Genomic DNA, 115,343 nt, shown 5'->3' on the forward strand with positions numbered 1-115,343 from the left:
TTAACGCGGTGTCGTGTTAAACTATTTGGACATAAAGAAGGCTGTCGATACTTTCTCGACAGCCTGAGCCCCCTGAACAGGGGGCTGCGCTTATACAAAACGAATGTTGTCCGCAAAAGCATTAATCTCAAACCGGCCTTCCTCTGCCGAACGGATACGTCGTCCCTGAATGACCAAATGATCAAACTCGATATCCTCGAACCGACGGATCTCATCCAAGCCCTCAATGTAAGAGCGCCGGAACCTTCCTCCGGTCAATTCAATATTGCGGAACCGGAGCCGTCTCACCGTGCAACCTTCAGGTGTCCTCGTCCCCCTAATGCTGTCGCTGAAGATGCTGCTGCGCATCCAGATATTAATCAGCGGTCCTATCGCATGCTCAATTCGAATATCCTCGAAGGTGATGTCCGATACTTCCGTGTCGTCCAGACAGCCCACGGTCAGGGCAGCGGCATAATCCCCGCAGGTATTGCTGACCTTCAGGACGTCCAGGTTGCGGAAGACAATGTTCCGGATATAGTCTGCCTGCATTTCTGTACCGACCACGAGGGCATTATTATTGTCGCTCCAGAACACACTGTCCTGAACGACAATATTCTCAATAGGGGACCTTCCTGTATCGTAGCGATCCTCGTGAACCAATCCTTTGATGGACACGCAATCGTCCTTGCAGCGGACGAAGCACCGATCCAGCAGGACATCCCTGGAATTAACCGGATTAATGCCGTCCGTAGACCACTTCCTCTCGTTCACAATCTTGGTGTTCCTTACCGTCCAGCCGTCGCAGTCATAGCCGCAGATCGTCCAGCCGAAGGAATCCAGCACCATGATGCCGTCCACCAGGACATTCCTGCAGCTCTTGAAGCCCATCATCTCCGCAGGATGACCTTCCGGCAAGCCGAAGGACAGATGGGAGCCGCACAGAATGCCTCTTCCGATCACCTTCACGTTCTCCGCATGAACAGCCTGAACCGTCCCATATACAAAAGCTCCGCCATCCAATACCAGCGTCTCATTACTTAACAGCTCCAAGTCGCCGGCATGGTGAATACCTGGGCCATAATATCTGACGCCCGGACCTTCTGTCGGCAGGTCCTCCAAGGGACCTGCAAAAAGGTAAAACGGCAAATCAAATTCCTCATTCCACTTAATAAACAAATTGGCAGGTTCCTTCAGGGTGAATTCAATCGCATCATCCTTGAACTCCGATTGAATCCCATAGGATAAGGGATGAACCTCGGCCGTATCCATCCTCCACTCGCAGGATATCCTGATCCGCACCTCACCTTCGAAATCGAAGGACGCCCAGGACACCGTCCCGCCAGCCATGCCAGGGAAGCAGTAGACAAAAACCTGCTCCCCGTTAACCTCTAACCGGTAATCCGGAGAAGGCTTCATCTGTGCCGGAACATCGTACAGCTTCACTTGAGTCATCATGCTACACTCCTATCCTCTATATCGTAATGCCGTGTCCAGCCGCCGTGGATCGCAGAACCTCCGCCATCAGATTGTAGCCTTGAACATGGGGATGCAGCCCGTCATGGGCCAGTCCTTCCCTTAAGGTCACTCCATCCTCACCGACCATGGCCGAGTGATAGTCCACATAGACAGAGCCACTCTCCTGAGCCTGCCGTTCCAACTCTCTATTCAGTCGAGCAATCATCTCATTGCGTTCCCGGTTAGTGGCATTCTTCGAAATATCTGTGGGCAGCAAGGAGCAGAGCAGCAGGGTCTGCCCGTGCTGCTTCGCCTGCTCAATGAGCTCTGTCCAATTCCCCATCACAACCGCTGCTACCTCATCCACTTTATTCCCTGGCGCGCCTATATCATCCATGATCCAAGTATCATTAATGCCGATTAGCACGACAGCCATCCTCGGCTTAAGCTGAATGCAATCCGCCATAAACCTTCTAGCCAGAAATCCGGACTTATCCCCTCCGATTCCCCTGTTCAGCACAATTCGGTTCCGTCCGCCAAAATAGGCGTTCAACTCCCAGGCATGTGTAATCGAGTCGCCCAGGAACACAGCATCCACCTGCACGCCATTATGCACGACGACCTCATTCTTGGCATCGAACTCATATCTCCTACTATCAGCGGCAGCATTCACCGAGAAGAAGCCCGGCCTGATTATAGGCGTACGCTCCATCGAATCCCCTCCTGACAGATTAGAACAATGGAGGAAGCCGCTAGACCTCCTCCATGCTTCTGCCGTGCTGTTATTTATTTTTCTCGAACCAATTCTTCATCTCTTCCTTGGCCGCCTCGTAGTTTCCTTCCTTCAGGAACTCGGCATAGACCTCGTCCCACGCTTTGTTGAACTTATCATCCGTATTGGCTGTCAGCAGCTTCGCCACCTGCAGACCTTGGAACTTGGACCAGAAGTAACCGCTGACTTCATCGACATTGGCACCGCTTCCAGTGCTGCCTGTGCCGTCGGTGTTAACACCTGTACTGCCGAGCATATTCTTGGTGTAGTCCCATGCGCTCAGCTTCGGTGGATAGGCGCGTTCGATCGCTTTGGGGTTATAATTCCAAGCCATGCTGTCGAGCCCAGTCGCAAGGCCGATCTTGTTGGCTGCGAGCTTCAGACCGTAGGTGGACAACGAGTTGCCATCCTCCAGAATCCCCGGCTTTTTGCCTTCCAAGAAGTACTGGTTCCACTTTTCGTTCACGAATCTTCTCTTGCCGTCCACGGTCTTCCACAGTCCCGCAGATTCCGGTCCCCACTCCACAGTATCCAAGCCTTCATCGCTGTATGTCCAATCGATGAACGCAATGATCCGGTCGATATCCTTGGCATCCTTCTTAATCAGAATTTCCTCATAGGCTCCTTGATAGATGTCAAAGTATCCTTTGCCTTGGGTCTTTTTGGGCCATGGAATGTAACGAATATCCGCACCCGGCTCCAACTTGCCGATGGACTCCCGTGCTTTGTTGATATCCGGCACCCACATACCTACTGCAACGCGTCCGCCTGCGACCTTCTCTTGAAGCTGCTCGTTCTTCTGAATAACGAAGTCCTTGTCGATTAAGTTCTCCTTGTATAGGTCGGTCAGGAACTTGTAATACTCCTTGGTCTCAGGAGAACCCAGCCAGCCGTCCGCTTGGCCGTTCCGGTTAATCCAATGCCCGAAGTCGAACATACTTCCCAGATGCAGCTGATTCCAAGATGCCATGGAGAGCGGCATAACCGGCTTGTCGCCTACCTTCAGATTTAAGTCTTTGATCTTCTTCAGCAGCTCGTAGAACTTTTCAGGTGTATCCACCGCTGGTGTCAGCTGCATATCCTGCGCTGTTGGCAATTTGCCTTCGTCCAGCATTTTCTGAATCTCGCTCATAGGTGTGAAGCTGTAGCCGGCTTTCTTCAGAATATCCTCTCGTGCCCACATGGCATGTGCGCTCATCGGATAGGTGTAGGCATCCTTGAAGGCTGCCACATTGGTGTCAGGATTCGGAACCGGTATCGTATACTTTTTACCGTCACGGATGAATCTTGGCCAGAACTTGGCATCGAAATACTTTTTGTGGTTCGGCATCTTGTCGAGATAGGAAGAGAGGTCGGCGAACATTCCGGTATCGATGGCGTAGTCTACATTCTTGCCGGCTGCGATAACAATATCCGGCACCTGGTTGGTGGCGATATATTGGTTAAGCCGCGTATCGAAGGGCTGGTCATTGTTGTTAATCAGGAAATTCGTAATTTTGATATTCAGCTTCTGCTCTACGAACGGTGTGACTACATCCTTGGGGTTATTAATTACCTTGTCATCCCGGAACTCACTGTTGTAGACAGACAACTCCATCAGAGGCTCTGCAGTAGCGCTTGGGCTAATCGATGCTCCCGGAGATACGTTCTCCTTGCTGCTGCCTCCATCTGAACAAGCTGCCAAGGCAGCCGCTGCCACGCTGAGCACAAGACCCATACTTACCCATTTTTTGAACGGCATGTTAGTTCCCCTTTCTGATCTTTGGATTCAGGCTTTTCTTGCTATATGGTTCAGACGGTATAAGCCGTCTTGTTCCTTGCATCATCCCTTTACAGCTCCGATCATCACTCCTTTAATGAAGTAACGTTGAAGGAACGGATAGACCAGCGCGATGGGCAGAGTGGCGATGATGAGGGTCGACATCTTGATGGATTCCGGTGATACCGGTGAATTGTTAATACTGTTCAGCCTGCCCTCCTGAGCCATGATTTGAGTGGCCAATGTTTCGCTAAGCAGCTTTTGCAGAATGTATTGAAGCGGCCACAGCTTCTCGTTGAATATATAGAGCATCGAATCGAACCATTGGTTCCATTGGAACACCCCGACGAAGAGGGAGATGGTCGCCACCACCGGCATGGATAAGGGAATGTAAATGTTCGAAAAGATGGTATACTCGCCTGCCCCGTCAATCCTCGCGGATTCCTCAAGCGCTTCCGGAATACCGGAGAAAAAGGTTCGCATAATCAGCATATTGAAGGCGAAGAAGCCATAAGGCAGAACGTAAATCCAGAAGCTGTTGAACAGACCAAGCTTATAATTCAAGACATAAGTCGGCAATAGCCCGCCTGAAATAAACATGGGCGTGATCAAATAAAGCGCAATCCATTTGTTGCCTGGCAGCCGGACCTTAGATAAGGAATAGGCGGCCAAACCGACGATAATCAATTGATAGAGCACCCCGGTTACCGTTCGTGCAATGGAGATGAAGAAGGACACATACACGGTGTTGTTCATAAGAACCGTCTTGTAATGCGCCAAGGTGATGCCCCGGGGCCAGAATGTGATCGTCTTGAGCATGGCTTGCTGACTGTCGCTTAAGGAATAAGCAAGCACGTAGATAAAAGGATACACCATGATGAAGCAAATAGAAGCCATAGCAAAGTAAATCAAGTAATCGACCGATCGGTCACGCCAGCTGTACATGGAAGCTCCCTCCTAGAATGCGCGGTATCCGCTTACTTTCTTACTGATGAGATTGGCGGTCAGTACCAGTCCAAAGCTGACCAGCGAGAAGGTTAATCCGACAGCGGAAGCCAGGGACGGATTGTTCTGTCTAATTCCCTCCAGGTACACGAAGTAATCCAACGTCATCGCTTTCTCCCCAACGAGCGGATTATGCAGGTTGTAGACCGCATCGAAGCTTGCGCCGCCCACCAAGGTACCAATGTTGAAGATCAGCAGTAAGCCGATAACCGGTGCGATACCGGGCAGCGTGATATAGAGAATCTTCTTCCAACGGCCTGCCCCATCAATGGTTGCCGCCTCATATAGCGCCGGGTCGATGCCGGCCATGGCAGCTAGATAGATAATGGAGTTCCACCCCATATCCTTCCAGATAGAGCCGGAGACCAGAATTCCCCAGAAGTAGTCTGGGTCTCGCAGGAAAGCGATCTTATCCAATCCAAGCGCGTTCAGCAACAGATTGACAGCTCCGAAATACTCTTCCAGCATGCGGTAGATCAGACCGGAGATAACGACCCACGACAGAAAATGAGGGAGGTAGGTCAAGGTCTGGGCTATCCGCTTGAAAGCCTTGTTCTTCATCTCGTTGATCATGATGGCAAATAGAATCGGTACAGGAAATCCAATGATGATAAGCAGGAAGCTCATAGCCAAGGTGTTCCGCAGTGCAGTGTAGAAGTCCGGATTGTCCAAAAAGTTCTTGAAATTATCCAGTCCTACAAATGGGCTGCCGAAGTACCCCTGGACAATATTGAAATCCTGAAACGCCATCACCACACCCACCAGAGGAATGTAGTTGAAAATAAACGTCACCAGCACGGCCGGCAGCAAAAATAGGTACAGCATCTTGTAATTCCCTAATGTTCTCCATAGCTTCATAGCTCTATCTCTCCTCCTATCCACAAAGAAGAAGCACCCGGAACCTGAGGCTCGGGTGCTTCTCCTTGCGGATTCGCCTCCTGTTCATGTCTCCATTGTAGCTCACCTATAGAGAACGGACAGGATAAGGATTATAGAGATTTGAGTATAAATTATAGGTTCACAGAGTTCAGCGATTCCTTCTTATTCTCCTGGTACTCCTGGAAGGAGATCCCTTCGAGCTTGCGGAACTGCTTGTAAAAGTAACCCGTATTCTTATAGCCTGCATCCATCACGATCTGTCCCACTTGGCCTTGGCCAGCCTTCATCTGCTTCTTAATATACTGAATCCGGACCTTATGCATATAATCGAGAAAGTGATCGCCGGTTTCTTTTTTGAACAGCTGTCCCAGATAGGCCGAATTCATATAAAACAACTGAGCGATAGACTTCAGGCTTAACTCCTCTGCGAAGTGCTCTACTACATACTTCTGGACCTGGGCAATCACCTTATTGGAGCCCGAAGCAGGACCTGCGTACAGTAGCTTGGCAGCAAATCTGCAATAGCGGGCCAGTCGTTCCTGCAGCCCCTGTCCGTCGGCCGATTCGGACAGCCGAAGTGTCTCCTCTGTAACAACCGGGTCATCCGTGGCAATGGAATGACGCTTGTACAGCTGATGGAAGCCTAGCAGAAGGGCGAAGAGGATTCCCTGAATGGCAGGTCCTGTCAGCTTATTGGAGTCGATCTCTGCAAATAATGCATCAATCTGCTCCTCCATCCTTCCGATGTCACCTTCCTCCACAGCAAGGATAAGCTCCGTGCTGTCCCAATTCAACCGGGAGAGGACAGGAATATCCTCCCGGGTAATCAAGCCTGTAAGGAAGCTGTTCGGCTGCCCTCCCGCCTTGCGACTCTCCAGATCATAGCGAGCTTGAAGACGGGAATTCTTCAGGTTACCGGGGTGAAGAACAGGGTCTCCCATTCCCCAGGATACTCTCACCTTCAGGAAGGTCTTCATATTGTGCTCGGCAAGCTTCATGAAGTCCATCGCTTCTTCAGCAGGAGATTCCAGCTCTGATCCCCGGAGGAGCAATCCAATAGAGCCTTCCGTATCCTCATACACGTACCCATATCCTCTCTCCTCAACCATCTCTTCCACGATATTGCGCATGCCGTATTGATATAGCTTGGCGTCTGAGAGGCTCTCCTCAACAATTCGATGCAGATCGTCCAGCTCCCACAGCACGACCCGGTACCAGTCGCCATCCAATTCAACACCGAAGGGGAGCAGCTTGGCACCGGCCTCCTTCCCGAGCAGGTACCCACTCACTAATTGCTGCAGGTAACGGTCCCGCGCCAGATTCTCATGTGCACGCTTTTCCGCCTTAGTCAAGAACTCCTGATCCAGCTGAACCCGGATCTCCCTCAGATGACCTTCCAGTTCTTCCTTGTCCACTGGCTTTAGCAAATATCCACTAACCCCACAGTCAATGGCCTTCTTGGCATAATTGAATTCATTGAAGCCGCTTAGGATAATAATCTTGAGCAGCGGATCCTGCAGCCTTGACTCCCGTGCAAGGACCAAGCCGTCTATGACCGGCATCTTAATATCTGTTATTAATAGATGGACATGAACCTGCGCCATGAATTCAAGCGCCTCCACACCGTTCGCCGAGGTGCCGACCAGCCTGAACCCGAAGTCCTCCCAGACCACCCATTCGCTCAAGCCCTCGCGGACACGTTTTTCGTCATCCACCAGCAGAATATTGTACATGGGAACCGATCTCCTCCCTTCATTTAAGATTGTTCTGATTTTACATCAGTAAGCTTAATCTCTATGACAATGCGTGTCCCCTTTTGTTTTGCTGATTCGATACTCATTCTGGTGTGTTCCCCGTAATAAGTTAGCAATCTCTGGTACACATTCCTAAGCCCGATGCTTCTCGACGGCTCCTCCACGGATCTCATGCTGGCGATGACCTCCTCGAGCTTCGCAGGCTCCATACCTGCACCATCGTCTGATACGGTTATGAAGAGACTGTCTATTTCGCGCCATACTGCTATCTCCAAGCAGGTGGCCCCCAGCTTAGATTCCATTCCGTGCTGAATGGCATTCTCCACCAGAGGCTGCAGGGTGAACTTGGGTAAGCTTATACTTAGCAGTTCTTCAGGAACGATCAGATCCATAGAGATCTGTTCGAAGCGGAATCGCTGAATGTTCATATATTCCCGAATGGTATCCAGTTCCTTGCGGAGAGGCACGAGATCCTGATCCCAGTAGACGCTTCCTCGTAATAGCTTAGCCAAGCTTCCTATAATCTCCGAGGTTTCCTTATCACCATACCGATAGGAATTCATCCGGATGGACTCCAAAGTATTAAATAGAAAGTGAGGATTAATCTGACTCTGAAGAGCCCGAAGCTCAGCCTCCTTCTTCTGGAGATCCACGGTCTTCACCTGCACCTCCGCATTGTAGACCTCATCAATGAGCGAGTGGATTCGTTCCATCATGCGGCGAAAGCCCCTGGACAGCTCGCCGATCTCATCTCGGGAGTCATCCTGAATCTCAACCTTCAGCTTACCGTCCCGGATCTCCGCCATTGTGCGGACCAATTGTCTCAGCCGCTTCGTCAATGTCTGGGAGAACACCAGCATGAAGGCAACAGCCAACAGCATATGCCCTCCCATAACCCAGAGAATAAATCGGATATGCCCGTTCATCTTCTGGGTAATATCACCTTCCGGCAGCACGACAGCCACCTTCCAGCCTTGGAGTACGCCTCGGTCGGGCAGCACCCGCTCGACCAGCCGCTCCTCACGAATAGACTCCCGCAAGAACAGCTTGCCAACCGACTCCCGGCTTGTCGAAGAATATACCTGATCTCTGTCATTCAGAATATAGATATCCTTGTTCTGCCCCTCCCTGCTGATCAATCCGTAGAAGTAGCTCTCCGAGATCTCCAGAATCATGGCATTGCTGTATATCGTGGATGTGCCGGAACGGACTGTCCGCCCCAGACGGAAGTAGACTTCACGGTCAGACCCTTGGTAAGGCTCGCTTAGCAGATAGGTGCCTTTCAGTCTCAGGATATCGGACATCCACTCCTCATGCATGAGCTCGGGAGTCATCCTTACTATAAAGGTATCGTCTCGAATGATAGAAGGATTGGAAGAGTAGAGCTTAAGCTTCACGCCTTTGTAGCCCGCATTCCACTTGGTGTCGTACTTGTCCCGTATGGCCTTGAATTGCTCAATTGTAATCAATGGGTCTACCGTATCATCCGCAGGCGAATGATTCTCCTCCAGATACTTGATTAGCTCCTGATCCTGCTGCAGGGAATCCGTCAAGTCAAGCAGGTCCACCCAGTTGTAGAAGACGTTGTCCGCGATCTGCTCCAACGTAATTTGGTTCACTTTATCCGTGTGCTCCCGGACGGTTGTGTTGGTCCGCTGCAGGAACAGAATAACCGTGATGACCAACGGGATTAGCACTATGATGAGGTATGTGAGCAAAAGCTTATAGCGCATATTCATGTTTCCGCCTATTCTGTTGATCCACCCCAACCCAACACCCCCAATACCCGCTAAATCCCAGTATAAGTCAAACCATCCGTCTTTGAAACCGCTATTATGCGAAGTGGATCTATGATAGTCTTCGGATCCACCTCTTATATAGGCTTCTCCTACTCCTCTGCCCCGAAGTAAAGAATGACTGCTCCCGGTTCATGGAAGATGGCGGTTATATCAGCCTTGCCCTCTTCGTCTATCCGGACAGATGCGTTGCCGGAAACCGTGTAGGCACGATCTACTGCACATTGGGTCACATATCGGAATTCCGTCTCCCGCATCCTGGACCAAGGCTGTCCGAAGGAATTGGCGAACAGCACAACGATTCCCCTGCCGGTGTCAGGCTCCAGCTTCTCATAGATCTCCGGGTTGCCGCCCGGCATACCCGTAATCTCTATCTGGGCTTCCGTCACCGCATCTCTTACCTTCTTGTATAAGGTCAGCTGCCGGTGAATGAGTTCCTTACCTTCCTCTGATACGGTGAGCAGATCGCCCCATATGCCGTTCTGACCTAGAATCAGAGAGCCAATGTTGATCATCTGGCTGCTGGTCGGATCATCGGGAAGGTAATGGGTAAGGAACAGGGTAGACGGTATCCACTTATCATAGTTCAGCGGCGTCCTGCAGATCCATCCCCTTGCAGGGCCCGGGTAAAAATACACATTCAGATTGTCATAGCTGATATCTCGATTAGAAGGAATATCGAGGTTAACATAATAAGGACCGTTGTTGATTAAGAAGTATTTCCCTGCCGAGAGGAAGCTGAGTCCAACCGCCCTGTAGCCCTCCGTCACATCGAAGTCTACGATCGCATCCGGGCAGGATTGGGTCAGCCTATCCACGATATTCACCAATGCGAGCGGAAGCTGGAAGGCGTAGCAATCCCCCCTCTCCTCCGAACTGCAGCTCTCATCGCCATGATTGTGACGGGGATCATTACAGCCGTATTGGCTAATAGCATCCCACTTGAAGTAGGTTACGCCGACGTCATGATAGAGGCGGATTAAGGCATCGGCAAAATCCATTCCATAGCTGCTCGCCAAGCATAGGGTATGGCTCTCCTCGGTCTCCCAGATAGGATGCGGCTCCCCAGCCATACCGTTTCTCGTAACCAGATTTACGGTATTTGCTCTAAACATCCGGCTGGTTAAGGCAGCCGCTTTGGGATCAAACCATAAGCCCAGCTTCATCCCATACCCGTCCAGCTTTTCTTTGACTGCTTTAAGCCCGCTGCTGAACCGTTCAGCATCTACCTCCCAATCGCCTGTTTTCATATACCACCCCGTATCAATGACATAGACTTCAATCCCCATCCGGTATGCGGCATCGATCTCTTGGAGAATTCGCTCCTCTCTCATACTGTCTAAGTATTTCGCGTGATTCCAGCTTTTGTTCCGTTCCTGGTAAGCCCACGTATTGTAGAAAATATAAGGCTTACGTGACTCCGAATTCAGACACTGGTCATGCAGCATAAAGCTGCGGTAAGCCTTCGACAAGCCTTCCATCCCATTATGGGACGCCCCTATATGGAACCAGACTGATTCGTAACAGCTGCCTGGTCCAAGCTTTTGTCCTTGATAATAATTGCCCTTTACTCCTTCAACGGTAACGATGCCGTCAGGATGGAGCTGATAGCCGATGTAGGTATCAGGATATTGGGAGCCGTGCTCATACGCAGTTAACCAGGTCACCTGGTCCTCGTGCCATACCATTATAGGACCCATTAGACAGTGCTTATTGCGGAATTGGGAAGGAGACACTGGATTCTCAGACATCATATAGCTGTGGACTATTTCATTGTATTCCGAGAGGCGCACCTCGAGCGGGTTGTTATCCGGATTCGTATGGAAGCTCATATAGCTGAATCGGTCCTTACCGGAAGACTTCGTCCATATCCTCTCCCTACCGGAACGGATCTCATATCGATATCGGACAACAGGCGAGCGGGGCGATATACGGAGGACGACCGCAAGGTACAGCTCCTCTTCACCTGCGGCAGCTAACCCTCCGATTCGATACTCTGTACAGCCGTTGGGGAGCAGCTTCGGCAACTCTAGCAATTCGGGGCTGACAAGCCACAGCTTGACAGACTTATTATCGAGCTCCACCTCGGGATAGCCGAAGGGCTTGCTCCAATTTTGAGCCTTATAGCGATAAGTAAAACAAAACTCCTCTCCACCGCTAAACACAATAGTATAATATTCATTTTCCAACAAAAGCTCTTGCATGCCTACACCCCTCCAGCATCTGATATACTTTAAACAATACAAGGTTTCAGGAAGATCTCAACCGTAACCTTTTTCTTCACCATGGGTAAAAAATTAAGATAATCTGGAGGCGGAATCCATACTTAAAACTACCTACGGCTTCGTCAGTGAGACGATTGATCCTGAATTCATGTTTCTGGAATATATCGGTTGGTCGGATGTGTCCGATCCGGACTATGATTGGCGAGGCTGGAGCCGCAAGGAGCATAGTGTGTGCTACCAATATACGCTGAGCGGACAAGGGGTGCTGGAGAACAAGCATGGAACTCATGTACTGCGTCCCGGCCAAGGGTTCCTGGTGGAGTTCCCCGGCTCTGACCGATACTACTTCGATAGTGCCGCAGCCAGCCATTGGGAATTTATCTGGATTCAGCTAAGCGGCGGAGCAGCCCACCGCTTCTGGGGGCAGCTGCAGCAGCATTGCGGTCCTGTCGTTCATGTACCTGAGCAGCACAACTCCATTACCATACTGAAGAACCTCTACAGAGACGTTGCTCTTCATCACGAACGGAATAAATACATCTGTTCTCTGCGAATCTATGAATGGATCATGTCCATGCTGGAATGGGGGGACACACAGAAGTCCGCATCCGCGGAAGTGGAGGGGAAGCTGGAGAAGGTCAAGGACTATATCTTCAAGAGCTACCATGAGGATATAACCTTGGAGAAGCTTGCCAAGATTGCAGGTCTCGCTCCCTCTTACTTTTGCACGTTGTTTCATGAGATGGAGGGTATAACTCCGTTCGACTTCGTCCTGCACAGACGTATGGAGGAAGCCGTTCGATTGCTGCGCCACACGGATCTGCCCATTCAAGACATATCGGACCGAACAGGCTATAGCAGCAGCAATTACTTCACCAAGGTGTTCCGCAAGCATATGGGATGTACGCCCACAGCATTCCGGAGCCAGCGGTCGGACTACGCACAGACGGATATTATTTATAACTAGAACAGCTGAGGAGAATCCCGCTCCTCAGCCCGTTCACGTTCTAATGCGTACTGCCTTCCTCCAGGCGATCGACAGACACCGTCTGCGTGTCGAGAGGATTCGACCCCACCTGAACCGTCGCCATTCCGTTAGCTTCGTCCACATGCTCAATCCATACGGGTTCACCCAGCAGGTGAACCGCAACATTCGTGTCAGAATGATAGATTTCCTTCGCTCTTGCTGTATCCATCGGTCTCTGCCTCCTCATTCAAGCTATTCCTGCTGTGTGAGCCCCTGCTCCATCGTATCGGTCGTTGATTCCTCAATCAGACCATTGTGCAGCGTGACCGTTCCGCCGCCAAGCCCTTCATTCACCATCCGGTCAATGTCCATATCGTAATCCTCACGTCCTTCATGGTCCGACTGGAGCGAGGTGGAATGATCTCTTGTTGCGCTGCTGTCTCCTGACTTCTCTTGCTCTGACATCTTAGGCCCTCCTTCCTCGCCATGTGGGTAGATACTTGCAAAATATACCCGAACGGGTTGAGTTTCATTCATTTCGGGAATCCTGATTGTTAGGAAATGATAACGCGAAGGGGGAAAATGGCGATGCATACGGTATGGAAAGGCGCAATCAGCTTCGGTCTCGTGCATGTGCCCGTCAAGATGTTCTCGGCAACGGAAGATAAGGATATCTCGCTAAGGATGATTCACAAGCCATGCGGGAGTCCGATTGCCTATGTCAGAAGATGTCCGAACTGCGACATCGAGGCGGGATGGGATGACATTGTGAAGGGGTATGAATACGACAAGGGGCGGTTCGTTATTTTCGACAAGGATGAACTTGAATCTCTTGCTGGTGAGAAGTCCAAGACGATTCAGATCGTCGACTTCGTCGCTCTGGAGGAGATTGATCCAATCTACTTCCAGAAGACGTATTACTTGTCTCCTGACCAGGCCGGCGGGAACGCCTACAGCTTGCTGCTGCGTGCGATGAAGGAGTCCGGCAAGATTGGTGTAGCCAAAATATCCATTCGCTCCAAAAGCTCTCTAGCTGCTATTCGAGTAGTAGACAATTGCCTTGCCATTGAGACGATCTTCTACCCGGATGAGATTCGCCCCGTCCAGCAAGTTCCAGGCCTCCCTGAGGGAGTGAGCGTGAACGACAAGGAGCTTACGATGGCTAAGCTGCTCATCGAACAGCTCAGCACACCGTTCGAGCCGGAGAAGTATACCGACGACTACCGTCAACAGATGGCGGATATGATTAGCAGCAAGATTGCAGGAGAAGAGATTAGAGTGGCTCCTCAGCAGGAGCAGACGAATGTCATTGACCTGATGGCTGCGCTTCAGGCTAGTCTCGATGCGGCGAAGCTGCCGCCAGCTGGAGGCGGGTTGGACACTGGTGCTGCTGGCAAGTCCGGAACGGGCAGCAAGGCTGGCAAGCGCAGTACTGCTGCATCTAAGGATAAGGCTGGCGCTGATGATGCCGCTGCGGCTGAAGCCCCTGCCCAAGTTCCCGCAGCGCTGACTAAGCCTCGCAAGCGCAGCACGAAGAAGGATAAGGAGACGGTGTCCTAGACCCAGCCTCTGGGCGCTGGACATTCTTGAGGAGGAGATGTGCTATGCCGCAAGGCTCCAAGGAAGCTTATATTCCGGTTCACGGTGAACACGTGAAGATTACGAATCCTGACAAGCTGCTGTGGCCGGATGTCGGCATAACGAAGCTTATTTTCCTAGAGAAGCTCATTCTCCTCTCTCCTTATCTCATCCACCATTGCAGCGATCGGTATCTCACGACGATACGTTATCCGGACGGCATAGCCGGCAAGTCGTTCTATCAGAAAAATTGCCCTTCACCGAAGGCCGATTATGTTCACACAGCTGAACAAGGCGGCATCCACTATGTCCAGCTGAATGATCTGCCTACCCTGCTCTGGCTCGGCAATCTTGCCTGCATCGAATACCACGCCTCCTTCGATCGAGTCCACCGGCCTGATTATCCATCCGAGTGGGTGCTTGATCTGGATCCTACCCTGCCGGACGAGCCGAGAATTATGGAGGCTGCAGCCCTAGTGGGAGATCTGCTCGATTCCTTGCACATTCACTCCATTCCGAAGACTTCCGGCGCTACCGGAGTCCAGATTATTGTACCCATTGAACGGCGCTACACCTTCGATGAGCTCCGGCTGCTGGGACAATTCGTAGGAGATTACTTATCCAGAGCTTATCCGAAGCTGTTCACAATAGAGCGGCTGACCAAGAATCGCGGCAACCTCATCTATGTCGATTACTTGCAGCATTACCGGGGCAAGACGATATCTGCCGCCTATACCCCGCGGGCTCGTCCTGGAGCTCCTGTATCGACGCCGCTCACATGGGATGAGGTGCGCTCTGGCCCGAATATTAAGGATTATAACCTGCTCACTATTGCAGACCGGCTTGCTGCTAGAGGAGACTTGCTTGCTGGGGCCATCCCGCAGAGGATGGACAGCGTGCTTGGCTTCATTCGGAAGAAGAGCTAGAGCAGCGGGGACAGTATGTTCGCCGCTGCTTCGCCCAGCCTCTGAAGCTTGGACCTGTGCATGAACTCTTCCGGACATAGCAGCATGCTGTCTGACAAGTCCTGCTCGAAGTCGGCGTACAGTCTGTCGATTGTAGTCTGACCGAACAGCAGGGCATTCAGCTCGAAGTTGATGTGCAAGCTTCTCATATCCACATTCGCTGAACCGACAGAGGCAAGCTCGCGGTCAATCAAGAGCACCTTGGCATGCAGGAAGCCCCTCTGATACCGGTAGAAGCGTACTCCAGCCTCCATCAAGTCCTTCACATAGGATAGGGAAGCGAGCAGGACCAAGCGGCTGTCGGACACTCCAGGAAGAATAATGCGCACATCCACCCCGCTCAGTGCAGCGGTGCGGAGGGACATCAGCAACGATAAGTCCGGGATGAAGTAAGGGGTCGTCATATAGATGCGGCTCCTAGCTGCATTCAGCGCCTCGAACAGCACCTCAAGGATGGAAGCATCATAAGGAGTTGGACCGCTGGAGACTATTACTACCTCTTCATTCCCTCTCACCCCGGTTGGCTTATAATAATCCGACAGCCCAAGCTGCTCCTCTGCTGCGAAGTTCCAGTCCAGGATGAAGATCTCCTGCAGCACCTTGACGCATTCTCCCTCTACTTGCAGATGAGTGTCCCTCCAGAAGCCCAGCTTCGGGTCTTGGCCCAAGTATTCTTCTCCCAGATTAATTCCGCCGACGAAGCCTACTCTGCCGTCTATGACGGCTAGCTTGCGATGATTGCGGTAATTCAATCTCTTGTCGAACAAGGCAAGCCGGACAGGCAGGAAGGAGGTCATCCTCACACCGGCCTCCTTCATCTTGTCTATGTAAGACGAGCTGAGCTTGAAGCTGCCTAAGCCGTCATAGAGGACACGGACCTCAACGCCGGCACTTGCCTTCGTGGACAGCAGATCATAGATCCATCCCCCTACCTCATCATCGCGAATCAGATAATAATCGAGATGGATGTGATGCTTGGCCGTCCTTAGCTGCTCCTTCATCGCCTCATAGGCAGACTCTGCATTGGTGAGCACCTTCACTAGATTGCCAGTTGTAAGAGGGAACTGACGATAGCTGTCCAGCAGGCCGATTAAGCGAGGATGATGCTCTGCATAGGCCGGATCTTGCCCTTCCTCTTCTGCAGGAACTGCAGGTAGCAGCTCCCTTCCGCCTGCTTCAGCTTCAGTCAGCTTGCTAAGCTCGCTTCCTCTCGGCAGCGCATACTTGCGCAGCAGCTTACTCCGATACAGCGGCTTGCTGAGGAGGAGGTAGAATACGAAGCCGAGGAATGGACACAGACAGACGAGGAATACCCATGCCGCCATTCTTGATGATCGTCTGTGCTCAAGCACGATAATTGCAGAGATTTGCACATACATCAGAGCCAGAATAATGATGATGATGATGAGTCCATTCACTTCTGCCGCTCCTCTCCCTGCCATTCTAACGATTATGTGTTCATAGCATTTGCATCTCCTCTAGCGGCTATACCTGTGAAACTTTATGGCATGTTTCCTAGCTTCCAAGAATAAATAACATCAGAACGTTCTAATCATTGCTCAGGAGCCGGCCGGAAGGAGAACAACGATTGACACGAATGCACAAGCCCAGATGGTCACTTGTCGTCATGCGCGGAGCAGACAAGTCTGTGAAGCAGTTCCAAGTCTCCCGCAAATCACTCGTCGCAGCCCCAGCTGCAGCTGTACTGGCCGTATCCGGCTGTATTGTAGGACTCCAATTGAAGTCTCACTATGAGATAGAAGCGCTCGAAGGAGAGCTGCATGAGCAGTCAGCCGAGTTCGCTCAGACCGTAACCGACAAGGATGATATTATCGCCTTCTTGCAGCAGGAAGTCGATCGCCTGTCTGTTCAAGAGCAACAATTGAAGAGCAGAATGGATAGCTTGCAGCAGCTTGAGAGTCGATTGAAGTCCTTCATTGAGAAGTATGGACAGTCTGAAGCAGAAGCTTACTCTGGGCTGCCGAGAGAGTCCTCCGCATCCAAGAGTACTCTTGGCGCTTCTACGGCGCTTGAATCGAGACGGATAGCCTCCCTTGACGGGGCATCTGCGCGTGATTGGCAAGAGATGAGTACGATGATGGATACGCTGGAGCAGACGATGGCGAATACCCTGAAGCAGGCGCAGAAGCACCGAGCGGCCGTAGATGCCACTCCCTCAGGCTGGCCGACCCGCTCCCATATGATGACTTCCGGCTTCGGTTATCGTAAGGATCCCTTCACGGGACGCTCCACCTTCCATGCCGGAGTTGATATTACAGGGGAGCAAGGCGATCCTGTCTATGCCGCAGCCGAAGGGACCGTCACCGAGTCGGATTACGATTCGGCCAAGGGCCATTATATCGTCATCGACCATCTAGGCGGCCTGCAGAGTGTGTATATGCACTTGAGCGATAGGGAAGCGGAGACGGGCGATGCCATTCGGCGCGGGGAGAGAATTGGACAGCTGGGCTCAACTGGCAGAAGCACCGGTCCTCACTTACACTTCCAGATCATGCAGCATGACGAGGCGGTTAACCCCTTGAAGTACTTACGATTGGTGAAGGAGGACTAATAGTCATGTTCAAGGAGAATAAGCGATTGGCGGCAGCGGATACCCTCATAGGACAGGGAACGCTGGTGGAAGGCAAGCTGCTGTGTGAGGCGGGGCTGCGCATTGAAGGCGAATATCGCGGAGATATAGAATGCAGAGGAGACCTTATTATCGGAGAATGCGGTACAGCCAGATCCAATATAACAGCTAAGGACATTACGCTTGCAGGCAAGCTGTATGGAGATATTATCGTTAGCGGTCGATTGACGATTACAGCGACGGGCGAGCTGTCGGGCAACGTGAAGGCCAATTCCATTATTATTCATGACGGAGGGATACTCGACGGAAGCTGCCGAATGGAGAGGGTATCTGATTCTCGTACACGCTCGCTCACGGAAGGCCAACCTTCAGCAAGCGCTTCGGCGGCTGCGGGAGGCCAAGGGACAGAAGCCAAGGAAGCACATGGTAAGGCGCGGCAGGCTGGTTAGACTATAACCTCCTCCCAAGCTTGCTTGTATGGTATACGCACAATCCTCATATAGAACGCCGTTCGCCCCCTGCCCTCGGATGAGGAAGCTTGGGAGGAACGGCGTTTGTTAGGCTGGATGAGCACGCTGGGCTGACCTTGCGAAGCTTAAGCAGCTACATCTCTCTTGTTGAAGATATACCAGGTTAGCGCCAGGAAGGCTACATAGTAGACCGCCAGGACGGATAGGGAGAATCCAAGCGTCGTCCCCTCCCTTAGGGGCTGGTCATTCATATGCTGAGTCAGTTCCAGATGGATGAACAGCAGGTAGTCTACCCACTTGTACTTCGTATAGGCGAGCAGTCCTATGAATGTATTCAGACCGAGCAGGATGAACAGGGACAACCCAATAGCAAGCCCCCCGCTCCGGAAAATCGTAGAGAGCATAAACGCAAGCGTGACCGTAACGATGAGCGATACGAACTTCAGCAGATAAAATTCCAACATGTAGGCTAGAGGTGAAGAGCCCATGGAACTATTCATGACATCCTGAGCAGCCGATGAACTGTCTGCGCCGAACAGCAATACGTTGGTCAGGATAGACACAACGAAGAGAATGACGGCGAGCAGCAGAGCGAACAACAGAAGCGATATATACTTGGACAGCAGAATCATGGATCTTGACCATGGCCGGATAAGCAGCAGCTTAATCGTCCCCGTACCGAACTCTCCGGCTACGCTGTCTGCGGACAGGATGACTGTGAAGATCGTAACGAGCAGGAACAGAACGGCTGATTCAATGCTCATCATCTCCCACATCGAAGGAAGAGGACTTCCTCCCACGGAATAGGCTATGATGGAGATGGCAAGTACGAGAGCGACTAGAATGGCCATCATGACCCACGTTCTTGCACGACGGTATATCTTCATATTCTCATTCGCAATCAGATTCATGAAGCTAGACAATACGCTCACCCCCCGTTACTTCCAGGAATTGATCTTCCAACGACTTGTTCAATACTCTCATGCCGTACACCTTGATTCCCGCTCTGACAAGCCGCGCATTCCATTCCGCTGCCTGCTCCTTGTCGGTGCTGATTGCTACCGCGTTCCCTTCGCGCTCTACAGTGAGCCCCTCAGCTTGAACCAAGCGAATGACCGCTTCAGGCTCGTCCACCTCGAATACATAACGCGAGAGAGCTGTGGAGGAATGATTGCTCTGAATGCTGCGCACGTCGATCAGCTTGCCGTTCTGAATGATGGCAACCCGATCACACATGAGCTCCATCTCTGTAAGCAGATGGCTGGATACGAATACAGTAATTCCTTCTTGCTGAGACAGCTTGCGCAAGTAATCGCGGAGCTCCCTAATGCCAGCCGGGTCGAGACCATTCGTCGGCTCGTCCAGTATAAGCAGCTTAGGCTTGTGCATGATGGCTTGAGCCACCCCCAGCCGTTGCCTCATTCCAAGGGAATAGGTCTTAACCTTGTCATGTATTCTGGATTCTAAGCCTACAAGCTCGATTACTTCTGTCATTCGTTCTGTCGTAATTCCTGGAATCATGCGCGCATAGTGCACCAGATTCTGATAGCCGGTCAGATACTTGTACATCTCGGGATTCTCAACGATTGCCCCCACATGGCGAATCGCCTTGTGGAACTCAGAGCGGATACTGTGACCGCCAATGAGAATCTCGCCCTCGGTTATCGACATTAAGCCAACCATCATTCGAATGGTTGTCGTCTTGCCCGCTCCATTCGGCCCTAGGAAGCCGAACACCTCTCCTAGAGGCAGGTCTAGAGTGAGCTTATCAATAATTGTGCGTCGTCCGATTCGTTTCGTAACGCCTTGTAGTTGAACGATAGGTTCATTCATGCGGACTTTACCCCCTTACCCATTTTGCAATTTTGCAGCGCAAATCCTCATCAGTATACCCTATAGAGGAAACGATTGGTAGATTTCTCAGACTAGCCACAAAAAAAAATCTCTCCCTACAGGCAGGCTGTAGACAAGAGACTCTCATTCAAATCCTCATATTGGCTGCTTCTCTTGCCAGCAGTGGGTAAGTTCACTAAGTTGTCAACCTCCGGCTTCATCTTCCTTAGCAAGCACGGTTCACAGCAGCCTGCGGGATGGATAACCTTGTAAAAAGCAGTTCGGAATAACATGGTGCCAGGATGATCGGCAACCATCTTCCCACAACCTACACAAAATACATCAGGTTTCATCATTACACACTCCTACTTTTTTATCGAACTATACTATTTGTATCGATTAATAGATTATATGCTACAAAATGTATCTTATGACTATTACTTTATGATAATCCCCGATTGTTGTCAATAGAGATCGTCAATTTTTGTCGGTTCACGTTGCAATATCTGACTTCATGTCTTGAATACGCTTACTGAAATAGTCAGATTAACAGAAGACAACTAAGGGCGAATGGCTGGCAGTCCGTCACCCGCCCACCTTCGCCCATTGTTTCCTTGTGTGATCATCCTTAAGATGTGGCTCGTCAATCTGATATTTCCTTCCTTGCTCATCGCTCAGAATATAACAATAGCTTCTCACCTCTGTCATATTCTCATGAAGATTATCGAGCATAATGGCTGCGGGACCGAAGCTCGTCTCCACGGTCCACTCCCATCCGCCGTTCCTCCTCCTAATGCTAGAGATTCTCTCTATCGTTGGAATCAGGTAATAGCGGTTAAGCTCCGCCTCGGCAATGCCTCTGCTCTGTTCATCCAGCTCATCTAAGGAGGGAATGAAGTGCCATTCGTCATCCTGATCATCTCGGACGGATATATACTCGGACGGATACGAGAAGGGATAACAGCGGACAAGCTTAATCCCAGCTATTGATTGATCGGATCGGCTCGCTACTAGTTCCCCTTCTCTATCGTAGCTTAACGTTAATTGGCTGCCCATGCTGCGAGTTCAACCTCCTCATCCTGCGTTATGGTCTCCTGCCCGCGCCGCTGCGACTCAATGAGCCGGTAATAATGCCCCTTAGCGCTGTATAATTCATGGTGGGTTCCCACCTCGGCAATCCTTCCATGGTGAAGCACAATTAACCGGTTGGCTCCCATAAGTGTAGATAATCGATGGGCAATTGCGATTGTCGTTCTTCCACCTACTAGGCGCCCTAATGCTTCCTGAATCTGACGCTCCGTGTCTGTGTCTACGGAGGAAGTCGCTTCATCTAATATAAGAATTCTCGGGTCCCGGAGAAGTGCCCGGGCTATCGCAATTCGCTGCTTCTCTCCCCCTGACAAGCGATGACCACGCTCTCCCACTCTCGTATCATATCCATCAGGTAATCGGCTGATGAAGTTATGGGCATTCGCAGATCGAGCAGCCTCAATAATCTGAGACGGAGCAGCACCAGGCCTGCCATAGGCTATATTCTGAGCGATGGTGCCATCGAACAAGAAGGTCTCCTGTAGCACGACACCGATCTGATTGCGGTAATCCGCCTGCTTAATCTCTCTCAGATTAGTCCCGTCAATCGTTATAGAGCCTGCATCCGGATCATAGAATCGGCAGAGCAGATGAATTAACGTAGACTTGCCAGCTCCCGAATGACCGACAATGCCGATGAATTCACCAGGCTCTATGTTCAAGCTAATCTCCTGCAGGACCAGTCGATCGGACGTATAACCGTAGCTTACTTGATTGAACTGTATTCGACCTTGTGCAATCGGCAATGGCTTCGCATCCGGCTGGTCTTCAACGTCAACAGGGGTATCCATAATCTCGAACACTCGCTCTGTTGCTCCAAGCGTCTGATTGAGCCAGCTCAGCGATTGTCCCAGCCACATGACAGGACCGAAGAACATCGTTAAGTAAGTAGAGAAGGCAACTAAGGAACCTACACTCATCGTACCCTCGATCACATACCGTCCTCCTGCATACCATAATCCCACACCGCACAGCGCTACAACCAAGGATACGATAGGGGAGATGCCTTGCCATAAGTAGCCGATCGACACCGCTCTCTGGATAGCAGCTGAATTCGCTCTATGATAGCGATCCTTCTCTGTCTGCTCCTGCGCGAACGCCTTAATGACCCTTATGCCTTGCAGAGATTCACCAATCAAGTTCTGTACGCTCATGGAGGAATGCCACTGGCTGTACCACATCGACCTTGCCTTGGGCCATAACCATAGGAAGAGAGGAGCAAGGATAGGCAGGGGCAGCAGGATTAGCAGTGTGAGCTTCCAATTAAGCTGCAGCATCATGATGAATATGAAGACTGCGAGTAAGGTCTGAGTCATGAGCTGAATAATGCCGTCTGTCAGGAACTCCTTCAGATCCTCCGTATCCTGATTGATTCGGCCGATGAATTGGGACATTTGTCTCCGGTCAAAAAACTTCATCGATAAATCCATCAGTTTATCAAACATGATTTTACGTATATCCCTCATCAGCTTCCCGCCAAGCTGCAGCCCCAGGAAGCCCCTTGCCATTTCCAATCCGCTTTCAATTATGCGCACAAGGAATAAGCTGACTACCGTCCATAACAGCACGGTGTAGCTGGCTTCAGCTGTATTTATCTCATCTAGCATCATTTTCATTAGGTATGGGGGTATAACTTGAATCAGTGAGGTTACGGCTAGAATAATTCCGCTTAGTACAATGAAGTGGCGATAGGGCTTGCCATATTGCAGCAATCTTCCCCATATATGAAGCTTCCCTCTGCAGCGCCAACAGCGCTTGTCTAACGGAGCTGACCTGCCACATTGTGGGCATGTACTCATCTCTGTGGAAGATTGTTCCTCTGATTGCTTATGCTCCCTTGCTCCATAAGCAATCCAGTGCATGAGATCGCTCATAGCTTCACGATGAAGCTCAGCAACAGACTCGGTCATCCGAGCAGCTTCGATCATTCGGCCCTGGGACTTCACGTACAGGGATGCACCGCCTCTTGCACTGCGCACCTCAATGCTGTCTATATCGGCTCGGTCCCATTCCATCCTGATCGTTCCGTCTCCATGGCGTATATACATTCCATTCCTTGTGAACTGGATGGAGTAATGGTCATAGTGATTAGCAAGACTAATGTCCGCTGGCAGTTCCAGCCATGGGACTTCAGGTTCATTCCGTTCATCCTCGTGCTTCAACTGCTGATTCATCTAACATTCCTCCGCTTAGGAGATGATAATGCCTGACGTCGTAAGGCTAGCAAGGTTACCTGTCTGTATCTTGCCAGTCTGCGCATCAGCTTGCTCCAGCCTGGTGCTCTCTGTACCATCCAACCTATCCAGCGTGCTCGTATGCCGTCAGATGGAAGCCATCTCGTTCCTCTACGCACTCCAATTAAGTGCCCAATTATTGAATCTCTACTCACAGGGGAATCCAACTCATCGCAGGTATCACCCTTGAACAGATAATTGCAGACTACAGGCTGTGAGTGCTGGGATTGCTGGGATTGCTGTATAGAGTGGAGCCTATGTCCAACTAGTGCTCCGTCTTCATTAATGAACAAGTAGACCTGACCAACCTTCAAGCTGTTGCTATCCACAACCTCGAAGGTGCTAATATCTCCTTCTCTAATCAGAGGATACATGCTAATGCCATAGGACGCTAATTCCATTTGGCTTCTGCGTTGAAGGAGCTCGGCTACAATTCTGGCCTTTTCACTCATCTTGCAGTTCAAGCAGCTCGCAATCCACCAGATTTTCAATGAAGGAAGAGACATCTGCCTCTAGCTGACTTTTCTCTACTTCATAATCCAACTGGATACGAGTAACTAGTTGATCAACTGTCGGATATTCTGGGATGAGAGACCAGATAACACCTCCAACGCCATTGATTTTAGTGACTGAATGTGTTTCCATATGAAGCAGCACCCATTCCCCTTCCATCTCTGCCGCTTCTACGTATGGATGCTGCCTTAGCTTCTGATTCTCTAATGTTTTCATGAGATTCTCTCCCAGAATGAGTCATTTTCTTGAAAATACAGCTGATAGGCGGATGTGCTCATCACAACCTTTTTACATAAGGAAATCATCTTCGAGGTCTCTTGAGTGCTGTGTCTCCAATAGAATACTTTATCCATAAGAGCAATCAGCGTATCGCCCTTCGTCATGGGCACCCGATAAACATCTGGAGATTGATTCAGCAGATGAATGCCTCCAATCGAGCATTCGTGAACAGCACATGGTCCAGGAAATTCACTGCGGAACGGAGAGTCGTGGACAACTAAGTTACCTTCATCAATAATGATGTACGTAGCTTCGTCGGATAACACGGGTCTTGGCTGGGACAAGGTCACCACAGTAGACTTCCCAGCACCCGAATCCCCTGCGAACAGCCAGGCCTTCCCATTCTCAATAATACACGAGGAATGCAGGAGCAAGCCTTGCTCGTGGTAGATGAGGTAGCTGCTGTACAGGTTGAGCAGAGCATGCATGAGACCAACGGGATCATGCGCCAGTATATGAGCCTTACGGTAGTCTAGGCTTGTGGTCAGTTCGTAATCTGTCCTAACGAATCGAACATGCTCATCCGTCTGCTCTATTGCAACATCGATCTCGTGTTTCATATATTCTTCCCCAACGAATTCGAAGATTTCAATGGTTATATCCGGCTCGATGTGTACAGCAGGTGGCTCAATCTCAGTGAACCTCTCTTGCAGTGTATGCTTGAGCAGATCTGTCTGAACGGAGAACAACAGGTAATGACGACCAACCTTAGACCACATTTGCAGCATGTTCAGCCCTCGCTTTATAATGGATGCTTTGTGTTAGAGAAAAGAAGGAAGCGAAAGATTATCGCTTCCACAATAAGTACAGGTATGCGTGTTCAGCTTAACAAGGATTAGGATAGTAAGGCGCACAATGTGCTGGATGCCAAACCCCTGTGCGTCTTAGGTGTGTAAGGCATCTCAGATAGTTCCATTTGCGTGTACTTGGTCTGGCTGTACCGAATTCTACCGTTTCATGCAACAGTACTTTTGGAGCTACATAAGTATTCTTCATGTTATCACCTCACTTTTCCTATAATTTATGATACATTTTGTATCAAGTCAAGTGTATTTATGAAAATAGCTTTTAATGCGTTTTCTTGCTATTTTGATAGGACCATAATAGCTTGTAGTGACCTTGCTCCTGTGTGACATAGCAAAGTTGATGCATACTAAACCTTCCAAACTTGCTCGCAAAAGTCTGCTCAACAGGGATCTGCACCACATTGTACATAGGCTCTGCTTCATCTGACATCTTCCAATGATCAAGCAGCACAGCTTCACCCAGCTCGAATTCAAACGTGTGGACGCCTAAATCCTGCATGAACACATGTGCACGGCTCTGAATATAGGAGTCCTTCTTGAAGTGCTCTTGCATCGCACTGTGAAACAGCTCCCAAGAGCTTCCGTAGTCTCCGTCTTGCTCAAGCTTGTAGAACTGCTCAACCAGCTTCTCTGCGGATTGATCCGTTCCTCCGGAATCTGTCCAGTCCGCCAGAGATCGCCAAGTGAGCCAGCCCATTAGCACTACCATGCCGAATAGAATGATTCTCCACCCTGCTGCGCCTCTTCTGCGCCTTCTCACCGTCCATTCCCCCTTGTCCACAAGCTACTTCAACTGTATGTGGGGGAGGAGAGGATTATAACCCGCAGTTACGGAGCCGAGGCAGCATCTATACCCGACTTCGCAATGACAGACTCTTGTACGCTAAGCTGCTCCTTAAGCAATTGATGAATACGATCTCGCTCCGCCTGAGCAACCTGATAATACCAGATACCGTTTATCATCTGACCTGTGCCTACCATCTCGACGGATTCAATCGTATTGAGGTTAGACCTATAGTCCGTTAGGAAGGCCTTCATCTCCTCGAACTTGATATTCGTCTTCACTGTGGTTCCCAGCTGGTCAAGAATAGATTGAATCTGAGTAATTGTAGAGAACTGCAGCGCGCTGCGCATCACCTGCGTTAAGACATCTCTCTGTCTGCTGTTGCGTCCAAAGTCGCCTCTAGGATCATCGTACCGCATCCGCGCATAAGCCAGGGCTTCTTTGCCGGATAACTTCAGTTCACCCTCGTCGAACTGTATCCCTTCATAGAAGAATTCGAATGGATTATGAACCTCAACCCCGCCAAGGAGATCAATCATTTGCGCAAAGCCTTCCATGTTCACTTTGATATAGTAGTCAATGGGGTAGTCCAGCAGATGCTCTGTCGTCTGCAGCGACATCTGCACCCCTCCGAAGGCATAAGCATGATTAATTTTGTCCATTCTGCCATGACCGATAATCTCAGTCCTCGTATCCCTCGGGATATTGAACATTAAGATCGATTTCTTCATTGGATTGACAGCAAGCACAATCATCGTATCAGAGCGCCCAGCATCATTCGCACGCTGGTCGACCCCAAGCACTAGCACCGAGAATGGTTTCTGCTTAGCGGGCATATCCGCTTCTGTCGGCACTTCCGGATCAACGCTGATGTATTCTTCCTTAGTAACAGGTTCGTACATGATCTCAGCTGTCTGCTTAACGGAGTGATAGAGATACCAACTGTATCCACCCAGTCCAGCAGCCGTTAGGATGAGAATCGAACCGCATATGATCAGTATCCGCTTGACCGTCTTAGTCATCTTGATCTCCTAGTGTCCCTTCTGCTCATTCTTCCTCGCTTGATAGGCTGTGAATAATTGTCTCATTCGTCTAGAATAGACGTGGCCATATAACCCAATCAGTGACTTGTGCTTATTCTGAGCAGTAGTAAGTTGAAAAGATGCGAAGTCTCGTGGAGGAAAAATCATATATCTGAGGTGTGCCACGCTGTGAGATAGTTGGTCGTAGGTCATAAAGGTGGAAAACATACGAAATAAATAATATTGCATATCCTTGACATCCGCTACCTGCTTGCGCATAAGCTGCAGGTCCCACAGAGGCCATCTCTTCTCCTCTGGAAGCGGCCTAGCGGCTCGAAGACTTGGGAACAAATCATACACATGCGTCAAGACAATAATCATCTTGGAGTAATTCCCGTCCCTCTTCGCTTGTTCGAATAATTCAGAGTAATCAATATGCTCAGCCTTGGTATACAGGAAGTGGACAATGTCTATGACATACTTCAGGGATAGAATGTGATGGTTGTAGCCATGCAGGCACAGATGATAGAACGTATGCTGTGTAGTCAATTCATGCACATAGCGATAAGGCAGCATTGGTTCTGCTTGCTCCCAGAGTGCATCTACCTGAGTATTCGATGTATGACCTCGCAGTATATTCCAATGGATCTCGACGCTGAGTGAATCGAATAACTGATTAGAGAATGACTTAGTGTATACTTGATGAAAATGTGCCGAGTCCGCTTCATCTTCCTTCTCGTAGCCAAGCTTCTCTAGAAGCTCGGAGGTTCGCTGCAAGTCCATCGGACGAATGAGCAAGTCAATGTCCGAGGTTCCTCTAGCGGATAAATGGCCAAAATAAGTCTCTGCTAGCTGGACTCCCTTAAGCGGTATTACATCAATCTGGAGCTCATCCATTCGTGAGAGCAGCCTTCTCATCTCACTGCGAATGAACAGATTGTTGAAGAATACACGTTCCGTCTTCATCTTAAGGGCTGCACTTATGAATTCGGGCACTTCATCCAGCAGTTCCTTACTCTTCAGCAAGTGATAGACTGGCGGAGAAATCTCGAACCGCTCTAAGTCCTCTAAGATCAACTGAGCCTCGTCTGTTGTGCTGAGCAGAGGGAGATTCGTATTATAGATTCGTTCGATGAAGGCTACTGTATGCATACTAATCTCCCTACCCTCTATTCACTTACCATGCTTATAATCTCTTCCCACTTCATGCTCAGCCTTACGATATCTTCCTCCACTAGCAGTTCGCCGGACTGCACTTCTATAATCTCTAGATCGGTGACCGCGCGAATGCTATGTCTCGTACCCACTGGAATCTGAATGACATCTCCCGTCTTGATGAGCTGATGCTGCTCGTTCATAATAAGCTCACCCTGTCCAGATATAACCGTCCATACTTCACTGCGCTGCATATGGTATTGGTAGCTTAAGTTCTTGCCCGCAGTAATGCAGATCCGCTTAGTCAATATTTCCCTGCCCTCAGGGTATTGAAGGAAATCGATGACCTTGTAATAGCCCCATCTGCGTTCCTCGTACATCGGCCTCTGATCCATTTGACCTGCAATCTCTTTGATTCTTGTACTCATGGATTTGTCCGACACGATAATTCCATCCGGACTTGCAGCCACAATTACATTAGACAAGCCAATAATAGAGATTGGTGTCTCTAGCTCATTAATGAGATGCGTATTCTCACAATCTGCAGTCATGCTCCCCTTGCCTAGTACAGATTGCTTCATCTCTCCGCTCAGCGTCGTCCAGGTACCGAGGTCCCGCCATTCTCCTTCATAGGGAATAACTGTAATGTGCTCGGCATTCTCAACGACCTCGTAGTCGAAGCTGTTCTTCTTAAGCTTCTTATATTGCTTGTGCATCTCATCATATTGAATAGGCAAGCCCATGCTCATGAGCATCGTAATCATCAGATCAAGCTTGAATGCGAACACGCCGCAGTTCCATAATGCTCCGTCCTGGATAAGCTGCCTTGCATCGGCTTCCTTCGGCTTCTCCTTGAAGGATGCCACTCTTCTATAGAGCCCTGAATGATCCTTGTGTTCGGTGGCAGGTACGATATAACCATAATTCTCAGAAGGAGCCGTCGGCCTTACTCCAATTAAGCTAAGGTCAGCTCCGCTTTCCTTCAAGGCAGGATCCAGCAGCTTCATGCTGTCGTAGAAGGATTGTTCCACATAGGGGTCAACAGGCATGATGACAACCGTCTCATTCAGAGATACGCCAGCTATGGAATATAGATAGGTCGAAGCGAGAGCAATAGCAGGGAATGTATCTCTGCGTTCAGGTTCAACGATCAGAGGAACATCTGTACCGAGCTGACTCTGCAAGACCTCGACCTGAGTTCTTCCTGTCGCAATATAGGAATGCTCAGCCAGACCTGCTTCCTCCAGTTGCCTCCACACTCGCTGTACCATTGATTCTGATCTACCTTCCGGCCCTTCAAGCACCGATAGGAACTGCTTGGAGCGGAAGTCATTAGATAATGGCCAGAGTCTCTTGCCTGAACCGCCTGACAACAGTATAATTTTCATCCTGTCCACCATCCTATTCTCTATCTATGTACAGCCTTAGTTGCTGCCCGCCGTCTTGCCATAATATCTATAGTAGAATGCATCCTTGTCCTTGCGCTTCTTGTTGTTAAGCACAGCACCAAGTACTCTGGCCTTCACATGCTCCAAACTGGCATATACCTTCTCAGCTTGACCGCGCTTCGTAGTTCCTACATTAATGACGAATACGACACCATCACACATGGATGCTACCACGAGGCCATCCGTTACGATTAGAGCAGGAGGCGCGTCGAATAGAATAATATCGAACTGGCCCTTCAGCTCTTCAATCAATGCCTTCATCCGCTTGGATCCAAGTATCTCGGATGGATTGGGCGGTGTAGGACCAGATCCTATGAACTCAAGATTATCAATCTTGGTCTCTCTTACTGCTTCCTGCCATGCCACTTGATTCGTCAGAATATTGGTTAATCCAATTTGATTGGATTGAGAGAACAACGCATGCAGCGACGGCTTTCGAAGATCAGCATCAACGACAAGCACTCTTTTGCCTTCCTGCGCATATGCCACTGCCAGATTGGCAATCGTCGTTGTCTTGCCATCCCCAGAATCAGCTGATGTGACGATAATGGTCTGTACGGGCTCATCAACCGATGAGAACTGAATATTGGTTCGAAGAGACCGGTAAGCTTCCGAGATTGGAGAATCTGGATTTAGATAGGTAATGAGCTTTTTATCATTGATTTGCCGGGACATATGTATTATCACCTGCCTGTATAGGATGTTTGTTTGATTTGGACCGTTTAGAGCTGCTGAAGTCGTTTTTTCCAATCATATTAATTGATGCAAGTGTAGGAATCTCTAGCAGGGTATTAACATCCTCTTCACTCTTAATCGTGTCATCCAGATACTCCATGAGGAATATCAAGCCAACGGATAACATCCCAGCAACGACAATGGAGATGAATATGTTAAGCTCTGGATTCGGAGCAATCGGGCCAACAAGCTCTTTGGGGTCAGCCTGATTAAGAATGGTCACATTATCTGCATACATGATTTTGGGAATTTCTGTTTTGAAGACCGTAGCTACGGCATTCACAGCCTCAGCAGCACGCTTGTAAGAAGTGTCTGTCATCTGGAGTGTCATCACTTGCGAGTCCATGGAGGTGCTGACCGATACCATGCCAATCAGCTCTTCTGAGGTAAGTCCAAGTGTAGGATACAATTCGACTACTTTGTTCATAATGGCCGGTGACTGGAAGATCTCAACATAAGTGTTAATGAGTAATAGATTTGTATTAATGGAATTCATATCGACCTCTTTGATTCCGCCGCCATAATCCGTAACACTATTTACAATTATTTTGGATGAAGCAGAATAGGTAGGTTGGATGAATGCGTAGCTGTACACACCGGTTGTTACACTGGCTACTAGAACAAAGGCGAGAATGAGCCACCATCGATTACGAATGATTTTGAAATAATTTTTCAGTTCCACGGGTTACCTCCAGTTTTTGTTTGTGAATTTTGTTTCAAGCCTTGATACAGCTTATGGACTTGAGATTGATGCGGATTCCTCCGCAGCACCTCTTCGTTCATTAGCTGGAGGAGCTTCACTTGGATCTTGTTCACTGGATAGAACCGAATGCCATGTTCATATAGACTCTCCAGCCTATGGCGCCAGCTTACTCGACCACATACGGTAAGAGGTATTCCGGCAATCTCGAACTGCAGTCGAACCATATAAGGCTCCCTAACAGGAAATCTAAGGTCTGAGACATAGGTAAGGCCATCCTGACTTATTTCTTGAATGTGAACGGTACATGATGATTCGGTTAACAAGGAGCCCTTGAGATCTAACAGCTGCAGGTTTGATTGGACGCCTTTTGTTAACTTAAGGCGAATTTTTGGTCGGGGATTGATTTTTTTCGAAGGTTGAATATCCATTATTCACTCCTCAGTTGGAACCAGTAGGACTATAGAACAGGTCATCTGGATATCCTTAGAGTATGATACATTTTGTATCTATTTGATAAACCTACTTTACGATACAATACGTAGCATGTCAAGTGATTTTCATGCATTATTTACAAATATGCGACGTTTTGTTGCAAGTTTTCTAAAATGAATGCATTCGTCTCGTTTACGTATTAATATAAATGTAACGGATGTAAGGAGGATGTAAGATGAGCATCGGTAGCCGCATTGCCGCATTGAGGGATGAGCGGGGATGGACACAGGAACAAACCGCTGGAGAGCTTGGAATATCTCGAGCAGCTTTATCGCATTACGAGAAGAATCGCAGGGAACCCGACACGGAGACCTTATCTAAGTTTGCTGACTTATTCAAAGTGTCTATCGATTATCTGGTCGGGAGAACCCTTAATCCTCATACTACCTTAACGGATGATATACGAGAGTTTGTTGATGAACTTGAGTTATCTAATGATGAACTGCTGGAGAAGTACAGCTTGAGTGTGGATGGACGCAAGTTGACGGCGGAGGAGACTAGACGGTTTATCGCTTTTGTTCGAGCGGAACGTCAGATGAACTAGCTTGCTCAGTGCTTGAGTCTTCTAATAAGTGTTTTTGCCAGTTTTCCAGAGGGATACCTAATTGCAGCAATATATCTGATAAGTTAAGCTCAATCGGTGTTTTCTCTTCGCTTCTTAGATTACTCTTTCCAATCATGGTTCCCCGGCTCCCATTCTATATCTCTATTTGTATGTAATGCCCCATATTTCCAAAAACATATGGCTATTATAACGAATAGGTCTTATGGAGTATGTCGGATGATGGAGGCAGTCCTCCACTTTTTTAGTGGCATTTTGTCGAATGATTGTTTTTTCGTGACATATATAGGTATAAATATTCGAACTCCCAAAGCGTATGAGAAGAAGCGCTAGCTTCATTATCCTGCTTTGTGGGTTTTTTTGTTCTTATAAGGTATGCACAATTTCATTAAATAGAATATATGATTCCTTGTTAGATACTATGTAACCGCTTAAATATTAATAGGCTAAGGCGCAAAAAGAGGCTGAGCAGATTATTCTGCTCAGCCTCTTATCCATGCCTCGATCCCTTAATTGCCGCCTACACGGGCCAGCTCTCTCATGTTGGCTTCGAATGCCGCAAGAAGCGCCTCATCGCCCTCAAGACCGGTCTCCTCGACCTTGTTAATCTGCTCAAGCATACGCTTGTAGTCCTTCGGAATGACCTTGACGAACTTGCTTAGCGAGCTCTCCCAGCCGTTCAATACTTCAGTACCAGGTGCCGAGCCAGTATACTGTACATGACGCTCAATCAGCGTGCGAAGCTCTGCTATATCTGCAGCGTTCTCCAGACGTTCGAGGAGAACCATCTCCAGGTTGCAATGCTTGTAGAACTCGCCTGACTGATCATAGATGTAAGCTACTCCGCCTGACATCCCCGCAGCGAAGTTCCTGCCTGTCTCACCGAGTACAACTACACGGCCGCCAGTCATATATTCACAGCCATGGTCGCCTACTCCTTCAACGACCACTTGTACGCCGCTATTCCGAACCGCGAATCGTTCGCCGGCAATGCCTCGAATATAAGCTTCCCCGCTCGTTCCGCCATAGAAGGCTGTGTTGCCAATAATGACATTCTCTTCTGCCGGGAAGGTTGCCTTCGGCGATGGAGCTACAATCAGCTTGCCGCCCGAGAGCCCCTTGCCCACATAGTCGTTCGAATCACCTTCGAGAGATAAGGTAATGCCCTTCGGTACGAAGGCGCCGAAGCTCTGTCCAGCTGATCCGACGAAGTGGAAGGAGATGGTGTCCTCTGGAAGCCCCTTCGCTCCATAACGCCGAGTAACTTCACTGCCGAGTATCGTTCCTACAACACGGTTCGTATTCAGGATAGGCAGTGTTGCTCTTACTTGCTCACCGCTCTCAAGAGCAGCTGCCGCAAGCGGGAGCAGCTGCTGCATATCAAGCGACAGCTCCAGTCCATGATTCTGCTCTTGCACGCAGTGACGAGCAGCCTCCTGCGATACCTCCGGCTGGTGCAGAAGCGGTGTCAGATCAAGACCCTTAGCCTTATAATGATCAACTAACACCTTCGACTCCAGAATATCAACCCGACCAACCATCTCATTGATGGTGCGGAAGCCAAGCTCTGCCATAATCTCACGAAGCTCTTCGGCAATGAAGCGAAGATAATTCACTACATGACTTGGATCACCCATGAACTTCGCACGGAGCTCAGGGTTCTGTGTCGCTACACCAACCGGGCAAGTATCCAGCTGGCATACACGCATCATTATACAGCCTAGCACGACAAGCGGAGCAGTGGAGAAGCCATATTCTTCTGCGCCCAGCAAGGCTGCAATTGCAACATCTCGTCCAGTCATCATCTTGCCGTCTGTCTCGACGGTAACGCGGTCACGAAGATTGTTGAGCATGAGCGTCTGATGCGTCTCCGCAAGCCCAAGCTCCCACGGCAAGCCCGCATGTCTGATGGAGCCCATAGGTGAAGCTCCAGTACCGCCGTCATAACCGCTGACCATGATTACATCCGCGCGTCCCTTAGCAACACCAGCAGCGATCGTACCTACACCAACCTCGGAGACCAGCTTCACATTAATTCTAGCACGAGGATTCGCATTCTTCAGATCATGAATAAGTTCAGCAAGATCTTCAATAGAATAGATATCATGATGCGGCGGAGGTGAGATTAGACCAACTCCAGGTGTAGAGCCGCGAACTTCAGCAACCCAAGGATAGACCTTACGTCCTGGCAATTGACCGCCTTCACCAGGCTTCGCGCCTTGAGCCATCTTAATCTGAATCTCATCCGCATTGACCAAGTAGTTGCTCGTGACACCGAATCGTCCGGAAGCGACCTGCTTGATTGCGCTTCGACGTGAATCACCATTGGCATCTGGAATGAAGCGGGCAGGATCCTCTCCGCCTTCACCCGTATTGGACTTACCGCCAAGGCGGTTCATCGCAATAGCTAGACTCTCGTGCGCTTCCTTCGAGATCGAACCGAATGACATCGCTCCAGTCTTGAACCGCTTCACGATCGTCTCGATGGATTCTACTTCATCGAGCGGCACGGAGTTGCGGTCCGAACGGAAGGACAGCAAGGAGCGCAGCGTCAGATGCTTCTTGTCTTCTCCTTGGATGAGTGCCGAGAACTTCTTGTACAGCTTGTAGTCATTCGCACGGGATGCCATCTGCAGCGTATGAATCGTCTGCGGGCTGAAGAGATGGTCCTCTCCATCCTTACGCCACTGATAATCTCCGCCGGAGTCCAGTTCCTTGTCCTTGCCCTCTTGTTCGGCGAATGCGCGATTATGATGCTTCAGCGTCTCCTCCGCAATGACATCAAGGCCAATTCCGCCGATTCGGGATGGCGTCCAGGTGAAGAACTCGTTAATTACGTCTTCCTTCAGACCGAGTGCTTCGAAGATCTGAGCACCCCGATAAGATTGAATCGTAGATATCCCCATCTTGGACAGAATCTTAACGACGCCCTTCGTAGCGCCCTTAATGAAGTTCTTAACCGCCTTATCGTGAGTAACTCCCCTGATCATGCCTTGACGGATCATATCATCAAGCGTCTCGAAGGCAAGATAAGGGTTAACAGCGCTCACGCCGTAACCAAGCAGCAATGCGAAGTGATGCACCTCACGCGGCTCGCCTGACTCGAGGAGCAGCGATACCTTCGTACGGGTTCCCTCGCGAATCAAGTGATGATGTAAGGATGATACCGCGAGTAATGCTGGAATAGCAGCATTCTCCGCATCTACACCTCGATCGGACAGGATGAGTATGTTATGCCCCTTAGCGATGACACGGTCAGCTGCTTCACACATCTGCTTAATCGCTGCGCGAAGCCCGGCTTCACCTTGATCAGCAGGGAAGAAGATCGGCAGTGTAATGGACTTGAAGCCAGGGCGGCGCACGTGACGCAGCTTGGCGAAGTCTTCATTAGACAGTATCGGAGTCTCCAGACGAATCTGTCTGCAGCTCTCCGGCTCTGGCTTCAGCAGGTTGCGCTCAGGTCCGATCGTTGTGCCAGTGCCCGTAATAATCTCTTCACGAATCGCGTCGATCGGCGGGTTCGTTACTTGAGCGAACAGCTGCTTGAAGTAGTTGTACAGTCGCTGAGGCCGTTCCGATAATACAGCGAGCGGAGCATCGTAGCCCATCGATCCGATCGGCTCTTCACCCTTGGTAGCCATTGGCTCAAGCACCTTGCGAAGATCCTCGAATGTATAGCCGAACGCCTGCTGTCTGGTCTGTACGGTATCATGGTCCGGCTCTGGAAGCTCAGGCGCGTCCGGCAGATCATCGAGTCCAACTAGATGCTCCTCCAGCCATTCGCTGTAAGGATGCTCAGCCGCGATAGAGGCCTTAACCTCCTCATCGGAGATGATGCGTCCCTCTCTAGTATCAACAAGCAGCATACGGCCAGGGCGAAGACGATCCTTATATAGTATATTCTCCGCAGGAATGTCAACCGTCCCTGCCTCAGAGCCTAGAATAATATGGTCGTCCTTCGTCACGTAATAGCGTGCTGGGCGAAGACCATTCCGGTCAAGAATCGCGCCAATCTGAACACCGTCCGTGAACCCCATTGCGGCTGGTCCGTCCCATGGCTCCATGAGTGTGCTGTGATATTCATAGAATGCCTTGCGCTCAGGACTCATCGCTTCATGCTTCGACCAAGGCTCTGGAACCATCATCATAGCGACATGCGGCAGAGAGCGGCCTGACAGGTGCAGGAATTCCAGCGTATTGTCGAACATAGCCGTATCCGAGCCATCCGGATTAATAATCGGCTTGATCTTCTCCATATCGGATCCGAACAATTCCGATTCGAACAGCGTCTGACGCGCATGCATCCAGTTGACGTTGCCGCGCAGCGTATTAATCTCACCGTTATGGATGAGATAGTGGAATGGATGAGCCCGCTCCCAGCTAGGGAAGGTGTTCGTACTGAACCGTGAGTGAACGAGTGCCATCGCTGTGACGACGGACTCATCATTCAACTCCACATAGAAGGAACGAACCTGCTCAGTTGTCAGCATGCCCTTATAGACGATCTTCTTGGATGACATCGAGGAGAAGTAGAACATCTCTCCGCCTTCCATGCCGGAATAGCGGATAGCAAGCTCAGCACGCTTACGAATGACATACAGCTTGCGCTCGAAGCTTAGATCATCCTTGAGCTCTGAATTGCGACCTATGAATACCTGGCGAACGTAAGGCTTAACCGCAAGAGCGGACGCCCCAAGCTTCTCATCATTAGTCGGCACGGTACGCCAGCCGATCATCGTCTGGCCTTCCTCCTGCACGATCTTCTCAAGTACCCGTTCCATCGCAGCTCTCAGCGACTCGTCATGCGGCATGAAGAGCATCCCTACGGCATAATTGCCTTCCGCAGGCAGCTCAATCTCAGCGCGCTTCAATTCAGCAGCGAAGAATGCGTGAGGGATCTGCAAGAGAATGCCTGCTCCGTCCCCTGTGTTCGGCTCGCTTCCTTGACCGCCCCGATGCTCCATATTCTCCAGCAGAGTTAATGCCTGGCGGATAATCGTATGCGACTTTCTACCTTTAATATTGGCCACAAAGCCCATTCCGCAAGCGTCTTTCTCGAATTGCGGATCATAGAGGCCTTGCTTCGGCGGCAATCCCAAAAATTTCTTTTTCATCTGTGTGTGCAACCTTTCTATCAGAAGATAATTGGGCATACATCCAAGCTTAACCTTCGTGCTGCATTCCATCCCTGCGCAGGTATTCCCGGATATCACGAACAACCGCGCGACAGCTCATGCGCTTTGTGCTTCATATTTGGCTTGTTTTATCATAGAATGGTAGTTAGCGAGGCACAGCGGCCTGCTTGATTCCATCCCTCACTTATGTGCCTTTCTTCCTTTAATGAAGCAGTGCACTTAAGTGTGACTATATCCCGGGCCGAATCCGCTATTACGCAGTTATTATGTTATTTTAACATCAGGGTATAAGGGAAGCAATTTAATATTTTTATGAATGCGATAAGGATATCTAACCGCCTTTCCTCACAAGGGTTGAATGATTATTAGTCTTTTTGAATTTTTATTCTATAATTATACCAGAAGGATGTGGAGTCGTTGCCTACCAAGTTCAGGAAATCTATATTCAGAGGTGCTGCAATACTCATCAGTGCAGCTGTCATGAGCGCAGCGTTCAGCCCCGTTGGAGGAATGTTAGCTGTCAATCAACAAGGGCCCGCAGCCTATGCGGCTGAAGCAGCGCCTTCTCAAGACGGCGTGTACCGCATCGTAGCGATTGGTGACTCCTTAACCGCGGGCTACGAGTATGGGATGGAGAACGAATCGAATCCAATCCCTTATGGCTATGTGGAGCATGTCTACGAGCAGGCTCTGTATCAGGGGCTTAGAACCGAATATGTCAATTATGGTGTAATCGGACTTACAACCGATGGACTGGCTTCCTTCTTAGAGGCTGCTGCTGATGGCAAGCCGCTAGACCCTTCCAAGGTCGTGAGCAAGGATCCTCGTGCCAAGCAGATTCTGGGACAATCCGCTCAGCTCGCTGCTGACCTGAAGCAGGCGGATCTCGTACTCCTGACGGTCGGAGCGAACGATGTGCTGCCTATCTTCAACCTCGTGACCAAGAAGGAAGAGGATGCCGCAGAGCAGCAAGAGAATCTGGAGCAAGGCAAGCAAGACCTTCAAGGTGTGCTGCACAATTACGAGCAGAAGCTTATGCAGTCTCTTCGAACGATAACTTCCCTTCAACCTAATATACATATCGTGACGTCCAATCAGTACCTTCCTGTTCCAGAGACGATCCAGGTTGCTAATTCAACGATACCTGTGTTCAGCAACCCTCAGATCTATCCGTTCCTCGTAGAGGCGGCCGATGAATTGCAGGTTCATCTGGACTCCGCTGTATCTGGGTTAGAGAATGAAGGAGTTCACCTTGATGTAGTTAATATGAGAGAGGCATTCCGGGGAAAAGAACTACTCTACATCAACTTCAAGAAAGGCGACATTCACCCTAACGCCAAAGGTTACGGAATTATGGGCAAAGCCTTCGCTGAAACGATATGGGGCGCATACAGAGCCGCTGCCCTGCCGAAGCCTCCTGCTCCTATTAACGTTATTGTTGGCGGCAAGGAGCTGATTACTCCATATAAGCCGGTTATTAAGGAAGGCCGCACCTTCGTCGCTATGCGTGATATTACAGACGCGCTTGGAGCGAAGCTTACGTGGAACCAGAAGTCGAAGACAGCCGTTGTCATCTCAGGCACGAGTAAGATCGAGATTACAATTGGCGCATCGACGATCAAGGTGAACGGTACAGCTGTCAAGCTTAAGACACCGCCGGCTTATCTCCAGAGAATCGGCTCCGAGAACAAGACGTATCTCCCCCTGCTTGCTATCTCAGAAGGACTGGGCTACCAAGTCGTCTATCGAGACAAGATGAAGACCGCCTTCATTAATAAGTAATCATTCTTCCCTTCAGAAGCAAAAAGAGCTGTCATCCATCGGCCAGGATACCAGGCTAAGGATGACAGCTCCTTTTATGTACAAAAGCTATCTCTGATTATAATCCTTCTCCAGCTGGCTGAGCTGCTCAAGCCCGCGCTCGGCCCATCGCTTCAAGCGATCAAGAGCTTCGATCTGCTGGCCTAGACACCGCTTCAGAGACTCATTGTATTCAGGAATGGCTCCTGTATACGCTTGAATGTCTCTCATGGGAACCGTTGTCTTCTCCGTGAAGCTGAGCGCACGGCGCTCATGGAACATGGCCACATCAGGATCATACGGATTATGAAGATCCCCTTGCTCCGGATGCTTCAGCACGGCCAGCACCTTAACAACTGCTCTTGGGCCGTACAATTCCACGATTTCACCAATGTATTGACCCGTTCTAACTTCTGCCTGCACGATACTTCCAATCGGTAGTTCCAACTGTTTATCCATGTTCCGCCTCATTCCTTCTCATTAAATGGCTCTATAGCGATTGTAACATTAAGGATCTGTAAATCCTCCTAAAATAATGAAATTAATTCTTGACAGTGAACCATCTTAATTTTTAGGATAAGTTAATCAAGATATGTAATGCAAGATGCAGGAATAAACTTGTGTTACCTCCTTGTACATCGTAATATGGAAATAGAAAAGTAGGTGAGTCTATGCGTAAGAAAAGGGTGCTTCTGCTCTCCGAGGGGTTCGGGTCAGGTCATACTCAAGCCGCTTATGCGCTTGCGGTTGGTCTTCGGCAGCTCTCCCCCGGCATCCAAACCAAGGTGATCGAGCTGGGCAAATTTCTTAATCCCGTGCTTGGACCATGGATTATCTCCGCCTACCGCAAGACCGTAAGCAAGCAGCCGAAGATGGTTGGGATGATGTATCGGAGCAATTACAAGAAGTCACTTAACCGATTCACGCAGCTTGCGCTGCATCGGATGTTCTATACCCAGACTTCACAGGTGATCACACAGCTCAAGCCAGATCTGATTGTCTGCACGCATCCAGTGCCGAATGCGGTGGTTGCCCGTCTGAAGCGATTAGGACTCGATATCCCGCTATACACCTTAATTACCGATTATGATGCGCATGGCTCCTGGATTAACCAAGAGGTTACGAAGTATCTGGTGTCCACCTCCTTAGTCAAGAAGAAGCTGACGGACCGCGGGGTATCGGCAACCCATATTGAAGTGACTGGCATACCCGTTCACCCTAACTTCTGGGAGACGTATGACAAGGACGCGAGCCGATTGCAGTTCAATCTGCTTCCTATGCCTACCGTACTTATCATGGGCGGTGGATGGGGCCTCATGTACGAGGATAACCTGGTTGATTATATGACGAAGTGGCGAGACAGCGTTCAGCTTATTTTCTGCGTTGGCAGCAATGAGAAGGTAAGAGAGAAGATGCTTGCAGATCCAATCTTCCAGCACCGCAATATACGCGTTCTAGGCTTCACCAGAGAAGTCAGCAAGCTCATGGACGTATCCGACCTGCTTATCACGAAGCCCGGGGGCATGACCTGCACCGAGGGCATGAGCAAGGGCATCCCCATGCTCTTCTACAGCCCCATTCCCGGGCAAGAGGAAGAGAACTGTGAATACTTCGTGCGTAACGGATTCGGAGAGCTGCTGGAGTCAGCAGAGACGGTCGACAAGTGGTTCGCACTCATTCAAGAGCCGTATGCATCAGGGCAATTCCGAAGGACGCTTGAAGCGAAGCGCAATCAACAATATAATCCCACGAGCTGTCCTAGCGCCGTCCTGCGGTTAATGCAGTGACGGTTTTTTTGGGATCAGAATGCTCCGCGACTCATGCCGAATGAAGACTGTTCACAGCGACTGCTCCCGAATAACGGACCGCTCTTCCGGTTATAGTTACCCTATAGCACTCAAGCTTATTAGACTACATAACGAGGGAGTCGATACTCATGAATCATCAAGCAATGGACGGCAAGACTGTCATTATCCGAATTGAGCTTGAGACCCGCCTTGCTCACTTCGGCCGTGCAGCTACAGCCATTGAGCAAGCAGGAGGGGATATCATTGCGATTGATGTCATCCAGACGAACAGAGATCGATCGGTACGCGACCTGACGGTCAAAATATCCGAAGTAGGCTCAGTGGAGCGTATTAGCGACGCGATTCGCACCTTGCCTGGTATTAAGCTAATCAATATGTCAGATCGAACCTTCCTGCTTCATCTAGGTGGTAAAATTACGATTCAGCCTAAGACACCTATCAAAAACCGTGATGATCTGTCCAGAGTGTATACACCTGAGGTAGCTCGAGTGTGCGAGGCAATCCACGATGATCCTTCCAAGGCCTATTCATTAACGATTAAGCGCAACACGGTTGCAGTTGTATCCGATGGAAGCGCCGTGCTCGGACTAGGGAATATTGGACCTTATGCAGCCATGCCTGTCATGGAGGGGAAGGCCATGCTGTTCAAGCAGTTCGCGGACGTCGATGCATTCCCCATATGTCTAGACACGCAGGACACGGAGGAGATTATTGCTGCTGTGAAGGCAATGGCACCTACATTCGGCGGCATTAATCTCGAGGATATCGCCTCCCCGCGCTGCTTCGAGATTGAAGAACGGCTTCGCCAGGAGCTGGACATCCCCGTCTTCCATGATGATCAGCACGGAACGGCTGTCGTGCTCTATGCCGGATTGCTGAACGCGCTCAAGCTGACAGGGCGCAACCTTAGCGATGCCCGAATCGTTATATGTGGTATAGGAGCTGCAGGTACAGCTTGTACGAAGATGCTTCTCGCCGGAGGAGCGAGGCATATTATTGGAGTAGACCGCGACGGCATTCTCCAGTCTGATCAGACTTATTCGAATCCGACTTGGCAATGGATGGCCAGTCATAGCAATGCCGAGGGCAAGCGCGGAGGGCTAACCGAAGCGGTGCAAGGGGCTGATGTATTCATCGGTGTGTCTGCTGGCGGCATCCTCACGAGAGCACATGTGGAGAGCATGGCTGCTGATCCTATCATTATTGCCATGGCCAACCCTGAGCCCGAGATTCGTCCCGAGCTCATAGAGGATATTGCTGCCGTTATTGCAACAGGCCGATCTGATTATCCGAATCAGATTAATAATGTGCTATGCTTCCCCGGTATCTTCCGAGGTGCTCTCGATTGCAGAGCTACTGTCATTAACGAGGAGATGAAGCTGGCTGCAGCACAAGCCATCGCATCGGTTATCGGAGACGAGCTGAACCCCATGTACATTATTCCGAGCGTATTCAATACGAGAGTAGTGGAGGAGGTTCGCAAGAGCGTCATTGCTGCTGCCCAGAACAGCGGCGTTGCTAGAAGGCAGCCGCGGGAATAATGCTGGAATTAATTAAGCAGGGGATTATTACGGAATTGTTAACAAGAGCGCTTAATCATCCTATATAATAACTATGGACTATTGTAATCTTAAGAATGATCCATAATAATATGAAGAGTTAGTAAATAAGTGGATAATGTGGCAAGGATTATTGCCCCCTCTTGTTCGATATTGTACCATTCACAAGGTACCTATTAATCGACTACTAGAGGAGGCAGCTCCAATGGCCGCACCCATTCAATCTTCTAACCCGCATATCCCTCAGCTGCAGCTCGTGCGTGCAATGGCGATCATCGGTGTCTTGTCGGTGCATGCCACAGCTTCGGCTACGGTGACGATGAAGAATTCGGGCGCTTATTTTATCTACAGCGCTGCTAACATCTTCATGAAGTTCGGCACGCCGACCTTCATTCTGCTTAGCAGCTTCGTCCTGTTCTACAGCTATTATTGCAGGCCGATCACGATGACGTTAATAACCAGCTTTTATAAGAAGAGACTGCTCTATATCATCCTGCCGTATGTATGCTTCTCACTGATCTACTTCTTAATTGTTCAATACGTAACGCATACACCTGTCTTCACTCGGGACAGTCTGGACAGCTTGTGGACGAAGCTGCTGACTGGCAAGAATTATGCCCATCTCTACTTCGTATTCATCAGCATCCAATTCTACTTGCTCTTCCCGCTGTTATTGTGGCTTGCCAGAATGGTTCCGAGATTCGCTTATGCGCTCATTCCGATCGGGTTCGCGGTACAATGGGCATTCGTCCTGTACAATAACTACGTAGAGCTCGTTCCGAACAAGGGAAGCTGGTCGCTCTCTTACTTCTCGTATTATATGACTGGCGCAGCGCTTGGCATCTACTATCCTAGATTAAGAGAATGGGTGAAGAGCAGCTCGAATAAGCATAGGGCTTCGCTCCTCTCCCTGTCCTTGTGGGCCATCTGGCTGGGGGCAGCCGCTGTCCATGTGCTAATGTGGTACAACGCTCGACTGTACGCCGTGTTGTATAATCCGATGCTGTACGAAGCTATGTGGAACCTGCATTCCCTCACTTCCGCTCTGGTCCTGCTGCAGCTGGCGTTCCTCTTGTACAGAGAGAAGGCATGGCTAACGCCGCTGCTTAGCAATCTGGGGGAGCTGAGCTTCGGAATCTATCTCGTTCATCTCGTCTATCTGCTAGCTTATGAGAGGGGCATTCCTGCTCCGTCAACAGGTATTGCCGTCCATCTATGGTACCTTGGCGGGTTCATCCTCATGCTGGCCGCTTCATGGGCAACAGTTGCCGTTGCAGCACGTTATATCCCGCAGGCTTGGATCTTATTGGGCAGACTGCCCAGAGCTAAGGCTGTGAGGAAGAACAAGGAAGCGGAACATCAACTTATTACTATGACTTAGGAGTGTACTTATGGCTATATCTCGTCGCAAAATAACCTGGATTGCTCTTCCAGCAATCCTGCTCATTGCTGCTGCTGCCGCAGTATGGTACTGGCAGAAGCAGCATTCAACCGTTAATGAACATAATAGACAAGTTCTCACCCCGGTTGTCTCCACCGACAATATTAGCAAGGAATACGATGTTATCGTGGCAGGAACAGATCCTGAGGGGATAACGGCCGCGATCTCGGCTGCTCGCAACAACCTGAAGGTGCTGCTCGTAGATGGCAGAGACCGGGACATTCTTGGCGGACTCATTACGCTTGGCTGGCTTAATTCCTTAGATCTTAACGAATCACCGGTAGAGCCTGCTATTCCAGGGCAGCTGAACTTCCTGGACAAGGGAATCTTCCAGGAATGGTACGATCAATTGGAGGGCACCTCCGTTGATACAACCTCCGCAGCTAACGTATTCTACTCCATGGTTAAGGACGAGCCTAATATTGATCTGCTGCTGAAGACTCAGTCGATGAAGCCGCTGACGGAAGCCGGCACGGACGGCCATACAGCGGTGACTGGACTTGAAGTCGTCCTGGCGGACGGAACGAAGCAAGAGATGCGGGCCAAGGCGGTTATTGATGCTACCCAAGACGGCGACATTGCCGCTGCAGCAGGAGCGCCGTACACGATCGGCCATGAAGACCTTGGCGATCCTGACGCGCAGATGGCGGTTACTCTCGTCTTCAAGATGAGCGGCGTTACCCAAGAAGTATGGGACTCGTTCAAGAGGCGCACAGATGGGACTAACATTGATAAGATGAGCGCCTGGGGCTTCGGTGCAGCTAAATATTATAAGTCAACGGATCCGGAGCGTGTTGGCCTAAGAGGTCTGAACATCGGCCGGCAGAATGACGAGACGATCTTAATTAATGCGATGCATATATTCGGAATTGATCCGTTGAATCCGGAGTCTATCAAGAAAGCATTCGCAATTGGCCAGAAGGAAGCTCCTCTCATTGTCGAACACCTGACGAGCACCTTCCCGGAGCTTAAGGGTCTGAAGTTCGCGGGAACGGCTCCCGAGCTGTACGTGAGGGAGACACGCCATATGATTGGCGAGTACCGCCTCACAACCGCCGATCTGATGGAGAATCGCGATCACTGGGATGCAATCGCCTATGGCTCCTATGAAGTTGATATCCAGCGTACCAGCAATGCCGATCACGGCGCTGTCGCGATGGTTCCCAAGCAGTATGGCGTACCCTTCCGCGCACTCGTGCCGAAGAAGGTCGACGGACTTGTCGTCGTAGGACGAGCAGCAAGCTTCGATACCATCCCGCATGGCAGCGCACGTGTCATCCCGCTCGGCATGGCAACCGGCGAGGCAGCCGGAGCGGCAGCCAAGCTGGCTATTGAGAAGGGCGTATCCTTCCGTGAGCTGTCCCAGTCCAAGGAGGATATCGCCGAGCTTCGAGAGCTGCTGACGAAGCAAGGCATGGATCTGAAGATGAACAGCTTCGAGAAGCCGGCTTATACGCAGCATAAGGACTACCCGGGCTTGCTAGCGGCAGTAAGCATGTATGTCGCAATTGGAGGCTACGACAATGATCGCTGGCAGCTAGATGCAGATTCCAATGCGAAGCGGTTCATGAACAACATGCTCCGCGTACACAAGGTTCATCGCTCCGCATTCCCAGGCGACCCATCTGTGTCTGTCAACAAGCTTGATAAGCCGGAGGAGCAACCGCTGACCCTGGCACAAGCTGCTCTGACCATATGTGACGCTTCGAACATTAAGAGTACGTTAGCCGGTGCGGTGAATGAGCTGACAAGCCGCGGCTGGTTGAAGCAAGAGACGATAGACGGCATTAAGGATAAGAACAAGCTGACGAATGGTAATGCTTTTATGATTATTCGCGATATTGTGGAATATCAAGCTGGCGTGGTGTACCAATAACGCTGTACCATTAACGTAGTAGCAATAACGAGTAAGAGCTGTCCGCAGGCGGACAGCTCTTCTTCTTTTTTGTCATAACAAATGCAGACCTATAGTGCACTTCCGCCGAATAAGAATCGGTATTCCCAATGTGTACCTGCCATGCTGCTGATTCTTACTCCGCCGCTCTCCTTGGAATAGGTGTGCAGCACCTTGCCGTCACCTAGGTAGATGCCGTCATGGGTGATGGACTGCTTCGACTTGTTAATTCCAGCATAGGAGGAAGCCTTCGAGCCTCGATAAGACATGAAGAAGATGATATCTCCCCGCTTCAATTGCCGCCAGTCCGTGACCGCTGCCCCTCTATTCTTGACGAACTCTCCTTGCCCTCTCGAGTCCGCCGGTAGCTTCAGTCCAGCACCATCGAGGAAGGCTTGCCTCACGAAGTCTGAACAGTCGAAGGTTGCCGTAGAATTACGATCAGATCCGTATTCGTACGGTGTGCCTAGATACTTCATTCCTGCTGAGATGACCTTCTCCACGCTGCCTTGGATGGGACCAGGCGAAGGTGTTGGAGAAGGGGCAGGGCTCGTCCCGCCGTTCACCTGTATGTACTCGCTGCTTGAGCTGACATACCCTCTCTTGCCGCTTGCATCCTGTACTTCATACCAGTAGGCATTAGGCGAGCTGATCACTTGCACCTTCTCCCCCGCTTGCAGATAACGAATGCGGGCTGCGTCCGTGGACGGACTCGTTCGGAAGGACACTGAGCGTATAATTACAGCGCTGCCGCTCGTATTGCCAGTCTGACTGGATAACTGAATATAACCTTCACCAGCTGTAACATAACCTACTCTGCCTGATGTATCTTGGGCTCTGTACCAATAGTCATTCACCTTCTCAATGATGGAGAGGGGCTCACCTGGCTTCAGCGTACGGATAATCGATGCAGATGCGGAAGGCTCTGTCCGGAAGTTCACCGACTGCTGAACGGTCGCTGTCTGTGCAGCTAGAGCGGCAGGAATGGATATCGATCCGAATACTAGTGCAGTTGTTAATGTAGCAGTAATAAGCTTACCTCGAATCGTACGGCTTGGCATGAGAGCATAGCCTCCTAATGGGGGTTATTAGTAATGCTGCTCTCATTGTAGATTCGACGCCGTTAGACAGACATCCACCCTTATTCCTAATTGATCGATTGTTGATATGAGTCCAATGAATCATGGACTTCATTCCTCATGAACGAAGAGGCACCTCAGCATGCAGGTGCCTCTTCCTTGTAATCATCTATCTAAGCTAAGCTCTCACTACATTCAGGCATTCATGGAACACCCTCATATCCTATAGTTGGTCTCCAAGGAAATGGATGGGTCTAAGGAACTACTGAAGATGCATTATCCATCAGAGGAAACATTTACTAACCCTGCGAATTAGCTCTTATGTCCATCCAATGCCGGATAGTGTTCTTCATCCAGAGGCTCGACATGGACGTGTACGCTCATAATATTATGCTTCTTCTCCATTCGATGTTCGATCTCGTCACTAATTCTATGACTCTCAATTAAGGTCAGATCAGGACTTACCTGCACGATGACATCAATGAGAACATGGCTCCCGTGTATACGCGCCTTAATATCCTTAATCGACTTCACACCTTGGGTTCGTTCGATCGTCGAGCGCAAGCTGCTTAATCTATTCTCATCGAAGCCGTCAGTTAGGGCATGCGTTGAGGAGTAGAAGATCTCCCACGCGGTCTTGCAGATGATCACTCCAACTGCAACTGCAGCTACAGGATCCAGCCACGGCAGTCCAAGCTGAGAGCCTATAATACCAATAGCAGCTCCGACGCTCACGAGCGCATCGGATAGATTGTCCTTGGCAGCAGCTAGCAGCGCTTGGTTGTTAATCCGAACAGCCAGTCTCCGGTTATAGATGTACACCCCTGCCATACAGGCCGCGGCGAATAGCGCAACCCATGCGGAGGTAAGCTCAGGTGCTTCACCTGCGCCCTTGTACAGCGACTTAACAGCGCTAATCAACACTTGGATACCGACCGTTGCCATAATGAAGGAGGCAATTAACGCTGCAATCGTCTCCGCACGGAAGTGGCCATAGGGATGGTCCTCGTCCGGCGGCTTCTGCGAGATACGCAATCCTATTAACACGGCAAGGGATGCCACAATATCCGTCAGATTGTTGAAGCCGTCCGCTACGAGCGCACCTGAAGCGAACCAATAACCGCTCGTCAGCTTCAGAGCCGATAAGGCCAAGTATGCGCCGATGGAGATCCAGGCTCCCTTTTCCCCTTGCTTGATTTCTTGATACTGATCCAGTTTCCGTACCTCCCTAGCTAGCTGTATGCCTGTCGTTCTTACCTTCTTCTACGAATCCAATAAAGGTATCATACCTGACGATTCCTGTGTGGGTCTAGAGAAACAGTGTTGACCTTCTGCTCGCTTTTATGCATAGAGGCAACATATGTGAGCTTGTCCAAGTTGGGATTCCATGGGAATCTATTCGAATATCCATACGAAACCATGCCATTCCATCGTAATCAAGCTAGTCCTGCAGGTCCATCGTTAGATTGCCCAGATCAGCACTAAATTATGGGATTATAGATGCTGATGCACGTCCATACCATTAAAAAAAGCTGCACCCCGGGTTCGTCACCCAAGATGCAGCTAAGTTGTTCAATTAGACAGCGTACATACGCTCGCGGAGCTCCTTCACTTCAGCGCTCTCCAGATATTCATCATAAGTCATTAACCGATCAATGATGCCATTCGGTGTAATCTCAATGATCCGGTTCGCAATCGTCTGTACGAACTGATGGTCATGGGAGGTGAAGAGTACGGTGCAATCCGTATCGGTCAGCCCATTGTTAAGTGCCGTGATCGACTCCAGGTCCAAGTGATTGGTAGGCTCATCCATGATGAGGACGTTCGCGCCACTAAGCATCATCTTGGACAGCATGCAGCGTACCTTCTCTCCTCCGGACAGGACGCTCGCCTTCTTCATCGCCTCATCACCGGAGAACAGCATACGGCCGAGGAAGCCGCGGATGAACGTCTCATCCGGGTCCTTGGAGTACTGGCGAAGCCATTCGACCAAGGTCAGGTCAGAGTTCTCGAAGTACTCCGCATTGTCCTTAGGGAAGTAGCCCTGAGTCGTCGTTACCCCCCATTGATACGTCCCAGAATCGGCTTCAAGCTCACCCATCAGCAGCTGGAACAATACGGTCTTCGGAAGGCCATTAGGACCTACGAATGCGATCTTGTCCCCCTTGTTAATCGCCAAGGTCAGGTTGTCGATGACCTTCTCACCGTCAATGGTCTTCGTGAGGCCGTCAACGAGCAGCAGAGACTTGCCTGCTTCCCGCTCTCCCTTGAAGTTAATGAATGGATACTTACGGGACGAAGGACGAATGTCATCAAGTGTAATCTTATCTAGCAGCTTCTTACGAGAAGTGGCTTGCTTCGACTTCGACTTGTTGGCGCTGAAGCGCTGAATGAACGCTTGCAGCTCCTTCATCTTGTCTTCCTTCTTCTTGTTCTCGCCGCGCATCAGCTGCAGAGCAAGCTGGGAAGACTCGTACCAGAAGTCGTAGTTGCCGACATACATCTGAATCTTGCCGAAGTCAATGTCCGCAATATGCGTACAGACGGTGTTCAGGAAGTGACGATCATGGCTGACTACGATAACGGTGCCTTCATAGTCGGCAAGGAAGTTCTCTAGCCAACGAATGGATTCAATGTCCAAGTGGTTCGTAGGCTCATCGAGCAGCAGTATGTTCGGATCGCCGAACAATGCTTGGGCCAGCAAGACGCGGACCTTCTCATTGCCGCCCAGCTCAGCCATCTTCTTGTCATGCATATCCGGTGTAATGCCAAGTCCGTTCAGCATGCCTGCTGCTTCGGATTCCGCTTCCCAGCCATTCATATCGGCGAATTCCGCTTCCAGCTCGCCGGCACGCATACCGTCCTCATCGGTGAAGTCTGCCTTCGCGTAGAGGGTGTCCTTCTCCTTCATGACATCATAGAGCTTCTTGTGGCCCATAATGACGGTCTCAAGCACCGCGAACTCATCGTATTCGAAGTGGTTCTGCTTCAGTACAGCGAAGCGTTCGCCTGGTGTAATATGCACTTCTCCGCTCGTCTGCTCGACTTCACCGGAGAGAATCTTGAGGAATGTAGACTTGCCAGCGCCATTCGCGCCGATGAGACCGTAGCAATTGCCCGGTGTGAACTTAATGCTTACATCTTCAAAAAGCGCCCGCTTCCCAAATCGAAGCGTAATGCCGCTTGTACTAATCATAGTATGGATCCCGTCCTTCTTCATCGAATCTCGTTAATCTCGAACTATTATAGCATAAATGGTGCAAGAAGTAGCGTATTACTGGCTATTCCCAGTGCAGCTTCACTTCATGGCCCGTTCTGGATGATTCATAGATCGCATCGAGAATTCGATTATTCGTATAGCCGGTAATCGCAGAGGTAATCGGCTCCCGTCCCTCCAGCACACACTCTACGAAGTGTCTGCTAAGCAGCGTCCGGTCCATCTCACCCTCAAGCGGCTGAATATCCGACTCAATGACCTCGTCATTGGCATGGGTCACATAACGTCCGCTCGATCCATACAAGGTAATTCCGCCCTGCGTGCCCATGAGATGCAGATAAGGATCCTCCGTCAACGCAGCTACATGTGCAGCCCAGCTGACATCCAGCGCCAGCGTCGATCCGTTGTCCATCTTAATGAGAGCGGAGGCCAAGTCCTCCACGTCATAGTAGCCTTCCCAGTTGGGCGTGCCCCATGTCCCGATCCCTTGCTTCTGCGGCCCGAATTCCGCATACGTAGAGCCGTAGACAGAGATCGGCTTCGGATTGCCCATGAAGTAGAGGGCGAGATCGAGCATATGAACCCCGATATCAATGAGCGGTCCTCCGCCCGATTGATCCTTGCGAGTGAACCAGCTGCCCCAGCCGGGTATCCCCTTCTTGCGCATCCAGCCTGCCTTCGCATTATAGATGGTACCTACATCACCCTTGTCAATCTTCTGCTTAATGGCCCTTGAGATGGCCGACCAGCGCATCTGATGCGCCATCATAAGCACCTTGCCGGACTTCAGCTTCTCTTCCACAATCGCCTTGGCGGATTCAGAGTCGATAGCCATAGGCTTCTCCAGCAGCACGTGCTTGCCTCGCTGCAGCGCTTCAATGGCAAGCGGAGCATGCGACTGATTGGGCACGGCAATAACAACGGCGTCAATAGACTCATCCTTAAGCAGCTCCCCTGGGCTGCCATATACGACGGGGATATGGTGCTCCTGTGCCCGCTTCTGTGCGAGCGGGAGATAGATATCTGTTACGGCAGCAAGCTCTACCTCTGGTATTCCTTCGAATACTTCCATGTGAACCTTGCCGATTCCTCCAGCTCCAATCATACCGAGCCGAATCGGTGAATGCGTCATGCGTGAGTCCTCCTTGCGAGCTTCCTCTATCATTCAATCAGATGAGATGATCTAATATACCAGTATACTGATATTTGTCCACTGTAAACAGCATTCACGATCTAGGGTTACAAAAAAATGAACTGAAAGCAAGCAACGATCGGGCTCTTATCTGCCAGACAGCTTCCAAGTCTCGCCTTGGGGCAGAACAAGGACGCGCTCAGCTTCAATATTCAGCTCCTGTATGCCGGACTGAAGGCGATCAAGCGCCTCTCTCGGAGTGTCATCGGCCAGCTTGAAGGCACCGTAATGCATCGGTACGAACCACTTCGCCTTGCAATCCAGATAGGCCTGCAGAGCTTGCTCCGGGGTCACATGCTGAGGTCCCATGAACCACTCCGGCTCATAGGCTCCAATCGGCATTAAGGCCACATCAAGCTCGAACTTGCGGCCAATCTCTTCGAAGCCGCGGAAGTACCCGCTATCACCTGCGAAGTATAGGGTAGGATATTCAGAGAGCACTGGTCTTGTTCCCACTTCAGCGGGGGCTGCAGCCATCGATTCATGCCCGCTTGCCGCATATGGCTCCATGACGTAACCGCCCCAATGAGAGCTGTTATTGTCCCAGGGATTACGCCGTGTGCAATGCTGTGACGGGACGAAGGTGAACTTCACCCCGTGAATGTGCACGGATTCCCACCAATGCAGCTCATGTATTCGGGTGAAGCCCTTCAGCCTAAGCTTCTGCCCGAGACCAGCAGGAACGATAAGCTGCTTCACACCGCCAAGGCGTCTAAGCGACTGTATGCTGAGGTGGTCATAATGGGAGTGAGAGATCAAGACAACATCGACAGGCGGTACGTCCTCGATCGGAATACCCGGCTGGGACAACCGCTTGTGGAACGCCATCTGGCCTGACCATACAGGGTCTGTCACTATGTTGAGACCTGCCAGCTGTATAAGGAAGGTAGAGTGCCCTACCCACGTCAGCGAGGGATGGGTCCGATTGTTGTGCAGGTAGTTCAGATCAGGCGCTACGCTAGGAACGGTGAAGGAGTAATCCTTCTTCTGCTGCCGCTTCATACGTTCCTGCCGCCAACGATTGAACTGCTTAACCGAGGTATGCTGCTGTATGGTGTCAAGGTTGCGGAACCGTCTTAGCCTCATACGCTGATTCCCCCTTCTACATGTGTAAGCTTAAGATACCAACTGCGCCCGCGGAGTGCAAATGGAGGTCATTCGCGCGGACAGGAATTATCTTGTAAACTGTATCTATACCATATGCAATTACCCGAACGGAGGAATCCACCATGAAGCTAATCTCCATAGAACCGACACCCAGTCCGAATTCCATGAAGCTGAACATAGATGAAGTCCTGCCTCCCGGAGTAAGGCAGTCCTATTCCAAGCAAGAAGCAGACAGTGCCCCTGAACCGCTTCGCAGCCTGCTTCAGATTACTGGAGTCCGCAGTGTGTTCCGTACCTCGGACTTCATCGCGCTCGATCGCGTGTCCTCTGCCGATTGGTCAGCTATCCTGTCGGAAGCTCGTACCCTCCTCGGCGGAACGGCGCCAGATACGGCGGCGGAGGCGGCGGTAACAACCGCCCAATATGGCGAAGCCCGTGTCCTCGTCCAGACGTTCCGCGGCATTCCGATGCAGCTACGAGTCCGGGCAGGCGATCGGGAAGTGCGATCAGCTCTTCCCGCGCAGTTCACCGATGCGGTAAGTGAGGCAGCAGGTTCGTCCATGATCCGGGAACGTACCTTGTCGGAGCTCGGTATCCGCTATGGTGAACTGGAGGAGATTGCCGGTGAAGTCGTGAAGGAGCTGACCGCTTCCTACCCGCCTGAGCGGCTTCAAGAGCTCATTGAAGCAGCCAAGTCAGCAGCCAGTCCTGCTAACGGTGATTCAGCAGCTGCCGTAATCATGCCTAGACGAGTGCCCTTGTCGGCAGATGAGCTGGAGCTTCGTCTGCAGTCCCCGGACTGGCAAGTGCGATATGCGGCTCTAGAACGAGTCACTCCATCACCTGAACTCCTGCCTATACTGGCAGGAGCAGTCCGAGATACCCACACGTCGGTGAGGAGGCTGGCGGTTGTCTATCTCGGCGATCTCAAGATTCCTGAAGCGCTGCCTTACCTGTTCGCCGCCCTCCGAGACACTTCTGCCTCAGTCCGAAGGACTGCAGGCGATACGCTGTCAGATCTCGGCGATCCTGCAGCAATCCCTTCCATGATTGAAGCGCTCCGGGATAGGAACAAGCTTGTTCGGTGGAGAGCCGCACGCTTCCTGTACGAGGCTGGAGATGAATCGGCTCTAGATGCCCTTCGCATCGCTGCCGAGGACAGTGAATTCGAGATCCAGCTTCAAGCTCAGATGGCCCTTGAGCGCATTGAACGCGGGGAGGAAGCGGCCGGATCGGTCTGGCAGCAGATGACCTCCTCGCGGGATCGCACAGAATGACAAGACATTTCAAGCAAGCCCTGTTTCAACAAGCACCCTCTTCGTGTATAACCTATTAACCGCTTAAGTCCGGTTAATAACAGGTCTTCCAAGGAGGTTGTTCCAATGAGCACGAAGCAACTGTATTATGTATCTGTATCCGGTAAGTCTGTAGATGCCGCTGAATCCATGGGTGAGCAGCTGCAGGTAAGAGCGACCGAGCAAGAGGCCTCTGAACTCCAGCTGCTTCTGAACTTGATCGGACAGGATGATCGCAATACGGCAATCAAGGCTCCGGTGCCCTACAAGTCCGCTGACCATGATCCAGCAACCGATAAGTTCAATGAAGATATCGTCAAGGTGTACCGCGCGATCTATGAGCTGGGAACTGACCGGACGAGAGAGCATATTCGCAGCATGAACATCATTCAGGAGCTGAAGAATCCTGACTTCCATCATGCCGGCTACAATGAAGACAAGTCTATTCAAGGCTAGCTAATCCATGCTCGCGCAGACTAAGCCCGAACGCTGTCCCGCAAGGGAGCGTTCGGGCTTCTACTTGCCTCAGCAGGGAGAGGCATTACATCGAATAATAATCAAGCACGAGCGCAGATAGCAGCCCAGCGCTGGCTAAGAGGCCTACGACAGGTCCCCCCTCTTGGTACGCTTCCGGCATCATCGTCGAGGACACCATCGCGACTATAGCTCCGCCGGCGAACGCCGCTATCATCGCCTTCACTCCGCTAGAGGCTTGATCCAGCAGCGTGTATCCGCCGAAGGATGCCAGCGCAGAGATGACAAGGACCGAGCCCCACATGAGCATGATCCTCCTCTTGCTGTAGCCCCCTGACAGCAGCCCAGCTGTGCTGGACAGCCCTTCCGGAATATTGCTCAGGAATACCGAGATGACAAGCAGCCAGGAGACTGAGCCTTGGGCGAGCAGACTCGCGCCAATCATGATGGACTCAGGAATCGCATCCAGCACGGTTCCGGCGAAGATCGTAAGCCCGCTCTGCGGCTTGTGAGCCTCAGCAGCAGCAGCAGGAGCAGAAGCTGGGGGTGAGCTGTGATGCGAGGACCTTTTGCGACGTGAACCGCCCTTATGCGATAGATACAGATCGACTGCCGTGAAGACCATAGCACCTGCGAGGAAGCCTGCTGCCGTATAGAGAAGCCCGCCCTCAGCTGCAGACTCTCCCAACAGCTCGTAAGCCGTCGCACCAATAAGGATTCCCGTACCATATGCCATAATATAGCCAACAATTCGAGTGGGAATCGACGTCAAGATGGAACAGATCGCTCCGATCAGGACAGCCGAGCCGGATATGGCACCCCATAGCAGCGCGTATAGCATGTGATGCCTCCTCTAATCGTTGAACTGCAGCGTCACCAGCACGGAGCCGTCGTTGCCGAACGGTTCATACTGAGCGTTATAGGAAGACAGAGCGACTGGCTCTGCTGATGCACGCTCAACCGCTTCCCTCAGATCCGCCTCGAGCCCCTCACCGTTCAAGTATCTGAATTGCATGCTGTCTGCGCCTGACGCGACAGCCTTCTGCACCTTAGCTCTCAGCTGGCCAGCATCCCGTATCGTATGAGCAGCCTCTTCCCAATGCAGGCCGACTTGCTGCTTAAGCAGCTGAAGCTTCTCTGCTCCTGCAGAATCGGTAGTCTCCGCTATGGCTCGGTCCAGTGACAGCTTATATGAGGAAGGCGCCTGCGGGTAATCTCTCGTCCAGCTGTGGTCCTTCCGAATCTGTTCGTCGCTTAGCAGATAATAGCGATAGCTGATGACATCGGGCTTCGTATTCTCCTTCATACTGCCATCCGAACTCTGCTGCTGTATCGTCACAGGGTCATCCCACGTTAGATCAAGATGGTACCACTGACCATCGATCTGGACTAGATTCCAAGCATGGTCGCCGGTATTGACGGTCCCCTCGACAATCCGCGCCTTCAGGCCCGCATCCTTCAGCAGCTGATATCCTAGCAGAGCATATCCTTGACAGACCGCGGTCCCTTCGGTGACGGCTTCGTAGGCGGTATACTTTTGCAAGGATTGATCGTACTCAAGCTTGCCGACCACATAATCATGGATAGCCTTCACCTTCTCATGCTGGGTCATCTCTGGATGAATAATGGAGCTGAGTATGGCTCGGGAGCTGTCCTGAACCACCTTCGTCTGCTCCTCCGACTCTCGGTACTTCGCATGCAATTGAATCGTCGAGCGGTCCCCCCAGCTGCGAATTGTATAGACGTAGGAGTCCAGCACGTAGGCGACGTAGTCTCGTCCCTCCAGAGATTGGCGGATGAGAGCAGGCAGCTGCTCGGAGAGCTGGCTGTTGTCCCCTTCATAAGTGACCGTGAACTCCGTACTTCTTGCCTGGAAGTTCCGTCCTATCTCCTCTGACAGCGCACTCATCGTTGCAGCATCCGCATCTTCGGCAAATACCGAGTAGAGGTCTACCTTCGTATGCCAAGCGAAGGCTATTGCCACAAGCACGAGCACCGAAGCAATCTTAATCGAACGCAATAGCATAAGTATGAGCTCACCCCTTATATAGCCATTCAACGTAGATCCGTTACTCGCTATTACCTCTATCTCTCTATTCATAACCAACTTTGCTGCAAAAGAGACCATCTGGAGCGAATCTTCGCCCTGATGCGGGCCGCCTGCCCTGCTCTGGGCAAGCCTAAACACAAAAAGATAGAGGCACAATCTGCCTCTATCTCATTATTCATTGGCTTCGGTTCGAGGGAAGGTTATACATGCACTGCGTTCGTCCTCCGGCTATGTCCCTCTATTGACTGACTGTCTCACCTGTTAGATCAAGCCAGTCCAGCTCTTCTCTCGTCAGACGAATCTGTGCTCCCTCGTCGCAGGATTGCAGCTCCGCCGAATTCTGCGCGCCGATGAGCGCACACGTCGGGAACGGCTGGTTCAACACGTAAGCTAGTGCAATCTGTATAGCCGTCACGTTCTTCTGCTCAGCCAGCTGCTCGGCACGGCGGAGACGCTCCCAGTTGTCATCGCTGTAGAACACGCGCACCAGGTCGGCGTTATCCCTTACCTCTGGGGTGAATCTCCCTGTGAAGAAGCCCCGCGCCTGGGAGGACCAAGACAATAGCGGAAGCTTCGTCTGCTCATGCCATGCGAGAGTCTCCTCGTCTGCGGACACACAATTCTCCCAGAATGGCTCGTTCGCCTTCGCCAGACTCAGGTTAGGACTGCTGAAGGTGAAGCCGCGCAGACCGTTAGCCGCCGCATATTCGTTCGCCTCCTGCAGCCGCTGCCAAGTCCAGTTGGACGCGCCGATCGCCCCGACAGTCCCAGCAGCGATATGCTCATTAAGCGCATCCATAATATGGCTGACCGGAGTTGCCGGGTCATCCCGATGAAGGCCGTACAGCTCGATGTGATCTGTCTTCAGCCGCTCCAAGCTGATCGCGAGCTCCTCCGCAATAGCAGCCTTGTTCACGCGCGGACCGAGCGGACCATGATGACCCCCCTTAGTTAGAATAACAAGCTGCTCGCGATTGCCCCGCTCCTGCATATAACGGCCAATCACTTCCTCGCTCTGGCCTCCGCAATAGATGTGCGCGGAATCTACCGTATTGCCGCCAATCGCTATGAAGGCATCAAGGTTGGCAGCTACTTGCTCATACTTGTCATGGGTAAAATAATCCGTTCCCTTAATCAATCGGGATACAGGCTTACGCGAGCCTTCAACTGATATATAATCCATAGCAGCCACTCCTCTATTAGAAATGTTATAAGGTAATCCTTGCTCTCTGCCGCGCGGAAGCAAGCACCGCATCTACAACTCTCATATTCAGAACCGCATCAGACGGCTCGAAGGGCAGCGGCTTGCCATCTAGTACGGCAGCTGCGAACTCATCACCTTGCAGCGAATATTGATTGACATTCGCCACCTGAACCTCGCGTCGTCCCTCCTTCGTAGACACGAAGAAGTTCGAGCCTCCATTCGGAGAGGTAACATAAGCGGAAGGCACCTGAATGGTTCCATCCGTGCCCAGTACTTCAAGCGTGTTGCGGAAGGCAGCCCACATGCCGCAGTCGAATGTGAGCGCAACGGAGTGAGGGAACTCAATGAGTCCAGAAGCCATCATATCGACATCTCCATGCTCGGGGGAGAAGAAGGCATGAGCCGTTACGGCCTCCGGCTCCTGTCCGAGCAGCAAGCGAGCTGCACTGATCGGATAGCAGCCCACATCGTAGACCGAGCCTCCGCCCCATTCCTTGCGGTACCTCACATTAGACTTATCTCCGGCATTATTGAACGTGAAGGCGCTATGAATACCGCGCACCTGGCCAATCTCTCCGGAAGCGATTACATCTCTGATCTGAGCATAACGCGGATGATAGCGATACATGAAGGCTTCGGACAGCTTCACTCCCGCCTTCGCACAGGCCTCTGCCATCTCCTCGGCTTCATGCTCCGTTAACGCCAGCGGCTTCTCACACAGTACATGCTTGCCAGCTTCAGCGGCTCGAATCGTCCATTCTCTATGAAGGTGATTCGGCAGCGGAATGTAGACAGCATCAATGGCGGGGTCTTCTAGCAGAGCCTCATAGCTTCCGTAAGCGGCAGGTATATTCAGCCTGTCTGCTGTCTGCTTCGCCTTCTCTTCATCACGACTAGCGATTGCAATAACTTCATTGCGCTGTGATTGCTGCAATCCCGGAATGACCGACCCTTGGGCGATGCCGGCACAGCCGATAATGCCCCATCTTAACTTGTTGTCCATAACAACCTCCTCTAGCTGATTAACAACCTTAGCTCATTACTCTCACTACACAATCATTCTTAACGTATGATGCTTATGCTTGATTGCGATTATATTGTCATTATATTGGACATCAACTAAAATTAAAATATAAGCATATTGCATACATATAAAACAATATTGTCATATCGGAGGCTTAACGAGATGCAAAGACAAAGCCATCTGCTGACCTTAACTGACTCCCCCTTCTTCTGCTGCCCGGAGTCCGTTGGTATCTATCAAGATGAACCTAATCATGCAGTTACCCGCGGGCAAGGAGCGCTTAACAACTTCAATATCCACTATGTCGCTTCTGGCAAAGGATACGTCGAGATTGATGGAGTAGAATATGAATTGGAGGCAGGTGAGGCCTTCCTCTACTTCCCGCTGCAGCAGCAGAAGTATTACAGCAGCAAGAGCGAGCCTTGGGATATTAGGTGGGTCCACTTCTACGGCGGAACAGGACTGCAAGAGTATATGGTCGACCGCGGCTTCATGAACCACCGGCTATGGACTCTCCGCCAATCGGCCGGTTGGGAGCGCGCTCATCTGGCTCTGCTAGAGGAAGCCGAAGAGCACAAGATGCTTCGCCCTGCTGTGCTGTCAACGCTGCTATACGCCGTCATTGCGGAGTTCGTCTCCCAAGCCATTCCGATAACGGGAAGCAAGCCCAGCACGGCCGCGAACCGTATACTGGACCTGCTTCCTCTCATGCAGCAGGAGGCCTGCAAGCCATTCATACTGGAGGAGTGGGCGGAACGGTCGGGAATTAGTGTCCATTACTTCTGCAAGCTGTTCCGCAAGGCGATGCAGATGACGCCGATGGACTTCATCACACGCTGTCGGCTCCAGATGGCCAAGCAGTGGCTGCTCGACAGAAGGGATGCGAATATCGGGCAGATCGCCTCAGATGCAGGTTATCCGAGCAGCAGCTACTTCAACAAGCGGTTCCTGGAGCATGAGGGTGTGACACCTACGGAATATCGGAGATTATATGGCAAGTAAGCCGATTGGAATGGACAGCCAGTACCCTATAGTTGTTATAATGATAGGAGCTATACGAGCATCTTAAGCTAGGGAGGAGATTGAATATGAATCTGGAGCTAGAGGGCAAGATCGCCATCATTACCGGGGGTAGCCGAGGAATCGGACTTGAGACAGCCGTGCAGCTAGCGAAGGAAGGCGCCAAGATTGCCATCGCGGCAAGGAACAAGGAGCAGCTAGAGGAAGCTGCATCCATCATAGCGGAGACAACTGGGGCATCGTGCTTGACTATCGTGGCGAATGTGACGCTCGAGCAGGACTGCAAGCGGATTATAGAGGAGACAGCCGCCTATTATGGCGGTCGAATTCATATTCTGGTCAACAATGCCGGCACTTCAGCCGCTCAGCCGTTCGAGCAAGTAGGGGCTGACGCTTGGCAGCAGGATCTGGATCTGAAGCTGTTCGGAGCCATTCATTGCTCTCGTTACGTCATCCCATACATGCGCGAGGCAGGGGGCGGCTCCATCGTCAATGTGACCGCCTCCATGGCGAAGACCCCTCCTGCCTCCTCGCTTCCGACGACGGTGTCCCGGGCAGCCGGTATGGCGCTGACGAAGGCGATGAGCAAGGACCTAGGACCGGACAACATTCGAGTCAATACGGTAGGCATCGGACTCATTCGCAGCCATCAGATCGAACAGAAGTGGAAGTCGTCAGCTCCTCACTTAACCTGGGAGCAGTTCGCTTCCGATCCGAAGCACGGCGTACCGCTCGGACGAATCGGCCGTACCGAGGAAGCCGCGAAGGTCATCGCCTTCCTGGTATCGGGAGCCGCGTCCTACGTCACAGGAACCTCTGTCAATATCGATGGAGGAGCTGCGCCAGCGCTATAGCAGTATCATATGTAAGAAGCTGACTAGGGTCATCCTGCTAAGGATACCTGTCAGCTTTTTTTTCTCTACTTCTCAACGACGGTCTTGAGTCCTGTGAGAATCTGAACCCAACCCGCTCTGATACCGTCAGAGACAGGATCTTCAGCTGGCAGCCCTCTGTGCGTGAGAGTGAGCTGGGTTACGCTCGGAGACGCTGCCTCCAGTTCATACACGACCTCGGACACCGGCGGTTGATCACCATATGCCCATACCGGACGGAACGTCATGACAATTCGAGTCCCAGGCTCTAACGCCACTATGCTACCATCGAGCAGAATGCTGTCATCCGGATTACGATAGCTGTAAGTGTCCCCAACCTGCCAGTCAGACCGAATTCGGCTTCCAAAATAATACTGCTCGGTCAGTTCAGGATCCGTTAGTCCCCTAATCACTTCATAAGTGCTGATGGATATAGGAGATGACCTGTCCAATTGTCTTGGCATAGGTTAATGAAGTGTCACTAGATCTGCTCATCTGTCCCCCGTCGGATACCAGCCATGAATTCCATGCCTACATCGTACCTGCCGTGGGACAAATAGTCTAAAAAGTGAATGTGCTAATGCGGAGCTCCCTCGAATTCTACACCGCATGGATTGGCATCCTTGTTCTTATCCCGCTCGATGACCTCACCGCTAGCCCTGTACAGGTCGTCATGTATATGGAAGCCCAGCTTGGTCGTTGATTCACCGACATAATGAGAGATGAAGGAACGTCGGAATCGATCCTTGGAGTGGTTGGGGTAGGAGCCGTGAATGGTGCTGCCATTGAAGAAGAGGACATCGCCTGATTGCATGATTGCTGGCACAGCTTCCGCTCCGTCAGGCACGTCGACTTCGTCGCGGAAGAAGGACTGCGCAGGGTCTGCTTCATGGGGACATTGGATGTCGATACGATTCGTCCGGGGAACGACCAGCAATCCTCCGTTGCCTTCATCCGCATCATCCACAGCCGTCCAAGCTGCTACACAGGTTCCGGGTTCAACCCGCAGATAATAGTTGTCTTGATGCAAGGCTTGGCCTCTGGCGCCAGGCGGCTTGAAGTAGAACATGCTCTGCGCGGCAAGAGGCTCCTCCCCCATCAAGTCTCTAAGCACATCCAACACTTCAGACTTCAACATGTACTTGCGAGCCGTATCATTGAAGCGATGGGGGTACAGCACCCGAGGATATTGCTTAAGCGGCTCACCGCCCGACTCCTCCTCAGACTTCGGTTCGAAGTAGCCAGGCACTGGCCCCGCTGCGTGCATAGACATGAAGTTATCCTTAATCTCAGTAATCTCCTCTTGCTTGAACAGGTTCCTAACGATGAGATACCCTTCCTTATGGAACTACTCGATCTGAGACTCGCTTAACCAAATGGACATTCCCCTCAGTCCGCCTCTCTTGAATACTGTAATAGCAATCGTTGTAGTACCATCATATCGATTACTCTGTTAGATTAGTATGAAGAGGAAGGCTGAATACCTATACGAATCGGCTGCACATCGCCAACTTAATCAGCATGCTGGAAGGACTGGTGACGATTATGAGCAATAAGTATCTCTATCAATATGAACAGGAAGCAACGCCAACTACAGGCGTTCTCCTGGCAGGCCATTATATTGAATCCTATGGCTTCTACGGTCACCGCACCCGTGGCACGAAGGATTGGCTGCTCATCTATACCAGAGCGGGGAAGGGCTCCTTCCGCCTAGACCATGAGATTCATAGCTGTCATGAAGGTGACCTCGTCTTGCTCGCACCCGGTACTCCGCATCACTACGCTGCAGACGAAGGTCATGGCTGGGAATTGCTATGGGCACACTTCCTTCCTCTGCCAGAGTGGGAGCCTTGGATGGGGCTGCCTAAGACAGAGGAGGGGTTCGTGCGAATCTCCATACCCGCGGGCACGCAGCGGAGCAGAATGGAGAACGCTCTCATGAAGCTTGTACAGGATGCCGCGATAGATGACAGATGGAGCGGAGAGCTCGCCAGGTTGTCGCTGGCTGAAGTCATCCTGCTTGCCAATCAAGCGAGCATCCAGGCGTCAAGCCCGCTTCACTTGGATGAACGAATCGCCCTCTCCATGCAATATATGATTACTCACCTTGGGGAGAAGCACAGCCTGGCTGACTTGTCGCGTGCGGCTGAATTGTCCGAGTCGCGGTTCCGCCATCTGTTCAAGGAGCAGACTGGCTGCTCCGTCAAGGAATGGATTACCGCATCCAGGCTGTACAAATCGGCTAAGCTCCTTGAATTAACATCAAGCTCAGTCAAGGAGATTGCTTACCTCGTCGGCTTCGACAATGCCTTCTACTTCACACGCCGATTCACGGAGAGATTCTCGGTCTCCCCGACCGTCTACCGAAGACAGGCTCAGCAGAGAGGATGACACCCCTGCTGGATCAAGCCAATTCATTCACTTAACGGCTTCCCCGTAGTAGTCCTTCAACCGAGAAAACCTTGCGTTCAGCACCTTAGCTGTCAACTGCGTTATTCATCTCTAACGAAAATGAACGACTGCCACCCTCTAGCTGCTTGGCAGCAATGCCCGCAATACTCAATTCCTCTCATCTGTGGCATAATAGTCACTCATCAATCTTAAGATAAGGTGGTTGTATCCATTCATGCAATCCTCATCATTCTCCCCACGTATTCTGCTCGCCGGGGTACAATGGATGTTCTTCATCTTAACCAACACGCTGGTCGTCCCATTGACACTAGGACAAGCGTTCCGTCTTACACCAGATCAAGTGGCACAATCGGTGCAACTGTCCTTCCTGTTGACGGGAGCGGCCTGCGTATGCCAGGCTCTGTTCGGTCATCGCCGGGCGCTGATGGACGGACCCGCCGGCATCTGGTGGGGCTTCACGCTCAGTATAGCGGCAACGGCCGGAACGGGCAGCAGTCTATCTCTAGTTGAAGTGGGAGGCGGGCTGGCAGCGGGCTATATGCTGGCTGCTGTCGTTATGATTGTACTTGGACTGCTCGGATTCTCCCAGGTTCTCATTCGCCTGTTCAATCCCATCGTCATCAGCGTCTTCCTCTTCCTGTTGACTGCTCAGCTGATGGGGACGTTCTTCCGCGGAATGCTGGGCATAGGAGGGGAAGGAACGCTGAATCCCGGCGTAACGCTGCTCTCGATAGGCACGGCTCTCCTCGTCGGTCTAATCTACTTAAGAGGCGGTACGCTCGGCAACTACGCGCTGTTAACGGGAATTATGGCAGGCTGGGCAGCCTTCGCCATCTTGTACGGCACGGATCTGGCTCCCCATACTCCGCCTCCCTCTCATTCGAGTGGACCCACATCCTTCACTTGGTTCCCGTGGGGCGCACCACGCTTCGAGCTGGGCATTATGCTCACCTCCTTCATAGTAGGGTTGATTAACATGTCTAATACCGTCACTTCGCTGACCGCGTATGCCAACAACTATGGCGATTCCGCCACGCCGGCCCAGTATCGCCGCTCTTATCTGATTAGCGGGCTGTTCTCTCTTGCCTCGCCTGCGCTCGGTCAACTGCCATTCGGCACGTTCGCTTCTTCTATCGGGCTGCTAGAGAGTACCCGCATCCTGCACCGCAATGCGCTAACCATCGGAGGCGGACTGTTCATGGTGTTCGGACTGGTTACTCCTCTGGGCCATGCGCTGGCTGCATTGCCTCTAACCGTAGGCAGTGCCGTGCTGTTCGTGGCGTACCTCCAGATGTTCGGCACGGCCGTACGGACGCTCCGCGGCTGGTCCTTCGACTCCCGTACCATCTATCGGCTCGCCTTGCCGTTCCTGCTCGGGATCAGCATTATGCATACGCCCTCCTCAGTGTTCTCTTCGCTTCCGACCGTCCTGCAGCCGCTGCTTAGCAATGGCCTCATCGTCGGAGTGTTGCTGTCCGTATTGCTGGAGGCGACCGTCGACTGGACAAGGTTCGAGGACAAGACAACAGCCAAGTCTCCCCAATAGGGAAGCTTGGCTGTTCTTCGTTCTTCTCTTATTCTGCATGAGATGAACTGTACTTATCTCAGCATAGCCTCTCCATCAACACGCTCATCATCCTCTTCCCGTCTACATCCAAGCAGACATCCACCTGGCCTGACTCGTCCCGTATAGCGACGGTCTGCCCTGATCCGCGGTCCATGACATAACCTTCGGTATCGAACGCTTCCCGGTGGTCATACTCCACCGTTACCTTCATCCGCTCGGTCTGTACGAGTGTGCGATCCAGCAGAATACTTACAGCAAGAGGATCATGCATCCGGCTCTCGTCCATGTTCCACGTATTGAAGAAGGTGGTAAGCAAGGAGACGAGTGCCGCATTCAGCGCTGTGCCTGTTGCGCGCAGCCGCTCGATGTCATCCCGGCCAATGAGCACCTTGTTCGTCACGTCGAGCCCTGCCATGACTATCGGCATTCCGCTTCGGAACACCAGCGATGCGGACTCCGGATCGCACTTGATGTTATGCTCCAGATGAGGCAGCTCTCTTCCATTATCGCCAAGCCGGGTAACCCCGCCCATCATCACGACTTCACGAACGCGGCTGACGATCCGCGGCTCTCGTATAATCGCAACCGCAATATTCGTAAGAGGTCCAATAGGAACAAGGGTAATCTCCCCCGGATTGCTCAGGATTGTATCAATAATGAAGTCGACCGCATGCTGACTATCGTATGCAATTGTCTCATCTTCCTCGATAACGCCGACCCCCTCATAGCCCGGCCACCAGATCTTGCGATTGTGAAGCAGAGGCTGCTGAATGCCAGCCATGACCCTCACATCCGATCTTCCACCCAGCTGCAGCAGCTTGGCCGCCATACGAGCGCGTAGATGCACATCACCGTATACCGTCGTTACACCTTCCAGCTGGAGCTCCGGGGAACGCATGGCAAGCGCCAGCGCCATAGCATCATCCACATCTGTTCCAATATCCGTATCTAGAATAATTCTTGTCGTCATCTTGCTTCAGCTCCTTGAATTCATCTCCTCTCCAATCTATCATGGGGTAGTGGGATACGCTTCCACGAATCGGTTGAATCCTTATATGAATTGGGGATGAGCAAGTCTGATGAACAGCTCTATTGCCTTCCTGTACCGCATGATTAGGGAAGAGAACAGCTATATTGACAAGCACCTGCACGCTTCCTTCGAGCTTGTCTATTACCTTAACGGATGCGGCTCGACGAGAGTTGGAGACAGCTCCTACAGCTACTCTGCCCATACCTACGCCCTCATTCCGCCGCATACGCCTCATGATGAATTACGAATAGAGGCTACCGAAGTGCTGTTCATCGGCTTCCATACGGACAACTCGGAGCTTGCGCTGACGCAAGGACTATATCATGATACGAATCGGCGTTCCCTGGTCCGCATCCTTGAACTGATGCATGAGGAGCTGGAGCTTAAGCTGCCCTATTACACGAAGACAGTGGACCTACTGCTTCAGCAGCTTATTATCGAGCTTAGCCGCCAGACCTCCGAGCAGCCGAAGCTGACCGAGCCAGATACAAGCATAGCCTATGCGAAGAGCTATATGGAGCACTATTACAATCAACCGCTGGATGGCCGTACGCTCGCCAAGCTTGCGGGCTATAGCTACGACCACTTCCGCCACTTATTCAAGCTTCATACCGGTTACTCACCCAAGGCTTACATTATGGAATTGCGGCTGGAGAAGGCCAAGCAGCTCCTCCTCCAGTCACAAGAGACGATTACCGCCATCGCTGACAGCTGTGGGTACGGCAACGTGCAGCAGTTCTGCATGCTGTTCAAGAGGAGCACTGGAGTGACACCGGCTGCGTATCGACGGTAGTCCGTGCCTGGTTAATCTATTTCTGTGACCGAGTGCTCTGAGAGTAAACTTCTTCCTTAGCGAAGGGGATAGTGAGCAAAGGAAGGAATAAAGAGATACCCGCCTCAGCCAAGGTTAATAGGAGTATGTTAAGTTAGAGCTGACTTACCGCATGCTGCTCATACATACTCGCAGGCAACGCCTTAATGAACGGTGACCAATCGCTTGTCGTATAGAGATGAAGGCGATGCATAGCCCGAGTACACGCCGTATAGAGAAGCTTGCGCTCACACTCCCGCCCGTAAGCTTCAGGAGAAGCTTCATAGATGAAGACTGCGTCGAACTCAATGCCCTTAGCGAGATACACGGGAATGACCATCACTCCTTGCTCATAACCGAGTGTCTCCTTCGTAATGAGCTGAACAGCTTCACTTCCGATCGACCGTAACGATTCATAGGCTTCCCGGCTCTCAGCAGCGGACTTCGTAATGACAGCAATAGAATGAATGCCTTCGGCTCTGAGAGCCGCGATGTCAGCCACAATCTGCATATCCCTGATCTCCCCGCCGTTCAGTCTCATCAACTGAGGCTTCGGACCTCTCCTCTCGAACGGTATAATTCGTTCCCCTCCTGGAAGCATCCCCTTCGTGAATTCCACGATCTCCCTCGTTGAACGATAGCTGCGAAGGAGACGAATAAGAGTCGTGTCCTCTTGGCCATACAGACTCAGCAGCGGCGAATCGGATGCATCCAGACTGGTAGACTGCATGTGAATGGCTTGCCCCATATCACCCAGCACCGTCATCCGAGCTCGTGGGAACAGCTTCTTCAGATACTCATATTGGAACGCCGAATAATCCTGACCCTCATCAACGAATACATAACGAATGTCCGAGTTCGTCCTTACCCCTTCCACCAGTTCCTTCACATACAGATACGGAGTTGCATCTTCGTAGAACAATTCACTTCGGAGCAGCCTCTCCTTCGTCTGCCTGCAGATCTCAGGCCACAGCGGAGGAACGGAGGCCCCATTCGTTAGCATCTCGTATGCTGCCTCGTTTTCAAATAAGCGCATATAGAGCTCTCTGATATCTATGAATGAGAACTTCTTCACACCGATCCTAAGCGGTCTCATGCCCTCTGCTACAATTCTTCGGCGGAGCAATCCCTCCTCCCGCCGGGCGAAGTCGAAGTCACCTTCATCTCGCCTGCGCTTGCCCGTCACCATCTCGTGAATCGTGGCATATTGTTCCGCGAGGTCGAATACTTCCCTGTCTTGATGCAGCTCTTCGAATACTTCCTCATAATGCTCGGGGTCAATATAACTAAGCTCATCCTGCACCCATGACGCATTCCGTTCCAGACGTTCCAGTGAGGTTAGTTCATCCAGCAGCCATTCCTGCAAGAGTGCCACACGATTGCTTAGAGGCAGGCAGCGGTCATACTGGTAGAACTCCGTTCTCATTCGCTCCGCGGTAATCAGGTCGCGATCGCGGAACCGAATGGCGTTGAACGGCATGCCTTCCTGCCCCAGCCGCTTGCCGTAGTTCTCTAACGCTTCAAGGTAAGCACGAGAAGTCTTGTACTCCATACCCTGAAGACGAGCCTCGTATCCCTGTGCTCCTTGCTCGGTCAGCACATATTCAATCTGGTCGAACGGATCCTCCGACCGAAGCGATGAACCTAGCCAGTAATCCATGTATTCCTGGAAGGTCGTCTGCTGCATATTCTCTTCCCCGAGCTCCGGAAGGACGGTAGAGATATAACTCGAGAACATGGCATTCGGTGAGAAAAGCACGATCTGATCAGCCTTGATGGTCTGGCGATGCTTATACAGCAAGTAGGCTACCCGCTGCAAGGCCGCGGACGTCTTACCGCTTCCAGCCGCACCTTGTACGATAAGCATCCGGCTCTTATCATTACGAATAATAGCGTTCTGTTCCCTCTGTATCGTTGCCACAATGCTCTTCATCTGTGTATTCGCACCTTGGCCGAGTACCTCCTGCAGCAGCTCGTCTCCGATCGTATCGCTCGCATCGAACATATGGCGAAGCTGGCCATTCTGAATCTGATATTGCCGCTTCAGCTCGATCCTTCCGTTGATTCGTCCAGCTGGTGTGTCATAAGACGCTTGGCCGGGCGGATAGTCGTAGTATAGGCTCGCTATGGGAGACCGCCAGTCATAGATGAGGAAGCTGAGGCCGTCTCGATCAATGAAGGAAGATACGCCAATATAGATTCGCTCGCTAGCGTTCAGACCATCCTCTAGATAATCAATCCGCCCGAAGTAAGGAGACGGAAGCAGACGATTCATGCTGCTCCATTGCTGCTTCATCAGCTTGTGCCCGCGCTCCCGTTCCGCAAGTACCGCGCTCTGCTGGTTAATGGTGTAGAAGGTCTCCTCGAAGTCTTCTTGCGTGCTTGTATTAATCGTCACTTCTTCCCAGAATCGCTTGCGTATGTCCGAGGCTTGATTATGCAACCCTGCAACCTCCGGCTCTAATTCAGCAATTCTAGCTTGCAGCTTCTCTTTCACTTCTTCCAGCCGCTCTTGTTCCTGCCTCCAATTGATCGTATTCATAGTTGCCCGAACACACTCCTTTTTCCACTGTATTAGGTTTAAAAAAGAGCATTGACAGATCTTAATTTGAGGTGTACAATTAAATTAGGATAAAACTGCACGAACTCAAATTTTAAATGCCAATAACGCTTATGATTATATCATAGCGTTATTTCTTGTTCCATATATTTTTTCGTGCCACCTATGAGCACATCCCATCCGTGCTTTGTAACACAACTGTAATCTTCCTCTAAGATTACATTCAGCTAGCCCCCTTACAATAAGGACATGACCCCCCTTTATTATATATTCTCTATTGAAGCCTGCAGCCGATTCGGCCGCAGGCGATTTTTTTGTATGTTACTCACACCATGCTCATAGCTTGAAGATTGACGAATCCTTAATATATATCTCTACCTGAGGCTCAAGGCGGCCAACCTTGCCCGTCTTCTCTAGACTATGCTTCTTCCATAACGAATAGTGATGCTTGTGCAGCGTCTCCTCCAGACCAAGCAAGTCGACCTTCGCTGCTGCTCCCCGTTCGTATGTACTTATAATATCCTCCGTCACTTCCTCCTTGACCTGCTCTGTCAGCTTAGCTGTAGATAACTTCCCCGATAACATATCGATACGCATAGTGGCACTCACCTTCATCTGATAGACGAGCTCAGAGCCGCGAACAACTGGAGTAATATGCTTCCTAACCCGGGTTACAATCATCACCGCTTCACCATTGCTCCATCGCACATGCAAGGGAAAGGCATGTCCACCTTCACTCCATCGGGTCCCCCTCAAGCTATCCTTCGGGAAGCTGCCTCGAAGTTGCCTGTTGTAGAAGGTGTATACCCCCTTGGCGACTATCACCTTAGCCCCCTTGCCCTTCGATATCCAGGTGTCTGAGTTAATGGAGAGGGAAGGAAGCATGACCGTGTTGCCTGCTTCCTCGTAATTCTTAAGGAACAGCCTTACCTTATTCATCGGAACGAGAGCGTAATCAAGAGGCCCTTCCGGACGTGCATTGTGCAGCAAGGTTAACTCAGGAGATAGATCAAGGACGGATCGAGACGCGAATAGCTCCTCAATAGATTGATCCGTAGCGAACAGCCAAGTCTGATATCGAATATCCGATGAACGGTACAGCGCTTCGAACAGCTTGCTAATATTCTTCTTCAGAACCTCTGCACCGAGTACAATACAATTAACATGTCCGTAATACAGATTCTGCTGTGAGCTATATTCGTTCAACTTCTTCATCGCCATGTAAGGATTGCTGTCCGAGGCTTGGCCGACCCAAGCGACAGACGCATCTGGTGACCGTACTTCTGTCTTGGCAATGGATGCGAAGTTCAACACTTGTACGTAGAAGGTATATTGCCCCTCCTTGTAATCCACTCCAATGCCGGATACGAATAGATTATCCCGCAGATCCTTCTTGTCCCAACACCCTGCAAGCAGCATGAAGCATACGAACAACATCAATCCCTTAAGGAGAGTCTTAGTCGTCATTATTGACCCTCCCCTTGTCTAGTAGAATCGGTTGTATTCAATTCGGCAGGCCTCGTCTTATTCTTAACGAATGGCTTACGCAGCAGCGCAGGAAGCAGCTCATTCCATACCGGAGGAGATACTGGAGTAATATAAGAACGGCCGAATGACCGTAGGGTCGTCATGTAGAAGATCATACACAGGAAGGACAGCATGAACCCGAACATGCCTAGCAAGGTGGTAAGAGTAAGGACGAAGAATCTTAGCAGCGTAACGGTACCATTAAGTGATTGGTTAACGAGCGTGAATGCAGCGATCGTCGAGACCGATACGACGACAATCATCGTAGGTGCGGTTATTCCTGCAGCTACTGCCATCTCCCCGATAATGAGCCCTCCTACGACGGCAACCGTCTGCCCTACCGTCTTGGGGAGACGGACGCCAGCCTCCCGGAACAGCTCGAAGAGAATGACGACGAGGTACACCTCCAGTGTAGAGGGGAGCGGAAGCCCGCTCCGTGCCATGGCTACCGTAGCGAGCAAGGTGAATGGTAGCTGGTCCATGTTGAAGCTGGTCAGAGCAATCCAGAAGCCAGGTAGAAATACCGCAACGAAAAAACCCACAAATCGCAATATTCGTTCGATAGAAACGAAGTAATAGGGTAAATATAGGTCCTCAGGCGTCTTAAGCATGCTTAATAAGGAGACTGGTGCAATGATGGCGTTAGGCGAGCCTTCAGCGAGAATAACCATACGTCCAACCATGAGTGCTTCCGTAACATAGTCTGGACGTCCAACGTAGTCCAGCTGAGGGAATATGCTTAATGGTCGATCAGCTAAGGCACTCTCCAGCTGATTGCTATTGTTCAGCGCATCGATAGTTATTGCCGCTATTCTCTTCCTTGCTTCTTCAACTAACGCTGGATCCGTAATATCATTCACATACAAGAGGGCTACCTTCGATTGACTCCTCCGTCCTACCGTCGTCATCTCGCAGCATAACGAAGCCGTGCGGAGCCTCTTCCGAATCAGGGCAATATTCGTCGTAATATCTTCTGTGAATCCATCTCGCGCCCCCTTGACTGCAACCTCTGTAGAGGATTCCTCTGGATTACGCTTCGGTGCATTACCGATATCCAGCTTATAGCAGAGCTTCTGCTCCTCGGCATCCGTTATGAACACGACCAGACTGCCTTCGAACACAGCAGCCGTCAACAGATCGGCTGTAGGGGATGAACTCACAGATTGCAGCCTGAGCGGGCCGTATTGATTAAGATTGCGTATATCCGAATGCGTCTCAATCATTCGCTGCAGATGATGGAGTACATAATCATTAAGCTGCTTCACATCTGCAAGTCCGCTGCAATAGACAAGCAGCAGGTGGAGCGGGCTCTCTTCCCTCTGAATGGTCATGGCACTTATCTGTACATCATGACTGTTCCTGAACAGCTCACGAACGCTGATCTCATCCATATCCTCATCCTCCTCTATTCTGTAGCAGATAAGCCAGCTGGTGCTGACTTCTCTCCCCGAAGAGCAAGTACTGCGAATAAGGTGAACATGAATAGATGGAATGCCAGCACCGCAGGGAAGTACACTGACTTGAGGAGCATGAAGAAGGCCATATCGTTCAAGGGCATCATAATTAACGTCAACTCCGCCAGCAGCAGACACAATGCTCCTATCACTCTGCCCTTCACCGTCTTAAGCTGCAGCATCTCTAGAGCTAGGCATAAGCCGAGCGACATACGTACACATGCACCAGCGAGCCATTGATAGATGGAGAAGAAGTCCATATGTTCAATATAGTGACCAAGCTGCATCAGCCTCCATTGCTCGAAGGCGGGATATCGCTGCTTGGCAGCCTCGATAGGTCCGAACTCACTAATCGAACCAAGCGTTGGACCAAGCGTCAACACGATTAAGAAGACACTGAGCAGGACTAGGCGATTACGCGAGACAGCTCTTGAATAAGAGAGAAGGAACATAATCATAATTAGCTCCGTCAAGCCTCCGCTTAGGAACACCAGGCTGTTCATGACAGGCTGGACGCCCCGCGCCAGTATAGGAAATATGGAACTATAATCCTTGTTCGCGGAGTTGGTGAACATGATGAAGAATCCCAGTAACACGACTAGAGGAAGGAATATCCCGCTAGCTAGGAGAACAGACCGAATTCCGATAATACTGACTCCTGTACACAGTGCCCCTAGGAAGATGGCAACGAACAGTTCAGGTGTTACCTGAAGATAGGTTGTATTCGTCCATGTCAGCGTATCTTGATATGTAACGTAGACGAACAAGATGAAGTACAATAACCACATCATCCGGAATACCTTAGCCGCTCCATTGCCAAGACGACTCTTCAGCCACACCACCGGGTGCTCCCCATTCATCTTGCTAATAATAGCGTGCAGAGCAGCAACCCATAGCAAGTATGGCAGGGCTATCACTATTATACTGAGCCAAGCGTCTCTCCCTGCCGTCTCCAGCAGAAGTGGAATGACCTCTACATGGCTCATCATTCCGGTGCTCATGAGGATGGTCATTGCGACCAAGGAGAACGGCAGCCTCTTCGTGTTCATGAATTAGGTAATCCTCCTTCCATTGCCATAGCTTGCCTATATTATGTTCTAACTAGGGAAGGAGTAACCAGCCTATACGAAGAAACCCCTTCCGCTAGGGGAAGGGGCTTGCTTGTGAGCAGTATTTGATATAGTTACGCAGGTTGTTCTGATCTAATTAGGCAGGTTCTTCTCTAGTTACGAAGGTTCTTCTGATCTAGCTATACAGGTTCTTCACCTTGGTCGTGAACTGTCTTGCACGCTCCGCAACCAAGTCGAATCGGCCGGCTCGAACATCCTCCAGATTAACCAGCTTGCCGCCCATCCCAACTGCATTCGCACCTGAGGAGAAGTACTCCCCAATGTTGTCCAGATGAACTCCCCCAGTCGCAATCATAGGAATATCTGCGAGCGGCCCCCTCAGCTCGGTGAGATACTTAGGTCCAAGCGTCCCCATAGGGAAGATCTTAACCGCCTCAGCCCCTGCCTTCCAAGCCTTCACAATCTCGGTAGGCGTCATCACCCCCGGCCAGACGGAGATTCCTCTCTCCCGGCCATAAGCAATCACTTCCTCATCGAGATTCGGAGAGATGAGGAACTGCGCGCCAGCCTCAGCCGCCTGCTCGGCCATCTTCACATCCAGCACCGTACCGGCCCCGATCGCGGCTTGTCCATCGAACAGCCTCCTCCATCGTTCAATGATGATAGGAGCACCTTCCGTATTCATCGTAATCTCCATGAGGCGAATTCCGCCATCGATCAGGGCTCTGCCCGCTTCATCGGCATGGCGGTCTTCAATTCCTCGCAGAATCGCGACAATCTTCTCCTCTAGCAGCAATTCCAGCATCTTCGACATGTTGCTATCTCCTCTCTAAGGCGGGCTAGCCAATCAACCTTCAGCCAAGCGGTCTAAGCCCATTAATGACCTAAGCCCAATATTCCCTGAGCAATCGGACGAACACGTTCGGGAACGCAAGTTCCTTCCGATGCTCAGCACCAATCCAGCGGTATTCCTCAGGCAGCTCCTTGCGGGCTGCATGGCCGCTGCCGTCAGCGGAGTAGAGCGCCCCTTGCTCCGCAGCAATAGCTGCGCCTAATTCATCCATACCACGCTGAGGGCTGTACAAGGCTTTCCCGAATGTTACGGTCTGTCCTCCTGTTGTTGTTGCTGCTGTTGCTGCTCCCTGCCCCGTCTCAACGCTGCCCAAGTCGGCCAGATACACATGAAGCTTCCAATGGATGTGGCTGAAGATATGGTCAGTGTCCATCCACCAGCTGCGAGGCCGGATGAGCAGACCTGTCTCTTCAAGCAGCGAACGCGTCAGTACCTCCGCATGGACAGCCTGCTCAGCCGCTGACAAGACAGTCGCAGGGCGGTCGCCCTCCGCAGCCCCTGACAGCAGCACATGGGGTAGCTCCCACATCTGGGCGAGCAGTCCGGTATCCGGCCGCCTGCGAACGAGTATCTGACCTTCGTGTTCCCCTGTGCCCATCACGATGACAGCAGCACGCTGCTCGTCTCTTGCCTTCTTCGCCTTCGTCTTCACAGGCAGCTCATGCTCCCTGCCTGCAAGCCTGGCTGCACAATGCTCCATCACCGGGCAAGGCAGACAGCTTGGCGACTTCGGTGTGCATACGAGCGCGCCAAGCTCCATCAGCGCTTGATTGAAGTCTCCAGCGGCACCCTCCGGAATGAGGGAAGCTGCAAGCTTCTCAATTCCCACTCTTGTCTTCGGCTTGGCAATGTCCTCTTCCAGGCAGAAGTATCGTGAGAGGACGCGCATCACATTGCCGTCGACAGCCGGCTCCGGACGGTTGAAGGCAATGCTCATAATGGCTCCGGTCGTGTATGGCCCGACTCCCTTAAGTCCTGCAACCGATAACTTGTCATCCGGCACCTGGCCCCCATAGTGCTGAACAACCTCACGTGCTCCAGCCTGGAGATTACGTGCTCTTGAATAGTAGCCAAGCCCTTCCCAGCACTTCAACACTTCCTCCTCGGGCGCTTCAGCCAGAGCCCCAATCGTCGGGAACCGCTCCATGAACCGTTCATAGTACGGAATTACCGTATCTACCCGAGTCTGCTGCAGCATAATCTCCGACACCCAGATTCGGTAGGGATCGTGATTCATCCTCCATGGCAAGTCCCGCTTCATCCTCCGGTACCATGCCAGCAGCTCCGTGCTGAAGTATTGCTCTGCAATCCTTGTCTCTGTCATATAATCTCCTTCTAAGTACTCCGCTCTAAGCTTGCTGAGCCGCTCGTCGTCCCTTGCCCAATTCTGCGGTACTGCATCGGCGTAAGTCCGATATGCCGCTTGAATACACGGGAGAGATAATGATTCTGCATCCCGACTCTCCGCGCAACCGCCGATATCGGCTCATCCGTACTTGTCAGCAGCTCCTTGGCACGAAGCAGTCTTCTCTGTGTGACGTATTGAATAGGCGAACAACCGGTCATATTCCTGAACAGGGTGATGAAGTAATTCGGATGAACATACGCCGCTCGGGCCAGATCTTCCACTTGAATATTGTCAGCGAGCCGTTCCTCAATGTAAGCGAACACATCCTTCAGCTGATCAATATCTTCCGATGAATTGCCGATCCCGCCGACCATACTCTCATCTAGATAATAAGCGACAATCTCGAGCAGGACAGATCTTAGCCGAAGATTCCTAGTTAATGCAGGCGCGCTGTCCAGACTAATCAGTCTATGGAAGAGCTGCGTCATATAGGCTTCATCCTTCACCTCAACGGACAATGGGAGCTGAAGCAGCTCTACCAGCTGACGCCCCATCTCTGTCCGGAAGTGGCACCAATATCGGCAGAATAGCTCTCCTCCTTCCACCTCGAACGACTGAGACATGCCGAGAGGGAGGAGATAGAGCCTTCCTGGGACAATCTCATGCTCGGTGTCGTCGTATCGATACCAGCCTCTTCCCCCTATGACATAACAGAGCCGATAGTAGTCCGGCTCGGAATGCTGATCCAGCCAGCCAGCTGGGCTCTCGCTGTATGCACTCATTATTATCTCAGCCTGAAGCTGATTAATTTGGTTAATTACGATGCTCTCATAATCTGTCTCCATATGGCTTATAGACTCCGATCGGGTATTCATGACTGAACAGATGAATCGTTCGATCTCTATTATAAACCTAACACGGCCAAGATAGATATGGCAGTTCATAGAACTTCGTTCTATACTAGTCTATAGTCAATAACAATGAGGTTCGGAGGGATGCCAAGATGGATAGGAAGCTGCTGTCGAAGAAGCTTGGAATAGGAACCAGCACCTTGCTGCTTATGATGTTCATGCTCCTGCTCATACTCTTGCTTACCGGATGCGGAGGCAGTGAAGGAGGGAAGCCCTCTCAGCTGGCGGATGCCTCTAGCGAGACGGCTGCCGTCTACAAGGAGAACTGTATATCCTGCCACGGCTCCGAGCTGCAAGGCCGAATAGGACCAGCTACCAACCTAACGAAGGTTGGAGCAAGGATGTCTAAGGAGGAGCTGGTTGTTCAGATTACGAAGGGTCAGGAAGATCATATGCCAGCCTTCGAGCAGCGGCTGAAGCGTGAGGAGATCGAAGCGCTTGCGGCATGGCTGTCTGCCAAAAAATAAAAAATCCCCCGCATCAGCACATTATCGCGCCTAATGCAGGAGATTCTCACTCATCCATAATCATCTATTAGATAAACACCGATATTCCGCTATACACGAGCAAGGAAGCCATCACCGCGTTGAACGCTCGGCGATGCTTGTGCAGGAAGCCCTGGAACATAGCGCCGAATACAGCCCAGCTAATGCTGGCAAGCATGCCAATGAAGGCAAGGAACAGGGACGAAGCAATCAGCCCTTCATTCGTCGTATAGACAGGAATGACGAAGGTGGAGATGGCAGTTAGGCCATACAGAATCACATTCGGGTTAATGAATTGCAGCAGCAAGCCTGAGACGAAGAAGCGAGCTTCCTCCCCTTCCTGGTGCTTGTTCATCGCTGCCGTACTTGTTATGATCTTGTAAGCGAGGAATACCATATAGACCGCTCCGCCGATCTGCAGGTACAGCTGGATCTTGGGCAGGTAGCTGCTTAACAAGAGATTGAAGTAGCTGCATAGCAGCATGATGGCCAGGAAGCCTACCGATACGCCCATCGTGAACTTCATCGTCTTCCTCAGGCCGTACTTGTTCGCATGAGTCATGGCTAGAATGTTGTTGGGACCCGGGGTGAAGGCAGTGACGATGACGTAGAGCAGGAACGCAGCGGTGTACAAGTGAACAACCTCCATCAGATGTGGTAAAATAGCAGCATAAAACATACAATTCGTGCGCTATAACGCACGCTTATACGCTATATCATACAATACAGTCGCTATATAGCACAATAGAGGAGTGAGCTTTTGGACAATATTAATATTAATCTAATCATCGCTCGGAATCTTAAGCTTCACCGCGAGAGCAAGAAGCTAAGTCTGGACAAGGTTGCGGAGCTTACCGGAGTCAGCAAGACGATGATTGGACAGATTGAGCGAGGAGAATCCTCCCCTACCATCTCGACTGTATGGAAGATAGCGAATGGACTCAAAATCTCGTTCACGGCCTTGATTCAGAATGCCCAGCCGGATACAGTTGTCGTGTCCAGAGAAGATCTGTATCAGTATTCGGAAGAGACGGGCAAGTACCGTGTATACCCTTTCTTCCCGTACGAGGAGGATCGACGCTTCGAGGTATTCACTGTCGAGATTGATCCCGGCGGCTTCCTGGAATCCGATGCCCATGGCGAGGGGACGCAGGAATTCATCACCCTCTTCGAGGGTGAATTGACGATGAAGATTGGGGATGAGAGCTACAAGGTAGCCCCCCATCACGCGATTCGCTTCCGTGCAGACAAGCCCCATTCCTATCATAATGAGAGCGACTCGATCATTCGAATGAGCATGATCATCCATTATCCACAGTAGTGGAAGAGAACAGACAACAAGCCCAAGGCTCCAGTGATCATAGATGATCGCCTGAAGCCTTGGGCTTGCTGTGTATTCCTAGTAATTGTTGTGGTCTAGCCTTATCAAGCCTAGCTAGTACCCCATATGGTAATAATCCTGCTTCGAGGGCTTGAGATGGATCGTTGCGACAGGACCCTCGTAGGTCCAGTTAGTCGCTCCTGCTTGCGGATGAGCGGGGAAGATCTCCCCTTCCATCAGAATGAGGTCACCGCCCCATCCATCAGAGAACAGCCCGTCATACGGCACCCACTGTCCCGTCTTATACCTTCTGGTCGTCTCGCGTCTACGCACCCCGTTCATGGCCGCCAACACTCCCCTTCGCCGCATGCCTTAACTTGTCATATTCCAAGTATGGGCAGAAGGTTCCTATTCTAACCGAGAATGGGTGAAGTGTGGGGATGGTTAACGCCTCTCAATGACGGCGAAGGCGCTGGCCATATTCCGCTCATGCGTGATGGTGACGTGGATGGAAGTCGCCTGCGGCTCAAGCTCCAATCTCGCCCATGCCGAATCGGACAAGAGACAGCTTGGACCGCCCGCCGCGCCTCGTGCAATCTCCATATCAGCGAAGCCCACGATCCTGCCGATTCCGCAGCCAAGCGCCTTAACGACGGCTTCCTTAGCCGCGAATCGGCCGGCAACGAATTGTGCCAGCCGTTCCCCTTGCATCGTTAGGACAAGCTCTCTCTCGCTGCCTGTAAGGATTCGATTGATGAACCTGCTCTGCTGCTTCCCTTGCAGCAACGCGCTGAATCTCTCTACCTCTGCAAGATCATGCCCAATCCCAATAATCATCCGTCAGCACCGCCCTTATCCTATGAAGCTGACGTTACACAGAACTGATTCAGCAAGTCGAGCCTCTTATATTCCCGGGATAGCCGACCGCTTGTGCTCGGTCTTGAGATACTGCTTCTCCAGCTTCTCACGCACTTCAGCAGGAACATCCTTGCCTTCGAGGTAGTCGCTGTTGTCATCATACTTGATGCCCAGCTCATCCTCATCCGTCTGCCCTTCCCAGAGTCCAGCTGTGGGAGCCTTATCCAGCACGCTCCGAGGAACACCCAGCTCGGCCGCAAGCAATCGAACCTGGCGCTTGTTCAGCGAGCTAAGCGGCGTAATATCGACCGCTCCATCGCCCCACTTCGTGTAGAAGCCTGTGATCGCTTCCGAAGCGTGGTCCGTGCCTACAACGAGCAGATTGAGGTCAAAAGCAAGGGCGTACTGCATCACCATCCGCGTCCTTGCCTTCACATTGCCCTTGCCCCCGCGGCTAATATGCCGGGGCATATCAATCGACTTGAAGCTGTGCTCCACTTCAAGCGCAATCTCATCTACCGCCTCAGCAATGTTCGTCTCCACCTTATGCTTCAGGCCGAACGCCTCAGCGACCGCATAGCTGTCGCTAATATCCACTTGCTCGCCGTATGGCTGGAATACGCCTAGCGTCATATACTCCCGGCCGCTCTCTGCAGACAGCTCGTCCGTTGCCAGCTTGCACAGGCCCGCCGCTACAGCGCTGTCGATGCCGCCGGAGATTGCGATGAGCAGGCCGGTCGTGCCGGCCTTCCGCACATATTCCTTCAGGAAGTCAACGCGTCTCCTAACTTCCACACTCGGATCAATCTGCGGCTGGACACCCAGCCGCTCAATAATCTCACGCTGTAAGCTGCTCATGCCATCCCTCGCTTATCGGCAGAACCGATCGAAGGCGCTTGTCAGGTCTGCTGCAATCTCGCCCGCGGAACGATTCTCAATCTGGTGGCGCTCAATGAAGTGCACCAGTTCGCCGTCCTTCATCAGTGCGATGGAAGGTGAAGATGGCGGATACGGTGCGAGATATTCGCGTGCCTTAGCTGTAGCTTCCTTATCTTGGCCAGCGAATACCGTGTACAGGTGATCCGGTGTTACATCATGAGCCAGCGCTTCAGCAACACCTGGACGGCACTGACCGGCAGCGCAGCCGCATACGGAGTTAATAACAACAAGTGCAGTTCCCTTAGCGTCAGGCAGAGCTGCAACAACTTCCTCAGGGGTACGAAGCTCCTTAATTCCGAGGCGAGTCAGATCATCGCGCATCGGCTGCACCATATCTAGCATATATCGTTCGAATTGCATGGACACTCCACAACACTCCTTATTAGATGAATTACTTAATTGTAGCTACTATTATACCCCCAGCCCTACAGAATGCAAAGCAAAAACCGGAGCATAAGCTACTCCGGCTGCTTCTCTTCCTCTTGCCGCCCCGGCTCAGAATCAGGCTCGCCTGTTCCATATGCCGTGTTCTTATCCGGATGCATGAACATTCCAGCTTGCGGCACGATCCCTTGTTCGAAGTACTCTCGGTTCTCTATCGTCCTGAATCCGATATCCTTGTACGGATGTACCCATTCATCCCCCGCCATAACCGCAGGGTCGACTTCCGCCGACCACTGATTCAGCGGCGACTCCAGCGACTCGTACTCATGATCCCCAATGACCACACCATGCTTGTTCACGAACGGCTCCTCAGGTCCTCTACCCTCGCGGAACTCAGGCAGGAACTCGATCTCGAATGGGTCTAATGAAGAATCATCACGCTTGCTCAACCTGTATCCCCTCCGCCTAGACGGATGGACGATTCGGGCCGTCAAGCTTCTTGTCGTAGCCCTTGCTGCCCGGCTCAGCCTCTCGGCCCTTCTTCTGATTGCCCGAACTATTCTTGCTTGCGCCTTCCGGCTGCTCTTGTCTGCTCATCATTCGTGCCTCCTTCGTCAATCATACCTAGCTGCCGTTCCGCTATAGTATGTACGACGAACTGCTCCATTATGAGGCAAGCTTGGCGAATGTCACGACGAAGATTGTCCCTTCACCCTGCACGGACTCCACCTCGATCTTGCCGCCATGCCGTTCTACGATACTCAGGCATAGAGGAAGCCCAAGCCCTGTACCCCTCGTCTTCGTTGTAAAAAAAGGCTCAAACAACGAACGCATCTGCTCCTTCGATATGCCTACCCCGTCATCCATGACCCGCAGCTCAATATGTCCATCCTTAACATCGGTATGGATGCGAAGCACTCCCTTATCTCCCATCGCTTCCATTCCGTTACGAGCCAGATTAAGGATCAGCTGCTTCATCTCCTTCTCATTGAAGGAGTAGGTAGGCATATGCTCGCAGAGTCCAAGCTCAATCGACTGCCCGCGCATATTGGCATCTGCGAGCATGAGTGGATACAGATCGTTCAATATATGGTGAAGAGACAGCTCCTTCATCTCAACGACCCTGTTCTGGGCAAGGGACAAGAAGTCATTAATAATACTGTTAGCCCGGTCCAGCTCATCCATCACAATCCGGAAGTATTCCCGCTGATTATCCGGACTGCGCTCCTGCATCAGTTGAACGAAGCCGCGGATGACGGCCATCGGATTGCGAATCTCATGCGTAATGCTGGCTGCCATCTGACCAACCAGACTGAGCCGTTCCATCTTCCCCACTTCATCACGCAGCTGGCTGAGCTCCGTTATATCATAGGCAGTAAGTGCAGCACCCGTCACTTTGTTGTCCACATTCCGAATGCTGAACGCGGTTCTGAGGTAGATCTTCTCATCGGCAATCCATAGCTCTGACTTCTTATTATTCCCTAACAGCGCTTGCACAATGAGTTGCACACACATCTCGTACTGCTCTCTGTCAATCATCTCGTGGAAAGGCTGCCCCACCCAGTCCTGGCTGCTCATCCGGCTGCCCTTCAGCTTGAATAGCTCCATGGCCATTCGGTTAATCTGTGTTACTTGCCCCTCTACATCGACAATGACTACTCCGAAGGTCGTCTCATCAATGAACTGCTGCAGCTTGTCCACCTCGTCCCGATAGCGGACGGTAAGATACTCCAGCTTCTGCTGAAGCTGCTGCTTCTCAATCACGCTCTCCAACGTGAAGATGAAGAGCCATACGATGCCATACGCTCCTGTAATACCAAGGACTACACTTGTAATAAGTGGACCGTCCCAAATCATATCACCGCGGGCAGTGGCATAGACAACGGACAATAGATAGAAGAGTACGGTCACGCTGAATAGAAGGAGAGCCATGCGCTGCTTGCGGGCACGATTCGCTTGCTGGAAATGTCTTGTAGACATGTGCAGCACCGTGAACATGACAGCGACAAAGATGAAAAGAATAATAAGTTCAGTTGGATGGTCCATAGCTGGCATCCGATACCCCACGTAAATCGCAGTAAGAAGGATAAGAGAAGGCAGCCCGCCATACAAGGCTCCAATGAGGTAAGGAATCAATCGGTAATCCATATTGAATTCCGAAGAAGGGGCAGCAGCCATGCATAATATCATGGCTAGCCCGCACATTAGGCCCATGAAGATAGGGATGCTTCTAGCTCTGGGGGAACGGTCGAACCATAGCTGGAACGCGAACATTGGAATAAGCGACAGGATGGTCTGGAGCAGCAAGTCGATTAGCACGGACAACGAATCCCCCTAACCTTAAGTTCAGGTTCTAACCCTATGATCCAACCACTCAACAATAGCTTGCAGGAACTCATCGCGATTGTTCCCATTGTGAACCTCGTGGTCACTGACATCCCACTTCCGGAAGGTGCAGCGATCTGCCAGAGCTTCAGCAACTAGCCCGCTGCACTCGTATGAAGTAACTCGATCCCCGGTGCCATGCATGAGCAGCAGTGGAGATTGAAGACGATCAATGTTGCTCATTGCCCATTCTCCCGCTGCATGCAGAGCAATATAGGTGCCGACGGTAATTCGCTCATGACGCAGTCCATCAGCTAGCTTCTCAGGATTCACTGGCGGAGATTGGTAGAGATCACTCGACTTCAATCTGGTGGATTGGGAGAACGAAGGCCACACTCTAGCAATCTGCTTGCCTGCCCATACTCGAATAGCAGGAGGCTCGAATGCAAGCCTCAGCCACGGACTAGTCAGCACAAGCCCCGCAATATCAGGCTCGTAGCGCAGAGCATAATTAAGAGCTACATTACCACCCATACTATGTCCATATAGGAAGCGAGGAAGCAGAGGATGTCGATCAATGACATGCCTCAGGAACGCATCAGCATCACCGGTTACTGCTGCCATGGGGAACGTGTGACCGCGCTTGCCTGGAGAGAGGCCATGCCCTCTCTGGTCATACGCAAGTACCGCGTAGCCGGCGGCGGTCAACCGATCAGCAACAGGCTGATATCGGCCGCTGTGCTCACCCATTCCGTGTATGATGCCGACAACTCCTCGCGAGGGTTGATTATGCGGAAGCCACTCCTGTATGTATAATCTTGTTCCATCCGATCCATCGAAGCGCCATTCGGTATGGTCCATCATTCGTCGGTCCCTCCTGCGTAGGAATATCACGTTGCATCTCTAACTCATCCCATTATAACCCATTATGTACAGCGAGTTCATATTATTTTATTAACGAACTCCGCCTGTTAACTGCGGCCGTTCATTGCTAATTGCACTCCATCTCTATAAAATATACCCCATAACTTCATGTATTCGCACCACTTACCTAAGGAGAGGCAGTGTTCATAGCATGTACGACATCATTATTATTGGCGGAGGCCCATCCGGACTTATGGCTGCGATTGCCGCAAGCGAGCATGGCGCAAGTACGCTTCTTATAGATAAGGGCGATAAGCTCGGACGCAAGCTGGGCATCTCGGGCGGAGGGCGGTGCAACGTCACCAACGCCAAGGAGAAGGATGAGCTGATTCGCCATATCCCGGGGAACGGCAGATTTCTGTTCAGTGCGCTGAACACGTTCAGCAACCGGGATATTATTGATTTTTTTGAAGGGATGGGCATTGCACTTAAGGAAGAGGACAGAGGACGGATGTTCCCGGTATCGGATAAGGCGAAGACGGTCGTGGACGCGCTGGTGCGCAGAGTACGAGAGCAAGGCGTGCGCATTCGGACGAACGAGAAGGTTGCGGAGGTGCTGTATGAAGGGGACCGGGCAGCAGGTATTAGATTAACAACCGGGGAGCGTATCGCTTCGAAGGCTGTCATTATCGCGACCGGCGGCAAGTCCGTCCCCCATACCGGCTCCACCGGTGACGGCTATCCCTGGGCGGAGAAGGCAGGGCATCTGGTCACTGAGCTGTATCCGACCGAGGTCCCTCTTACCTCCTCCGAGCGATGGATCCGCAGCAAGGAGCTGCAGGGGCTCTCGCTTCGCGGCATTGAGCTGACCGTATGGAATGCGAAGGGGAAGAAGCTCATTACCCATGAGGGGGATATGATCATGACCCACTTCGGGCTGTCAGGACCAGCGGCCCTTCGCTGCAGTCAGTTCGTCGTCAAGGAGCTGCGTAAGCAGGCCGCCGCCCTCGTGAGCGGCAGCGGCGGTGGCGCGGCTGGCGGCGCGGCTGGCGGCGCGGCTGGCGGCGCGGGAGGAACCGTTCGGCTCACCATTGATATGATGCCGGATAAGTCCGAAGCGGAAGTGTATGACGAGACACTTGCGCTAGCCAAGGCTGAACCGAAGAAGGCCGTGAAGAACGTGCTCCGCGGCTACATGCAGGAACGCTTGCTAGAGTTCCTGCTGAGGGAATGCGACATAAGCGGCGACACCACTTATGATCACATCGCCAAGGGCCCTTGGCTTCAGCTGGCTAGCAGGATCAAGGCATTCCCAGTTAACGTAGACGGTACGTTGTCGTTGGAGGAGGCTTTTGTAACCGGGGGCGGCGTTGATCTCAAGCAGGTTGATCCGAAGACGATGCAATCGAAGCTCACAGCAGGCTTGTACTTCTGCGGCGAAGTGCTCGACATCCACGGTTATACTGGCGGCTACAACATTACCGCTGCGTTCACGACCGGCTACAATGCCGGCAGGAGCGCGGCCGAGAGCATGGACGGGAGGAGCTGACAGCATCACATTCTGATGCTGCAGGCTGCTAGCGAGGCTAGTTCGACGCTGCAGCATCACATTCTGATGCTGCAGGCCGCTGGCGTGGCTAGTTCGACGCTGCAGCATCACATTGTGATGCTACAGGCCGCTGGCGTGGCTAGTTTTCCGCTGCAGCATCACATTGTGATGCTACAGGCCGCTGGCGTGGCTAGTTCGACGCTGCAGCATCACATTCTGATGCTGCAGGCCGCTGGCGTGGCTAGTTTTCCGCTGCAGCATCACATTGTGATGCTACAGGCCGCTGGCGAGGCTAGTTCGACGCTGCAGCATCACATTCCGATGCTGCAGGACGCTGGCGAGGCTAGTTTGCCGCTGCAGCATCACATTCTGATGCTGCAGGCCACTGGCGGGGCTAGTTTGCCGCTGCAGCATCACATTGTGATGCTACAGGCCGCTGGCGAGGCTAGTTTGCCGCTGCAGCATCACATTGTGATGCTGTAGGGCACGAAGCGCGAGCGCCAGATTCTGGCGCTGCAGCTCGCGAAGCGGGCCTGCTTTGCGCTATAGCGCCACATTCTGGCGCTGCAGACCGCGAAGCGCGCCTTCCCTGCGCCATAGCGCCGCATCTTCGCGACGCGCCCGCGCAACGCGGCCGACAATTTTCACCCTGCCCCTAGATGTGCACATCCCCAGACATATGATCATAGCTCTCCTCGCTCAGCAGGAACTCCTCATCCTCCTCCATGTCACCGCTCCGATTGCCCAGCTCCGATGCCACTTGGTTCGGCACCGCGTAGTCCTCTGACCAATCTTCATTGACCACATGATACGGAATCGTGATCGCATCCATACTGTAGGCGCTGTCGAGCAGACTTGTGCTGCGGATGAGTGACTGAGCAGACAGCTGCCCGCCGCTGGCCTGCGCAATCTCAACCACTGACGTGTAATCTCGCTCCTCCACATGTACATGAAGCCTCTGCCCATCGTGCTGCACGAGCTCATACCCCAGCTCAGCAAGCGTCCCCGCGGCGATCTGCGCACTTGCCTCATCAGTGAATTCGAATAATAGAGCACTGCTCATAGCTATCCACTTCTCCCTTAGACGATCATTCTTCGCCCCTTATTTTCACAAGACAGCTGCTACTGGATACAATACCCATTCTCCTCGCATAAAATGCACCTCCACCTCCCCATATAACCCTTAGGTAGAATGGCTTGTGTTTTCGACATTTTTTTTGCATAATTCATTATGTAGGACTCATGTCAATATAATTAACATTAAGAGATAATGTTGTGTAAGAGGTTACTTCTTAGATGGAAGGTGAGAATGTGGACAATATTTTTTATTTACTAGCTGACCCTATGGTTGTCCTAGAGTATGATTACATGCATTGGTACATTCGCGACACCAATCAAGCCTTCCTGGAGCTGACAGGGTACAAAAAACAAGAGCTGGAAGCTACCGATCCAGCCGGCTTGTTCCGAGATGGACTGTCCTTCGAGCAGATTATGAACCAGTTAACAGATGAAGAGGATAGCGGTATGGAGTTCGACTGGATGATCATCGCGAAGTCGCTGACTTCGGTTCATGTTCGCCTCTCCTATCGGAAGCTGCAGACGGAATCTCGCACGTACTATGTACTAATCTGCAAGGACTTGACCATGGACAGATGGATCGAAGACTATGCCATAGATCACAAGATCGCCATGGCTGTCCGGATATCGGAGCACTATCGAATCTCGTCATTAACCCGCTACTATGCACCTGTCCGCCACCATACATCCAAGTTCATTAACCTGCCCGCACTCGAGCTCGTTGCTGAACAGGATCGGAAGCTGCTGAGGCGTGTAATGGAATATGCGAAGGTTAATGGAACATTGGAGCAAGTACAGTTCAGACTGCGCTATGATAGCAATGAATACATTACGAGCGCCATCGTGAAGCCATTCTACCGCGGGAACCGGAGCTTCCACAGCTTCGCTGTCATTCTGACCGACCTAAGCCTCAACCTCCAAGAGGAGGATCCCTCTTATAAGCTGAGAATGCTCATGCTCAGCAAGAACATGTCTGTCACTTCGCTCGCTCAGTCGACGCTCATCTCACTGACCACCATATCCAAGATCCGCAATGGTAAAATAAAAAAGCCCCAGCGGCTCACAGCAGAACTAATAGCCGGCGAGCTAGGGGTGAAGCCTGAGTCGATATGGAGCAGCTTCAAGAGATAGTTACCAAAAAAAGAGACCGCCTCACGGCTTAGCCGGGAGAGCGGTCAATAACAACTCGCGCATGTCTCAGACAACTCATCATCAAGGACTTGCAACCTACAAAAAATAAACTCAAATCACCATAAAGCTTCATCTACTCAAACACCGCATACCGCGAGCTACACAAACCTAATCCCCGCACGCGGCTGGTGGAAAGCAACATGTACAGTCCCGCTCAGCGTCAACACTTGGCATGCAGAATCGCAGTCAAGGCATACTCATATTCTCATTGAGGACTCAGCATGCATCAGCTTAGGTCCCTCGAACGCCTTCACGCGGCACGCGGCCAATCACTCGTCAAGGCTTACTCATCGTCTCATTCGGGACACAGCATGCATAAGCCTAGGCCTCTCGAACGAATTCACGTGGCACGCGGCCGATCGCTCGTCAAGGCTCACTCAATCCCTACCCGCGGTAAGCGGCCAGTCCCTCGTTCAAGCTGCGCGTCTGCGCGTACACTTGCTGGTAGAGGCGGAACAGCCCCTCGTACGCGCGGACGTTAGCCTCAATCGGCTCATAGACAGCCGCATGCTTCACGAACTTATTCGCACACTCCTCGAGCGAACCGAACCAGCCGCTGCCGTAAGCGGCGAGCATCGCAGCGCCAAGGCCTGGTCCCTGCTCATTCTCCAGCGCAACGACCGCAGCGCCGAAGATGTCGGCCTGCATCTGCAGCCAGACCGGATTCTGCGCACCGCCGCCGATGGAGATGATGCGGTCCACCTTCTTGCCAGCCGCACGGAACAGGTCTACCGACTCGTTCAAGGAGAAGGTGATGCCTTCCATGACGGCGCGTGCGAAGTGAATGCGCTCATGCGAGCCGTCCACACCGATGAACGATGCCCGTATCGACGCGTCTGCATGAGGCGTCCGCTCGCCAACCAGATAAGGCGTGAAGAGCAGTCCGCCTGCCCCCGGCTTCACCGCATCAACACCCTCCAGCAGCTCGTCGAATGACTCGTTCGGAGCGAAGGTATTCTTGAACCAGCTTAAGGAATATCCTGCAGCCAGCGTAACCCCCATTGCATAGTAACCGTCCTGCTTGCCATGGTTGAAGAAGTGCACCTTGCCGCCGAAGTCCTTGTCCTTGTCATTCTCATAGGACAGGATAACACCGGAGGTACCGATGCTGCACAGCGTCAGCCCTTCCGACAGGATGCCGGCCCCTATCGCGCCGCATGCATTGTCTGCCCCGCCGGCGAAGATCTTCACGCTCGCCGGCAGGCCTGTACGCTCGGCAATGTCAGGCAACAGATTGCCGACATGGCCATGGGATTCGACAAGCGGCGGGCAGAAGGAGGCCGGCAGGCCGAACGCCTCCAGCACTTCGCCGCTCCAAGCCTTGCCTGCAACGTCGAGCAGCAGCGTACCTGCCGCGTCGGAGTAATCCATGTGCAGCTCGCCGGTTAACCGGTAGCGCACATAATCCTTCGGCAGCAGGAAGAGCGAGCCTTCCGCGAACACTTCCGGCTCATGCTGCCGAACCCATAGAATCTTCGGCAGGGTGAATCCTTCGAGTGCCGGATTGCGGGTAATGCCCAGCAGCTTGCTGCCCAGCACCCGCTCAATCTCGCGGCACTGCTCGGTTGTCCGCGTGTCATTCCACAGAATGGCATTGCGAACGGGCTTGCCTTCCTTGTTCAGCAGCACTAATCCATGCATCTGTCCGGAGAAGGAGATCCCTTCCACTTCAGAGGCGTTCACCCCAACAGCAGAAGCAAGCTCACGTAGGGCAGCTATCGTCCCTTCCACCCAATCATCGGGCAGCTGCTCGCTCCAGCCGGAATGCTCGTGAAGCAGCCCATAGCTGCGTGAAGCCTCAGCGACTACAGAGCCGTTACGGTTCAGGAGAAGCGCCTTGACGGCGCTTGTTCCCAGGTCAATCCCTATCACATAGCTCATGCTCAGATGACCCTCCCGTATTAGACGCTGTAGATAACTTCGTTCAGTACAAGCTTGATCCGCTCCTGGCGGCCGGATTCGAGCTTGATTGGGTTGTTCTGCAACGCATATTGCTCTAGAGAAGCCAGTGTAGCCTTGCCGGATACGATATCCGCGCCGATGCCTTCCTTGAAGCTGCGGTAGCGATTGTCTACGATGCCGTCAAGCACGTTGCCGTCAATTAGCTTCACTGCAGCCTTCAGGCCCCATGCGAATGTATCCATACCAGCGATGTGTGCGAGGAACAGGTCGTCGCTCTCGAACGATCCACGGCGAACCTTCGCATCGAAGTTCACGCCGCCGCGGCCGATGCCGCCAGCCTTCAGCACTTCATACATGGTCAAGGTCGTGGAGTACAGATCGGTCGGGAACTCATCGGTATCCCAGCCGAGCAGCAGGTCGCCTTGGTTCGCATCTAGCGAGCCCAGCATCCCGTTAATCGCTGCCACACGAATCTCGTGCTCGAACGTATGGCCAGCCAGTGTCGCATGGTTCGCTTCCAGGTTCAGCTTGAAGTGATCCTTCAGGCCATACTTCTGTAAGAAAGCAATCGTAGTCGCCGCATCGAAGTCGTACTGATGCTTCGTCGGCTCCTTCGGCTTAGGCTCAATGAGGAACTGTGCATCGAAGCCAATCTCATTGGCATAAGCAATTGCCATCTGATACAAGCGAGCCAGATTGTCCTGCTCCAGCGCCATATCGGTATTGAGCAGCGTCTCGTAGCCTTCACGTCCGCCCCAGAATACATAGTTCTCCGCGCCAAGCTCCTTGCCGACTTCCAGACCCTTCTTCACTTGGGCAGCGGCATAAGCATAGACATCTGCGTTAACGGCCGTACCTGCACCATGAACGAAGCGCGGGTTCGTGAACATGTTCGCTGTGTTCCAGAGCAGCTTCTTGCCAGTCGCCTTCATCTGTTCCTTCAATTGGGCAACGATGATATCCAGATTCTTGTTCGTCTCCTGCAGCGTCTCGCCTTCCGGTGCGATGTCGCGATCATGGAAGCAGTAGTAAGGAATGTTCAGCTTATCCATGAATTCGAAGTTCGCTTCTACGCGAGCCTTCGCCAGATCAAGGCCTGAATACTGGTCCCAGCCGCGAAGCGCCGTGCCTGCCCCGAACGGATCTGAACCGTTGCCCACATAAGTATGCCAATAAGCGACTGCGAACCGGAGATGCTCCTCCATCGTCTTGCCGCCTACTACTTCCTTCGGATTATAATGCTTGAATGCGAACGGATTGTCGGAGCCCTTGCCCTCGAATTCAATCTTATCGATGTTGTTGAAGTATGTCATAACTGTACATATCCTCCCTTAAGATCCTATTGATGAAAACGCTCACCACAAGAATAACACGACTAAACTTAGTTTGTCTATTAAACAAACTAAGTTTTTTGTGTTAAAATAACGACAGTGAAATGATACAATGAGTGGCAGCAGCCATACGGACGGAGGCCATACCGAAGTGAAGCAGAAGACAACCGGAGATCTATCTCTGATCAAAAAAATGAACACCGCCATCGTGCTGGACGCCGTGCTCCGGCACGCTCCGCTATCGAGAGCTGAAATATCCGAGCGGACGGGACTGAACAAGGCGACGGTATCGAGCCTCGTTCAGGATCTCATCGACTCCCAGCTTGTGCTGGAGACGGGAACGGGGGAATCAAGCGGCGGACGGAAGCCGGTTATGCTTGTTTTCGACCGGAAGGCGGGGTATGCGATAGGCATTGATCTTGGCGTGAACTATATTCGCGGGGTGCTGACGGATCTGGAAGGCCAAGTGGTCGCCGAGCTGGAGAGAGCCTTGAAGCAGCGGGAGCTGAAGTATGCACTCGAGCAGCTGTCTGCTTGCATACGCGAATTAATGGATGAAGCAGAGGGGAGCGCCTACGGCATTGTCGGAATCGGCATAGGGGTTCCGGGTATTGTGGACGGCGAGGGAACGATCTTGTTCGCCCCTAACCTCGAATGGCAGGATGTGGAGCTGAAGTCGTACATCGAGGAGCAGTTCGGCCTGCCTGTCACGATCGACAATGAAGCGAATGCAGGTGCCCAAGGCGAGCAGAAGTACGGCGCTGGACGCCATATCGCCCATCAGATCTATGTCAGTGCGGGGGCTGGGATCGGAACGGGCATCATCCTGAACAAGGAGCTGTATCAGGGGGCATCCGGCTACTCCGGTGAGCTCGGCCATCTGTCGATTGAAGTGGACGGCAAGCCTTGCAGGTGCGGGAATCAGGGATGCTGGGAGCTGTACGCCTCGGAGAATGCGCTCTTGGAACAAGCTGCCGAGCTGGGACTCGGCTATGACAATCTCGACGCGCTTGTGGCCGCCGCGGACAGCGGTCATGAGGAAGTGCGTGCGCTGTTCGGCCGAATCGGCCGTTACCTCGGGGCAGGCATTGCGAATATCGTGAATGTGTTCAACCCGAACGTCGTCATTATTGGCAATCGCATGAGCCGCGCCTCCGCTTGGCTGCGCGAGGCGGTTCTGGAGGAAGCGCAGAAGCGGACGCTGTCCTACCACCGCAGTCAGCTGCAGATTCTTTTCGCAGAGCTGCATGATCAGTCGGCGGTAAGAGGCGCGGCTTATTATGCGATTCGGGCTTTTTTCACCAAGATCAAGAGCGGGCAGCAGCTACTCCGTTGAGGCGCGGGCAGCCTTCGTGAGGATGGTCTTGAACTGCTGCTGGAACGGCTCCGGTGCAGCCCAGGCCTGCTTCCCTTCGGGAGTGCTGAGCAGAATGTACTTGCCCTCGGCATCCCCTTCCATGATGAGCTCCTTGAACTTGACTCTGGGATTGCTCTGATAGACAACGAAGCCGGCGGCAGCTTCCCATCCAGCAGGCAGCAGGGTAGGCTGGGCTTGCAGCAGAGCATCATACAGCACCTTCGTCTCCGGCGACTGTTCGGTTAAGCTGAGGAAGATCTTGTCCTGCTTCGTGAACAGAATATGAGTGCCCTCCTCCTGCCATCCCGCTCCTTGCGCCATGTAGGTAGAGATCTCGTCACGCGGATATAGTCTCTCGTCAATCGGCTGCTGCAGCGGGTACAAGGTGAGGAGGAACATCAGTCCCCCAGCAGCTACCGCTGCTCTCGCCGCCCAGCGGCTGGTCATTCTGGCTTGCAGCAGATAGGCTGCGATTAATCCGATCGGCAGCGCAATGCCAGGTCCCCCGAATTGCAAGGAGAAGCCTTGCAGGTCAAGCCGCAGCGATAACGCACCTAGGAAGATTAGCGCTAGTACACGCAGGAACAGCCATCTCTCGCTCTCCCCTTCCCCCTTGCGCCTTGCCAGCCATGCGATAAGCGTTGCCAATATCAGAATAAGGATCAGCTGAATGCCGATCGCCCAAGCCCACGATTGAGCAGATATAACCATTGTAATCTCCTTCCCCCTTCTCTTCCCTTCGTCATCCCACAGCCTTATCTCACATCTTCCCATCTTAACATAGGGACCCTGCTCGCAAGAAATGTAACCAACAAAAAGCAGGCTTAAATCCACCAATCTCTATTCATTCCAGACGGCAGCTCTCCAGGTGGGAGCAGCTCTGGGGCTCCCTTGCCACACTATCCCCTTCCATCAGGATCGGGCTGGGCTCTGGCTCCCTTGCCACACTATCCCCTTCCATCAGGATCGGGCTGGGCTCTGGGCTCCCTTGCCACACTATCCCCTTCCATCAGGATCGGGCTGGGCTGGGCTGAGTGGTGAACAATAAGGACCTACTAAAAATACATCTTCTGATTAGAGAGTTCCTCCAGTCCCTCCCGCTCCTCCAGTTCCTGAACGAAGGGGATAGTGTGCAAAAGGAGAAAAGGAACGATATCGATCTACGGGAGCTGGTCGCTGCAAAGAACCCCAATACATGAATGACATGCATTGGGGTTCTGGTAGTTGTTGCATTAGCGTTAGTGTGAGGCTTCTCGGCTTACCGGCTGTGGCTGAGTCATCGGCTCGTGCTTCAGCTTGAATAGCGGAACAAGCAGCAGCATGCCTAGCAGCATGAGAACTCCCGATACGGTGTAGATGGACACTAGGGAGAATACCTTAAGTGCAGGTCCAGAGACGGCCATCATAATGACCATCATGCCCATGAACAGTGGATTAAGGACGCCATTGACGCGGCCAACATAAGCTTCCTCTGTTGATTGCAGAATCAAGGTGTTGATTCCAATCTGGATACAAGGCATCGTTAGTCCTGCAAAAAATTGCAGGATTAGCGTAATCGTCGTATTGGTAGACATCCCAATGCCGATTATGGTAGCGCCGTTCACCAGCATCCCGAGAGCGAGCAGCTTTTGCGGGGAGATTTTCTTAGCGAGAACCATCACTCCACCGCTTCCGACCAGCATCGAGATGCCATAGACCATCATAATGAACTGCAGGAATTCCTTCGGCTCGCCTAATCGATCGGTTACGATGAAGATGCCAAGCGTCTGGATTATGCCGACTGCCAGACCAGCAAGGGCGAACGTTCCTCCAAGAATCTTAAGCGTCATGCTGCGCATGACATAACGTAATCCATCAGCCAGCTCAGCCTTGAAGTTAGCCATAGGTGCTGATGGTGTTGACGAAGCTCCTGGTTCCGCATCTGTCGCAGACTTCGCTTCCTTCTTGTCAGAAGGCAGACGAAGCAGGACGAGAGCAGACAGTAGGAAGGCTACGCCCATTACAGCGATAGATGGAATGATGTCGAACTTCTGGTACACGTAGATCCCGAGCGCTGGACCGAATACCATGAAGATGCCCATCATGGATTGGAACAGAGCCATCGCTTGCTGAAGCTGCTCCTGCGGAATGTGCTGCTTGAACAGCTTCATGGCGGACGGCTGGGAGAATTGCGACAGGATTGCTGAGATGAAGGTGGCGAAGTAGATCATCTCCCAAGATCCGTAATACAGGGTAATCAATACGACGAACACCGATACGGCAGATAACAGATCACACCAGATCATCGTCAATCTCGGACGCCAGCGGTCAGCGAACGTGCCGCCAATAATGGAGAAGACGAAGATGGGGGCGAATTCCACGACTGAGATGAGGGATATGGCAATAGGATCACTGTCCGTCTTGTCTGTCACATACATCAGAATCGCGAAGTTCCTCACCCATATTCCAATCTGCAACAAGATGTTGGAGAGTAGGATGGTCTGGTAGAACTTGTTGCTGAACAAGCTGCCCCCAGCAGTTGAAGCCTTAGTAGACATGGTTAGAGATACAACTCCTTATCTGAACATAATAGCTCTTAATTATATAGCGCCGGAAGCTCACTGTCAGCAGCATTCTGCTTCCAGCTGTGAGCAAGCTCCTTGACTGCGCGTTCATAAGACTTCGCGGCTGTGGCGCTGGATCCCGATGTTGGCTGGAGGAGGTCGCGATAGTCGAAGCGCGGCTTATCTTCCAGCTTCAGCTTCTCTAGGATGGAGAATGTGAAGGCAGCTCCTCCATAGGCTGACCAGTCGGCTTGAAGCGCTCTGTTCGAATGGGTGCCCAGGTTCAGAGTGAACTGCTCCCTTGTCCAGATGGCAGCCAGGTTGGTAGAAGAAGCGATATACCTTCTCCCATCTATATGATTGCGAATCTCGTAGACGCCCATCTCGCGTTCCTGCTGCTGATAGTGCTGGGTCAATTGCTTGCGGTAGTGCTTATCGTTCAGTGAGGCTGGTGCTGTCATTGCAAGTGGACCTCCTTGTATAGTCATTATTTTACTTCACCCAATATTTACTTCCATCCGCCTCGCGACCTAGATAGCCGTACTCAATAAGGTACCTTCTCAGTGTGACATAATCTTCCTTCCAGAATGGCTTGAGCACCTCATTAATCTCATGCTCCGTATAGTGCTGGGCACTATTGAAAAAAGTTGCGATATGACGAAGAATCGCAATCTTGCGCTTCTCCTTGCGGGGGAAGCTCGTCAGCGGCCCCTGTGGACCTTGCGGCAAATATTGCTTCATCAACGCTTCATATTCGGCTTCGGTTATGGCATATCGCTCATCGACCTGCGTAGCTGTTCGATGGATAGGGATGAACTTGGAGGGGACAGCCTTGGATGAGCTGGAAGTGGCGGACAAGCTGGCTCCGCTGGCTGAGTCCGCGCTGTGATCCATGAGCTCCATGACGGCTAGAAGGAGCTTCGCTTGCTTCGCCTTCTCCTTCAGCACGAAGCGGTGATTGCGGATAGTCGAGGCGCTTCCCGATCCGGCTTGCTTCACGATATCCGCATCCGACATCCCTGCTGCGAAGGATCGAATGAGATCGCGCTGGAGGTCCGTTAGTCCGGCAGCTTTTTTGTCCAGACTGAGCAGATACTCCAGCATAGAGCCATGTGCTTCCTTCAAGTGATGCGCAGCTTGCTTCCGCGCCTCATACCACTTGGTATCATCACCTTCGCTCGCCCGATACACTGCCCCGTCCTCCCAGCTCTGTCCGCATACGAGACAGATGTACTGCTCCAGCTTCTCATCATACGTATAGCCTCGCTTCAACTCCTCCAGCGACGCTGACCAGAATCTCTCTGTTATGTCCATATAACAAACACCCCATATTATCGTTTGGTTATTATATAGACATATTATATTATTGTTTGGTTTATTGCAATAGACTGCGGCTGCATGGCAAAGGTAAAAAGCCGCAGGACATGCCTAGCCTTTCGGCAGCTCTGCAGCGATGTATTTTGGCGCTATTGCGCCGAGCTGGGCTGCTGCGGGGCTGCAGCGACAGATTTTGGCGCTATTGCGCCGAGCTGGGCTGCTGCGGGGCTGCAGCGACAGATTTTGGCGCTATTGCGCCGAGCTGGGCTGCTGCGAGAGCTGCAGCAACACATTTTGGCGCTATTGCGCCGAGCCGGCCTGCTGCGAGAGCTGCAGCGACACATTTTGGCGCTATTGCGCCGAGCCGGCCTGCTGCGGGGGCTGTAGCGACACATTTTGGCGCTATTGCGCCGGGCTGGGCTGCTGCGAGAGCTGCAGCGACAGATTTTGGCGCTATTGCGCCGAGCTGGGCTGCTGCGAGAGCTGCAGCGACACATTTTGGCGCTATTGCGCCGGGCTGGGCTGCTGCGAGAGCTGCAGCGACACATTTTGGCGCTATTGCGCCGGGCTGGGCTGCTGCGAGAGCTGCAGCGACACATTTTGGCGCTATTGCGCCGAGCTGGGCTGCTGCGAGAGCTGCAGCGACAGATTTTGGCGCTATTGCGCCGGGCCGGGCTGCTGCGAGAGCTGCAGCGACAGATTCTGGCGCTATTGCGCCGGGCCGGGCTGCTGCGAGAGTTGCAGCGACAGATTCTGGCGCTATTGCGCCGGGCTGGCCTGCTGCGGCGGCTGCAGCGACAGATTCTGGCACTATTGCGCCGGGCTGGGCTGCTGCGAGAGCTGCAGCGACAGATTCTGGCGCTATTGCGCCGGGCTGGCCCGCTGGCAACCGCCAGCGGGCTAAGCCCCATAAAAAAGCCGCCGAACCCCAAGCCCGGCGACTCCAAAACCCGCCGCTATGCGCGGCGGGGGCGTGCGGCGAGGAACAGCCGCACCACATTCTCCGCAGCCTGCGCCAGCAGCGGCCGCGATCGCAACACCACATCGTCCAGCCCGGCCGGGCCGTCGACGATGGAGAACATGGCGCTAACGCCCTGTGCATACAGGGCGTCCGCGCCCGGGCCGAGCCCGCCTGCCAGGCAGACGGCGGGCACGCCATGCTTGCGGGCGAGGCCCGCAACGCCAGCGGGGGCCTTGCCGCTGGCGGTCTGGCCATCGGCAAGGCCCTCACCTGTGAGGACGAGGGCCGCGCTTGCAATAGCGTCCTCCAGCCGGGTGATTCCGGCTAGGAGGGCGAAGCCGGGGCGCAAGGACGCGCGGAGGAATACCGCGGCGCCTGCGCCCATGCCGCCTGCCGCACCGGCTCCCGGCAGGCTCTCCACCTCAGCGCCGAGCGAGCTTCGCAGCTCAGCGCTAAGCCGCATTAGTGCCCTGTCCAGCAGCTGTACATCATCAGCTGATGCTCCCTTCTGAGGAGCATACACTGCAGCAGCACCATATGGGCCGCATAGCGGATTGTCCACATCGCAGCAGACGTCGAACACCGTCTCCTCTAGACGATGATCTGCTCCTGCAGCATCAATGGCCTTAAGCCTAAGCAGCTCGGCCCCTCCGTCCCCCAACTCCTGCCCAGCCTCATCCAGGAACCGGAAGCCAAGCGCCTGCGCCATCCCCATGCCGCCATCATTCGTTGCACTGCCTCCGAGACCTAATACGATTCGTCTAGCCCCCCGATTCAGCGCATCTAGAATAAGCTCGCCGGTTCCTCGACTGGACGTTATCAAGGGATTGCGTTCATCCTCTCGAAGCAAGGCCAGTCCTGAGGCTGCTGACATCTCCACAACGGCAGTCCCATCCTCCAGCAGAGCATAGGACGCCTCGACGAGGGTCCCCAGCGGGCCTCGAACGTGTGCACGAACAAGCTCCCCTCCTTGAGAGGAGAGTACCGCAAGCACCGTCCCTTCCCCTCCGTCCGCAACAGCCGCAATCCGAATATCAGCATCCGGCCATGCCCGGCGTACTCCTTCAGCCATTGCCTCCGCCGCTTCTGCGGAGGTCAAGCTTCCCTTGAACTTGTCTGGCGCAATGACAACCCGATCCCCGCCTATGCCGCTATCCGCCAACCTGTTCACATCCACCGCTGCTTTCCTCCCTCTCTTTTGAAAAAAAAAAAAAAACACTACCTCCCCTAACTCACCCGAACAACCTCCACATCACCTTCCGCCTCAACAGCGGTAACTCAGTTCTCTGACCTCTGACCTCCAATCACTCATCCCTCTTCTATAATCTACCAATACTCAATCTCCTCCACCTTGCCGTCCTTGTTGAACCTAATCCTCATCTGATCCCCTCCCACACCTGGGGGACTATACTTATTCTTGGAGCCAATCATATAGAGGAACTCAAAGTGCTGCTCCGACTTGTAATCATTAGGATACTCCGGTGCTCCAAGCACGTTCACCACACCCTGACGGTCCAGGCCAATCAGGTCGTGCTTCCTTAACGTGTCTTCGAGCATATAGATCCGCATGGAGCGTTCGCTGACCCAGCGATTGTATGAATACTGACTCGTCCGCTCGTTAGCCAGCATGGTGAGAACGGCATCCGATGAGATGAGGACGCCTAGCACAATGAATCCCAGCAGCTGAGCCGACTTAATTGAGGCTTCGCCAGCGTACTTGTTATAGTAGACCAGCCCGGCGGCCGCGAGCGCCCACGGCAGCAGGAGTCCAGCGACGACATACCACTCCATCGTGAGATGATACTTCTCAATGAACAGCGCCCAGATGATATACACACAGATGAACAGCACGATACCAAGTCCGCCTATAATGCCATACAACAGCTTCTCCCTATAATTCGTAGACTCCGCTCTCTCAACGTTAAGTTCATCGCCAGCATTATCCATCCTCTTAAGCCACCCTCTCCGCGTCCGCATAAGTTGATCTCCACCTCGAGTATAACCCAGATTGTTCCAGATGAGGAGAGCTTGCCAGCCAGTCATGCAAAAAAAAACACCCTGTAAAAAAACAAAACACCTCGTAAAAACAAAAACAGCAAGCCTCCAAGAGGCTTGCTTGTCAAAATGGCTTGCTTGTTGTTCAAATTACTTACTTGTTCTCAAAAATGACTTGCTTGTTGTTCAATACGCTTACTTGTTCAACTAAGCTTGTTTGCTCAAATTACTCAATCGTTCAACAAAGCCAGCTCTCTCAAATTACTCAATTGTTCAACAATGGCTTGCATGTTCGAATCCCTACTTGTTGAACAAGCTTACTTGTTCAACAATATCTTCAATCTCATCGGGCTCGGACATCCAGCTCCTGAACGAAGGGGATAGTGTCCAAAAGGAGAAAAAAAGCGATATCGACCTCATATCAGAGAGCCTGCCGGCTGTAAGGCACAGCAGCAAGGCTGTGGTTGAGTTGAACCTACCATCATGTGTTGAACTAACCAGTATCAGTTGAACTTACGAGCTTCAACTTGATTAACGAACAGCTAAGCCGGCAGCTCTCTGCGGTCCTTCGGCAGGAACACCGACAATAACCCCAGCAGCGGCAGGAAGCTAGCGGCAACCATCACGCTCGGAAGCGTGTAGACATCGGCTGCGGCTCCCAGCACGACAGCGCCTAATGCGCCAAGGCCGAAGGCAAGGCCGGTAATGAGGCCCGAGGCCATGCCGACCTTACCCGGCAGCAGCTCTTGCGCATACACGACGCTTACGGAGAAGCCGGATTGCAGGATGAAGCCGAGCACGATCGCGACCGGATACACCCAAGGCAGCGGCAGATGCGGCAGGATCGCTGCGAATGGCGCGGCACCGAAGATGGAGAACAGCATCATCCGCTTGCGCCCGAACCGGTCGGAGAAGATCCCGCCAGCGAAGGTGCCGGCTACCCCGGCCGCCATGAATAGGAACAAGGGCACCTGGGCAAGCTGCTTCGATATGCCGTAATGGTCCTCTACATAGAATTGATAGAAGCTGGATATCGCCGCGGCGTACCAGGAACGAGCGAATACGAGCAGCAGCAAGAGCGACAGCGCGAAGGCAATCACTCTCCGATCCTTCTGTGCCTGCAGCTGCTGCGCCTCCGTCAGCACCTTCTTCTTCTTAACAGGCTTGCCCTTCAGCGTTAACTGCGTGGAATACCAAGGGACAACTCGCAGCAGGATGATAATCGCTGTTATCGCCAAGAGCGTTCCCCAGATCGCCCCTCCCTGCCCCAGCGGCAGGAAGATGAAGATCGTCATGAGCGGAGCGAGCGACTGGCCGAAGTTGCCGCCTACCTGATAGATGGACTGGGCGAGGCCTCGCCGCTCACCAGCAGCGAAGTATACGACACGCGAGCCCTCTGGATGGAAGACCGCAGAGCCGAGACCGACGCACATGACCGCAGGAATGAGCAGCCAGAAGGTTGGAGCAATGGATAATCCAATCATGCCGAGGAGGCTCATCCCCATGCCGACTGGCAGCAGCCACGGTGTCGGACGCTTGTCCGAGATGATTCCTACAACTGGTTGAATAACAGAAGAGGTCATATTCAAGGTGAACACAATCCAGCCCACTTGGGCGTAATTCAGATTGAGCGACTCTTCGAATACGGGGAATAAGGCTGTAACGACTGATTGCATCGCATCATTAAGCAGATGCACGGAGGAGATGGCCATTAGAATCGTATAGATGGTACCCGTCTGAATGGCTGCTGCTCTCGCTGGATTACTGGCGGACATGGTGCAGAACCTTCTTTCCCCTGAAGTATAATGATTAGCTGAACTTCACGCATACCGGCTTCGGCAGAGAGAGAGACTTCCCTGTCCGATGCAGCTTGCCCGTCTCCTTATCAATGGCGAATAAGACAAGCAGATCGCTGTCCTGATTCGCTGCGAGGAGATAAGCGCCGTCCGGCGTAATCGCGAAGTTCCGAGGCGTCTCGCCTCCGGAGCTTACATGCTGAATGACAGACAGCTGACCCGTGTTCTGATCTACTCGGAAAACGGTCAAGGAGTTATGGCCTCTGTTCGAGCAATATAGATAACGGCCGGATGGTGATAAGTGAATATCTGCGGAATCATTGTAGCCATCGTAATCTTCCGGCAAGGAGGAGATGTGCTGCACTTGCTCCAACAGTCCATGCTCTTCATCGGAACGAAGCACAGATACTGCCGAGCCCATCTCATTCATCACATAGGCTATAGGCAAGTGGCGGTGGAAGACGAGATGACGAGGCCCGCCGCCGGCAGGCAGCTTGCATTCGCTATGTAGAGTAAGTGTTCCGGCTGAAGCATCCAGCTTGTAGACGAATACGGAATCAAGTCCAAGATCAGGCACATACACATAGGGGGCAGTAGGATGAGGTACGATGGCATGAGGATGCGGTCCCTCTTGTCTCGCTTTGTTCGGTCCACTATCCCCGCGCTGAGGGAGCAGTACGGCTGCAGAATCCAGCTGACCGTCCGTCTTAGTGGGGAACATGGCGATATTGCCTCCTCCATAGTTCGAAGCGAGCAGCACCTGTCCCTTGGCATCTGTGCTTACATAACAAGTGTATCCGCCGTGGGCTCCTCTCTCGTTCAGGAAGCTGAGCTTCCCCGTTACACGGTCAATTCGCAGAGCAGCTACTTCCCCCGTGTCCGTCTCGCTGGTCGCATAGAGAGTGCCGCCGCCCGGATGCAAGGTTAAGTATGAGGCATTGTCGACATGGGCGAGCGCTTGTATAACCTCTAGTTGCCCCGTCTCTCCATCGAAGGAGCAGACATGAATGGTCGGCTCGCTCTCCGCGCCGTAACTTCCGATATAGAGGAGTCCTGAATACTTGCTTTCTGTTGACATTCGCTTCATCACCTTTCCTTTTTCCTTATTTACCCTCAGATAGCTTCTATGTTACTCCTGTTGCCTTGCAAAATCTATCCTTACCCCGCCCTCTTCACAAATCTCATCCGGTATGATATGATGTAAGCGCTAACAAGTTACCGCTTTCATTTCAATATCGAAGGGGGATTATGGAATGATGAAGGTCGTGCGGGATACAAGAAATGTGTATGAGGACTTCGAGCTCGAATCGGATATTCTCTATTATCGCATTGGCTCGCTTGGAATCGTCAGCTTCCACGGTAGAAACTATAATATTAAGAAGAGAATGACTACCGAACAGATCAAGCAGCTGACGAACGAGCCGAGCTTCTTCCAGGTCAGCTCGAATTGCTTCATTAATCTGCGCAAGGTGAAGTCCATCGAAGGCGGCAAGGTGCTGTTCGGTACGGATTACTCCGAGTCCAAGCAGGTTGAAGTTCCGCGGCGCAAGCAGGTCGTCATTGAGAAGCTGTTCACACAGCAGAGCTCGAGCACGAGTCTTCGCCGAACGCCGTAGCAGGCCAGAGCAGCCCCTTCTCCACATGGAGGAGGGGCTGTTTTTGTGCTATTCTAAGATGGGTTAATAGATGACATAACGATGAGCAGGATAATGACCAGGAGGTAAGATAATCATGACGAAGCATTCCGAAGCATTCGAGCAATTATTCCATGAAGAACCAGCAGTCTGGCTCCGCTACGGCGCCTATGAAGCGGCCGTGCTGCCAGGCGTAGGAGCGAACCTGATCGCCTTCCGTGACCGGGAGCAAGGCTTCAGCCTGCTTCGCGAGCCCCTCGCTGAGGAGATGGCGGAATTCAAGGCACGGCCGTTCGTTCACGGCATTCCTGTACTATTCCCTCCGAACCGCTATGAGGACGGCAAGTTCGAATGGAACGGCCGCACTTATACGTTCCCTGTGAATGAAGAAGCGACAGGCAATCATCTCCACGGCTTCGTTCACTCCGAGCAGTGGGAAGTGACGGACTATGGCGCCCTGAAGTCTGAGAGCTATGTCGTGCTAACACTTACGGTGCGTGAAGGACATGCTGTATACGAATATTTGCCGCATGAGTTCACGCTGACGCTTCGCTATTCCTTGAGCGAGCAAGGGCTGCTTCAGCAGATTACGGTTCGGAATGACGGGCGCGAGGCGATGCCTTGTATGATTGCTTTTCACACGACGATTAATGCTCCGTTCGACCCGAACAGTTCCAGCAAGGATTGCTCGTTCAAGATGACGATCGGGAATCGCTGGGAGCTGAGCGAGCGGATGCTGCCGACCGGACAGTTCCAGCCGCTCAAGGAACAGGAGCAAGGGATGAAGGACGCGGGAATCTCTCCGTACTGGGAATCGATGGACAACCATTACACAGTAGAGCCGCAGAATGGGCGCAACGCCATGGAGCTGACGGACAACCGTACGGGCACAACTCTTGTCTACGATGCTGGCACCGCGTACAAGCAGTGGATGATCTGGAACAACGGCGGTACGCCGGGCTTCTTCTGTCCGGAGCCGCAGCTGAACCTCGTTAATGCGCCGAATGTGGATCTGCCAGCCGATGAGATTGGCCTGGTCGGTCTGGAGCCGGGCGGCATCTGGGAAGAGACGAGCCGGTTGTATGTAAGAGCTGCAGTGACCAAGTAATCGGCTGCAGCAGATTGAGGGGAGGAGGGGGACAATGAGGGTAAGAATAAGGCTTAGGTTGACGATGTTCATGACGATACTCGGGCTCACGCTCCTTGTCCCCTCTCCGCAATCTGCAGAGGCTGGGGTCATTGACCGAATCAAGGACATCTATAATACGCCTGAGCGTATCGCCGAGCTGCAGCAGCAATATATGGACGCACAAGCTCAGCTGAAGCAGCAGCAGGAGCAGCTGCAGGAATCGCTGCGTCAGGCCGAAGAATTCGCGGCGAAGCAGGAAGAGCTGCAGCGGCAGAATGAACAGCTGCTTGCGCAGAATGCTTCCCTCTCAGCCGAGCTGGAGCGGGCTCAGCAGGACAAGCGGCTCTTCACCCGGAAGCTCATTCTGTCTGCCATCATCGTGCTTGCCTTCCTCTGCGCCTATCTGCTGTCGATTCGGATCTGGCGCTATGTCGTCTGGCGCAGGCAGCGAGCTGGCCAGGGAGGGGATTCCCGCTCATGAAGGTGACCTCACCCGCTCCAATCGGACATGCCTCTCTTCAGCTCGAAGCTGGGGAGAAGCTCCATGTGCTGCATCCGAAGGCGATACTCGCGTTCCAAGGAGCCCCTTATCTTCGCGAGGATCGATTCCTGGATCTGGCCGGCATGTATCGGAAGAAGAAGTGGATCAAGTCGGTGCTAGAGGGGCCGTCTACGCTGCTGCTCGGCTTGCCTCCGGGCTGCTCGCTGCTTACTGTGCCTATTCCGGAGGACAGCAATCTACTGTTCGACTACCGGCATATTCTCTACTACACGGACGGCATCACGATGCGCAGCGTCATCCAGAAGATCAAGAACGCCTGGATTACGCGCGAATTCGTCCGGATGCGCTTCAGCGGTCCCGGACAGGTCGGTGTGATCATGGCCGGTGAAATGGCCGTCATGCAGCTGGAAGCAGACCGCCCGCTCTATGTAGAGAACGGCTCTCTCATCGCCTACCCCGAGACAGCCAGCATCCGGCTTGCGGTCTATGGCAATCAGCTGGCCAGCCAGCATATGAAGGTGCAATGGGAGATTACGGGCAGCGGACCCGTGCTCATCCAGACGGGGTCGCAAGATACAGGGCTGGAGGAGCAGCTTCAGAGCGGCGGCATCGTGAAGCGCTTGCTGCGCGAGGTGCTGCCGTTCGGCAGTGTGTATATTAAGTAGAATATGTTAAAGGCGGCCCGCACGAGGGGATAACACCTCGTACGGGCCGCTTTTCGTTCGGGTAGCTTTCGTTGTAGAGTGGGCTCTTCCCGGACCAACTCCTTCGTGCTATAGCATCACATTGTGATGCTGCAGGCCGCTGGCGAGGCCAGTTCTCTGCTATAGCATCACATTGTGATGCTGCAGGCCGCTGGCGAGGCTAGTTCGCCGCTACAGCATCACATTGTGATGCTGCAGACCGCTGGCGTAGCCCGTTCGCCGCTGTAGCATCACATTGTGATGCTACAGGCCGCTGGCGAGGCTAGTTCGCCGCTGCAGCATCGCATTGTGATACTGTAGCTCATCCAGATCTCTGCCCGGCTACCCGATTACGGCGTGACGGTCCCTAGTCCGGCTCCGAAAAAATGAGGTGCCCCTAAAGCCTGCGGCTTCTGGGGCACTCCCTTAAGACACTATCTAATTAAACGCCCTTAAACGAGAACCGGAACGCGTAGCTGCGGTTCGCGAAGAGGGTGAACTCCTTCTCCGGCTTCGAGCCCCAGCTGTCATGTCCGCCGACGCCCATCTGGCGGTAGTTGACCCGCACGACAGTCTTGTCGCTGACAGGCAGCTTGTAGATATGGTCGTTCTGCTCCAGCTCGTCGGCGGAGTATGGCAGAGCATTCAGCTCAACCGTAGGCAAGCCGTGAATGGCAAGCCCTTGCCCCTTCGCATTCGTGAGCGCAGCTGAGCGAACGCCAGTCTTGTTGCCGCACTCCTGCGGACGCAGGTAAGGGACGAACTGCTCCTCGACCGTTCCCTCATGAAGGGCCAGCTTGGCGCTGGTCTGACGGTCCCAATAATTCTCATGCGGACCGAGGCCGTACCAGCTAATCTGGTCGTACTCTGGTGGAAGCTCGAACTTAACGCCGATCTCCGGAATCTCCGGCAGATTGGAAGCCGGCTGGAGCTCCTGCATGACCGTAACCTGACCATCTCCAGTAATTGCGTAGAAGAGATCGACGGTGGAATGAGCGGCTTCAGGCAGTGTGTAGCGGACTGCAAGGTGAGCGGCATCCGCGCTAGTGCTCCAAGTGAAGCTGTTCAACACTCGCTCTGCGGATGCGCTCTGCCATACCGCGCAGCGCTCCTGCTGATTGTTGCCGCGGTCATTGTCCGTGTACGGACGCCAGAAGTTCGGCGTCAGCCCCTGCTTCAAGCGCTCTTGGCCGTCGTATTCGTAAGAAGACAGAATGCCAGTCGCCAGCGTGAAGCGAGCGGAGAAGCCGGCGCCTGCTACGATCAGCTCATCCGCCGTCTGCTCGAGACGCGGCGCAGCTGCAGCCGCACTCGAAGTGTCGCCTACCGCAGGCTTGACTGCTACCGGAACAATGAACTGCTGGAACGCCAGCTCATGTCCCTGCTCCGCCCATGCCGTCCCTTCCTTCAGCAGCATACGCACGGTTAGGACGTACTCTTCCCCTGCAGCCGCCTCGGCTGGAAGCTCGAACGGAACGGATACCTCTTCAGCCGCTTCAGGGTCGGTATTCAGCTGGAATTCACCTTGCTGGATCGTCTTCCCGTTCACAGCCAGCTGCCATTCAAAGCTATACTCGCTTAGCGATGTGAACAGGTTGCGATTCGTCACACGAAGCTTGCCTGCAGCGAGGTCTACCCCTTCGAACTTCACGTATTCGTAGCACTTCTTCACCTCTAGCAGCTTAGGCGTGATCGTGCCGTCTGCGAACAGCAGCCCGTTCCCGCAGAAGTTGCCGTCATGCGGCGATTCCCCGAAGTCCCCTCCGTACGCCAGTGCTGAAGTGCCGTCCGGCAGTTGAATACGAATCGCCTGATCAATCCAATCCCAGATGAAGCCGCCTTGCAGGATCGGATACTTCTCGAACAGCTCCCAATACAGATGCAGACTGCCGCATGAGTTACCCATCGCATGGGAATATTCACAGAGAATGAACGGCTTCTGCGGCTGGTTCAGCGCATACTGCTCCACGACATGCGGCGTCGTATACATATGGCTCTCGATGTCCGAAGCCGCCTCCGAAGCACGATAGTGGAACACGCCTTCATAGTGAACGAGCCGGGAAGGATCTGCTTCCTTGAATAGGTCATACATCTTGATAAAATTATCCCCGCCGAACGATTCATTCCCGAGCGACCAGATGATGATGGACGCGTGGTTCTTGTCCCGCTGCAGCATCGAATTGGCGCGGTCCAGCACGGCGCCCGTCCAAGCTGGATTGCTGCCTGGAACGGTGTCCAGCAGCTCCTTCTGTCCATACTTCCAGGAGCCATGCGTCTCAAGGTTCGTCTCGTCAATGACATAGAGACCATACTCGTCACACAGCTTGTACCAGAGCGGATGATTCGGATAATGCGAGGTCCGAACGGCATTCACATTGTACGCCTTCATCAGCTTCACATCACGGATCATATCCTCCTCACCAACGGCGCGGCCAGTATCGCAGGAGAATTCGTGGCGATTGACACCGCGGAACAGCACACGCTTGCCGTTAATCTTCATAAGTCCGTCCTTCAGCTCGAACTTGCGGAAGCCGACCTTGCAGGAGATGGCTTCAAGCAGGCTGCCCTCTTCATCGAATAGAGAGACAACAAGCGTGTACAGATTCGGCTGCTCCGCGCTCCACTTCAGCGGATTGTCCACCCCAGCCTGAAGCCGCACAGAAGGATGGTCCGACCCATCCAGTGTGATAGCTGCCGTTAAGGGTGACGTGAATACTGGATTGCGCGCGGCATCATACAGCACCGCTTCCAGCTTAACCGCGCCGGATTGCTGCGTATAGTTCAGAAGCTTCGCTTCAAGAATGAACTCCGCATCCCGATACTGCTCATCAAGCTCGGTCTTCGCGAAGAAGTCATAGATATGCACGTTCGGCGCAGTGTGGAGGAAGACATCCCGGAAGATGCCGCTCATCCGCCAGAAGTCCTGATCCTCCAGCCAGCTCGCATCACACCAGCGATACACCTCAACCGCCAGCTTGTTCTCACCAGGGACAAGGTACGGAGTCAGATCGAACTCGGCTGGCGTGAACGTATCCTCACTGTAGCCGACAAGTTCGCCATTCACCCATACATAGAAGGCCGATTCCACCCCTTGGAAGTTGATGAAGACAGGCTGTCCCGCCCATTCCGCTGGAACGGTGAACGTGCGAACATAAGAGCCGACCGGATTATACTCGGTTGGAGCGAATGGAGCTTGAATATCTTCACTTCCCTCCCAAGGGTAGCGGACATTCGTATAATGCGGGTAATCATAGCCCTGCAGCTGCCAGTGAGCGGGGACGGTAATCTCATCCCAGCTTGCGCTGTCGTAATCTGTCTCATAGAAGTTCACAATACGCTCGGACGGGTTCTTCGCCCAGGCGAACTTCCACTTGCCGTTCAAGGACAAGACGCGGTCCGACGGCTGGCCTTCATAGGCGGCATCGGTGCTGGCATAGGAAGTCCGGCTTGCATGCGCCTCCATCCGATTCAGCGCATAGATCTCTGGGTTATTATTCCACTCGGGGTAGCCATTGGCTGGCGCCGAGTACTTGTATTTGGTTCGCATAGGAGAAGCGCCTCTTTCCTCTACTAGAAGTATTTTAATCATGACATGAATATTATAATTGGTTAAAATACTAATATAAATACAAGTATTTTCACATGGCTATTAAAATATGAAGATTAGTGAGGAGAGCTGCGCATGGCGGATACGATGATCTTCCCAAGCTTGACGGAAGCGGAACTGCTGCTGCCGGTCTATCTATGCGGTGCTGGACATTGGGATCATCAGAATGCGCTGCATCGGCCGGAGGGATACCCTCATTATCAATGGCTGCAGGTCATTCGCGGGGAGGGAAAGCTGCGTGTGGGCGGGCTGACCTATACGGTGAAGGCGGGGGAGGGCTTGTTCCTGCTGCCTGATGAGGAGCATGAATATAAGGCGGTGAAGGAGCCGTGGGAACTGAGCTATGTCGCCTTCGACGGCCGCGAGGCTGCGGCGCTGGCACAGATGGCGGGACTTAGCCGGTCCGGTCCATACGAGGTGTCGAACACGGACATTATCCTCGCTCACATGAACAGCCTCGTCTCGGCGGCTCAGTCGGAGCGCGGTTTCGCTGGACTCGAGTGCTCGAAGCTGGTCTATGCGCTGCTGCTCGACCTGGCGAAGTCGATTACGCTCAGCCGCCATGCCGTCTCCCGGCATATGACTAGATTGCAGCCTGTCATCGACTATATTAAGCAGCATTATGCGGAGCAGATCGCTTTGAGCGACCTTGCTGAAGTGGCGGCTGTCACTCCTCAGCATCTGTGCTTATTATTCAAAAAGGCCTATCAGCTGCGACCGATGGAAGCGGTCAACCGTGAGCGGGTGAGCCGCAGCAAGGAAGCGATGTTCCAGGAGCGCGGCCTCCTAATGAAGGAGATCGCGCTCTTGGTGGGCTACGACAACCCCAGCTACTTCAGCGCCCAGTTCAAGCGCTACGAGGGCATGAGCCCCGAGCAATTCAAGCAGCTTCATGGGCTGGGGTAGATGCTTAGAGGCCACCTTGTAGGCGGCCTCTGTAGGGGGAGATTGGTTAATATGCAGGCTAATGATTAACAATCGCATACACAGTAATCTATTTGAACTCATTAAACTCATCAAAGTAACAAGTTAAAAACTGTATTTTACTGTTGAAAAAAACTGTGTCAGGTTCACGATTCAACGAATAGACTGATTGCTTATCACCTAGCCATTCCCACTGACTGCAAAGTGACTCTAGTATCGAAGCAGCGCTGCAATCCGTTAAAACGACCTTCAGCTTATAATTAACGTTGATTTTATACCATCCATCTATTTTATAATATTGTTCTAATTGTTGAATTTCTGAACTTGTTACATAGTCACGTAATCTTTCTCCAACTGATTGAACAATTTCTAGTGACTCACTTTGTGAGCTGCTGATACAAAAGATACTCAATTGCATTGTTTATAATCCCCTATCAGAAGTCCATTAAATAAGGTCATTGTGTTGATAATAATCTTTCCAGTATCTTTTTTGCTGGATTATATGAAGGGTTCTTTTCAAGAACTTGATTAACCACTTGCAGAGATTTATTTTTATCTCCCTCTTCTAATAAAATTGAAGCATACAAAACCGCAGTTCTGCTATTGTTACTATTAAGGAGGAACGCTTCCTGAATGCACTCCTTTGCTTTAGTTCGATTACCAATAGCATCATAACAGGAGTATAAATGTTCAAGAGTTTTGAAATGCTTCATAAGCTCCTGTGATAATTCAAACCGTTTAATAGCTTCTACATACTCTTTCTTCTCAAAAGCATCTACACCGAGAGTATAATAATATAAGGCATTCTTATTAGTCATTTTAATCTTGCAGCTCCTATATTTCTGCTAATCTAGTACCTGCCGAAATAATCATCAGATACTTCACCATCGTTATTTAATTCTATTTCGTAATAAAAAATTTGAAAAAAAGTTTTTGGGTGCAATAAGTCAATATGAATTCTCATAAAAGGATATTCTCTATCGAAGTTATTAACATGTAAGGTAAATTTCCTATATTCAACAATCAAGTCACTTATCTTCAAGCCATCTTCAAGTTTGAATTCATCATCACTGAGATAATTATCTTCACTTTGACTGATCATTTCCTTGATTTGATTTTCTGCATATTCCTTTAACTGATCTATGTTGAAAATCTGATTAAACTGTTGTTCAACAAATTTTAAGTCCAAGTAACTTATCTCCTTTGATTCCTGCTAAGTATATGGTCAAAACTCAAGGTAATATTGCTTTTATCTGTTCTATGTAAGTTATTGTGTAGGGACGATTTGCAAAAGGTCAGATTTATCCATTCCCATTGCATGACATAAACTTTCTAATTTTGTGTATGTCTCTTGAGCAATTGGTAATCCTTCTTCAAGAATCGCTGCACATAGCGTTTCAAAAGCAACTCCCCACTCATCGTGCTCAAGGAGCTCAAGAATAAAATCAAAGTCTTCCTGTGGAAGTTCTGTTGTCATATTCACAATTTCCAGGATTTCTTTTGTTATATCCAATCCTAAGACTCCTTTCCATTTCTATATCAGCCAAATGTTATTAAATCTTCCCATCCCCATTTTTTAATTTCATCCATTATCGGGGTTTCTACAATCTTTTCTTCTTCCAAATATGCTTCTTCGTAATAGGACATCATATCAATCCATTGCGCAGTACACTCTGAGCACATTAATAGTAAATTTGAAGTAGCAGTCTCTTTTACAATCTCAACCCATCCTTGATCACAAGCTTTACACCAAGCTACTTTATATTCATAGATCATATGAACCATCTCCAATCTTTTCTCTGAAAAAATGCGCATACTCACTATAAGTAAATAGTCTATTAGTGTCTATCGTAACTAGAAACTCGAGAGATTAAATCTTTTTAATGTACACGCGAAAAAACCAAGTCTCTAGTTGACGACTTGGTTTTTGTGACTGAGTGTATAAATACCCTAACCCAAAATCCGCTCGATCTGCGACAGCTCTTCCGTGCTGAACTCGAGGTTGTCGAGGGCGTCGACGCAGTCTTCGACCTGGCTCACCTTGCTCGCACCGATCAGCGCGGACGTGACGCGCGGGTCACGAAGCACCCAGGCGAGGGACATCTGAGCGAGCGTCTGGCCGCGCTCGGCTGCGATGCCGTTCAAGCGCTGCACCTTGCCAATCAGCTCCTCATTGAGGTCGCTCTCCTTGACGAATACGCTCTTGCCTGCAGCGCGGGAATCCGCCGGCACGCCGTTCAGGTAGCGGTTCGTCAGCTTGCCCTGTGCAAGGGGGGAGAATACGATGCAGCCCGCCCCCTTCTCCTCAAGCACATCGAGCAGACCATTCTCAATCCAGCGGTCGAACATATTGTAGTTCGGCTGGTGGATGACGCCAGGTGTGCCAAGCGACTTCAGGATGCTAAGTGCTTCACGCGCCTGGTCCGCACCGTAGTTGGAGATGCCCACATAGAGCGCCTTGCCCTGGCGGACGATGAGATCGAGCGCGCCCATTGTCTCTTCGAGCGGCGTGTTCGGATCTGGACGGTGGTGGTAGAAGATATCGACATAATCAAGTCCCATCCGCGACAAGCTCTGATCAAGCGATGACACCAGGTACTTCTTGGATCCGAAGTCGCCGTAAGGTCCCGGCCACATGCCATAACCTGCCTTGCTGGAGATGATGAGCTCATCCCGGTATGGAAGGAAGTCCTGCTTCAGAATCTTGCCGAAGTTCTCTTCTGCAGATCCTGGAGGCGGTCCGTAGTTGTTCGCTAAGTCGAAGTGCGTCACGCCAAGGTCGAAGGCGCGGCGTACCATTGCACGGCCATTCTCATACAGGTCATTGCCCCCGAAGTTATGCCATAGTCCGAGAGAGATTCCCGGCAGCTTCAGGCCGCTGTTGCCTGACCGGTTATATCTCATCGTAGAGTATCGTTCACTGCTCGCTGTGTAAGGCATTGTTCATTCATTCCTCCTATTAAGTAGGTTCACTCCTCTATTCTAGCCCTAACTGTAGACCAATCCTATATCACCAAGTATGATAGTTATGTTATGATGTCTCCTAAGCCTATCTACTAAGCCTACCAACTAAGCGACAGGAGGTGAATCTATTCCATGGGCTTCAGCTATAAGAACGAGTCGCACCAATCCACCCCGAATATGGATCTGAAGCTGTACTACTGCGGTACCGAGTGCTGTACACCGCGCCATTCCTGGGGACCGGCGATGAAGGACCACTTCAAGATTCACTTCATACAGAAGGGTCGAGGCGTCTTCAGGTCTGGCGATCGCACCTACCACTTGAGCGAGGGGCAATGCTTCCTCTTATGTCCCGATGTCGTATCCTACTACGAAGCCGATGAAGAGGAGCCGTGGACCTACACTTGGGTAGCGTTCAATGGGCTAGGCGCTGAAGCCTACTTAAGGCGTGCGGGCTTGTCCCAAGAGCAGCCGCTCTATGTGGTTCAGGATGCCGAGGCCATGCAGGCTTCCTTCAATACGATCTTCCAAGCGTCGAAGGCCGGAACGAGCCGCGACGTGCAGCTCGTGAGCGCCTTGTATGCCTTCCTAGCCGAGCTGATTGAGGGGGCAGACTGCAACTCTGTCCAGACGATGAGAGGCACCTTGCCCAAGGACTATTATATGAACAAGGTAGTCGAGTTTATCGAGATCAACTATTCAAGATCGCTTGCCATTGCTGAGATTGCGGAGGTTGTAGGGCTTGACCGCAAGTATCTGGCTAGGATCTTCAAGGAAGCTTCCGGCGTCTCGCCTCAACAGTACCTCATTCAATTCCGTGTCCGCAAGGCGTGTCAGCTGTTGCAAGAGACAAGCCTGACGATCAGCCAGATCGCCTATTCCGTTGGGTACAGCAACCCGCTCCTCTTCTCCAAAATGTTCAAGCAAACGCAAGGCCTCTCCCCGCTCGCCTACCGAAACAACATATAATTATAGGACATGATTGCGCCATGTAATCATTTCCATTATGCTAGGGTGTAAGCACTTCCAATAGGAGGGATGTTATGGAATCCATACAGTCGTTATCTGACTTATTCGCATCCGGCGGAGCCGCTTCGTCTTACATTGAGGTTCCCGGCCAGTCTGCCAGAACCTTCGGTCAATCGACCTTCTCCGCCACCGTACCAATGAGCAAGCTGTTCATGATCTACGAGATTGACCTGGAAGTGCAGAGGCAGCTGATTCCGCGTAATGTATCGAGGCTGGTAGATTACATTCTGCTGTATCTGGAGCATGATCAGAATGTGTATTTTCCAGGAATTATCCTCTCTGCCCGTGGCGCTGGACTCTTGGAGGAATCCCCATTCAGCAGCACGTATCGGCTCCAGCCGATGGAGAAGTGCTATGTCGTGGACGGACAGCACCGGCTAGCAGCCTTCCGCCGGGCGATGGAGACGCTGCAGGGCAATATGGCCAGAGCGAAGGACCGCAGGGAGTTCGAGCGAGTAGAGGAGATCGGGGCCAAGCTGCGGAAGCTGTACGACTTCCCGATGTCGGTCATGATCTATCTCGACATCAGCTCCCGGCAGGAGCGTCAGCTGTTCTCCGACATTAACAAGCTTCCCCGCAAGATTGGCGGCAACCTCGCGATGCTGCGCGAGCAGCGTCGATTCTACCATGTGCTGGCAACCTCCCTCGTTGAACAAGAACCGATCATGAAGCAGCTCCCTACCGACCTGTTCTCCGAGCGCGGCAAGGACCCCGAGTATCTGTTCTCCTACTCCCTGCTCATCGAGCTGCTGTCGGGATTGTTCGAAGGCAGATTGAAGGGGAATGCAAGGAACAACAGCTACATCTATACCGAGGAGGATCTCGCCTCGCATCTCCAGCAAGCGGCGTTCTACTTCGAGCAGCTGCTGCTGAACCTCCCTGCTCCCAAGCGAGGAGAGCTGTGCTGGTCGGAGAATGTGCAGATTGCGCTGGCCCTGTTCTTCCACGAAGAAGCCTTCAAGACACTGGAGTTCAACCGCTACTCGCTGGCTCACGCCATGAATATTCTGCCCCACATCGATTGGAATGCCATCTACAAGAATGATGAGAAGGACCGTCTGCCGAGGCGGAGTCGCATTATGAAGGCGTACCAGTATGTTCGTGACTTCTATGACACCCGGCATCACCTGCTCTTAACGACGAAGGAGGATTCGGTATGAACGATGGACTTCCGCTTCGCATGACGATTCATCCCTACTGCGGCAAGTATGGACTTGCTACCATCTCGCTTCGTGTGCAGGATCTGCTGAATTATACGACGATTGATCCGATGGTGCAGCGCAAGCTGAGCAGCGGTCAGCGCAGGAAGATCGCGAACTACCTGCAGGAGCGTGAGCTCGACCACGTCTTCTTCGGCCCTGTCACGCTGTCGCTCCGAGAGGTCAGCTCGCTCGTGAAGGCGGAGGATCATCTCATCCTCGCTCACGGAGCGAAGCTGAGTATACTAGACGGACAGCATCGTATCCTGGCCCTCGGTTATACCAATGAGCAGCTGCGCAAGGAAGCTCGGCGATACGAGCGGGAAGTGATGCGGCTGAAGGTGAAGCAGCGGAAGAGTCCGGATGACCAGCAGATTCGCGAGATACTGGAAGGCCAGGAAGGACTGCTGAATCAGGTGGAGCTGCGCCGGTTGGATCTGCTGGAGAGCCAGCTTAGCGTGCAGCTGTATATTGGACTTAGTGAAGACGAGGAGAAGCAGCTGTTCGGCGACATTAACTCGAAGGTGCAGCTCGTCAGCAAGGAGCTCGGCCACGCCTTCGACGGCAGCGACCCGCTGAACACCGTACTGCAACAAGTGGCCGATCACAATGAGCTGCTCATCGCAGCAGGCATTGAGAATCGGAACAACCTGACTGCCTTCAACAAGAACTATACTTGCTTCTCTTGGCTCTATTCAGCGGCAACCATGCTCTACTCTGGCCGGATGCAGATGTCCTATGAGCTCGCCCGCCGCATTCGCAAGGACCCCACGCTGCACGCCGAGGTGCTGCATCAGTTCCTGAACAGCGTCCTGCCGCAGATGCCGGAGCAGCCGGGGCTCTCTAGCTATATCTCCTCCAGCCGCGTCGTCCAAGAGGCCATTGCGCTGTATGCCCATGAACAGCTCAGCCAAGGCAGCGGAGACAAGCGGGATTGGACCGATTCGCTGCGTGTGCTGAAGCAGGTGGATTGGACGCATCACAACGAGGAGATTGCGAGCCGGCTGGGCCGATTGGATAATGGCAAGCTGAATCTCGTCCATGAGAAGTCGCTGCGCAAGCATGAAGCGGTGCTCGACTACTTGAGAGGACTTGGCGTATCCGCACTGTCCTAGCCGAGGAGCAGCAGCGGTGTTATCTATAGCATGAAGAAGATCACCATTCCCTGAGTGCGCCCCAGGGAGTGGTGATCTTCTTATTTGAGCTGAGATATCGCTTCGCTTGAATGAGCAGTTTAAGATGGCTTTGTTTGTAAGCGCTTGCCAAATGGCGGAGCTTCAGAATCCGTTGTCAGTCATCGTAGCTGAACCGGCTGTCCAGCTTGCAGTCCTCGTTATCACAGGTGCTGTATAGCTTTTTGTAACCACTGGTTGGCAGTGTATCAATTACATCTCCGCAGCTCTTGCATATCAGATGTCCCAGATGGGGCCCTTCGGCAGACAACAGAACGGTTAACGACCTTGAACTCATGGTGCATGCCCTCCCTTCAAGATGGCCGGAAGTGATGTAACCCCTTCCATTACAACTTATTATATAGAGAGGGATGGAACATTATTACAGTTCGCTGTGAAAAAAAATCCCCTAAAGACGATACCGATTCCGATTCTTCCTCCGCCTCTGGCGCCTGAGCAGCAGCACCATTAACAAGACTAATGCTCCCAGCCCCCAGAGATATCGGCTTCGATTGGATGAATCAAGCATAGGAACTGTAGGGGCAGGATTCTTCACGACTTGCAGGTCATCCTTCTCCGCTTGCTCACTTCCTGAGGTAAGTACCGCCGCTGCCGTATCCGGATCATAGAGGGCGGATTCCACATAGAGATTCCCTGCACGGTCAACGGTGACAGCTGGCTGAGCTTCATCTACTGTTGTTGTAATCCACACGGGAGCCGTGGCAGTGAACTCGGCTGATTC

Annotated in this window: 107 protein-coding genes and 1 pseudogene (1 of these 108 running past the window's edge); 32 read left to right on the forward strand and 76 right to left on the reverse strand. The window is 52.0% G+C overall.

Going from position 1 to position 115,343, the window contains the following annotated elements; all coding sequences use genetic code 11:
• Window positions 1-90 precede the first annotated feature (90 nt).
• From ACFO9Q_RS04960 to ACFO9Q_RS04995, 8 genes are all read right to left on the reverse strand, one after another.
• Entirely contained in the window at window positions 91-1,437 is a 1,347-nt protein-coding gene (locus ACFO9Q_RS04960) for a glycosyl hydrolase family 28 protein (RefSeq protein ID WP_379179311.1), read from the reverse strand.
• A 16-nt stretch (window positions 1,438-1,453) separates the two neighbouring features.
• Window positions 1,454-2,149, reverse strand: a complete 696-nt coding sequence (locus tag ACFO9Q_RS04965; RefSeq protein WP_379179313.1) for a GDSL-type esterase/lipase family protein — start codon at window positions 2,147-2,149, stop codon at window positions 1,454-1,456.
• 70 nt (window positions 2,150-2,219) lie between these two features.
• The gene (locus tag ACFO9Q_RS04970) at window positions 2,220-3,950 is read right to left on the reverse strand and encodes a hypothetical protein (RefSeq protein WP_379179315.1); all 1,731 of its coding nucleotides are present in this window, start codon (window positions 3,948-3,950) and stop codon (window positions 2,220-2,222) included.
• Window positions 3,951-4,031: 81 nt separating this feature from the next.
• Complete coding sequence (locus ACFO9Q_RS04975; RefSeq protein ID WP_379179317.1) at window positions 4,032-4,913, reverse strand: carbohydrate ABC transporter permease; 882 nt, start codon at window positions 4,911-4,913, stop codon at window positions 4,032-4,034.
• Window positions 4,914-4,925: 12 nt separating this feature from the next.
• The gene (locus tag ACFO9Q_RS04980) at window positions 4,926-5,831 is read right to left on the reverse strand and encodes an ABC transporter permease (RefSeq protein WP_379179319.1); all 906 of its coding nucleotides are present in this window, start codon (window positions 5,829-5,831) and stop codon (window positions 4,926-4,928) included.
• Window positions 5,832-5,983: 152 nt separating this feature from the next.
• A complete protein-coding gene (locus ACFO9Q_RS04985) occupies window positions 5,984-7,585 on the reverse strand; it encodes a response regulator (RefSeq protein ID WP_379179321.1) in 1,602 nt (533 codons plus the stop codon).
• A 23-nt stretch (window positions 7,586-7,608) separates the two neighbouring features.
• A complete protein-coding gene (locus ACFO9Q_RS04990) occupies window positions 7,609-9,339 on the reverse strand; it encodes a sensor histidine kinase (RefSeq protein WP_379179323.1) in 1,731 nt (576 codons plus the stop codon).
• Between the two features lie 155 nt (window positions 9,340-9,494).
• Entirely contained in the window at window positions 9,495-11,606 is a 2,112-nt protein-coding gene (locus tag ACFO9Q_RS04995) for an alpha-galactosidase (protein WP_379179325.1), read from the reverse strand.
• Window positions 11,607-11,775: 169 nt separating this feature from the next.
• On the opposite strand from ACFO9Q_RS04995, the gene ACFO9Q_RS05000 reads away from it, so the two are divergent.
• On the forward strand, window positions 11,776-12,594 hold the full coding sequence (locus ACFO9Q_RS05000) for an AraC family transcriptional regulator (protein WP_379179327.1): 819 nt from the start codon (window positions 11,776-11,778) through the stop codon (window positions 12,592-12,594).
• Between the two features lie 40 nt (window positions 12,595-12,634).
• Here ACFO9Q_RS05000 and ACFO9Q_RS05005 read toward each other — a convergent pair whose 3' ends face one another.
• Both ACFO9Q_RS05005 and ACFO9Q_RS05010 read right to left on the reverse strand, forming a co-directional pair.
• Window positions 12,635-12,823 carry an H-type small acid-soluble spore protein gene (locus ACFO9Q_RS05005; protein ID WP_379179329.1) on the reverse strand — a complete coding sequence of 63 codons (189 nt, stop codon included), beginning with the start codon at window positions 12,821-12,823 and terminating at the stop codon, window positions 12,635-12,637.
• A 23-nt stretch (window positions 12,824-12,846) separates the two neighbouring features.
• Window positions 12,847-13,059, reverse strand: coding sequence for a hypothetical protein (locus tag ACFO9Q_RS05010; RefSeq protein WP_379179331.1), 213 nt, complete (start codon window positions 13,057-13,059; stop codon window positions 12,847-12,849).
• A 123-nt stretch (window positions 13,060-13,182) separates the two neighbouring features.
• Here ACFO9Q_RS05010 and ACFO9Q_RS05015 point away from each other — a divergent pair, with 123 nt between their 5' ends.
• Entirely contained in the window at window positions 13,183-14,154 is a 972-nt protein-coding gene (locus ACFO9Q_RS05015) for a Ku protein (RefSeq protein WP_379179333.1), read from the forward strand.
• Window positions 14,155-14,198: 44 nt separating this feature from the next.
• On the forward strand, window positions 14,199-15,098 hold the full coding sequence (ligD, locus tag ACFO9Q_RS05020; protein WP_379179336.1) for a non-homologous end-joining DNA ligase: 900 nt from the start codon (window positions 14,199-14,201) through the stop codon (window positions 15,096-15,098).
• On the opposite strand, the gene cls is transcribed toward ligD, so the two are convergent.
• Complete coding sequence (gene cls / locus ACFO9Q_RS05025) at window positions 15,095-16,555, reverse strand: cardiolipin synthase (protein WP_379179339.1); 1,461 nt, start codon at window positions 16,553-16,555, stop codon at window positions 15,095-15,097. The two genes, ligD and cls, sit on opposite strands and share 4 nt — an antisense overlap.
• A gap of 179 nt (window positions 16,556-16,734) precedes the next feature.
• On the opposite strand from cls, the gene ACFO9Q_RS05030 reads away from it, so the two are divergent.
• Complete coding sequence (locus ACFO9Q_RS05030) at window positions 16,735-17,709, forward strand: M23 family metallopeptidase (protein ID WP_379179695.1); 975 nt, start codon at window positions 16,735-16,737, stop codon at window positions 17,707-17,709.
• Window positions 17,710-17,714: 5 nt separating this feature from the next.
• Window positions 17,715-18,176 (forward strand): bactofilin family protein, encoded by a 462-nt coding sequence (locus tag ACFO9Q_RS05035; RefSeq protein ID WP_379179341.1) that lies wholly within the window; start codon window positions 17,715-17,717, stop codon window positions 18,174-18,176.
• A 146-nt stretch (window positions 18,177-18,322) separates the two neighbouring features.
• Here ACFO9Q_RS05035 and ACFO9Q_RS05040 read toward each other — a convergent pair whose 3' ends face one another.
• The 14 genes from ACFO9Q_RS05040 to ACFO9Q_RS05105 form a co-directional block, all read right to left on the reverse strand.
• On the reverse strand, window positions 18,323-19,120 hold the full coding sequence (locus tag ACFO9Q_RS05040) for an ABC transporter permease (protein WP_379179343.1): 798 nt from the start codon (window positions 19,118-19,120) through the stop codon (window positions 18,323-18,325).
• A complete protein-coding gene (locus ACFO9Q_RS05045) occupies window positions 19,113-20,030 on the reverse strand; it encodes an ABC transporter ATP-binding protein (RefSeq protein WP_379179345.1) in 918 nt (305 codons plus the stop codon). The genes ACFO9Q_RS05040 and ACFO9Q_RS05045 overlap by 8 nt, the downstream gene beginning before the upstream one ends.
• A gap of 585 nt (window positions 20,031-20,615) precedes the next feature.
• Window positions 20,616-21,086: a DUF1854 domain-containing protein gene (locus ACFO9Q_RS05050; protein WP_379179347.1), complete on the reverse strand. Its 471-nt coding sequence runs from the start codon at window positions 21,084-21,086 to the stop codon at window positions 20,616-20,618.
• A complete protein-coding gene (locus ACFO9Q_RS05055) occupies window positions 21,071-23,293 on the reverse strand; it encodes an ABC transporter ATP-binding protein (RefSeq protein WP_379179349.1) in 2,223 nt (740 codons plus the stop codon). The genes ACFO9Q_RS05050 and ACFO9Q_RS05055 overlap by 16 nt, the downstream gene beginning before the upstream one ends.
• The gene (locus ACFO9Q_RS05060) at window positions 23,290-23,754 is read right to left on the reverse strand and encodes a hypothetical protein (RefSeq protein WP_379179351.1); all 465 of its coding nucleotides are present in this window, start codon (window positions 23,752-23,754) and stop codon (window positions 23,290-23,292) included. Before ACFO9Q_RS05060 ends, ACFO9Q_RS05055 begins: the two co-directional genes overlap by 4 nt.
• Window positions 23,755-23,797: 43 nt before the next feature.
• Complete coding sequence (locus ACFO9Q_RS05065; RefSeq protein ID WP_379179353.1) at window positions 23,798-24,082, reverse strand: PqqD family protein; 285 nt, start codon at window positions 24,080-24,082, stop codon at window positions 23,798-23,800.
• Complete coding sequence (locus ACFO9Q_RS05070) at window positions 24,079-24,873, reverse strand: hypothetical protein (RefSeq protein ID WP_379179355.1); 795 nt, start codon at window positions 24,871-24,873, stop codon at window positions 24,079-24,081. The genes ACFO9Q_RS05065 and ACFO9Q_RS05070 overlap by 4 nt, the downstream gene beginning before the upstream one ends.
• Before the next feature lie 340 nt (window positions 24,874-25,213).
• A complete protein-coding gene (locus tag ACFO9Q_RS05075; RefSeq protein WP_379179357.1) occupies window positions 25,214-25,711 on the reverse strand; it encodes a hypothetical protein in 498 nt (165 codons plus the stop codon).
• Window positions 25,712-25,779: 68 nt separating this feature from the next.
• The gene (locus tag ACFO9Q_RS05080; protein WP_379179360.1) at window positions 25,780-26,757 is read right to left on the reverse strand and encodes an LCP family protein; all 978 of its coding nucleotides are present in this window, start codon (window positions 26,755-26,757) and stop codon (window positions 25,780-25,782) included.
• Window positions 26,758-26,766: 9 nt separating this feature from the next.
• Window positions 26,767-27,909: a nucleotidyltransferase family protein gene (locus tag ACFO9Q_RS05085; protein ID WP_379179362.1), complete on the reverse strand. Its 1,143-nt coding sequence runs from the start codon at window positions 27,907-27,909 to the stop codon at window positions 26,767-26,769.
• A gap of 17 nt (window positions 27,910-27,926) precedes the next feature.
• Window positions 27,927-29,300 (reverse strand): sugar phosphate nucleotidyltransferase, encoded by a 1,374-nt coding sequence (locus ACFO9Q_RS05090; RefSeq protein WP_379179365.1) that lies wholly within the window; start codon window positions 29,298-29,300, stop codon window positions 27,927-27,929.
• Window positions 29,301-29,336: 36 nt separating this feature from the next.
• Window positions 29,337-30,035, reverse strand: a complete 699-nt coding sequence (locus ACFO9Q_RS05095) for a CpsD/CapB family tyrosine-protein kinase (RefSeq protein WP_379179367.1) — start codon at window positions 30,033-30,035, stop codon at window positions 29,337-29,339.
• Window positions 30,016-30,777 carry a YveK family protein gene (locus tag ACFO9Q_RS05100; RefSeq protein ID WP_379179369.1) on the reverse strand — a complete coding sequence of 254 codons (762 nt, stop codon included), beginning with the start codon at window positions 30,775-30,777 and terminating at the stop codon, window positions 30,016-30,018. Before ACFO9Q_RS05100 ends, ACFO9Q_RS05095 begins: the two co-directional genes overlap by 20 nt.
• Window positions 30,768-31,226, reverse strand: coding sequence for a PilZ domain-containing protein (locus ACFO9Q_RS05105; protein ID WP_379179371.1), 459 nt, complete (start codon window positions 31,224-31,226; stop codon window positions 30,768-30,770). The genes ACFO9Q_RS05100 and ACFO9Q_RS05105 overlap by 10 nt, the downstream gene beginning before the upstream one ends.
• A 239-nt stretch (window positions 31,227-31,465) precedes the next feature.
• Between ACFO9Q_RS05105 and ACFO9Q_RS05110 the strand changes: the two genes are divergently transcribed.
• A complete protein-coding gene (locus tag ACFO9Q_RS05110; RefSeq protein ID WP_379179373.1) occupies window positions 31,466-31,834 on the forward strand; it encodes a helix-turn-helix domain-containing protein in 369 nt (122 codons plus the stop codon).
• A 527-nt stretch (window positions 31,835-32,361) separates the two neighbouring features.
• On the opposite strand, the gene gltB is transcribed toward ACFO9Q_RS05110, so the two are convergent.
• Entirely contained in the window at window positions 32,362-36,966 is a 4,605-nt protein-coding gene (gltB, locus tag ACFO9Q_RS05115) for a glutamate synthase large subunit (RefSeq protein ID WP_379179375.1), read from the reverse strand.
• Window positions 36,967-37,404: 438 nt separating this feature from the next.
• Between gltB and ACFO9Q_RS05120 the strand changes: the two genes are divergently transcribed.
• Window positions 37,405-38,769 (forward strand): stalk domain-containing protein, encoded by a 1,365-nt coding sequence (locus tag ACFO9Q_RS05120; protein ID WP_379179377.1) that lies wholly within the window; start codon window positions 37,405-37,407, stop codon window positions 38,767-38,769.
• An 87-nt stretch (window positions 38,770-38,856) separates the two neighbouring features.
• Here the strand turns inward: ACFO9Q_RS05120 and kapB are convergent, their stop codons facing one another.
• Window positions 38,857-39,246, reverse strand: a complete 390-nt coding sequence (gene kapB / locus ACFO9Q_RS05125; RefSeq protein WP_379179379.1) for a sporulation phosphorelay system protein KapB — start codon at window positions 39,244-39,246, stop codon at window positions 38,857-38,859.
• Window positions 39,247-39,458: 212 nt separating this feature from the next.
• On the opposite strand from kapB, the gene ACFO9Q_RS05130 reads away from it, so the two are divergent.
• From ACFO9Q_RS05130 to ACFO9Q_RS05145, 4 genes are all read left to right on the forward strand, one after another.
• Window positions 39,459-40,574 (forward strand): MGDG synthase family glycosyltransferase, encoded by a 1,116-nt coding sequence (locus ACFO9Q_RS05130; RefSeq protein ID WP_379179381.1) that lies wholly within the window; start codon window positions 39,459-39,461, stop codon window positions 40,572-40,574.
• Between the two features lie 149 nt (window positions 40,575-40,723).
• A complete protein-coding gene (locus ACFO9Q_RS05135; protein ID WP_379179383.1) occupies window positions 40,724-42,136 on the forward strand; it encodes an NAD-dependent malic enzyme in 1,413 nt (470 codons plus the stop codon).
• 223 nt (window positions 42,137-42,359) lie between these two features.
• Entirely contained in the window at window positions 42,360-43,535 is a 1,176-nt protein-coding gene (locus ACFO9Q_RS05140; protein WP_379179385.1) for an acyltransferase, read from the forward strand.
• Window positions 43,536-43,545: 10 nt separating this feature from the next.
• The gene (locus tag ACFO9Q_RS05145) at window positions 43,546-45,471 is read left to right on the forward strand and encodes an FAD-dependent oxidoreductase (protein WP_379179387.1); all 1,926 of its coding nucleotides are present in this window, start codon (window positions 43,546-43,548) and stop codon (window positions 45,469-45,471) included.
• Between the two features lie 89 nt (window positions 45,472-45,560).
• On the opposite strand, the gene ACFO9Q_RS05150 is transcribed toward ACFO9Q_RS05145, so the two are convergent.
• The 5 genes from ACFO9Q_RS05150 to ACFO9Q_RS05170 form a co-directional block, all read right to left on the reverse strand.
• Window positions 45,561-46,550, reverse strand: a complete 990-nt coding sequence (locus ACFO9Q_RS05150; protein WP_379179389.1) for an SH3 domain-containing protein — start codon at window positions 46,548-46,550, stop codon at window positions 45,561-45,563.
• 330 nt (window positions 46,551-46,880) lie between these two features.
• Window positions 46,881-47,783 carry a cation diffusion facilitator family transporter gene (locus ACFO9Q_RS05155; protein WP_379179697.1) on the reverse strand — a complete coding sequence of 301 codons (903 nt, stop codon included), beginning with the start codon at window positions 47,781-47,783 and terminating at the stop codon, window positions 46,881-46,883.
• 361 nt (window positions 47,784-48,144) lie between these two features.
• Window positions 48,145-49,764, reverse strand: a complete 1,620-nt coding sequence (locus ACFO9Q_RS05160; protein ID WP_379179391.1) for an ABC-F family ATP-binding cassette domain-containing protein — start codon at window positions 49,762-49,764, stop codon at window positions 48,145-48,147.
• 85 nt (window positions 49,765-49,849) lie between these two features.
• Window positions 49,850-50,917: a Gfo/Idh/MocA family protein gene (locus tag ACFO9Q_RS05165; protein ID WP_379179393.1), complete on the reverse strand. Its 1,068-nt coding sequence runs from the start codon at window positions 50,915-50,917 to the stop codon at window positions 49,850-49,852.
• Window positions 50,918-51,064: 147 nt separating this feature from the next.
• Window positions 51,065-52,063: an MBL fold metallo-hydrolase gene (locus tag ACFO9Q_RS05170; protein WP_379179395.1), complete on the reverse strand. Its 999-nt coding sequence runs from the start codon at window positions 52,061-52,063 to the stop codon at window positions 51,065-51,067.
• A gap of 143 nt (window positions 52,064-52,206) precedes the next feature.
• Between ACFO9Q_RS05170 and ACFO9Q_RS05175 the strand changes: the two genes are divergently transcribed.
• Both ACFO9Q_RS05175 and ACFO9Q_RS05180 read left to right on the forward strand, forming a co-directional pair.
• Entirely contained in the window at window positions 52,207-53,361 is a 1,155-nt protein-coding gene (locus ACFO9Q_RS05175; RefSeq protein ID WP_379179397.1) for a conserved virulence factor C family protein, read from the forward strand.
• 105 nt (window positions 53,362-53,466) lie between these two features.
• Entirely contained in the window at window positions 53,467-53,835 is a 369-nt protein-coding gene (locus ACFO9Q_RS05180; protein WP_379179399.1) for a hypothetical protein, read from the forward strand.
• An 85-nt stretch (window positions 53,836-53,920) separates the two neighbouring features.
• Here the strand turns inward: ACFO9Q_RS05180 and ACFO9Q_RS05185 are convergent, their stop codons facing one another.
• From ACFO9Q_RS05185 to ACFO9Q_RS05200, 4 genes are all read right to left on the reverse strand, one after another.
• Window positions 53,921-54,694, reverse strand: coding sequence for a ZIP family metal transporter (locus ACFO9Q_RS05185; protein ID WP_379179401.1), 774 nt, complete (start codon window positions 54,692-54,694; stop codon window positions 53,921-53,923).
• 12 nt (window positions 54,695-54,706) lie between these two features.
• The gene (locus ACFO9Q_RS05190) at window positions 54,707-55,879 is read right to left on the reverse strand and encodes a transglutaminase domain-containing protein (protein WP_379179403.1); all 1,173 of its coding nucleotides are present in this window, start codon (window positions 55,877-55,879) and stop codon (window positions 54,707-54,709) included.
• Between the two features lie 262 nt (window positions 55,880-56,141).
• Window positions 56,142-57,086 (reverse strand): aldo/keto reductase, encoded by a 945-nt coding sequence (locus tag ACFO9Q_RS05195; protein ID WP_379179405.1) that lies wholly within the window; start codon window positions 57,084-57,086, stop codon window positions 56,142-56,144.
• Between the two features lie 25 nt (window positions 57,087-57,111).
• Window positions 57,112-58,110, reverse strand: coding sequence for a Gfo/Idh/MocA family protein (locus ACFO9Q_RS05200; RefSeq protein WP_379179407.1), 999 nt, complete (start codon window positions 58,108-58,110; stop codon window positions 57,112-57,114).
• A 183-nt stretch (window positions 58,111-58,293) separates the two neighbouring features.
• Between ACFO9Q_RS05200 and ACFO9Q_RS05205 the strand changes: the two genes are divergently transcribed.
• Together ACFO9Q_RS05205 and ACFO9Q_RS05210 are read left to right on the forward strand one after the other, a co-directional pair.
• Window positions 58,294-59,133, forward strand: coding sequence for a helix-turn-helix transcriptional regulator (locus ACFO9Q_RS05205; protein WP_379179409.1), 840 nt, complete (start codon window positions 58,294-58,296; stop codon window positions 59,131-59,133).
• 86 nt (window positions 59,134-59,219) lie between these two features.
• A complete protein-coding gene (locus tag ACFO9Q_RS05210; protein WP_379179410.1) occupies window positions 59,220-60,005 on the forward strand; it encodes an SDR family NAD(P)-dependent oxidoreductase in 786 nt (261 codons plus the stop codon).
• A 65-nt stretch (window positions 60,006-60,070) separates the two neighbouring features.
• Here ACFO9Q_RS05210 and ACFO9Q_RS05215 read toward each other — a convergent pair whose 3' ends face one another.
• Together ACFO9Q_RS05215 and ACFO9Q_RS05220 are read right to left on the reverse strand one after the other, a co-directional pair.
• The gene (locus tag ACFO9Q_RS05215) at window positions 60,071-60,487 is read right to left on the reverse strand and encodes an SRPBCC domain-containing protein (protein ID WP_379179411.1); all 417 of its coding nucleotides are present in this window, start codon (window positions 60,485-60,487) and stop codon (window positions 60,071-60,073) included.
• A gap of 113 nt (window positions 60,488-60,600) precedes the next feature.
• Window positions 60,601-61,371: pseudogene (locus tag ACFO9Q_RS05220) on the reverse strand (phytanoyl-CoA dioxygenase family protein); the annotation flags it as partial.
• Window positions 61,372-61,568: 197 nt separating this feature from the next.
• Between ACFO9Q_RS05220 and ACFO9Q_RS05225 the strand changes: the two are divergent.
• Both ACFO9Q_RS05225 and ACFO9Q_RS05230 read left to right on the forward strand, forming a co-directional pair.
• The gene (locus ACFO9Q_RS05225; protein ID WP_379179414.1) at window positions 61,569-62,414 is read left to right on the forward strand and encodes a helix-turn-helix domain-containing protein; all 846 of its coding nucleotides are present in this window, start codon (window positions 61,569-61,571) and stop codon (window positions 62,412-62,414) included.
• A gap of 235 nt (window positions 62,415-62,649) precedes the next feature.
• On the forward strand, window positions 62,650-63,981 hold the full coding sequence (locus ACFO9Q_RS05230; RefSeq protein ID WP_379179416.1) for a uracil/xanthine transporter: 1,332 nt from the start codon (window positions 62,650-62,652) through the stop codon (window positions 63,979-63,981).
• 58 nt (window positions 63,982-64,039) lie between these two features.
• Here ACFO9Q_RS05230 and ACFO9Q_RS05235 read toward each other — a convergent pair whose 3' ends face one another.
• On the reverse strand, window positions 64,040-64,972 hold the full coding sequence (locus ACFO9Q_RS05235) for a nucleoside hydrolase (RefSeq protein ID WP_379179419.1): 933 nt from the start codon (window positions 64,970-64,972) through the stop codon (window positions 64,040-64,042).
• 109 nt (window positions 64,973-65,081) lie between these two features.
• On the opposite strand from ACFO9Q_RS05235, the gene ACFO9Q_RS05240 reads away from it, so the two are divergent.
• Window positions 65,082-65,825 (forward strand): helix-turn-helix domain-containing protein, encoded by a 744-nt coding sequence (locus ACFO9Q_RS05240; protein ID WP_379179421.1) that lies wholly within the window; start codon window positions 65,082-65,084, stop codon window positions 65,823-65,825.
• Window positions 65,826-65,958: 133 nt separating this feature from the next.
• Here ACFO9Q_RS05240 and helD read toward each other — a convergent pair whose 3' ends face one another.
• The 7 genes from helD to ACFO9Q_RS05275 form a co-directional block, all read right to left on the reverse strand.
• The gene (gene helD / locus ACFO9Q_RS05245; RefSeq protein WP_379179423.1) at window positions 65,959-68,385 is read right to left on the reverse strand and encodes an RNA polymerase recycling motor HelD; all 2,427 of its coding nucleotides are present in this window, start codon (window positions 68,383-68,385) and stop codon (window positions 65,959-65,961) included.
• 354 nt (window positions 68,386-68,739) lie between these two features.
• Window positions 68,740-69,870, reverse strand: coding sequence for a Ger(x)C family spore germination protein (locus ACFO9Q_RS05250; protein ID WP_379179425.1), 1,131 nt, complete (start codon window positions 69,868-69,870; stop codon window positions 68,740-68,742).
• A complete protein-coding gene (locus ACFO9Q_RS05255; protein WP_379179427.1) occupies window positions 69,870-71,321 on the reverse strand; it encodes a spore germination protein in 1,452 nt (483 codons plus the stop codon). Before ACFO9Q_RS05255 ends, ACFO9Q_RS05250 begins: the two co-directional genes overlap by 1 nt.
• A 14-nt stretch (window positions 71,322-71,335) precedes the next feature.
• On the reverse strand, window positions 71,336-72,433 hold the full coding sequence (locus tag ACFO9Q_RS05260) for an endospore germination permease (protein WP_379179429.1): 1,098 nt from the start codon (window positions 72,431-72,433) through the stop codon (window positions 71,336-71,338).
• Window positions 72,434-72,629: 196 nt separating this feature from the next.
• Complete coding sequence (locus ACFO9Q_RS05265; protein WP_379179431.1) at window positions 72,630-73,268, reverse strand: bifunctional 4-hydroxy-2-oxoglutarate aldolase/2-dehydro-3-deoxy-phosphogluconate aldolase; 639 nt, start codon at window positions 73,266-73,268, stop codon at window positions 72,630-72,632.
• A gap of 70 nt (window positions 73,269-73,338) precedes the next feature.
• Window positions 73,339-74,631: an A/G-specific adenine glycosylase gene (gene mutY, locus ACFO9Q_RS05270; RefSeq protein WP_379179433.1), complete on the reverse strand. Its 1,293-nt coding sequence runs from the start codon at window positions 74,629-74,631 to the stop codon at window positions 73,339-73,341.
• Window positions 74,632-74,642: 11 nt separating this feature from the next.
• On the reverse strand, window positions 74,643-75,500 hold the full coding sequence (locus ACFO9Q_RS05275) for an AraC family transcriptional regulator (RefSeq protein ID WP_379179435.1): 858 nt from the start codon (window positions 75,498-75,500) through the stop codon (window positions 74,643-74,645).
• A 158-nt stretch (window positions 75,501-75,658) separates the two neighbouring features.
• Here ACFO9Q_RS05275 and ACFO9Q_RS05280 point away from each other — a divergent pair, with 158 nt between their 5' ends.
• A complete protein-coding gene (locus ACFO9Q_RS05280) occupies window positions 75,659-76,033 on the forward strand; it encodes a c-type cytochrome (RefSeq protein WP_379179437.1) in 375 nt (124 codons plus the stop codon).
• A 67-nt stretch (window positions 76,034-76,100) separates the two neighbouring features.
• Here ACFO9Q_RS05280 and ACFO9Q_RS05285 read toward each other — a convergent pair whose 3' ends face one another.
• Window positions 76,101-76,685: a LysE family transporter gene (locus ACFO9Q_RS05285; RefSeq protein ID WP_379179439.1), complete on the reverse strand. Its 585-nt coding sequence runs from the start codon at window positions 76,683-76,685 to the stop codon at window positions 76,101-76,103.
• Between the two features lie 126 nt (window positions 76,686-76,811).
• Between ACFO9Q_RS05285 and ACFO9Q_RS05290 the strand changes: the two genes are divergently transcribed.
• Window positions 76,812-77,372, forward strand: a complete 561-nt coding sequence (locus ACFO9Q_RS05290; protein WP_379179441.1) for a helix-turn-helix domain-containing protein — start codon at window positions 76,812-76,814, stop codon at window positions 77,370-77,372.
• Window positions 77,373-77,486: 114 nt separating this feature from the next.
• Here ACFO9Q_RS05290 and ACFO9Q_RS05295 read toward each other — a convergent pair whose 3' ends face one another.
• The 8 genes from ACFO9Q_RS05295 to ACFO9Q_RS05330 all read right to left on the reverse strand — a co-directional run bounded on the left by ACFO9Q_RS05295 (window position 77,487) and on the right by ACFO9Q_RS05330 (window position 82,742).
• On the reverse strand, window positions 77,487-77,714 hold the full coding sequence (locus ACFO9Q_RS05295; RefSeq protein WP_379179443.1) for a hypothetical protein: 228 nt from the start codon (window positions 77,712-77,714) through the stop codon (window positions 77,487-77,489).
• Window positions 77,715-77,816: 102 nt separating this feature from the next.
• Window positions 77,817-78,209 carry a holo-ACP synthase gene (acpS, locus tag ACFO9Q_RS05300; protein ID WP_379179445.1) on the reverse strand — a complete coding sequence of 131 codons (393 nt, stop codon included), beginning with the start codon at window positions 78,207-78,209 and terminating at the stop codon, window positions 77,817-77,819.
• 66 nt (window positions 78,210-78,275) lie between these two features.
• Window positions 78,276-79,088 (reverse strand): ammonia-dependent NAD(+) synthetase, encoded by an 813-nt coding sequence (nadE, locus tag ACFO9Q_RS05305; protein WP_379179447.1) that lies wholly within the window; start codon window positions 79,086-79,088, stop codon window positions 78,276-78,278.
• A 12-nt stretch (window positions 79,089-79,100) separates the two neighbouring features.
• Window positions 79,101-79,535, reverse strand: a complete 435-nt coding sequence (locus ACFO9Q_RS05310; RefSeq protein ID WP_379179449.1) for a BrxA/BrxB family bacilliredoxin — start codon at window positions 79,533-79,535, stop codon at window positions 79,101-79,103.
• Window positions 79,536-79,627: 92 nt separating this feature from the next.
• The gene (locus ACFO9Q_RS05315; RefSeq protein ID WP_379179451.1) at window positions 79,628-80,002 is read right to left on the reverse strand and encodes a DUF3905 domain-containing protein; all 375 of its coding nucleotides are present in this window, start codon (window positions 80,000-80,002) and stop codon (window positions 79,628-79,630) included.
• Between the two features lie 16 nt (window positions 80,003-80,018).
• Window positions 80,019-80,153, reverse strand: a complete 135-nt coding sequence (locus ACFO9Q_RS05320) for a hypothetical protein (RefSeq protein WP_379179453.1) — start codon at window positions 80,151-80,153, stop codon at window positions 80,019-80,021.
• Between the two features lie 66 nt (window positions 80,154-80,219).
• Entirely contained in the window at window positions 80,220-81,872 is a 1,653-nt protein-coding gene (locus tag ACFO9Q_RS05325) for an ATP-binding protein (RefSeq protein ID WP_379179456.1), read from the reverse strand.
• A 27-nt stretch (window positions 81,873-81,899) separates the two neighbouring features.
• On the reverse strand, window positions 81,900-82,742 hold the full coding sequence (locus tag ACFO9Q_RS05330) for an alpha/beta hydrolase (RefSeq protein ID WP_379179458.1): 843 nt from the start codon (window positions 82,740-82,742) through the stop codon (window positions 81,900-81,902).
• 211 nt (window positions 82,743-82,953) lie between these two features.
• Between ACFO9Q_RS05330 and ACFO9Q_RS05335 the strand changes: the two genes are divergently transcribed.
• Both ACFO9Q_RS05335 and ACFO9Q_RS05340 read left to right on the forward strand, forming a co-directional pair.
• Entirely contained in the window at window positions 82,954-84,291 is a 1,338-nt protein-coding gene (locus tag ACFO9Q_RS05335) for an NAD(P)/FAD-dependent oxidoreductase (protein WP_379179460.1), read from the forward strand.
• Window positions 84,292-84,306: 15 nt separating this feature from the next.
• Complete coding sequence (locus ACFO9Q_RS05340; RefSeq protein WP_379179462.1) at window positions 84,307-84,774, forward strand: hypothetical protein; 468 nt, start codon at window positions 84,307-84,309, stop codon at window positions 84,772-84,774.
• A gap of 172 nt (window positions 84,775-84,946) precedes the next feature.
• Here the strand turns inward: ACFO9Q_RS05340 and ACFO9Q_RS05345 are convergent, their stop codons facing one another.
• Window positions 84,947-85,354 carry a hypothetical protein gene (locus tag ACFO9Q_RS05345; RefSeq protein ID WP_379179464.1) on the reverse strand — a complete coding sequence of 136 codons (408 nt, stop codon included), beginning with the start codon at window positions 85,352-85,354 and terminating at the stop codon, window positions 84,947-84,949.
• A gap of 233 nt (window positions 85,355-85,587) precedes the next feature.
• Between ACFO9Q_RS05345 and ACFO9Q_RS05350 the strand changes: the two genes are divergently transcribed.
• Window positions 85,588-86,499 carry a PAS domain-containing protein gene (locus tag ACFO9Q_RS05350; RefSeq protein WP_379179466.1) on the forward strand — a complete coding sequence of 304 codons (912 nt, stop codon included), beginning with the start codon at window positions 85,588-85,590 and terminating at the stop codon, window positions 86,497-86,499.
• A gap of 444 nt (window positions 86,500-86,943) precedes the next feature.
• On the opposite strand, the gene xylB is transcribed toward ACFO9Q_RS05350, so the two are convergent.
• Together xylB and xylA are read right to left on the reverse strand one after the other, a co-directional pair.
• The gene (xylB, locus tag ACFO9Q_RS05355) at window positions 86,944-88,440 is read right to left on the reverse strand and encodes a xylulokinase (RefSeq protein ID WP_379179468.1); all 1,497 of its coding nucleotides are present in this window, start codon (window positions 88,438-88,440) and stop codon (window positions 86,944-86,946) included.
• 20 nt (window positions 88,441-88,460) lie between these two features.
• Entirely contained in the window at window positions 88,461-89,774 is a 1,314-nt protein-coding gene (xylA, locus tag ACFO9Q_RS05360) for a xylose isomerase (RefSeq protein ID WP_379179470.1), read from the reverse strand.
• 130 nt (window positions 89,775-89,904) lie between these two features.
• Here xylA and ACFO9Q_RS05365 point away from each other — a divergent pair, with 130 nt between their 5' ends.
• The gene (locus ACFO9Q_RS05365; RefSeq protein ID WP_379179472.1) at window positions 89,905-91,128 is read left to right on the forward strand and encodes an ROK family protein; all 1,224 of its coding nucleotides are present in this window, start codon (window positions 89,905-89,907) and stop codon (window positions 91,126-91,128) included.
• On the opposite strand, the gene ACFO9Q_RS05370 is transcribed toward ACFO9Q_RS05365, so the two are convergent.
• The 9 genes from ACFO9Q_RS05370 to ACFO9Q_RS05410 all read right to left on the reverse strand — a co-directional run bounded on the left by ACFO9Q_RS05370 (window position 91,117) and on the right by ACFO9Q_RS05410 (window position 100,839).
• Window positions 91,117-91,860, reverse strand: coding sequence for a hypothetical protein (locus tag ACFO9Q_RS05370; protein WP_379179474.1), 744 nt, complete (start codon window positions 91,858-91,860; stop codon window positions 91,117-91,119). The two genes, ACFO9Q_RS05365 and ACFO9Q_RS05370, sit on opposite strands and share 12 nt — an antisense overlap.
• A gap of 527 nt (window positions 91,861-92,387) precedes the next feature.
• On the reverse strand, window positions 92,388-93,686 hold the full coding sequence (locus ACFO9Q_RS05375) for an MFS transporter (protein ID WP_379179476.1): 1,299 nt from the start codon (window positions 93,684-93,686) through the stop codon (window positions 92,388-92,390).
• 38 nt (window positions 93,687-93,724) lie between these two features.
• Complete coding sequence (locus tag ACFO9Q_RS05380; RefSeq protein ID WP_379179478.1) at window positions 93,725-94,153, reverse strand: GIY-YIG nuclease family protein; 429 nt, start codon at window positions 94,151-94,153, stop codon at window positions 93,725-93,727.
• Between the two features lie 31 nt (window positions 94,154-94,184).
• Complete coding sequence (locus ACFO9Q_RS05385) at window positions 94,185-95,006, reverse strand: DUF2087 domain-containing protein (protein WP_379179480.1); 822 nt, start codon at window positions 95,004-95,006, stop codon at window positions 94,185-94,187.
• 202 nt (window positions 95,007-95,208) lie between these two features.
• On the reverse strand, window positions 95,209-95,898 hold the full coding sequence (locus tag ACFO9Q_RS05390; RefSeq protein ID WP_379179482.1) for a hypothetical protein: 690 nt from the start codon (window positions 95,896-95,898) through the stop codon (window positions 95,209-95,211).
• Between the two features lie 67 nt (window positions 95,899-95,965).
• Entirely contained in the window at window positions 95,966-97,147 is a 1,182-nt protein-coding gene (locus tag ACFO9Q_RS05395; protein ID WP_379179484.1) for a glycerate kinase, read from the reverse strand.
• A 149-nt stretch (window positions 97,148-97,296) separates the two neighbouring features.
• Entirely contained in the window at window positions 97,297-97,947 is a 651-nt protein-coding gene (locus ACFO9Q_RS05400) for a hypothetical protein (protein WP_379179486.1), read from the reverse strand.
• Window positions 97,948-98,507: 560 nt separating this feature from the next.
• Window positions 98,508-99,740 carry an MFS transporter gene (locus tag ACFO9Q_RS05405; RefSeq protein WP_379179488.1) on the reverse strand — a complete coding sequence of 411 codons (1,233 nt, stop codon included), beginning with the start codon at window positions 99,738-99,740 and terminating at the stop codon, window positions 98,508-98,510.
• Between the two features lie 34 nt (window positions 99,741-99,774).
• Window positions 99,775-100,839, reverse strand: a complete 1,065-nt coding sequence (locus ACFO9Q_RS05410) for a lactonase family protein (protein ID WP_379179490.1) — start codon at window positions 100,837-100,839, stop codon at window positions 99,775-99,777.
• A gap of 175 nt (window positions 100,840-101,014) precedes the next feature.
• Here ACFO9Q_RS05410 and ACFO9Q_RS05415 point away from each other — a divergent pair, with 175 nt between their 5' ends.
• From ACFO9Q_RS05415 to ACFO9Q_RS05430, 4 genes are all read left to right on the forward strand, one after another.
• A complete protein-coding gene (locus tag ACFO9Q_RS05415; protein ID WP_379179493.1) occupies window positions 101,015-101,377 on the forward strand; it encodes a LytTR family transcriptional regulator DNA-binding domain-containing protein in 363 nt (120 codons plus the stop codon).
• Between the two features lie 115 nt (window positions 101,378-101,492).
• Window positions 101,493-102,503: an aldose 1-epimerase gene (locus ACFO9Q_RS05420; RefSeq protein WP_379179495.1), complete on the forward strand. Its 1,011-nt coding sequence runs from the start codon at window positions 101,493-101,495 to the stop codon at window positions 102,501-102,503.
• Window positions 102,504-102,537: 34 nt separating this feature from the next.
• Window positions 102,538-103,005, forward strand: a complete 468-nt coding sequence (locus tag ACFO9Q_RS05425; protein ID WP_379179497.1) for a hypothetical protein — start codon at window positions 102,538-102,540, stop codon at window positions 103,003-103,005.
• A complete protein-coding gene (locus ACFO9Q_RS05430) occupies window positions 103,002-103,691 on the forward strand; it encodes an AIM24 family protein (protein WP_379179499.1) in 690 nt (229 codons plus the stop codon). Before ACFO9Q_RS05425 ends, ACFO9Q_RS05430 begins: the two co-directional genes overlap by 4 nt.
• A gap of 460 nt (window positions 103,692-104,151) precedes the next feature.
• On the opposite strand, the gene ACFO9Q_RS05435 is transcribed toward ACFO9Q_RS05430, so the two are convergent.
• The gene (locus tag ACFO9Q_RS05435; protein WP_379179501.1) at window positions 104,152-107,256 is read right to left on the reverse strand and encodes a glycoside hydrolase family 2 TIM barrel-domain containing protein; all 3,105 of its coding nucleotides are present in this window, start codon (window positions 107,254-107,256) and stop codon (window positions 104,152-104,154) included.
• Between the two features lie 135 nt (window positions 107,257-107,391).
• Between ACFO9Q_RS05435 and ACFO9Q_RS05440 the strand changes: the two genes are divergently transcribed.
• Complete coding sequence (locus tag ACFO9Q_RS05440) at window positions 107,392-108,222, forward strand: AraC family transcriptional regulator (RefSeq protein WP_379179503.1); 831 nt, start codon at window positions 107,392-107,394, stop codon at window positions 108,220-108,222.
• An 88-nt stretch (window positions 108,223-108,310) separates the two neighbouring features.
• Here the strand turns inward: ACFO9Q_RS05440 and ACFO9Q_RS05445 are convergent, their stop codons facing one another.
• The 6 genes from ACFO9Q_RS05445 to mgrA form a co-directional block, all read right to left on the reverse strand.
• On the reverse strand, window positions 108,311-108,658 hold the full coding sequence (locus tag ACFO9Q_RS05445) for a hypothetical protein (RefSeq protein WP_379179505.1): 348 nt from the start codon (window positions 108,656-108,658) through the stop codon (window positions 108,311-108,313).
• Between the two features lie 37 nt (window positions 108,659-108,695).
• Window positions 108,696-109,058 (reverse strand): tetratricopeptide repeat protein, encoded by a 363-nt coding sequence (locus tag ACFO9Q_RS05450; RefSeq protein ID WP_379179507.1) that lies wholly within the window; start codon window positions 109,056-109,058, stop codon window positions 108,696-108,698.
• A 32-nt stretch (window positions 109,059-109,090) separates the two neighbouring features.
• Window positions 109,091-109,429 (reverse strand): hypothetical protein, encoded by a 339-nt coding sequence (locus ACFO9Q_RS05455; RefSeq protein WP_379179509.1) that lies wholly within the window; start codon window positions 109,427-109,429, stop codon window positions 109,091-109,093.
• Between the two features lie 78 nt (window positions 109,430-109,507).
• Window positions 109,508-109,753: a MafI family immunity protein gene (locus ACFO9Q_RS05460; RefSeq protein WP_379179511.1), complete on the reverse strand. Its 246-nt coding sequence runs from the start codon at window positions 109,751-109,753 to the stop codon at window positions 109,508-109,510.
• A gap of 26 nt (window positions 109,754-109,779) precedes the next feature.
• Window positions 109,780-110,016 (reverse strand): hypothetical protein, encoded by a 237-nt coding sequence (locus tag ACFO9Q_RS05465; RefSeq protein ID WP_379179513.1) that lies wholly within the window; start codon window positions 110,014-110,016, stop codon window positions 109,780-109,782.
• A 174-nt stretch (window positions 110,017-110,190) separates the two neighbouring features.
• On the reverse strand, window positions 110,191-111,180 hold the full coding sequence (mgrA, locus tag ACFO9Q_RS05470; protein ID WP_379179515.1) for an L-glyceraldehyde 3-phosphate reductase: 990 nt from the start codon (window positions 111,178-111,180) through the stop codon (window positions 110,191-110,193).
• Window positions 111,181-111,336: 156 nt separating this feature from the next.
• On the opposite strand from mgrA, the gene ACFO9Q_RS05475 reads away from it, so the two are divergent.
• The 3 genes from ACFO9Q_RS05475 (at window position 111,337) to ACFO9Q_RS05485 (ending at window position 114,544) form a co-directional block, all read left to right on the forward strand.
• Window positions 111,337-112,170 carry an AraC family transcriptional regulator gene (locus tag ACFO9Q_RS05475; RefSeq protein ID WP_379179517.1) on the forward strand — a complete coding sequence of 278 codons (834 nt, stop codon included), beginning with the start codon at window positions 111,337-111,339 and terminating at the stop codon, window positions 112,168-112,170.
• A gap of 74 nt (window positions 112,171-112,244) precedes the next feature.
• Window positions 112,245-113,390, forward strand: a complete 1,146-nt coding sequence (locus ACFO9Q_RS05480; protein ID WP_379179519.1) for a DNA sulfur modification protein DndB — start codon at window positions 112,245-112,247, stop codon at window positions 113,388-113,390.
• Window positions 113,387-114,544: a DNA sulfur modification protein DndB gene (locus ACFO9Q_RS05485; protein ID WP_379179521.1), complete on the forward strand. Its 1,158-nt coding sequence runs from the start codon at window positions 113,387-113,389 to the stop codon at window positions 114,542-114,544. The genes ACFO9Q_RS05480 and ACFO9Q_RS05485 overlap by 4 nt, the downstream gene beginning before the upstream one ends.
• Window positions 114,545-114,719: 175 nt before the next feature.
• Here ACFO9Q_RS05485 and ACFO9Q_RS05490 read toward each other — a convergent pair whose 3' ends face one another.
• Both ACFO9Q_RS05490 and ACFO9Q_RS05495 read right to left on the reverse strand, forming a co-directional pair.
• Complete coding sequence (locus ACFO9Q_RS05490) at window positions 114,720-114,899, reverse strand: GapA-binding peptide SR1P (protein WP_379179523.1); 180 nt, start codon at window positions 114,897-114,899, stop codon at window positions 114,720-114,722.
• A gap of 111 nt (window positions 114,900-115,010) precedes the next feature.
• Window positions 115,011-115,343: the final stretch of a D-alanyl-D-alanine carboxypeptidase family protein gene (locus ACFO9Q_RS05495; protein ID WP_379179525.1), read on the reverse strand. Its footprint extends 1,050 nt past the window's final position; 333 of the gene's 1,383 nt are visible here — the last part of the coding sequence; its start codon lies off the right edge, out of view; its stop codon occupies window positions 115,011-115,013.

It is taken from the genome of Paenibacillus sp. GCM10023252, from assembly GCF_042653305.1.
Lineage (GTDB): Bacteria > Bacillota > Bacilli > Paenibacillales > Paenibacillaceae > Pristimantibacillus.

Coding starts and splice junctions, on each gene's coding strand:
- ACFO9Q_RS05450 (WP_379179507.1), bottom strand. CDS start 109,058: ATGACTAATAAGAATGCCTTATATTATTATACTCTCGGTGTAGATGCT.
- ACFO9Q_RS05145 (WP_379179387.1), top strand. CDS start 43,546: ATGGCTATATCTCGTCGCAAAATAACCTGGATTGCTCTTCCAGCAATC.
- ACFO9Q_RS05170 (WP_379179395.1), bottom strand. CDS start 52,063: ATGAGGCTAAGACGGTTCCGCAACCTTGACACCATACAGCAGCATACC.
- ACFO9Q_RS05440 (WP_379179503.1), top strand. CDS start 107,392: ATGGCGGATACGATGATCTTCCCAAGCTTGACGGAAGCGGAACTGCTG.
- ACFO9Q_RS05065 (WP_379179353.1), bottom strand. CDS start 24,082: ATGAAAACATTAGAGAATCAGAAGCTAAGGCAGCATCCATACGTAGAA.
- ACFO9Q_RS05295 (WP_379179443.1), bottom strand. CDS start 77,714: ATGAACGGGGTGCGTAGACGCGAGACGACCAGAAGGTATAAGACGGGA.
- ACFO9Q_RS05105 (WP_379179371.1), bottom strand. CDS start 31,226: ATGGATATTCAACCTTCGAAAAAAATCAATCCCCGACCAAAAATTCGC.
- ACFO9Q_RS05430 (WP_379179499.1), top strand. CDS start 103,002: ATGAAGGTGACCTCACCCGCTCCAATCGGACATGCCTCTCTTCAGCTC.
- ACFO9Q_RS05240 (WP_379179421.1), top strand. CDS start 65,082: ATGAACAGCTCTATTGCCTTCCTGTACCGCATGATTAGGGAAGAGAAC.
- ACFO9Q_RS05070 (WP_379179355.1), bottom strand. CDS start 24,873: ATGCTGCAAATGTGGTCTAAGGTTGGTCGTCATTACCTGTTGTTCTCC.
- acpS (WP_379179445.1), bottom strand. CDS start 78,209: ATGATTATTGGGATTGGGCATGATCTTGCAGAGGTAGAGAGATTCAGC.
- ACFO9Q_RS05035 (WP_379179341.1), top strand. CDS start 17,715: ATGTTCAAGGAGAATAAGCGATTGGCGGCAGCGGATACCCTCATAGGA.
- nadE (WP_379179447.1), bottom strand. CDS start 79,088: ATGAGCAGCTTACAGCGTGAGATTATTGAGCGGCTGGGTGTCCAGCCG.
- ACFO9Q_RS05165 (WP_379179393.1), bottom strand. CDS start 50,917: ATGACGCATTCACCGATTCGGCTCGGTATGATTGGAGCTGGAGGAATC.
- ACFO9Q_RS05490 (WP_379179523.1), bottom strand. CDS start 114,899: ATGAGTTCAAGGTCGTTAACCGTTCTGTTGTCTGCCGAAGGGCCCCAT.
- ACFO9Q_RS05050 (WP_379179347.1), bottom strand. CDS start 21,086: ATGGGCAGCCAATTAACGTTAAGCTACGATAGAGAAGGGGAACTAGTA.
- ACFO9Q_RS05370 (WP_379179474.1), bottom strand. CDS start 91,860: ATGGTTATATCTGCTCAATCGTGGGCTTGGGCGATCGGCATTCAGCTG.
- ACFO9Q_RS05465 (WP_379179513.1), bottom strand. CDS start 110,016: ATGATCTATGAATATAAAGTAGCTTGGTGTAAAGCTTGTGATCAAGGA.
- helD (WP_379179423.1), bottom strand. CDS start 68,385: ATGAATACGATCAATTGGAGGCAGGAACAAGAGCGGCTGGAAGAAGTG.
- ACFO9Q_RS05485 (WP_379179521.1), top strand. CDS start 113,387: ATGAACGATGGACTTCCGCTTCGCATGACGATTCATCCCTACTGCGGC.
- ACFO9Q_RS05320 (WP_379179453.1), bottom strand. CDS start 80,153: ATGATGAGCAGACAAGAGCAGCCGGAAGGCGCAAGCAAGAATAGTTCG.
- ACFO9Q_RS05200 (WP_379179407.1), bottom strand. CDS start 58,110: ATGGACAACAAGTTAAGATGGGGCATTATCGGCTGTGCCGGCATCGCC.
- mutY (WP_379179433.1), bottom strand. CDS start 74,631: ATGACAGAGACAAGGATTGCAGAGCAATACTTCAGCACGGAGCTGCTG.
- ACFO9Q_RS05150 (WP_379179389.1), bottom strand. CDS start 46,550: ATGCCAAGCCGTACGATTCGAGGTAAGCTTATTACTGCTACATTAACA.
- ACFO9Q_RS05195 (WP_379179405.1), bottom strand. CDS start 57,086: ATGGATTATATATCAGTTGAAGGCTCGCGTAAGCCTGTATCCCGATTG.
- ACFO9Q_RS05335 (WP_379179460.1), top strand. CDS start 82,954: ATGTACGACATCATTATTATTGGCGGAGGCCCATCCGGACTTATGGCT.
- ACFO9Q_RS05055 (WP_379179349.1), bottom strand. CDS start 23,293: ATGAATCAGCAGTTGAAGCACGAGGATGAACGGAATGAACCTGAAGTC.
- ACFO9Q_RS05420 (WP_379179495.1), top strand. CDS start 101,493: ATGACGAAGCATTCCGAAGCATTCGAGCAATTATTCCATGAAGAACCA.
- ACFO9Q_RS05340 (WP_379179462.1), top strand. CDS start 84,307: ATGCTGCAGGCTGCTAGCGAGGCTAGTTCGACGCTGCAGCATCACATT.
- ACFO9Q_RS05180 (WP_379179399.1), top strand. CDS start 53,467: ATGAGCACGAAGCAACTGTATTATGTATCTGTATCCGGTAAGTCTGTA.
- ACFO9Q_RS04990 (WP_379179323.1), bottom strand. CDS start 9,339: ATGCGCTATAAGCTTTTGCTCACATACCTCATCATAGTGCTAATCCCG.
- ACFO9Q_RS05375 (WP_379179476.1), bottom strand. CDS start 93,686: ATGTCTACTAAGGCTTCAACTGCTGGGGGCAGCTTGTTCAGCAACAAG.
- ACFO9Q_RS05140 (WP_379179385.1), top strand. CDS start 42,360: ATGGCCGCACCCATTCAATCTTCTAACCCGCATATCCCTCAGCTGCAG.
- ACFO9Q_RS05385 (WP_379179480.1), bottom strand. CDS start 95,006: ATGGACATAACAGAGAGATTCTGGTCAGCGTCGCTGGAGGAGTTGAAG.
- ACFO9Q_RS04985 (WP_379179321.1), bottom strand. CDS start 7,585: ATGTACAATATTCTGCTGGTGGATGACGAAAAACGTGTCCGCGAGGGC.
- ACFO9Q_RS05265 (WP_379179431.1), bottom strand. CDS start 73,268: ATGTCGAAGATGCTGGAATTGCTGCTAGAGGAGAAGATTGTCGCGATT.
- ACFO9Q_RS04970 (WP_379179315.1), bottom strand. CDS start 3,950: ATGCCGTTCAAAAAATGGGTAAGTATGGGTCTTGTGCTCAGCGTGGCA.
- ACFO9Q_RS05475 (WP_379179517.1), top strand. CDS start 111,337: ATGGGCTTCAGCTATAAGAACGAGTCGCACCAATCCACCCCGAATATG.
- xylB (WP_379179468.1), bottom strand. CDS start 88,440: ATGAGCTATGTGATAGGGATTGACCTGGGAACAAGCGCCGTCAAGGCG.
- ACFO9Q_RS05280 (WP_379179437.1), top strand. CDS start 75,659: ATGGATAGGAAGCTGCTGTCGAAGAAGCTTGGAATAGGAACCAGCACC.
- ACFO9Q_RS05235 (WP_379179419.1), bottom strand. CDS start 64,972: ATGACGACAAGAATTATTCTAGATACGGATATTGGAACAGATGTGGAT.
- mgrA (WP_379179515.1), bottom strand. CDS start 111,180: ATGCCTTACACAGCGAGCAGTGAACGATACTCTACGATGAGATATAAC.
- ACFO9Q_RS05380 (WP_379179478.1), bottom strand. CDS start 94,153: ATGACAGCACCAGCCTCACTGAACGATAAGCACTACCGCAAGCAATTG.
- ACFO9Q_RS05210 (WP_379179410.1), top strand. CDS start 59,220: ATGAATCTGGAGCTAGAGGGCAAGATCGCCATCATTACCGGGGGTAGC.
- ACFO9Q_RS05425 (WP_379179497.1), top strand. CDS start 102,538: ATGAGGGTAAGAATAAGGCTTAGGTTGACGATGTTCATGACGATACTC.
- ACFO9Q_RS05345 (WP_379179464.1), bottom strand. CDS start 85,354: ATGAGCAGTGCTCTATTATTCGAATTCACTGATGAGGCAAGTGCGCAG.
- ACFO9Q_RS05350 (WP_379179466.1), top strand. CDS start 85,588: ATGGAAGGTGAGAATGTGGACAATATTTTTTATTTACTAGCTGACCCT.
- ACFO9Q_RS05400 (WP_379179486.1), bottom strand. CDS start 97,947: ATGCGGACGCGGAGAGGGTGGCTTAAGAGGATGGATAATGCTGGCGAT.
- ACFO9Q_RS05445 (WP_379179505.1), bottom strand. CDS start 108,658: ATGCAATTGAGTATCTTTTGTATCAGCAGCTCACAAAGTGAGTCACTA.
- ACFO9Q_RS04965 (WP_379179313.1), bottom strand. CDS start 2,149: ATGGAGCGTACGCCTATAATCAGGCCGGGCTTCTTCTCGGTGAATGCT.
- ACFO9Q_RS04995 (WP_379179325.1), bottom strand. CDS start 11,606: ATGCAAGAGCTTTTGTTGGAAAATGAATATTATACTATTGTGTTTAGC.
- ACFO9Q_RS05010 (WP_379179331.1), bottom strand. CDS start 13,059: ATGTCAGAGCAAGAGAAGTCAGGAGACAGCAGCGCAACAAGAGATCAT.
- ACFO9Q_RS05005 (WP_379179329.1), bottom strand. CDS start 12,823: ATGGATACAGCAAGAGCGAAGGAAATCTATCATTCTGACACGAATGTT.
- ACFO9Q_RS05015 (WP_379179333.1), top strand. CDS start 13,183: ATGCATACGGTATGGAAAGGCGCAATCAGCTTCGGTCTCGTGCATGTG.
- ACFO9Q_RS04960 (WP_379179311.1), bottom strand. CDS start 1,437: ATGATGACTCAAGTGAAGCTGTACGATGTTCCGGCACAGATGAAGCCT.
- kapB (WP_379179379.1), bottom strand. CDS start 39,246: ATGGATAAACAGTTGGAACTACCGATTGGAAGTATCGTGCAGGCAGAA.
- ACFO9Q_RS05110 (WP_379179373.1), top strand. CDS start 31,466: ATGAGCATCGGTAGCCGCATTGCCGCATTGAGGGATGAGCGGGGATGG.
- ACFO9Q_RS05415 (WP_379179493.1), top strand. CDS start 101,015: ATGATGAAGGTCGTGCGGGATACAAGAAATGTGTATGAGGACTTCGAG.
- ACFO9Q_RS05365 (WP_379179472.1), top strand. CDS start 89,905: ATGAGTGGCAGCAGCCATACGGACGGAGGCCATACCGAAGTGAAGCAG.
- ACFO9Q_RS05080 (WP_379179360.1), bottom strand. CDS start 26,757: ATGACTAAGACGGTCAAGCGGATACTGATCATATGCGGTTCGATTCTC.
- ACFO9Q_RS05225 (WP_379179414.1), top strand. CDS start 61,569: ATGAGCAATAAGTATCTCTATCAATATGAACAGGAAGCAACGCCAACT.
- ACFO9Q_RS04980 (WP_379179319.1), bottom strand. CDS start 5,831: ATGAAGCTATGGAGAACATTAGGGAATTACAAGATGCTGTACCTATTT.
- ACFO9Q_RS05190 (WP_379179403.1), bottom strand. CDS start 55,879: ATGCTATTGCGTTCGATTAAGATTGCTTCGGTGCTCGTGCTTGTGGCA.
- ACFO9Q_RS05405 (WP_379179488.1), bottom strand. CDS start 99,740: ATGTCCGCCAGTAATCCAGCGAGAGCAGCAGCCATTCAGACGGGTACC.
- ACFO9Q_RS05160 (WP_379179391.1), bottom strand. CDS start 49,764: ATGATTAGTACAAGCGGCATTACGCTTCGATTTGGGAAGCGGGCGCTT.
- ACFO9Q_RS05255 (WP_379179427.1), bottom strand. CDS start 71,321: ATGGATGAGATCAGCGTTCGTGAGCTGTTCAGGAACAGTCATGATGTA.
- ACFO9Q_RS05230 (WP_379179416.1), top strand. CDS start 62,650: ATGCAATCCTCATCATTCTCCCCACGTATTCTGCTCGCCGGGGTACAA.
- ACFO9Q_RS05175 (WP_379179397.1), top strand. CDS start 52,207: ATGAAGCTAATCTCCATAGAACCGACACCCAGTCCGAATTCCATGAAG.
- ACFO9Q_RS05215 (WP_379179411.1), bottom strand. CDS start 60,487: ATGCCAAGACAATTGGACAGGTCATCTCCTATATCCATCAGCACTTAT.
- ligD (WP_379179336.1), top strand. CDS start 14,199: ATGCCGCAAGGCTCCAAGGAAGCTTATATTCCGGTTCACGGTGAACAC.
- ACFO9Q_RS05095 (WP_379179367.1), bottom strand. CDS start 30,035: ATGTCCCGGCAAATCAATGATAAAAAGCTCATTACCTATCTAAATCCA.
- ACFO9Q_RS05260 (WP_379179429.1), bottom strand. CDS start 72,433: ATGAACACGAAGAGGCTGCCGTTCTCCTTGGTCGCAATGACCATCCTC.
- ACFO9Q_RS05030 (WP_379179695.1), top strand. CDS start 16,735: ATGCACAAGCCCAGATGGTCACTTGTCGTCATGCGCGGAGCAGACAAG.
- ACFO9Q_RS05000 (WP_379179327.1), top strand. CDS start 11,776: ATGTTTCTGGAATATATCGGTTGGTCGGATGTGTCCGATCCGGACTAT.
- ACFO9Q_RS04975 (WP_379179317.1), bottom strand. CDS start 4,913: ATGTACAGCTGGCGTGACCGATCGGTCGATTACTTGATTTACTTTGCT.
- ACFO9Q_RS05480 (WP_379179519.1), top strand. CDS start 112,245: ATGGAATCCATACAGTCGTTATCTGACTTATTCGCATCCGGCGGAGCC.
- ACFO9Q_RS05410 (WP_379179490.1), bottom strand. CDS start 100,839: ATGTCAACAGAAAGCAAGTATTCAGGACTCCTCTATATCGGAAGTTAC.
- ACFO9Q_RS05045 (WP_379179345.1), bottom strand. CDS start 20,030: ATGAATGAACCTATCGTTCAACTACAAGGCGTTACGAAACGAATCGGA.
- ACFO9Q_RS05275 (WP_379179435.1), bottom strand. CDS start 75,500: ATGGAGACAGATTATGAGAGCATCGTAATTAACCAAATTAATCAGCTT.
- ACFO9Q_RS05085 (WP_379179362.1), bottom strand. CDS start 27,909: ATGCATACAGTAGCCTTCATCGAACGAATCTATAATACGAATCTCCCT.
- ACFO9Q_RS05135 (WP_379179383.1), top strand. CDS start 40,724: ATGAATCATCAAGCAATGGACGGCAAGACTGTCATTATCCGAATTGAG.
- ACFO9Q_RS05435 (WP_379179501.1), bottom strand. CDS start 107,256: ATGCGAACCAAATACAAGTACTCGGCGCCAGCCAATGGCTACCCCGAG.
- ACFO9Q_RS05330 (WP_379179458.1), bottom strand. CDS start 82,742: ATGATGGACCATACCGAATGGCGCTTCGATGGATCGGATGGAACAAGA.
- ACFO9Q_RS05205 (WP_379179409.1), top strand. CDS start 58,294: ATGCAAAGACAAAGCCATCTGCTGACCTTAACTGACTCCCCCTTCTTC.
- ACFO9Q_RS05185 (WP_379179401.1), bottom strand. CDS start 54,694: ATGCTATACGCGCTGCTATGGGGTGCCATATCCGGCTCGGCTGTCCTG.
- gltB (WP_379179375.1), bottom strand. CDS start 36,966: ATGAAAAAGAAATTTTTGGGATTGCCGCCGAAGCAAGGCCTCTATGAT.
- ACFO9Q_RS05250 (WP_379179425.1), bottom strand. CDS start 69,870: ATGACGACTAAGACTCTCCTTAAGGGATTGATGTTGTTCGTATGCTTC.
- ACFO9Q_RS05060 (WP_379179351.1), bottom strand. CDS start 23,754: ATGGAATTAGCGTCCTATGGCATTAGCATGTATCCTCTGATTAGAGAA.
- ACFO9Q_RS05130 (WP_379179381.1), top strand. CDS start 39,459: ATGCGTAAGAAAAGGGTGCTTCTGCTCTCCGAGGGGTTCGGGTCAGGT.
- xylA (WP_379179470.1), bottom strand. CDS start 89,774: ATGACATACTTCAACAACATCGATAAGATTGAATTCGAGGGCAAGGGC.
- ACFO9Q_RS05090 (WP_379179365.1), bottom strand. CDS start 29,300: ATGAAAATTATACTGTTGTCAGGCGGTTCAGGCAAGAGACTCTGGCCA.